The organism is Bifidobacterium thermacidophilum subsp. thermacidophilum DSM 15837, assembly GCF_000426425.1.
GTDB classification, from domain to species: Bacteria; Actinomycetota; Actinomycetes; order Actinomycetales; family Bifidobacteriaceae; genus Bifidobacterium; species Bifidobacterium thermacidophilum.
The window spans coordinates 229,760-345,102 of sequence record NZ_AUFI01000006.1; the positions used below are offsets into that span (position 1 = coordinate 229,760).

Annotated in this window: 89 protein-coding genes, 6 tRNA genes, 1 pseudogene and 1 riboswitch; of the genes and pseudogenes, 59 read left to right on the forward strand and 37 right to left on the reverse strand. The window is 60.3% G+C overall.

Going from position 1 to position 115,343, the window contains the following annotated elements:
• Positions 1–156: 156 nt before the first annotated feature.
• Entirely contained in the window at positions 157–855 is a 699-nt protein-coding gene (rpiA, locus tag K315_RS0101405; RefSeq protein ID WP_029575850.1) for a ribose-5-phosphate isomerase RpiA, read from the reverse strand.
• Positions 856–1,098: 243 nt separating this feature from the next.
• Complete coding sequence (locus K315_RS0101410; protein ID WP_029575851.1) at positions 1,099–2,322, reverse strand: ribonuclease H family protein; 1,224 nt, start codon at positions 2,320–2,322, stop codon at positions 1,099–1,101.
• A 211-nt stretch (positions 2,323–2,533) separates the two neighbouring features.
• On the opposite strand from K315_RS0101410, the gene K315_RS0101415 reads away from it, so the two are divergent.
• The 5 genes from K315_RS0101415 to brnA all read left to right on the forward strand — a co-directional run bounded on the left by K315_RS0101415 (position 2,534) and on the right by brnA (position 6,277).
• Positions 2,534–3,262, forward strand: a complete 729-nt coding sequence (locus tag K315_RS0101415; protein WP_029575852.1) for a carboxymuconolactone decarboxylase family protein — start codon at positions 2,534–2,536, stop codon at positions 3,260–3,262.
• Positions 3,263–3,361: 99 nt separating this feature from the next.
• The gene (locus K315_RS0101420; protein WP_029575853.1) at positions 3,362–4,453 is read left to right on the forward strand and encodes a zinc-dependent alcohol dehydrogenase family protein; all 1,092 of its coding nucleotides are present in this window, start codon (positions 3,362–3,364) and stop codon (positions 4,451–4,453) included.
• Between the two features lie 151 nt (positions 4,454–4,604).
• Positions 4,605–5,051, forward strand: a complete 447-nt coding sequence (locus K315_RS0101425; protein WP_029575854.1) for a MerR family transcriptional regulator — start codon at positions 4,605–4,607, stop codon at positions 5,049–5,051.
• Between the two features lie 637 nt (positions 5,052–5,688).
• Positions 5,689–6,009 carry a BrnT family toxin gene (locus K315_RS0101430; RefSeq protein WP_420796730.1) on the forward strand — a complete coding sequence of 107 codons (321 nt, stop codon included), beginning with the start codon at positions 5,689–5,691 and terminating at the stop codon, positions 6,007–6,009.
• Positions 5,993–6,277 carry a type II toxin-antitoxin system BrnA family antitoxin gene (gene brnA, locus K315_RS0101435; RefSeq protein WP_029575856.1) on the forward strand — a complete coding sequence of 95 codons (285 nt, stop codon included), beginning with the start codon at positions 5,993–5,995 and terminating at the stop codon, positions 6,275–6,277. Before K315_RS0101430 ends, brnA begins: the two co-directional genes overlap by 17 nt.
• A 607-nt stretch (positions 6,278–6,884) precedes the next feature.
• Here brnA and pgm read toward each other — a convergent pair.
• Positions 6,885–8,537: a phosphoglucomutase (alpha-D-glucose-1,6-bisphosphate-dependent) gene (gene pgm, locus K315_RS0101440; protein ID WP_420796735.1), complete on the reverse strand. Its 1,653-nt coding sequence runs from the start codon at positions 8,535–8,537 to the stop codon at positions 6,885–6,887.
• Between the two features lie 580 nt (positions 8,538–9,117).
• Between pgm and K315_RS0101445 the strand changes: the two genes are divergently transcribed.
• Positions 9,118–11,250 (forward strand): glucose PTS transporter subunit IIA, encoded by a 2,133-nt coding sequence (locus K315_RS0101445; RefSeq protein WP_029575858.1) that lies wholly within the window; start codon positions 9,118–9,120, stop codon positions 11,248–11,250.
• Between the two features lie 26 nt (positions 11,251–11,276).
• A complete protein-coding gene (locus tag K315_RS0101450; protein ID WP_029575859.1) occupies positions 11,277–12,158 on the forward strand; it encodes a PRD domain-containing protein in 882 nt (293 codons plus the stop codon).
• Here K315_RS0101450 and K315_RS0101455 read toward each other — a convergent pair.
• Positions 12,146–13,462 carry a diacylglycerol/lipid kinase family protein gene (locus K315_RS0101455; RefSeq protein ID WP_033520283.1) on the reverse strand — a complete coding sequence of 439 codons (1,317 nt, stop codon included), beginning with the start codon at positions 13,460–13,462 and terminating at the stop codon, positions 12,146–12,148. The genes K315_RS0101450 and K315_RS0101455 overlap by 13 nt on opposite strands.
• Before the next feature lie 144 nt (positions 13,463–13,606).
• Here K315_RS0101455 and serS point away from each other — a divergent pair, with 144 nt between their 5' ends.
• The 3 genes from serS (at position 13,607) to K315_RS0101470 (ending at position 17,112) form a co-directional block, all read left to right on the forward strand.
• The gene (gene serS, locus K315_RS0101460) at positions 13,607–14,893 is read left to right on the forward strand and encodes a serine--tRNA ligase (protein WP_015450904.1); all 1,287 of its coding nucleotides are present in this window, start codon (positions 13,607–13,609) and stop codon (positions 14,891–14,893) included.
• A 110-nt stretch (positions 14,894–15,003) separates the two neighbouring features.
• Positions 15,004–15,088: transfer RNA gene (locus K315_RS0101465), tRNA-Ser, on the forward strand.
• 1,328 nt (positions 15,089–16,416) lie between these two features.
• Positions 16,417–17,112 carry an HAD family hydrolase gene (locus K315_RS0101470; protein WP_052316524.1) on the forward strand — a complete coding sequence of 232 codons (696 nt, stop codon included), beginning with the start codon at positions 16,417–16,419 and terminating at the stop codon, positions 17,110–17,112.
• 78 nt (positions 17,113–17,190) lie between these two features.
• On the opposite strand, the gene K315_RS0101475 is transcribed toward K315_RS0101470, so the two are convergent.
• Positions 17,191–17,883, reverse strand: a complete 693-nt coding sequence (locus K315_RS0101475; RefSeq protein ID WP_029575862.1) for a LuxR C-terminal-related transcriptional regulator — start codon at positions 17,881–17,883, stop codon at positions 17,191–17,193.
• The gene (locus K315_RS10635; RefSeq protein ID WP_238556389.1) at positions 17,880–19,547 is read right to left on the reverse strand and encodes an ATP-binding protein; all 1,668 of its coding nucleotides are present in this window, start codon (positions 19,545–19,547) and stop codon (positions 17,880–17,882) included. Before K315_RS10635 ends, K315_RS0101475 begins: the two co-directional genes overlap by 4 nt.
• 113 nt (positions 19,548–19,660) lie before the next feature.
• Here K315_RS10635 and K315_RS0101485 point away from each other — a divergent pair, with 113 nt between their 5' ends.
• Both K315_RS0101485 and K315_RS0101490 read left to right on the forward strand, forming a co-directional pair.
• A complete protein-coding gene (locus K315_RS0101485) occupies positions 19,661–21,532 on the forward strand; it encodes a PspC domain-containing protein (RefSeq protein ID WP_029575864.1) in 1,872 nt (623 codons plus the stop codon).
• On the forward strand, positions 21,529–22,227 hold the full coding sequence (locus K315_RS0101490) for a hypothetical protein (protein WP_029575865.1): 699 nt from the start codon (positions 21,529–21,531) through the stop codon (positions 22,225–22,227). Before K315_RS0101485 ends, K315_RS0101490 begins: the two co-directional genes overlap by 4 nt.
• 277 nt (positions 22,228–22,504) lie before the next feature.
• Here K315_RS0101490 and K315_RS0101495 read toward each other — a convergent pair whose 3' ends face one another.
• From K315_RS0101495 to K315_RS0101515, 5 genes are all read right to left on the reverse strand, one after another.
• Complete coding sequence (locus K315_RS0101495) at positions 22,505–24,196, reverse strand: alpha/beta hydrolase family protein (protein WP_029575866.1); 1,692 nt, start codon at positions 24,194–24,196, stop codon at positions 22,505–22,507.
• Between the two features lie 75 nt (positions 24,197–24,271).
• Positions 24,272–24,985, reverse strand: a complete 714-nt coding sequence (locus K315_RS0101500) for a DUF4125 family protein (protein WP_029575867.1) — start codon at positions 24,983–24,985, stop codon at positions 24,272–24,274.
• 293 nt (positions 24,986–25,278) lie between these two features.
• On the reverse strand, positions 25,279–27,435 hold the full coding sequence (locus K315_RS0101505; RefSeq protein ID WP_044085729.1) for a DUF4037 domain-containing protein: 2,157 nt from the start codon (positions 27,433–27,435) through the stop codon (positions 25,279–25,281).
• Positions 27,436–27,511: 76 nt separating this feature from the next.
• A complete protein-coding gene (locus K315_RS0101510; RefSeq protein WP_029575869.1) occupies positions 27,512–29,635 on the reverse strand; it encodes a DUF2207 family protein in 2,124 nt (707 codons plus the stop codon).
• 448 nt (positions 29,636–30,083) lie between these two features.
• A tRNA-Pro gene (locus K315_RS0101515) sits at positions 30,084–30,160 on the reverse strand.
• Between the two features lie 164 nt (positions 30,161–30,324).
• On the opposite strand from K315_RS0101515, the gene lysS reads away from it, so the two are divergent.
• From lysS to K315_RS0101530, 3 genes are all read left to right on the forward strand, one after another.
• Entirely contained in the window at positions 30,325–31,950 is a 1,626-nt protein-coding gene (gene lysS / locus K315_RS0101520) for a lysine--tRNA ligase (protein WP_152571390.1), read from the forward strand.
• A 666-nt stretch (positions 31,951–32,616) separates the two neighbouring features.
• Positions 32,617–33,555 (forward strand): 1,4-dihydroxy-2-naphthoate octaprenyltransferase, encoded by a 939-nt coding sequence (gene menA / locus K315_RS0101525; protein ID WP_033520286.1) that lies wholly within the window; start codon positions 32,617–32,619, stop codon positions 33,553–33,555.
• 102 nt (positions 33,556–33,657) lie between these two features.
• On the forward strand, positions 33,658–34,395 hold the full coding sequence (locus K315_RS0101530) for a phosphoglyceromutase (protein WP_029575872.1): 738 nt from the start codon (positions 33,658–33,660) through the stop codon (positions 34,393–34,395).
• A gap of 210 nt (positions 34,396–34,605) precedes the next feature.
• Here the strand turns inward: K315_RS0101530 and phoU are convergent, their stop codons facing one another.
• Positions 34,606–35,292, reverse strand: a complete 687-nt coding sequence (gene phoU / locus K315_RS0101535) for a phosphate signaling complex protein PhoU (protein WP_029575873.1) — start codon at positions 35,290–35,292, stop codon at positions 34,606–34,608.
• Between the two features lie 247 nt (positions 35,293–35,539).
• Here phoU and K315_RS0101540 point away from each other — a divergent pair, with 247 nt between their 5' ends.
• Entirely contained in the window at positions 35,540–36,826 is a 1,287-nt protein-coding gene (locus K315_RS0101540; RefSeq protein ID WP_081666350.1) for a sensor histidine kinase, read from the forward strand.
• A 167-nt stretch (positions 36,827–36,993) separates the two neighbouring features.
• Here K315_RS0101540 and K315_RS0101545 read toward each other — a convergent pair whose 3' ends face one another.
• Positions 36,994–37,248, reverse strand: a complete 255-nt coding sequence (locus tag K315_RS0101545) for a DUF2530 domain-containing protein (RefSeq protein ID WP_029575875.1) — start codon at positions 37,246–37,248, stop codon at positions 36,994–36,996.
• A gap of 74 nt (positions 37,249–37,322) precedes the next feature.
• Between K315_RS0101545 and manA the strand changes: the two genes are divergently transcribed.
• On the forward strand, positions 37,323–38,750 hold the full coding sequence (manA, locus tag K315_RS0101550; RefSeq protein ID WP_238556392.1) for a mannose-6-phosphate isomerase, class I: 1,428 nt from the start codon (positions 37,323–37,325) through the stop codon (positions 38,748–38,750).
• A 459-nt stretch (positions 38,751–39,209) separates the two neighbouring features.
• Here the strand turns inward: manA and serC are convergent, their stop codons facing one another.
• The gene (gene serC / locus K315_RS0101555) at positions 39,210–40,352 is read right to left on the reverse strand and encodes a phosphoserine transaminase (RefSeq protein ID WP_029575877.1); all 1,143 of its coding nucleotides are present in this window, start codon (positions 40,350–40,352) and stop codon (positions 39,210–39,212) included.
• 376 nt (positions 40,353–40,728) lie between these two features.
• On the opposite strand from serC, the gene K315_RS0101560 reads away from it, so the two are divergent.
• A complete protein-coding gene (locus tag K315_RS0101560; RefSeq protein ID WP_029575878.1) occupies positions 40,729–41,685 on the forward strand; it encodes a CHAP domain-containing protein in 957 nt (318 codons plus the stop codon).
• On the opposite strand, the gene K315_RS10335 is transcribed toward K315_RS0101560, so the two are convergent.
• Entirely contained in the window at positions 41,672–41,866 is a 195-nt protein-coding gene (locus K315_RS10335; protein ID WP_152571382.1) for a hypothetical protein, read from the reverse strand. The two genes, K315_RS0101560 and K315_RS10335, sit on opposite strands and share 14 nt — an antisense overlap.
• Before the next feature lie 47 nt (positions 41,867–41,913).
• Between K315_RS10335 and K315_RS0101565 the strand changes: the two genes are divergently transcribed.
• Entirely contained in the window at positions 41,914–42,672 is a 759-nt protein-coding gene (locus tag K315_RS0101565) for a C40 family peptidase (RefSeq protein WP_029575879.1), read from the forward strand.
• A gap of 207 nt (positions 42,673–42,879) precedes the next feature.
• A complete protein-coding gene (locus tag K315_RS0101570; protein WP_015450880.1) occupies positions 42,880–43,917 on the forward strand; it encodes a universal stress protein in 1,038 nt (345 codons plus the stop codon).
• A 100-nt stretch (positions 43,918–44,017) separates the two neighbouring features.
• On the opposite strand, the gene K315_RS0101575 is transcribed toward K315_RS0101570, so the two are convergent.
• The gene (locus K315_RS0101575; RefSeq protein ID WP_029575880.1) at positions 44,018–44,431 is read right to left on the reverse strand and encodes an OsmC family protein; all 414 of its coding nucleotides are present in this window, start codon (positions 44,429–44,431) and stop codon (positions 44,018–44,020) included.
• 288 nt (positions 44,432–44,719) lie between these two features.
• Between K315_RS0101575 and K315_RS0101580 the strand changes: the two genes are divergently transcribed.
• The 3 genes from K315_RS0101580 (at position 44,720) to K315_RS0101590 (ending at position 46,876) form a co-directional block, all read left to right on the forward strand.
• A complete protein-coding gene (locus tag K315_RS0101580; protein WP_193345917.1) occupies positions 44,720–45,520 on the forward strand; it encodes a thymidylate synthase in 801 nt (266 codons plus the stop codon).
• Between the two features lie 49 nt (positions 45,521–45,569).
• Positions 45,570–46,256, forward strand: a complete 687-nt coding sequence (locus K315_RS0101585; protein WP_029575882.1) for a dihydrofolate reductase — start codon at positions 45,570–45,572, stop codon at positions 46,254–46,256.
• A 95-nt stretch (positions 46,257–46,351) separates the two neighbouring features.
• A complete protein-coding gene (locus tag K315_RS0101590) occupies positions 46,352–46,876 on the forward strand; it encodes a low molecular weight protein-tyrosine-phosphatase (protein WP_029575883.1) in 525 nt (174 codons plus the stop codon).
• A 624-nt stretch (positions 46,877–47,500) separates the two neighbouring features.
• On the opposite strand, the gene K315_RS0101595 is transcribed toward K315_RS0101590, so the two are convergent.
• The 3 genes from K315_RS0101595 to K315_RS09090 all read right to left on the reverse strand — a co-directional run bounded on the left by K315_RS0101595 (position 47,501) and on the right by K315_RS09090 (position 50,525).
• Positions 47,501–47,572 (reverse strand) — tRNA-Glu (locus tag K315_RS0101595).
• Between the two features lie 142 nt (positions 47,573–47,714).
• Complete coding sequence (gene trmB / locus K315_RS0101600) at positions 47,715–48,590, reverse strand: tRNA (guanosine(46)-N7)-methyltransferase TrmB (RefSeq protein WP_029575884.1); 876 nt, start codon at positions 48,588–48,590, stop codon at positions 47,715–47,717.
• Positions 48,591–48,629: 39 nt separating this feature from the next.
• Complete coding sequence (locus K315_RS09090; RefSeq protein WP_161786012.1) at positions 48,630–50,525, reverse strand: glycoside hydrolase family 13 protein; 1,896 nt, start codon at positions 50,523–50,525, stop codon at positions 48,630–48,632.
• A 178-nt stretch (positions 50,526–50,703) separates the two neighbouring features.
• Between K315_RS09090 and K315_RS09840 the strand changes: the two genes are divergently transcribed.
• From K315_RS09840 to K315_RS0101630, 5 genes are all read left to right on the forward strand, one after another.
• Positions 50,704–51,756 carry a DUF4190 domain-containing protein gene (locus K315_RS09840; RefSeq protein WP_029575886.1) on the forward strand — a complete coding sequence of 351 codons (1,053 nt, stop codon included), beginning with the start codon at positions 50,704–50,706 and terminating at the stop codon, positions 51,754–51,756.
• 137 nt (positions 51,757–51,893) lie between these two features.
• Positions 51,894–51,967, forward strand: a tRNA-Asp gene (locus K315_RS0101615).
• Positions 51,968–52,013: 46 nt separating this feature from the next.
• A tRNA-Phe gene (locus K315_RS0101620) sits at positions 52,014–52,086 on the forward strand.
• A gap of 707 nt (positions 52,087–52,793) precedes the next feature.
• Positions 52,794–53,531 carry a hypothetical protein gene (locus K315_RS0101625; protein WP_029575887.1) on the forward strand — a complete coding sequence of 246 codons (738 nt, stop codon included), beginning with the start codon at positions 52,794–52,796 and terminating at the stop codon, positions 53,529–53,531.
• Between the two features lie 161 nt (positions 53,532–53,692).
• Complete coding sequence (locus tag K315_RS0101630; RefSeq protein ID WP_029575888.1) at positions 53,693–54,070, forward strand: hypothetical protein; 378 nt, start codon at positions 53,693–53,695, stop codon at positions 54,068–54,070.
• A 132-nt stretch (positions 54,071–54,202) separates the two neighbouring features.
• On the opposite strand, the gene K315_RS0101635 is transcribed toward K315_RS0101630, so the two are convergent.
• Entirely contained in the window at positions 54,203–55,420 is a 1,218-nt protein-coding gene (locus tag K315_RS0101635) for a helix-turn-helix transcriptional regulator (RefSeq protein ID WP_029575889.1), read from the reverse strand.
• 355 nt (positions 55,421–55,775) lie between these two features.
• Between K315_RS0101635 and fucO the strand changes: the two genes are divergently transcribed.
• Entirely contained in the window at positions 55,776–56,927 is a 1,152-nt protein-coding gene (fucO, locus tag K315_RS0101640) for a lactaldehyde reductase (protein WP_029575890.1), read from the forward strand.
• Positions 56,928–57,234: 307 nt separating this feature from the next.
• Here the strand turns inward: fucO and K315_RS0101645 are convergent, their stop codons facing one another.
• The gene (locus tag K315_RS0101645) at positions 57,235–58,182 is read right to left on the reverse strand and encodes a glycosyltransferase family 2 protein (protein ID WP_029575891.1); all 948 of its coding nucleotides are present in this window, start codon (positions 58,180–58,182) and stop codon (positions 57,235–57,237) included.
• A 105-nt stretch (positions 58,183–58,287) separates the two neighbouring features.
• Here K315_RS0101645 and K315_RS0101650 point away from each other — a divergent pair, with 105 nt between their 5' ends.
• From K315_RS0101650 to K315_RS0101700, 11 genes are all read left to right on the forward strand, one after another.
• Positions 58,288–59,892: an AI-2E family transporter gene (locus K315_RS0101650; protein ID WP_029575892.1), complete on the forward strand. Its 1,605-nt coding sequence runs from the start codon at positions 58,288–58,290 to the stop codon at positions 59,890–59,892.
• A complete protein-coding gene (locus tag K315_RS0101655) occupies positions 59,892–61,118 on the forward strand; it encodes a glycosyltransferase family 2 protein (protein WP_029575893.1) in 1,227 nt (408 codons plus the stop codon). Before K315_RS0101650 ends, K315_RS0101655 begins: the two co-directional genes overlap by 1 nt.
• 147 nt (positions 61,119–61,265) lie before the next feature.
• Positions 61,266–62,741, forward strand: coding sequence for a D-alanyl-D-alanine carboxypeptidase/D-alanyl-D-alanine-endopeptidase (locus K315_RS0101660; RefSeq protein ID WP_044085696.1), 1,476 nt, complete (start codon positions 61,266–61,268; stop codon positions 62,739–62,741).
• A gap of 63 nt (positions 62,742–62,804) precedes the next feature.
• A complete protein-coding gene (gene tilS / locus K315_RS0101665; protein WP_029575895.1) occupies positions 62,805–63,908 on the forward strand; it encodes a tRNA lysidine(34) synthetase TilS in 1,104 nt (367 codons plus the stop codon).
• Positions 63,895–64,458 carry a hypoxanthine phosphoribosyltransferase gene (gene hpt / locus K315_RS0101670; RefSeq protein WP_029575896.1) on the forward strand — a complete coding sequence of 188 codons (564 nt, stop codon included), beginning with the start codon at positions 63,895–63,897 and terminating at the stop codon, positions 64,456–64,458. Before tilS ends, hpt begins: the two co-directional genes overlap by 14 nt.
• Positions 64,455–66,509 (forward strand): ATP-dependent zinc metalloprotease FtsH, encoded by a 2,055-nt coding sequence (ftsH, locus tag K315_RS0101675; protein ID WP_029575897.1) that lies wholly within the window; start codon positions 64,455–64,457, stop codon positions 66,507–66,509. Before hpt ends, ftsH begins: the two co-directional genes overlap by 4 nt.
• A gap of 4 nt (positions 66,510–66,513) precedes the next feature.
• A complete protein-coding gene (locus K315_RS09845) occupies positions 66,514–67,545 on the forward strand; it encodes a dihydroneopterin aldolase (RefSeq protein WP_029575898.1) in 1,032 nt (343 codons plus the stop codon).
• A complete protein-coding gene (gene folE / locus K315_RS09105) occupies positions 67,542–68,225 on the forward strand; it encodes a GTP cyclohydrolase I FolE (protein WP_029575899.1) in 684 nt (227 codons plus the stop codon). The genes K315_RS09845 and folE overlap by 4 nt, the downstream gene beginning before the upstream one ends.
• A 20-nt stretch (positions 68,226–68,245) precedes the next feature.
• Positions 68,246–69,109 carry a dihydropteroate synthase gene (gene folP, locus K315_RS0101690; RefSeq protein WP_029575900.1) on the forward strand — a complete coding sequence of 288 codons (864 nt, stop codon included), beginning with the start codon at positions 68,246–68,248 and terminating at the stop codon, positions 69,107–69,109.
• Positions 69,110–69,176: 67 nt separating this feature from the next.
• Positions 69,177–70,202: a dihydroneopterin aldolase gene (gene folB / locus K315_RS0101695; protein ID WP_029575901.1), complete on the forward strand. Its 1,026-nt coding sequence runs from the start codon at positions 69,177–69,179 to the stop codon at positions 70,200–70,202.
• Entirely contained in the window at positions 70,199–70,735 is a 537-nt protein-coding gene (locus tag K315_RS0101700; protein ID WP_029575902.1) for a DUF3180 domain-containing protein, read from the forward strand. The genes folB and K315_RS0101700 overlap by 4 nt, the downstream gene beginning before the upstream one ends.
• 189 nt (positions 70,736–70,924) lie before the next feature.
• Here the strand turns inward: K315_RS0101700 and K315_RS0101705 are convergent, their stop codons facing one another.
• Both K315_RS0101705 and ettA read right to left on the reverse strand, forming a co-directional pair.
• Positions 70,925–71,878: an acyl-CoA thioesterase gene (locus tag K315_RS0101705; RefSeq protein ID WP_029575903.1), complete on the reverse strand. Its 954-nt coding sequence runs from the start codon at positions 71,876–71,878 to the stop codon at positions 70,925–70,927.
• A gap of 376 nt (positions 71,879–72,254) precedes the next feature.
• Positions 72,255–73,931 (reverse strand): energy-dependent translational throttle protein EttA, encoded by a 1,677-nt coding sequence (gene ettA / locus K315_RS0101710; RefSeq protein ID WP_029575904.1) that lies wholly within the window; start codon positions 73,929–73,931, stop codon positions 72,255–72,257.
• Between the two features lie 526 nt (positions 73,932–74,457).
• On the opposite strand from ettA, the gene K315_RS0101715 reads away from it, so the two are divergent.
• The 4 genes from K315_RS0101715 (at position 74,458) to K315_RS0101730 (ending at position 83,104) form a co-directional block, all read left to right on the forward strand.
• A complete protein-coding gene (locus K315_RS0101715; protein WP_029575905.1) occupies positions 74,458–75,330 on the forward strand; it encodes a sulfite exporter TauE/SafE family protein in 873 nt (290 codons plus the stop codon).
• Positions 75,331–75,756: 426 nt separating this feature from the next.
• Positions 75,757–77,451: a DEAD/DEAH box helicase gene (locus tag K315_RS09110; protein ID WP_425304039.1), complete on the forward strand. Its 1,695-nt coding sequence runs from the start codon at positions 75,757–75,759 to the stop codon at positions 77,449–77,451.
• Positions 77,452–77,536: 85 nt separating this feature from the next.
• Positions 77,537–81,280, forward strand: a complete 3,744-nt coding sequence (locus K315_RS0101725) for a DEAD/DEAH box helicase (RefSeq protein WP_029575907.1) — start codon at positions 77,537–77,539, stop codon at positions 81,278–81,280.
• A 393-nt stretch (positions 81,281–81,673) separates the two neighbouring features.
• Positions 81,674–83,104 (forward strand): ATP-binding protein, encoded by a 1,431-nt coding sequence (locus K315_RS0101730; protein WP_029575908.1) that lies wholly within the window; start codon positions 81,674–81,676, stop codon positions 83,102–83,104.
• A 267-nt stretch (positions 83,105–83,371) separates the two neighbouring features.
• Here the strand turns inward: K315_RS0101730 and K315_RS0101735 are convergent, their stop codons facing one another.
• Positions 83,372–83,950: a pyridoxamine 5'-phosphate oxidase family protein gene (locus K315_RS0101735; RefSeq protein ID WP_052316528.1), complete on the reverse strand. Its 579-nt coding sequence runs from the start codon at positions 83,948–83,950 to the stop codon at positions 83,372–83,374.
• Positions 83,951–84,381: 431 nt separating this feature from the next.
• Positions 84,382–84,492: riboswitch (TPP riboswitch) on the forward strand.
• On the opposite strand from K315_RS0101735, the gene K315_RS0101740 reads away from it, so the two are divergent.
• Positions 84,486–85,340 (forward strand): TenA family protein, encoded by an 855-nt coding sequence (locus K315_RS0101740; protein WP_029575910.1) that lies wholly within the window; start codon positions 84,486–84,488, stop codon positions 85,338–85,340. (Overlaps the previous riboswitch by 7 nt.)
• 217 nt (positions 85,341–85,557) lie before the next feature.
• On the opposite strand, the gene K315_RS10640 is transcribed toward K315_RS0101740, so the two are convergent.
• Positions 85,558–85,917, reverse strand: a complete 360-nt coding sequence (locus K315_RS10640) for a GmrSD restriction endonuclease domain-containing protein (protein WP_338010515.1) — start codon at positions 85,915–85,917, stop codon at positions 85,558–85,560.
• A complete protein-coding gene (locus K315_RS09115; RefSeq protein ID WP_052316526.1) occupies positions 85,809–87,425 on the reverse strand; it encodes a DUF262 domain-containing protein in 1,617 nt (538 codons plus the stop codon). Before K315_RS09115 ends, K315_RS10640 begins: the two co-directional genes overlap by 109 nt.
• 77 nt (positions 87,426–87,502) lie before the next feature.
• Here K315_RS09115 and K315_RS10575 point away from each other — a divergent pair, with 77 nt between their 5' ends.
• Both K315_RS10575 and K315_RS0101755 read left to right on the forward strand, forming a co-directional pair.
• Entirely contained in the window at positions 87,503–87,643 is a 141-nt protein-coding gene (locus K315_RS10575; RefSeq protein WP_155804611.1) for a hypothetical protein, read from the forward strand.
• Between the two features lie 128 nt (positions 87,644–87,771).
• Positions 87,772–89,280: a Sau3AI family type II restriction endonuclease gene (locus K315_RS0101755; protein WP_044085703.1), complete on the forward strand. Its 1,509-nt coding sequence runs from the start codon at positions 87,772–87,774 to the stop codon at positions 89,278–89,280.
• A gap of 51 nt (positions 89,281–89,331) precedes the next feature.
• Here the strand turns inward: K315_RS0101755 and K315_RS0101760 are convergent, their stop codons facing one another.
• The gene (locus tag K315_RS0101760) at positions 89,332–90,759 is read right to left on the reverse strand and encodes a MutH/Sau3AI family endonuclease (protein ID WP_211219725.1); all 1,428 of its coding nucleotides are present in this window, start codon (positions 90,757–90,759) and stop codon (positions 89,332–89,334) included.
• A gap of 110 nt (positions 90,760–90,869) precedes the next feature.
• Between K315_RS0101760 and K315_RS0101765 the strand changes: the two genes are divergently transcribed.
• On the forward strand, positions 90,870–91,682 hold the full coding sequence (locus tag K315_RS0101765) for an HNH endonuclease (protein WP_244874291.1): 813 nt from the start codon (positions 90,870–90,872) through the stop codon (positions 91,680–91,682).
• Between the two features lie 36 nt (positions 91,683–91,718).
• Here the strand turns inward: K315_RS0101765 and dcm are convergent, their stop codons facing one another.
• Both dcm and K315_RS0101775 read right to left on the reverse strand, forming a co-directional pair.
• A complete protein-coding gene (dcm, locus tag K315_RS0101770; RefSeq protein WP_029575914.1) occupies positions 91,719–93,026 on the reverse strand; it encodes a DNA (cytosine-5-)-methyltransferase in 1,308 nt (435 codons plus the stop codon).
• Positions 93,027–93,146: 120 nt separating this feature from the next.
• A complete protein-coding gene (locus K315_RS0101775) occupies positions 93,147–94,226 on the reverse strand; it encodes a Gfo/Idh/MocA family protein (protein ID WP_420796736.1) in 1,080 nt (359 codons plus the stop codon).
• A gap of 887 nt (positions 94,227–95,113) precedes the next feature.
• Between K315_RS0101775 and K315_RS0101780 the strand changes: the two genes are divergently transcribed.
• The 7 genes from K315_RS0101780 (at position 95,114) to K315_RS0101805 (ending at position 102,395) form a co-directional block, all read left to right on the forward strand.
• Positions 95,114–96,346 carry a pyridoxal phosphate-dependent aminotransferase gene (locus tag K315_RS0101780; protein WP_044085705.1) on the forward strand — a complete coding sequence of 411 codons (1,233 nt, stop codon included), beginning with the start codon at positions 95,114–95,116 and terminating at the stop codon, positions 96,344–96,346.
• Between the two features lie 116 nt (positions 96,347–96,462).
• Complete coding sequence (locus K315_RS0101785) at positions 96,463–97,461, forward strand: ketopantoate reductase family protein (RefSeq protein ID WP_029575917.1); 999 nt, start codon at positions 96,463–96,465, stop codon at positions 97,459–97,461.
• Between the two features lie 45 nt (positions 97,462–97,506).
• Positions 97,507–97,797 (forward strand): hypothetical protein, encoded by a 291-nt coding sequence (locus K315_RS10345; protein WP_152571383.1) that lies wholly within the window; start codon positions 97,507–97,509, stop codon positions 97,795–97,797.
• A gap of 146 nt (positions 97,798–97,943) precedes the next feature.
• Positions 97,944–98,816 carry a MetQ/NlpA family ABC transporter substrate-binding protein gene (locus K315_RS0101790; protein ID WP_029575918.1) on the forward strand — a complete coding sequence of 291 codons (873 nt, stop codon included), beginning with the start codon at positions 97,944–97,946 and terminating at the stop codon, positions 98,814–98,816.
• 6 nt (positions 98,817–98,822) lie between these two features.
• On the forward strand, positions 98,823–99,887 hold the full coding sequence (locus K315_RS0101795; protein WP_029575919.1) for a methionine ABC transporter ATP-binding protein: 1,065 nt from the start codon (positions 98,823–98,825) through the stop codon (positions 99,885–99,887).
• A 2-nt stretch (positions 99,888–99,889) separates the two neighbouring features.
• A complete protein-coding gene (locus K315_RS0101800) occupies positions 99,890–100,549 on the forward strand; it encodes a methionine ABC transporter permease (protein ID WP_015450837.1) in 660 nt (219 codons plus the stop codon).
• A gap of 328 nt (positions 100,550–100,877) precedes the next feature.
• Complete coding sequence (locus K315_RS0101805) at positions 100,878–102,395, forward strand: replication-associated recombination protein A (protein ID WP_029575920.1); 1,518 nt, start codon at positions 100,878–100,880, stop codon at positions 102,393–102,395.
• A 212-nt stretch (positions 102,396–102,607) separates the two neighbouring features.
• On the opposite strand, the gene K315_RS0101810 is transcribed toward K315_RS0101805, so the two are convergent.
• The 5 genes from K315_RS0101810 to K315_RS0101830 form a co-directional block, all read right to left on the reverse strand.
• On the reverse strand, positions 102,608–103,909 hold the full coding sequence (locus K315_RS0101810) for a cysteine desulfurase family protein (protein ID WP_029575921.1): 1,302 nt from the start codon (positions 103,907–103,909) through the stop codon (positions 102,608–102,610).
• Entirely contained in the window at positions 103,906–104,760 is an 855-nt protein-coding gene (gene nadC, locus K315_RS0101815; protein ID WP_029575922.1) for a carboxylating nicotinate-nucleotide diphosphorylase, read from the reverse strand. The genes K315_RS0101810 and nadC overlap by 4 nt, the downstream gene beginning before the upstream one ends.
• A 163-nt stretch (positions 104,761–104,923) precedes the next feature.
• Positions 104,924–106,777, reverse strand: coding sequence for an L-aspartate oxidase (gene nadB, locus K315_RS0101820; protein WP_029575923.1), 1,854 nt, complete (start codon positions 106,775–106,777; stop codon positions 104,924–104,926).
• Positions 106,778–106,979: 202 nt separating this feature from the next.
• A complete protein-coding gene (gene nadA, locus K315_RS0101825) occupies positions 106,980–108,239 on the reverse strand; it encodes a quinolinate synthase NadA (RefSeq protein ID WP_029575924.1) in 1,260 nt (419 codons plus the stop codon).
• Positions 108,240–108,335: 96 nt separating this feature from the next.
• Positions 108,336–109,235 carry an NUDIX hydrolase gene (locus K315_RS0101830; RefSeq protein ID WP_029575925.1) on the reverse strand — a complete coding sequence of 300 codons (900 nt, stop codon included), beginning with the start codon at positions 109,233–109,235 and terminating at the stop codon, positions 108,336–108,338.
• A 530-nt stretch (positions 109,236–109,765) separates the two neighbouring features.
• On the opposite strand from K315_RS0101830, the gene K315_RS0101835 reads away from it, so the two are divergent.
• Positions 109,766–110,218, forward strand: coding sequence for a very short patch repair endonuclease (locus tag K315_RS0101835; protein WP_029575926.1), 453 nt, complete (start codon positions 109,766–109,768; stop codon positions 110,216–110,218).
• Positions 110,219–110,432: 214 nt separating this feature from the next.
• Complete coding sequence (locus K315_RS0101840; RefSeq protein ID WP_029575927.1) at positions 110,433–111,659, forward strand: aminotransferase class I/II-fold pyridoxal phosphate-dependent enzyme; 1,227 nt, start codon at positions 110,433–110,435, stop codon at positions 111,657–111,659.
• A gap of 210 nt (positions 111,660–111,869) precedes the next feature.
• Here K315_RS0101840 and K315_RS09850 read toward each other — a convergent pair whose 3' ends face one another.
• The 3 genes from K315_RS09850 to K315_RS0101855 all read right to left on the reverse strand — a co-directional run bounded on the left by K315_RS09850 (position 111,870) and on the right by K315_RS0101855 (position 113,591).
• Positions 111,870–112,466 carry a GNAT family N-acetyltransferase gene (locus K315_RS09850; RefSeq protein WP_029575928.1) on the reverse strand — a complete coding sequence of 199 codons (597 nt, stop codon included), beginning with the start codon at positions 112,464–112,466 and terminating at the stop codon, positions 111,870–111,872.
• A gap of 19 nt (positions 112,467–112,485) precedes the next feature.
• Positions 112,486–113,022, reverse strand: coding sequence for an NAD(P)H-dependent oxidoreductase (locus tag K315_RS0101850; RefSeq protein ID WP_029575929.1), 537 nt, complete (start codon positions 113,020–113,022; stop codon positions 112,486–112,488).
• Between the two features lie 170 nt (positions 113,023–113,192).
• Positions 113,193–113,591, reverse strand: coding sequence for a VOC family protein (locus tag K315_RS0101855; RefSeq protein ID WP_029575930.1), 399 nt, complete (start codon positions 113,589–113,591; stop codon positions 113,193–113,195).
• Between the two features lie 144 nt (positions 113,592–113,735).
• Between K315_RS0101855 and K315_RS0101860 the strand changes: the two genes are divergently transcribed.
• Together K315_RS0101860 and K315_RS09125 are read left to right on the forward strand one after the other, a co-directional pair.
• A tRNA-Arg gene (locus tag K315_RS0101860) sits at positions 113,736–113,808 on the forward strand.
• Positions 113,809–113,972: 164 nt separating this feature from the next.
• A pseudogene (locus K315_RS09125) lies at positions 113,973–115,018 on the forward strand (bile acid:sodium symporter family protein).
• The last annotated feature ends 325 nt before the right edge of the window (positions 115,019–115,343 follow it).

Sequence of the window (115,343 nt, forward strand, 5' to 3'; positions counted from 1 at the left end):
ACTGACTCTCGTATGCGTGATGTGTAACGGATTCGGGTGGTTCTCGACGGCAATGGCCGTATGCTGGCGGATTTGTGCCGCAGATACCCGCTCAGGGCCGTAAAAGAAACCCCCGTGGGTTGCCCCGCGGGGGTTTGAAAGGGAGGATTTACACGCTCACTTGTTCGGGTTGGTGAGCACGCGCGGGCCCGCCGGATCGCCGACGATGACCTGGTCGACCATGTTGAGGAACAAGCCGTGCTCCACCACGCCCACGGTGTGGATGAGATCCTCGGCCAGCTCCTGCGGGTGGTCGATGCGCCCGAGGTGCAGGTCCACCACGTAGTCGTTCTCGTCGGTGAGGACCGGCTTGCCCTCGGCGTCCAGGCGCAGCGTCGGCTTGTAGCCCTTCGCCTCGAACTTGCGGATCACCTGGCCGTTGCCGAAGGGAATGACCTCGACCGGCAGCGGGAACTTGCCGATCGTGTCGACGACCTTGGACTGGTCGACGATCCACACGACCTTGTTGGAGTTGATCGCCACAATCTTCTCCCACAGAAGGGCGGCGCCGCCGCCCTTGATGCCGTTGAAGTTCTTGTCGACCTCGTCGGCGCCGTCGATGGTGATGTCGATGTGGTCCACATCGTCGATGTTCACGATCTTGATGCCGTAGCCCTCGGCCTGCTCCTGCGTGCGACGGGAGGTGGTGACACCGGTGAACTTGAGGTCTTCCTCCTGCACGCGGCGGCCGAGCTCATCCACCAGGAAGCGCACGGTCGAACCGGTGCCGAGACCGGCGATCATGCCATCCTGGATGAGCTTCGCGGCTTCGATACCGGCCGCCTTCTTCAATGCGTCTTGCTGTGCCTTGTCCATAATGCTCCTTTGAGCTCGCTGAATGACAGACATCATGGCAGCCTGCCGCGGGTCGACCCCGGGCTGACTGTCACGATGTCGCTTCGCCTCGCATAATGCGCCGAAGCCTGCTTCTATAGTATCGATGCGGCGGTATTTCGCGGTGCGGCCCCAATTCTGGCTCGGCTTACAGCGCGACTATGGTGTGATGCCTTTGATGCTTCGAGATTGGGCCCATCGTCCCACTGACTGCCGGCCGCCCGCCTACCCAAGCATGAACCGGGCGCCGTTGAGCTCGATGGAGCCGTCACCTTGCACGTATCCGTCGATTTCCACCAATCCGTGAATACGACGGGGTTCGCCGCTGAATGTCGGGCTGCTGGACGGCGGCGGGGAGAAGCGCAGCGTGCCAGAAAGCGTCAGACCCGGGACCGGGCGTAGACGGTTTACGCCTGATGGTGCGGGCGTGACGGATGCGGCGGCGGTGTTGTGCGTGGGTGCGGCTTGGCCGGCAGCGGGGGATGTCGCTATCTCGCTGTTGCCTGATTCGGCGGCCTCGGCGGTTGCGGTGGTGGCGGAATCAATGGCGGCTGGTGCAACATCGGAGACCGATGGAGTATCGGAAGCCGTATTGTCCTTGTTGGCGGCGATTGCTGTGGTCGCACTATCCGCAGTGTCTATCGCATCCACCGACCCTGCAGTGGCGTGATAATCCGGCAAATCGTCCGGTACACCCTCGGGCTCAGCCAGCCGCTCAGCCAGCGATTCGGCGCGCCCGCTGCCGGAGGAAGTCCGCGAAACCGGCCCGCCGTCTGCGCTCTGTCCTCTGTCTGTGCGTTGTCCGTCGCCCGCGCCGGGCACGCCGCCGGTGTCTTCGGCGCGTCCCAGATGGTATTCGGCGGCGGAAATCCTGCCTTCCATCAGCATGTGCGCATCCTCGGGCACGATGGTGCCTTTGGCGTATTCGGAGGCGAGCAGCGACTGCCAGCCCTCAAGCGGCAGATACCCCGGTTTGACGCCGCTGCGGCAGTCACCCGCGTACCCGTGGGCCAGATGATCGACTTTCTCGTTGCCGGGATTATTGTTGTGCCCCTTGACCCACACGAATTTCACCGGTCCAGGCCGTTGCGAGATCTCACGGTCGATGGCGGCGATGAGCTCGCGGTTCTTCACCGGCTTGCCCTGCGAGTTTTTCCAACCGTGCTTTTTCCAACCGCGCACCCAGGTCGTGGAACAGTTGATGGCATACTGCGAGTCGGATTCGATGACGAGCGGCTCAGCGCCTGGATGAGCGCGCAAGGCTTCAAGCACCGCGCACAGCTCACCGATCTGATTGGTGCCGTTGGAGGCGCCGCCTGCATCGCAATCGCCCTCATGCTCATGCCCGGGCGTCCCGCCCGCGTGCGGCGTATGGTCGGCCCATGCCCACCCCATCGGACCGTTCGGATTGCCTAGTGCTGATCCATCCGTCGAAACCGTGATCGTCATGCCTCCACCTTACGGAGGGGGTGGGATACGGTCGCTTGATTATCCCGGCGTGTCGCCGTTTGACTTCAAGTGAACTTGAACCTTTAGGGTTGAGGTATCACATCGCGGATACGGCGGCGCTCCGGGCACCCCGAACGGCTGGACGCTTGGAAACCCGGAATGATCCGGGAATCCGGAGCAAACCGGTCCGCAGAAAGGCAAGGTGGCAGGCATGGCAATCAAACAGACCGCAGGGCGTGACAATCTTGGCGATCTCGCCCCGGTGTTCGCGCATCTCAACGACGACGTGCTGTTCGGCGAGGTGTGGAGCCGCGAGGATTCGCTGTCGCTGCACGACCGCAGCATGGTCACATGCGCGGCGTTGATGGCGCAGGGGCTGTTCCCGCAACTGGAATCCCATATCGCGCTGGCCAAGAAGAACGGCGTGACCTGCGACGAGATGGTGGAGATCGTCACCCAGCTCGCGTTCTATGCAGGCTGGCCCAAGGCGTGGAGCGCGTTCGGCATCGTGCGCAAGGTCTACGGCGACGATGCCACCGAACCGGCGCCCGTGCATGGCCCCTTCGCCTTGGGCGAGCCGGCGGACGGGCCGAACTTCACCGGCCACGCCTGGCTGCAGATGCTCGGCGGCCTGCCGGCTGCGGGCTCGGGTAATGTGACCTTTGACCGCGGATGCTACAACCGCTGGCATACGCACCCCAAGGGGCAGATTCTGCTGGTCACCGCCGGCCACGGCTGGGAGCAGCAGGAGGGACAGCCGCCCCACGAACTGCACGCCGGCGATGTGGTGGTCTGCCCGCCGAACGTGCGACATTGGCATGGGGCTGCGGCGGATTCCACGCTCACTCATATCGCCATCACACCGGCCGGCGATGACGGGTCGGTTGTGGACTGGCAGGAGTTTCTTGACCAGACCGAGTACGACAAGCTCAACGCGTGATGTATGCCGCGTGACGCGTGAGCCGTCTGCCGGTCTGCCGCTGACCGGCACCGATACATCATTCAATCCAGTGCAATACCCCAATACAAAGGAGCAACCATGAAGTCAACCATCTATTACGGCCCGCGCGATGTGCGTGTCGAAGAACGTCCGATTCCTACTATCAAGAACCCGGACGACCTGATTATCCGCGTCGTGCGCACCTGCGTGTGCGGGTCCGATCTGTGGCCATACCGCAGCCAGGATGCTAACTCCGCCGGAACGCCGATTGGTCATGAATCCATCGGCGTCGTGACTGAAATCGGCGCCGATGTGACCGTCGCCAAACCTGGCGATTTCGTCATCGTGCCGTTCCCCATCAGTTGCGGCGAATGCGCGGCGTGCAAGGCTGGATTCGAGTCCAGCTGCCTGAACGGCGGCTACTTCGGCGGCGCCGAGGGTGAGGGCTGCCAGAGCGAATACCTGCGCGTCCCGCACGCCGACGGCACTGTCGTCAACGTGTCCGAGGCGCTCGCCACCGGCGATATTCCAGGCGCGCCAGCCGGCCCGGAGGACTTCACCGATGAGATGCTTGCCGATCTGCTGACCCTCTCCGACGTGATGGGCACCGGTTACCATGCGGCTGTCAGCGCCGAAGTCAAGCCCGGATACACCGCCGTCGTGTTCGGTGACGGCGCGGTGGGCCTGTGCGGCGTGTTGTCTGCGAAATTGCTGGGCGCCACCCGCATTATTGCCATGAGCCGTCACGAGGATCGCGCCGCCATCGCCCGCGAATTCGGTGCCACCGACATCGTCCCCGAGCGTGATGACGCGGCCGTCGCGCGCGTCATGGAACTCACCGGCTCCGGTGCCGATGCCGTGCTCGAATGCGTCGGTTCCGCCCAGTCGTTCAACACCGCGTTGCGTGTCGGCCGTCCGGGTGCTGTCATCGGCCGCGTGGGTCTGCCGCACGACGTGCAGATCCCGGCGGATACCACTTTCTACCGCAACATCGGCATCAAGGGCGGCCCGGCTCCCGTACGCACCTACGCCCGTCAGCGTCTGTTGCGCGAAGTGCTCGCCGGCAACATTCATCCCGGACGCGTCTTCACCAAGACGTACACCCTGGACGAGGTGCCGCAGGCTTACGCCGACATGGATGCGCGCCGCGTGATCAAGGCGTTGGTGAAGGTGCCCGAAGTCGAAGGCTGACGCCGAACCGTGCCATTGCCGTTCTGCCGCTCCGGGGTTCCGTCCGGGGCGGCAGATGCGTATGCTGTGATGCATGTTCCGACGGCAGGCATTATCCGAATATCGGCGGGCGCGGGCGGTGCACGCGCACGCTACCGGAAAGGAGTCGCTGATGGCGACATACACCATCGGCCAGATGGCGAAGAAACTCGGGGTATCCACCTCCACGCTGCGCTACTACGACAGCGAAGGGCTGCTGCCGTTCGTGGGTCGGACCGGCGGCGGGGCGCGCGTGTTCCGCGACGAGGACATGCCGATGATTAACATCATCGGGTGTCTGAAGGCCGGCGGTATGCCGATCAAGGACATCAAACGCTATGTCGACCTGTGCGGCGAAGGCGATGCGACCATCGAACGCCGACTTGATATGATCCGGGGCCAGCGCGAGGCCGTGATGGATAAGATGCGCGGGCTGCAGGACAACCTCGACGCGCTGGACTACAAGTTGTGGTACTATCTGACGGCCGACCGGCTGGGGTCGTGCGAGCAGGTCGACGCGCTGCCCGATGACGAGCTGAGCCCCAAGATGCGCGCGGTGCGGCATCGGCTGAGTCACTGAGATACTGTTGAAATCATTGGGTTTTGAGGTGTGTTGTGCTGTGTCCGCTTGATGCGGATTCTGGTGTGCGCGGGTCGTAATGAACGTGGGAGTTTGCGTCGTAGAAGCATGTAACCGAATAATCTCCCGTTATCTCCCGCCCCCGTGGGAGATTGGCCGCGAATCGGCGGTTCGGCAGAAAAGTCCCGGATTGCAGCGGGAGTTTATCGCTAATACGCCAATCTGGCGCTGTTCTCCCCAAACCTGACTCGTGACCAATATTCAAGAATCACGGAACTCCAACGTTCACCCTGGGAGATTATCCGCATGAACGCGTGATTCCCGCAAACTCCCGCACCGCGCGCGGGAGATCGGCGCCCGATAGGCCGGTTCACGCTAACCTCCCGTCCTTCGGTGACAGTACTGCTGTGAGGAGCCCGCCAATATTGAAATGCCCTATACCGCAGTTCTTCCGTCGTGTTTCCCGACGAAGCAAGCTGATAGCTAAGTGAGCCCGGCATCCAGCGGGTCGCATCTCGACGGACACCCCGCGCAACGTGCCCATCGGCGTGGGTGTGGGATTGCCTAGTTCGCCGAATCAAAGCCATTGCATGACAGATACATGCTATTGAGGAAATATCAATATGATGGTAGAATAATGTCAAACCAACGTCGAAACGATGACAAGCTGAGTGCGGGGGTGGTAGTGGAATTTGAATATGACCCAGTAAAAAGCGCGAAAAACCTTGCGAAACACGGTATTGATTTTGAGCAAGCCCAGCGGATGTGGAGCGGCGGTAAAACGGTTACCTTGGCGTCGAAGCATGCCGGGAATGACGACGTCCGGTACCTCGTGCTGGGCATGATTGCCGGGAAGCATTGGACGGCGATAACCACGAAGCGTGGGAACCGCATCCGGTTGATTTCGGTCAGACGGTCACAAAAAGACGAGGAGCGATATTATGACCAATGCGAATAACAGCCAGTTGCTTGATGCACAACAGCTGGAACAACGATTCGATGATGGCGGGGAAGTGCTCGGGTACTTCGATCTGGACCATCCCGTCGTCGAACACCATCCGGTCGTTCAGAAGCGCATTACCTTGACCATGCCTGACTGGATTGTCGAGGGGCTGGACGAAGAGGCCGAAGAGCTGGCCATCAGCCGCAACGCAGTAGTAAATACATGGCTTGCTGAGCGGATTCGCGCCTCGCGTGCGCACAGCCAATCCACGGTGCGGGCGTGACATCTGCCAGGCTTTGACTGTACTTCGTTGCGCCACATCGCCAATACTCGCACTGATGATGTAGCTCCGTCGGGTGACGATTTCAGTCGCTGATGTATCTGATGATGTGCGAGCGGATTCTCACATGGAGGGGACTAACAGCGTCGGGTTATGGATTTGGTGCTGCTTGCAGGTCGTTGTGTGAGCCAATCCCACAATGAGGGTCTGGGCGGTCCGGGCGGCGGGTTCCGGTCTGCGAAGAGGTCGTTGTGTGAGCGGATTCTCACACGATGAAGCGCGGACGGCGTTGAATCATCGATCCGGGGTTGTCGACCGGTCGTTGTGTGAGCGAATCCTCACACTGCAGCCGTGTGGACCGCTGAAACGGTTGATTCGGCCATCCACCGGCTCGTCGTGTGACTGGATGGTCGCACGCCGCCCCTCATACACGCAAACAATCCGCCGGTAACGTAATGGCCCGTCACAGGGAAATTCCGCAAATCCAGTAATTCGGCAGTGAGCTTCTCCCATGTACCGCAACGCAAAAGACCCCGCTGCGGAGACATTCCGCAACGGGGTCTTGGACTGCTCAAGCCGCCGCGATCGGGCCGCGGCGATCAGCGCGGTGTCACTCGGCCAGCGCCTTGTCCACGACTTCGGTCGCTTCCTCGAGTACTTTGTCGAGGGTTTCGGGGGAGTCGAAGGATTCGGCGTACACCTTGTAGATGTTTTCGGTGCCGGACGGGCGGGCGGCGAACCAGTTGTTCTTGGTCGTCACCTTGAGACCGCCGATCGGCGCGTCATTGCCTGGAGCCTTGGTGAGCTTCGCAGTGATTTCCTCGCCGCCCAGGGTGGTGGCGGTCACGTCGTCGCCGGTGAGCTTGGCGAACTTCTGCTTCTGCTCGAGAGTGGTCGGCGTGTCGATACGCTTGTACCAGCTCTCGCCAAAGCGCGCGACCTGGTCCTTGTGCAGTTCTGCCGGGTTCTTGCCCATCTTGCCGGTGATTTCCGCGGCGAGCAGGTCGGGGATCAGGCCGTCCTTATCGGTGGTCCACACGCGGCCGTCCTTGCGCAGGAAGCTCATGCCGGAGCTTTCCTCGCCGCCGAAGGCGACTTCGCCGGTGAACAGCGGATCGACGAACCACTTGAAGCCGACCGGCACCTCGACGAGCTTGGCACCGATGGAGGCGGCCACGCGGTCGATCAGCGAGGAAGACACGAGGGTCTTGCCGATGCCGGTGCCTTCGGGCCAATCCGGACGGTTCGGGTTGCCGTTCTTGTCTTTGCCGAACAGGTATTCGACAACGACGGCGATGTAATGGTTCGGGTTCATGACGCCCCAGTCAGGGCACACGATGCCGTGACGATCGGCGTCCGGGTCGGTGCCGCCGACGAGATCGTACTTGTCCCAAGCTCCGTTGTTGAGCGAGTCGACGAGACCCTTCATCGCGTACGGCGAGGACGGATCCATACGGATCTTGCCGTCGTGATCGATGGTCATGAAACGCCAGGTCGGGTCGACCTGCGGGCGCACAACCTCGATGGAGGTGCCGTACACTTCGTTGACCAGCGGCCAGTAGTTGACGGACGCGCCACCCAGCGGGTCGATGCCCAGACGCACGCCGGAGGACTTGATCACGTCGAAGTCGATGACGTTGCCCAGATCCTCGACGTAATGCTTGCGGAAGTCGAAACGCTCGAAGAGATCGGACTTGACGGCCTGCTCAAACGGAACGCGCTTGACGTTCTTGAAATCAGGCAGCAGCTCGTTGGCGCGCTTGGCGATTGCGTTCGTCGTCTCAGCCGGGGCCGGGCCGCCGGTCGGCGGATCGTACTTGAAGCCGCCGTCGGTGGGCGGGTTGTGCGACGGGGTGACGACGATGCCGTCGGCGAGGTCGTCGCCGGAGAAGCGCTGCGTGCCGTCAGCCGCACGGTTGTGCGTCAGGATAGCCTGGGAGACGACCGGCGTCGGGGTGAAATCGTCGCGCGAATCGATGCGCACACGCACACCGTTGGCGACCAGCACCTCGATAGCGGTCTTCCACGCCGGCAAGGACAGGGCGTGGGTATCGCGGCCGAGGTACAGCGGGCCGGTGATGCCGGAGGCCTTGCGGTGCTCGGCGATGGCCTGGGAGATGGCGACGATGTGGGCCTCGTTGAACGAGGTCTTCAGGGAGGAGCCGCGGTGGCCGGACGTGCCGAAGCTCACGCGCTGCTCGGGGACGTTGACGTCGGGGACGATGTCATAGTATTTGCCGATGACCTCGTCGACATCAATCAGATCAGCTGGGGTGGCGGGAAGACCCGCATTTTTTGCTACCATGTCTTCAATTGTGCCACGTCGTTTGGATGTTCGCCCGGAGGTGTCCCGACATATGGCAACGATCGCCGCTCTTCGCTTCTTACGTCAGTAATGAAACGTTTGCATCGGCGGTATCATCGTATTCTCCTTGATTGCTATCGTTTGCATATGATTGGCGACATACGGGCGTCGGGGCCGATTCGGTGATTGCGGCACCCGGCATCGTCTCGCCGGTCCGCCCGCGTCCACGTGTCTGTGACCAGGCACCCGCGCCCCGCGCACCCGCGACCTCGTACCAGTAGCCACGCGCCAACGCGGCATCTTCCTTGAAAATCCGCGGCTTGGGATGATTCAATCCGCAAATGCCCGCGAAGATGCTTGCAAGAAACGAAGTGCGGCGCTATAGTGTAACCGATTCGTTTATTGCAGGGTTGCAAGTCAAACAAGACGCAAGACCTGAGACATGGTGGTACTGTCATATCTGCCGCCGAGCCTCGGGTCTTTTTTGTTGACGCCTTGTGAATACGAAGTGGAAGAACAGCCCAAGGAAGGAAAAACGATGGCTGAATCAACTGCCTCGCAGATCATCGACGCGGTCGGTGGTCCGGGCAATATCAAGAGCCTGACGCATTGCGCCACCCGTCTGCGTTTCGAGCTTGTCGACGCAGGCAAGGTAGACCAGAACCGACTCGAGCACATGAAGGGCGTGCTTGGCGCTGTTCCGCAGAGCGGCAACCGGTATCAGGTCGTCATCGGCGGCGGTGTCGCCTCCATGTACGACAAGATTATGCAGCTGCCGCAAATGGCCAATATCGGCGGCGGCGAAGTCAACAACGACGGCTCCAAGAAGCTGTCCAACGCCGAAGTCAAGGCCCAGGAGCGTTCCAAGGTCAAGGGCAAGCACGCGTGGGTGGACAACTTCTTCGAGTTCCTGTCCGACACGTTCCGTCCGATCATCAACGTGCTGCTCGGCGCGTCGCTGATCATCGCGATTCTCAACGTGCTCATCGCCTGCCATGTCATCTCCAACGACACGGAAAGCCCGACCCTGCTGCTGTGCAAGGCCGCGTATGAGGGCGTGTTCTACTTCCTGCCGATCATGATCGCCTACAACGGCGCGAAGAAGCTCAAGGTCGACGGCTGGGTCGGCGCCACCATCATGGCGGCCCTCATGACCCCGCAGTTCATGGCCTTGTCCGCGCCTGACAAGTGGTCGGGCATCTTCGGTGACAAGAGCGGTCTGGCCGCGGCCAAGGGCGCCCTCAACTGCGTGACCAACGCCACGCTGGGCACCCAGTCGTGCACCACCAAGGTGTTCGGCCTGCCGTTGCAGCTCAACGACTACTCCGGCTCCGTGTTCGTGCCGCTGTTCATGGTCGCCGTGCTCGCGCTCGTGTACAAGGGCCTCGAGCGGATCATCCCCGACAGCGTGCAGATGGTGTTCGTGCCGTTCCTGTCCATGGTCATCATGATCCCGGTCACCGCCTTCCTGCTCGGCCCGTTGGGCGTGTGGGTCGGCAACGGCCTCGGCGTCGGCCTGGCATGGCTGAACAACAACGCGCCGTTCATCTTCGCGATCCTCATTCCTATGCTTTATCCGTTCCTCGTGCCGCTCGGCCTGCACTGGCCGCTCAACGCCCTCATGCTGGTCAACATCAACACGCTGGGCTATGACTTCATTCAGGGCCCGATAGGTGTGTGGAACTTCGCCTGCTTCGGCGCGACCGCCGGCGTGCTGGTCATCGCGATGCGCGAGAAGAACGTCGACATGCGCCAGACCGCGTTCGGCGCGCTTATGGCAGGCCTGCTCGGCGGTGTGTCCGAGCCGAGCCTGTACGGCATCCACCTGCGCTACAAGCTGGTGTACAAGCGCATGCTGATCGGCTGCTTCGTCGGTGGCGTGGTCATCGCGATCCTCGGCTGGATCTTCCCGTCTACGCTCGCCAACGGCCAGGTCGTGCACGGCGTGACCACCACGGCCTTCGCCTTCACCTCGCTGCTGACCATCCCGGTGTTCAGCCAGATGTGGGTCTATGCGATCGCCATCGCCGTGGCGTTCTTCCTGTCCATGTTCCTGATTATCACGCTCGACTACCGCACCCCGGAGCAGAAGGCCGCCGATCATGCGGTGGAAGCCCAGCAGGCGATGGACGAGGTCGAAGCTCCAGCAGCCCCGGCCGCCGTGAGCGACAATACTGCCGCAACTGCAACTGCTACCGCTATCGCGACCAAGACCGCGACCGATACGGTTGTCGCCCCGGTTGCCGGCCACGTCATTTCCTTGGATGAAGCAGGCGACCCGGTGTTCGCCTCCCGCGCGCTCGGCGAGGGCGTCGGCATCCAGCCCACTGACTCCACCGTGTACGCCCTGGTGTCCGGCGAGCTGTCGACGGTGGCCGAAACCGGTCATGCCTTCGGCATCAAGACCGATGACGGGGTCGAAGTGCTCGTGCACGTCGGCATCGATACGGTCAAGATGAACGGCGAGGGCTTCACCCCGGCCGTCACCAAGGGTCAACGCGTCAACGCCGGCGACAAGCTGGTGACCGTGGACTTTGATAAAGTCAAGGCGGCAGGTTTTAACACCGTCACTTTGATAACGGTTCTGAACACCGCGGCGCTTGGCGGCGTGACCCCGAAGACGGGCATCGACGTCAAGCCGGGAGACGCCGTCCTGGAGATCTCCCGCTGAATCGCGGGCTGATCGGAAGGAACGTCGTGGACATTCTCCGCGTTTTCAACAACAATGTCGTGCTTGCGCGCGACGGCGACCAGGAGGTCATTCTCACCGGCCGGGGCCTTGGTTTCAAAGCCAAGCCCGGCCAGAGGGTTGACGACTCCAAAGTCGTGCGGAAATTCGTTCCTTCCGACGGCCGCGATCCCGATCATGTAGCCGAATTGCTCGCGGATATTCCTCCGGAGACGATTCGGCTGGTCACCGACGCCATGACGCGCGTGGGACTCGGCCAACAAGCCGAACAGACGCCTACGCTCGTCATGGCGCTCGCCGACCACGTGGTCGGCGCGTTGCGTCGGGCCAAGTGCGGCACCTCCGTGGAATATCCGCTCGACGCGGAGGTCCGTTCCTTGTATGCCAAGGAGTACGTCCAAGGGGAAGCGCTGGTTTCAGCGCTCAATGACAGTCTGCATCATGTCCTGCCCCGCAGCGAGGCGGTGGCGTTCGCGTTGCATCTGGTCAATGCGGGCTTTTCCAACGGGGATTTGTCGTATACCTATACCATGACGGGCGTCATCCAGCAGATGCTTGTCATCATCGAGAAGACTTACAATATTTCGCTCGGCCAGCACAATGTCAGTGTCGGGCGGTTCATCACGCATCTGCGCTACCTGTTCGTGCGCATCTATCAAGGCCGCCAATTGGACGGCGAGCCCGAGCCGGTAATCGAGGCAATCAAGCAATCCTATCCCGATCAGGTGCGGTGCGCACGGAAAATCGCCGATGTCGTCGCAATCCGATTGGGCGCGGAGCTGACCCCCGCGGAAATCGCTTATCTGGCGTTGCATGTCGCCCGCGTGGTATCCGACGTCGATGAACGGGAACAAGACGACGTGTTGCCGGCGGATGCTCAGCGCGATTGATTCAAATTGCTGTTGCCGGGCGCTGTCGCAGGTGTGGTTGCGGGGGCGGATGCGCGTACTGATGGCGACTTGGGTGCGGATCCAGACTCAGACTGCGGTGCCGATGCTGGCACGGTCACGGTCACGGGCGCGGCCGTGGAGACGGAGGCCGTTCCTGACGCTGTTGCCGCTGCGGATGCCGGCGCCGCTGCGCTCGCTTTGGCCGGGTCGCTTTCCGGGGCGCGCACGGTCAGCGATTGCCGATCAACGGTGATGAGGATATGCCGTGTACGGCCGAGCATGTCGCCGTCCACCTCCGCAAGTGCCGACTCTTCCAGCTTGATTTCGGCGCTGACGCCCTGCATCTGCTCGATGGTCGAATTCGTGGACAGCGGGCTTTGCTGCGGCTTCTTGGTGATGGTCTGATGAACCACGTCATTGAACAGGTTCGCCCAGCCAAGCAGGCCGCCGGTCGTGTCGATAATCTCGAAATCAAGCAGCCCGTCATCATAGGACGCGCTGGGCATCAGCGAAAACACCGGTATTTCGCCGCAATTGCCGGCCATGAACGTGCGGAACACGAGTCCGTCAACCGTGTGCGTGTTGCCGTGTGCGTCGGTCACGGTCACATCCGCCTTGAATTTCGGCGTGAACAGGTTCTTCGCCCCGCTGACGAAGTAGGCCAGCCAGCTGATGTTCTTCTTGAGTTGTGGATCGGTCTCCTCGATCATCTGCGCGTCGAAGCCGACACCGCCGATAATCATGAACGCATGCGGGTGGTCTTCGTTCGGGTCGTCCAGCAGGGATAGGCGTCCGACGTCGACCTTCCTCGAACCGTGCGATGTGGCGATGGTCAGGGCCGCCTCGAAGTCATCCACGGGAATGTTGAGATTGCGGGCGAACAGATTGCCCGTGCCGATCGGCAGGATGCCCATCGCGTGTCCGCTGCCCGACATCGCGCTCGCCACCGTACGCACCGTGCCGTCGCCGCCTACCGCGACCACGACGTCAGCGCCATGTCCGAGTGCTTCGAGTGCGCACGCGCGGCCGTCCTTGTCAAGCTGCGTGTCGATGAACTCGATTTGTTTGAGGCCTTTGCTTTCGCAGAACGACTTGATTTGGCGACGCCGTTCATTGGCCTGCGGTTTGGATGGATTGATGATGAACGCGTAATGGACTTGGTCGTCTTCCCGCTGTTCAAGTACCTTGGCGACATGCTGGCGACGCAGATGGCGGACAAGGAAGAACACGGCGACACCAATCGCTATGACCGCGACGATGATTGCGATAACAACAACCGCTATAGGCATCTTGGACGACTGCATAGGTTCCATTCTTACCTGTTTCGCTGGGATGTCCATGGGCAAATCTCGAGAATTTGACGGTCCCTCCACGAATTGTTTCGCGTTGCCGGCGCCGGCACCTACTGCCAGCAGTCACGTGTCGGCTTGCCGCATTAGTCTTGAACTATGCTTGATATTCAATTCATCCGTGAACATCCGGACATCGTGAAGGAATCCCAGCGCAAGCGCGGGGAATCCGTGGAACTTGTCGACGAGGTGCTCCGCTCCGACGAAACCCGTCGCGAGTCGCTCAAGGCGTTTGAAGCCGCGCGCGCCGAACAGAAGGACATGGGCAAGAAGATCGCCACCGCCGCTCCTGAGGAGAAGGCGAAGATCATCGCCCAGACCAAGGAGCTGTCCAATAAGGTCTCCGAATACAAGGACACTGCAGACCAGGCCGCGGCCGAGTACACGACCGCGATGTGGAAGCTCAGCAACATCGTTGAGCCGGAAGCCCCAGAAGGCGGCGAGGACGACTACGTGGTCGTCAAGAAGGTCGGCACCATCCGCGATTTCGCCGCGGAAGGCTTCGAACCGAAGAACCACCTCGAGCTCGGTGAAGGCGTTGCCGGCATCGATATGAAGCGTGGCGTCAAGGTCTCCGGCTCCCGCTTCTACTTCCTGCGTGGTGCGGTCGCCCGACTGCAGATCGCCATGCTCACCATGGCCGTCGACCAGGCTGAGGAGCACGGCTTCACGCTCGCCATCACCCCGACGCTTGTGCGCCCCGAAGTCATGGCCGGCACCGGCTTCCTCAACTCCCATGCGGACGAAATCTACCGTCTGCGTGAGCCGGATGACCAGTATCTGGTCGGTACGTCTGAAGTCGCGCTCGCCGGCATGCACGAGAACGAGATTCTTGATCTTGACAACGGCCCGCTGCGCTACTGCGGCTGGTCCAGCTGCTACCGTCGCGAGGCGGGTGCCGCCGGCAAGGACACGATGGGCATCATCCGCGTCCACCAGTTCGACAAGGTTGAGATGTTCGTCTACTGCAAGCAGGAGAACTCCCGCGCCGAGCATCAGCATCTGTTGCAGATGGAGCAGGAGATGCTGGGCAAGGTCGAGGTGCCGTACCGCATCATCGACACCGCCGCCGGCGATCTGGGCGCTTCCGCTGCTCGCAAGTTCGACTGCGAGGCCTGGGTGCCGACGCAGAACCGCTACCGCGAGCTCACGTCCACTTCGAACTGCACCGAGTATCAGGCGCGTCGTTTGAACATCCGTGAGCGTACCGAGGACGGCTCCACCCGCGCGGTGTCTACGTTGAACGGCACGCTGGCCACCACCCGCTGGCTGGTCGCGATTCTCGAAAACCATCAGCAGGCTGACGGTTCCATCGAGATCCCGAAGGCCATGCGTCCGTACATGGGCGGCAAGGAAGTCATCGAACCGCGCAAGTGGGAGGCCTGAGCCTTTCTTTTGATTCGCGTTTGCACGCGTATCGTGCAGGTATGTTTTCGCTGGTCCGCAGTCTGATGCAGACCTTGTGGTAACATAACCGTTTGTGCGTGCAAACGCATGGACAGGTGTCCGAGCGGTCTATGGAGACGGTCTTGAAAACCGTTGTGGTGCAAGCCACCGCGAGTTCGAATCTCGCCCTGTCCGCAATACCCCGTGGGTTCAACCCGCGGGGTTTCTTGTTACCAAGCCGAAAACCTCGCGATTGGGTTTCGGTCGACATGTCATGCGATTGAGTTCCGACGGACGTATCGTGAGATCGGATTCCGGGCAACGCATCATGTGTTGTCCGACCTCGGGAACCCCGTGTCGTGTATCCCGTAACCCTCTACAGACGCTGAGAGTGTCTCAGTGTCGGTAGAAGCGGAGAGATGACCGCGCTTGCCGATGCTGACTTGATTGGCGTGAACAGTTTGCGCGGCCGGGTGTGTCCCGATGCCGGCGTGGACTGGCTCCGATGTCGTCGTGCGATTTCCAGTTTGGTCCATGGATTCGGGTGGTTGCGTGGCCGGTCTCCCGGTGGCTGGTCTTTGTGGTGTCGGCGGATCGTTGATGTGCCGCGGTTTGCGGTGTGGCCGTGGTTGCATGGAGGGTTGACGGCGGATGCCTTTGTGGACTGGATTGGTCTTTGGCTTGCGTTTTCCGATTTGGTCCGCGACTCGGATGGTCGGGGTGGTCGGCCAGCCGGCGGCTGATGGTGATGGTGTGAGTGGGTTGTCGGAATTCCGCGGTTCTGTGGTGGTGCCGTGGCTAGTGGCCGAGGGCGTTCCGATCCCTGTGCGGACTGGTTCCGATGTCGTCGCGCGATTCCCGATTCGGTCCGTGGGGATGGGCGATCGCGCGGCCGGTGCGCCGGCGGCTAGTCTTCGTGGTGCTGGCAGATGGTTGATGTGCTGCGGATTCGCGGTGCGGCCATGGTTGCGGGGTGCGTGATGGCGTGCACCTTTGTGGACTGGATCGGTTTTCGACTCGTATTCTCCGATCTAGTCCGCATTTCGGGTACCCCGGGGCGGTCCGGGCGGTGGTTGATTGTTGTGGTGCAAGCAAATCCTTGGGATTCCGCGGGTTCACGACCGCATCCCAGCTGGCGGCCGGGTGCGGCCCGGTGCCGGCGTGAACTGATTCCTATTCCGCCCGGCGTGCTCCGATTCGGTGCAGGGACGTAATGATGTCCGATTGCCCGTCAAATCCCATCCTTCATCCATCAGCCACCATCCTCTAACGGCCCTGCCCCTCAAACCATACAGATTGAACGCCGAAGCAGCCCGGAAACAGTGATGGCACCGTGTAAGCCAGATTGACACGATACAACGGCTGCCTCATCAAGCTCAGACACTCGGCCAAATCACTCGGCCATACCACCCGGGAGCGTCGTTCTGCAGTGTCGCCCAGCAGCATCGCCCGATAGCGCCACTCGATGCCACCAGCTGACACATCAACAATCATTGACACCGCTGTGCGCGACAATAAGAGTCATGAGCGAGCGTAATCACGAGAACATTGTCAACATCAACAATCAAGAGTCGCCATTCCATGCAGGCGAGACCATCATCGCCCCGCACGGCGGCCCGATCACCGACGTCATCTTCGATTATTGCGATGTTCTGCTGGATTGGCGTCCGTGGCGCGCACTTGAGGGCTTGTATCCCCAGGGCGTGATCGACATGTTCTTCGATCCCGCGGACGAATGGGGCTACGATTTCATCGACCGCTTGCTCGATTCCGGCGTCCCGACGCAGGATGTCCTTGCCGAATACTCACGCCACCACGGTCCGGCGGTCACGTGGGTGCTGCGGATGTGGCTCGAGCATGAGGAACGGGCGATTTTCGGCGTGTTGGACGGTATGGAGCAGCTGGTCGATGACTTGCAATCTGCCGGCGTCGGGGTGTGGGGCCTGACGAATTTCACCACGGAGGCGGTTGATATCGCGCATTCGCGATTCGATGTGTTCAGCCGATTGCAAGACACGCTTGTTTCGTCGCAGGAGCGTCTGCTCAAGCCTGACCCGGTGATTTATCTGCGCGCGATTGATCGCTTCGGTGTCGACCCGCAGTCCACGGTGTTTTTCGACGACAATCCCCGCAACGCGCGTGGGGCAAGAATAGCCGGTTTGCGCGGGGTGACGTTCACATCCGCTGACCAGGCGCGCGCAGTGCTCGGCTTGTCCTGATTATCCCGACGATGCGGTTCAATCAGCCGGTTCAAGCGGGCAGTTCAATCGGACAATCGGACCGCCATCGTCCGCCATTCACACAATGCGCCGGTCCGCCGCCCAACGCGTCAGCTCGGTCCTGTTGGACAACTGGAGTTTGCGCAGCACTGCGCTGACGTGGGTTTCCACAGTTTTCACCGAGATGAACAGCTCAGCTGCGACTTCCTTGTACGTGTATCCGCGGGCAATCAGCCGCATGACTTCCTGTTCGCGCGCCGACAGCCTGTCGAGCTCATCGTCGTGGATTTCGCCTTCGGGCGCGATGCCGCCGTTTTGGAAGGCGGATAGCACGAATCCGGCGAGTTTGGGGGAGAACACGGCGTATCCTTCGTGCACTTGTCTGATGGAGCTGGCCAAATCATCGCTGGTTATCGTCTTGGTCACATATCCGCGAGCCCCTGCCCGGATCACCGAGCCGACATCCTGAGGCGAATCCGAGACGCTCAACGCCAGGAACACGGAATCAGGGGAGAGCGGGTGCGAACGGGTGAGGATTTCCGTACCTCCACCACCTGCACCGCCAGGCACATGCACGTCGAGGAGCACGACATCGGGCTTGGTCTGCGCAATCATCTCGATGGCACCCTCGACATCACCCGCCTGCCCGACGATATCGAAATCTGTTTGCAAGGTGGCGATAACGCCAGCCCTGAACATCTCGTGGTCGTCGACGACGGCGATGCGGATGTCGCTGTCGTCTGCGTTGCCGTCTTGTTCACTATGACTCATTGCTCCTCGATTCCTGATGTCCTGTGCTGGTCGTTGCCCGCGCTGTCCATGATATGCGTGCGAGCGCCGGCAGGACTCGCCGTGCCGCCGATGGGCATGTGCATACGCACTTCGGTGCCCCAATGCGGCCGGGACACGATCTGCACTGTGCCTCCGCGGCGTTTGATACGGCCGATGATGGATTCGCGGATGCCGAGCCGGCCTTCGGGTATGGCGTTCACATCGAAGCCTTCGCCGTGGTCGCGCACGTAGACGTCCACGGTGGTTGCTCCCGCCTCGCAATAGACGGAAATCGGCTCCCCGCCGTGCGTGACCGCGTTGACCAGCGCCTGCCGGGTGGCGTTCAGCAGCGCGTCGGTCTGGGTGCATGGCTGCGCGTCGCCGACCGTCACCACCTCAATCGCTTTGCCTGATTCGTCTTCGACTTCGGCGGCGATGTCCTTGATGCCTGCGCTGACGGATTTGTCGGGTGGAGTACGCTCCTGATACAGCCAGTTGCGCAGTTCGCGCTCCTGCTGACGCGCCAGTGCGAGCACGGTCTGCGGTTCACTGCTGTGCAGCTGGATGAGTGCCAGCGTTTGCAATACGCCGTCGTGTAGGTGCGCGGTCATATCCGCGCGTTCTTCCTCGCGTTCTTTGAGTGCGCGCTCGGTGCTCAGGGAACGCGCCAATGACATGATCCACGGGATGATGGCGAGTGCGGTGGCCACCAGCAGGGCGACTGCGGCGAGGATGGTTTCGCCGTGCACCTGAGGAGTGGCGGGTTCCAAAAGTATGGTGATGCAGAACGCGCCGACGAGGAGCGCCAGCCCGAGTATCGCGGTGGGCCACTGACGTTGTCCATCGTTGAATCGCAGCCAAGCGATGAGCACGCCGCTGACGGTCATAATTGCCGGGAGGATCATTGCGGTTTCCCCGGTATAGAGCATGACACCGCTGATAATCAGCATGATGACGCCTGACAGGGCGATGATTGCCGGTTTGGGGGCGCGGCGGATGGCGTCCAGCAGACTTTCGCCCTTCTCCGTCGATTCGGCGGCAGGAATCGCGCGCTCATCGGCCGGTGCGTAGGATGTGCTCGGCGGTGCGGCGGCGGATGGCGTTGCCGCACCGGCCGCGGCTGCATCGGGTATGGCTGTGTCTGGCGTGGCAGTATTCAGTGTGGCAGTATTCTGTGTGGTCGGAAGACTCGTCGCCGGAACCGAAACAGCAGGAGCGGGAGTCGGCGCAGGCGTTCGTGATGGGGCGCCCGCTTGTCCCGGCACATACCCAGGAACAACCGTGACCGGCTGCGGCATAGCAGCGGCCGAGGCGCCGGGTATCGGGTAGGGGGCGTTGCCGCGAGACAGCGGCGATTGGCTGACAGGGCTGATACGCTGCGCCTCACGCACCGGATCGCCGACCGGCACGGTCAGCCACAGGAAGATATAGGCGATGATGCCTGCGCCGAAGACAAACGAGGAACAGATGAACGCGAGCCGGACCAGCCACACGGGGATGCCCAGATGCATGCTGATGCCCCGGCAGACACCGCAGAGCATCCTGCCGTATTTGGGCCTGAGCAGCGGCAGTTTCGCCGGCGCAAGCGGAGCCGGCGCCTGATATGGCCGCGCGTCGGCGGGCGGAGTGATCGTCCGCTGAGGGGCGTTCGTGGTTTGCATCATGATTCCATTGTGCGCCCCTTGGGGCATATCATCGGGGTTCATACCCTGTTTTCAGAGATAAATCGGGTGTTTCCCCGATACGTTCGGCTGCGGGAGGTTGCTGTAATGGAGGCATGAGCAATACACATGATCAATCGCAACAGCCGATGCCGCAGCGGCAGCCCGGCGATGCGACGGCACAGCCGTTGCAATCAACGCAGCCTGGGCAATCTGCGCAATCAGCCCAATCAACTCAATCTACATGGCAGCCGCAACCCGGCGAAGCGCAAGGTCGCAGCGGCCGACAAGGCCGTGACGACAACGCCCAACGCCAATACGCCAATTCCACGGCGGCAGGCCAGTCCGGCTCCAGCAACGGCAATTGGTATCCTTCCAGCCAGCCCGAACCGCACGAAACAACGAAACGCGACTGGCGCGACACGTTCTTCGGGTGGGTCAGGCAAAGCGGCCTGGTCCGTACCGAAGACCGGTATATCGGCGGTGTGTGCGCAGGTATCGCCCATCGGCTGGGCTGGAGTCCCGCCTTGGTGCGCGCCATCGTCATCATCCTTGCCTTCTTCGGCGGTTTCGGCGTGTATGCCTACATTTTCGCGTGGCTGCTGATGCCGGATGTCACCAACGACGGCCATATCATCGCCGAGGATGTTCTGCACGGCGGTGACGGCTGGCAGTGGGTGTTCGCCCCAATCGCTATGTTCATCGTCGTTAGCACGGTCATGTCGTGGTTGATGAGTGACCGTTGGCGTTGGGATATCACCGGGTGGGTCTCGCTTGTCGCGCTCGCGCTGGTCTTGGTGATGTTCAACGCAACGACGTATCGTTCCGGGCGCGTAAGGCCGATTGTGCCGCCAACGCCGATGCCGGGGGCGCCCATGCCGGGCAGTCATGCGATGCCGATGCAAGGGCAGGGACCTGTCCCGCGGGTGCAGCCCCAGACGTACCCGCGGTATGTGGCTCAGCCTGCGCGCCCGGTCGAAGCCGCGCAACCTCGCACGGTACGCACTCGACGCAAGCCCGCAGGACCGCTTGTGGTGCTCGCCTCGTTCGGCCTGGTGCTGTTGTCGGCGGCGCTGATGGTGTTCTGGGTCATGAGCCATAATCATGGCGAACCCCGAATGGTCAGCATGGTCGCATCGGCGACCGGTTGGATCGGATGCGTCTGCGTCGCACTCGGCGTTCTGCTGGTCGTGCTTGGTGCCAAAGGACGCCGTACCGGCGGCTTGCACCCGCTGGTGTGGATGTCGGTGTTCATCACGGTAGTCATGGTGTTCACCGCGGGCGCCACCGGGTATTGTCTGACTGACATCAACCGGCAGGCGGAAGGCTACGAACGGGTGGATGTCAACGGTTCGACGACCCTGACCGCGACCAAGACGACGCTCAAACGCCTCAATGACGGCATCTATTTCGTTGGCGACAGCTATTCCGACGACAAGGTGACCATCGACCTGAGCGATTACGGTGAGCGCTACGGCACCCACAAGATGACCGACGTGGAACATGACTATGAGTCGTACTGCCCGACGGGCACCTACCGGATTATTGCGAGCAACGTCAAGGTGGATGTGAAACTGCCCAAATACTGCACCTACCGGTTCAAACACGCCGGTTACATGGGCACCAACGGAGTGGGTGGCGAATATCTGCTGGTTGACTCCCGATTTGTCCAGGTGGGATTCGACGACGGCGTGTACATCGATATGTCGGCGTCGGATCAAGGTCATGTGGCCAATCCTGAGCCGTCCGCCTCTTCGGGGTCTGACAGCAAATCCTCTCAATCGTCGAAGTCCGATTCGGACAGCGACAGCGATGATGAGGATTACGACGATGATTTCAATGACGATGATTTCGACTTCGTATCCACGCCGGAACTGACCATCGTCGCTTCGACGATTCAGGGATGGGTCGGCGTGAGCTACGGAGGCAACGGCAAGGGGTATGTCCGCATCTCATCTGACAACGCCAAGAAAGAGGGTACGAAATGAGTGAAGTCAAGGAACAGGATACGGTCGAAACCGTAACCATGCAGCACATCAACGTGGACGAACCGGTCGCGGGGACCAAGGTCATGCCACAGGCAGAGCCGGAGGATGCCGCGCGCACGGAGGTCATGCCACAGACCTCCTCGATGGATGCCGCTCAGACGCAGGTTGTACCGCAAGCGGTTTCGCGGGAGGACGCCACCCAGCCGGTGGCCCGGCGGTCTGAACCGATTGAACAGTCTGAACCTTCAGAGCCCTCTGACTCGCATGAACCGTCCGGGTCGTCCGTTCCGCGTGGTGGTATTCCGCTCGATGAGTTGGCGCGCCGCCGGCAGCAGGCGGCGGATGAGGCGCATCGCCAGTCACATCCGCTCGGCGACAACACCGTGCCGATGTACACGGGCGCACCCTTCAGGTCTGCCGAGGCAACTGCCCCCGTCGAGCCGGCGTCTGTCATTCATACCCCGGCCCCGACAGGCGTCAGCGCCGGAACTGTGGTACTCGGCGTGTTACTGGTCTTGCTCGGCGCAGTGGCGATTGTCATGGCTGGCATGGTTCCCAATTGGCCATTCGGTGCGGTGGATCCGTGGGTCGCCGCGGCGGTCAGCATTGGTGCGGTCGGGGTCACGCTCGTGGTTATCGCCATCATTTGGGCGGTGACCAACGCGGTGTCCAGCCGTCGGCGCGAACGCAAGTAGCGTACAACGCGGGAACACGCGACGTGTCCACGTCCGCAATACGGTATCGCCCTCCACACGGTATCGCTAGCCACGCGGTATCGCTCGTGAAGCGCGCGATACGCGCGGCATAGTGGCCCGGATGGGCTGATGCATCCCCAGCCACGCTCAAGGTCGCCCGTGACATAGCGACACACATGGCATGGCGACGCCGCCACAAAACCCGACACCCTGTAGGGCTCCCAGCTTCTGCCGACGCTGACGACTTGCTGAGCGTCGGCAGAAACAGGGGGCCGGGCTATCGCAGGCCCCAGAACATGAATACGATGATGGACAACGTCAACGCGGCGAGCACGAGCGCGGCGACGATAACATGCCCGGTGCCGGTCGCGATAGACGGCTCGTCGGGATATCTGCGGACATTGCGCATCACCATGGTGAACACCAGGAACAGCAACAACAGGCAGACGGCGGCGCCGATTTGCAACACCGTCCAACCAGGCCGCAGTATGTCGGCGCGATTCGTCAGCGACAACGCCGCTTTCCCGAGCGTGACCAGATACCAGCCGAGTGCGCCGGCGACCAATACGGGAACTACGACGCTTGCGGCGAGTAGGGGAGCCGTGCCGCGCCCGAAGTGCGGAGTACCCGCCGGCGTGTCTTCGGACTGATGACTATGCCTCATCAGCGTCTGCGTTCTCGATGCGCGCAGTCGTCCGCTAACCCACAGTGCAACCGCCCCGATGACAGCGGCGATTACGCACAGGATTTGCGCCACCATCAACGCGAGCGCCAGAGAAACCGACCCGATGATGCCATGCGGTGTTCTGGAAGGAGCCGCAAACCGTTGATGTGGCTGACTTCCGGCGATCATCGGCGTGGCCCAGTCCGTAGCCGTGGCGCCGGCGGCGATGGCGTTGGCCCAATCCTCGAGATTATGCGTGTAATGCTGTTCCAACGGCAATCCGGGCAATGACAGCGATGAGCCGGTACGCATCTGGTGATTCGCCGGGTAGTACCGTACCGTCACATTCGCATTGCCGTTACGTTTCGCTGCATCGATTAGCGTGCGCGCGCCCTGCTCGATGGGCATGGACGGGTCGATGGTCCCGTAATTGATGAGCAGCGGCATGGTGAGCGCAGAGTAATAATCTTGTGCCGGGAAATCCGCATACTCCAGCCCGACAAGCGAGGAATCAAGGCTGATCAGTGTCGGCAGCTCATCGACCACGCTTTGAGGCGCACCCGCGATGGTCGCATATGAGGTCGCCGCCATCGCCATCTGGTCACGCCCGGGCACCACCGGCGGGGATGTGAGGATCATGAACGCGATATCCGGCTGTCGTTTCGCCATGACGGTGGCGATCCACGTGCCTTCCGATTCCGCATACACGCCCACCTGCGAGGGGTTGACGTCGTTCAATCCGGCCAGCAGCTTCCATGAGGCAAGATAGTCGCGGGCCATGGCCTGATAGTCGCGGCTCGTCCATGAATAGTTGTCCAGCCGCTTGTCCGGCACCAACGTGACGATGCCCGCGGACGCCATCGCGGGGGCGATATCGCCGTACACTTCAGACGCCTTGCCGGTCCCGGCGCCATGCACGAACACGCACGCGGGGCGTTTGCCGGGGGCGCCGATCGGGTCGCGCAAGATCGCGTTCACGCTGACCGTGTCGGTGAGTTTGATGGTAAGTTTCGTCGTTTTGACTTTGTAGGTGCCTTCTTGCGCGGTTGACAGGCCATTCGCCGCGATTGTGGTGCTGGACGAACCGACCGTGATATGGTCCGTATACGGTTTCACCCGCCAGTTTGCGCCGATTGCAGAACCGATGCCAGCGAGGATGAAGAGAACCACGAGCGCCGCGCCTTCGACGATCATGAGCCGGTGACGTCCGCGCTCCTTCCGGGTTTCCGCGGCCGTTGCGGTTCCGGTGGTTGCGGTTCCGGCCGCTGCCTCGCGTTCTTCATGGTCTTCCGTTGCGGTGTCCAAATGCCGTTCCTGCCTTCGTGGTCTGGATTGTCCTGATTCTTGGATTGTCCTGATTTCGCGGTTTCCCGTCGCCTTTCATGCCTTCGCACCGGATGGAGAATCTTGCGGATTGCGCGGTTCTTGCCTGCCTTGCTGGTAGTTCGCGCCCTGTGCCGCCGCCTGTCGCGCCTGTGCTGCCTGCGCTTCGTCAAGCCCCGGATATCCCTCCAGCCGGACCGTGTTGCGTACGGTCTGCTCGGTCAGGTTGCCGTCTTGTTCGATGATATGCGCCACCAGACGCTCGTATTCGTCGAAAGTGTCATCCGAATACGCGCCCAATTCGCCGCGCAGATAGGTCTCGAACGACGTCTGCTCAGGCGTATCCTCGGCGGTGGTCAGTACGCGCATCGCCTCTCCGAGCGCCGGCCAGCGGCCCGCGAATTCGCGCGCCCATGCGACTTGCCGGGCGATTACCTGCTCCTGGCGCGCCACCCGTTGTGCGGAAAGTCGGGGAATATACGGTTCGATGCGTTCGCGGTAGATGTCAGGCGCCGTGGAGGCCATCATCCGTGCGTATTTTTCGGTGACCAGATTGCGCCCGACGCGGTCCGCCTGCCGTAAATCGTTCTCGTAGCTTGCCAGCAGCGCCGGGGTCCAGGTGAGGAACTGGCTCAGCCGCATCTCGTGAAACATCGGCCAGTTGCCTTGGCATGCCGCCCGGCCGCCCTCATTGTCCGTGCGTTGGAACTGGTCCCATTCCAGCCGAATCACTGTTTCAACTATCGGATCGTCGGCACGGACCGTGACCATCGGCGGCTGTTGGGACATGGCATCCTCTTTCTGTCGGATTCTATCTGATTCGCAGTGCGAACATTCGCCATGATATGCATGCCCATCCCGCTATGCATGGCCTGATTCGCCGCCGGCGCTATTGCGACACGCTGAGCGCGACTGTGCAGACGGGGCTGTACGGATGCAACTGTGCAGACGCAACTGTGCAGACGAAACCGCTGGAAAACAATCGCGCAGCCGCTGAACCGCCTACTGCCCAGTACCGAATGCCGACCATTCGGCACATTGCCGGCGGTTCGTCGAACTCCCGCCTAGATGCTGTGCAAACAGGCGGCATCGCTGACGATATGCGCCTCGACATGCGGTCGCTGCCATTCGAGGAAGCGTTCGTTGCTGTGCGTCAATCCTTCACGTTGGAGTTCGGCGACGATATCCGAGCATATGGCATTGACCACAGTGCTGATTTCATCGGCGGCTTCACGCGATGATGCCCCTTCGCCATAGCAGGCGTCGCTTGAGAGGCGAAGAACCTGTTCCAGCTGTTTGCAAACGCCGGCGAGCCGCGTACCCATGCGGGCGCTGAGGCGGCGCAGGGCGGCGAATCGCCACTTGTAATAGGGTGCGTATCCGGCAGAAACCGGCGTGTTGATGAGGAACACCAGCGAGGAGACCGCGTCCGCGAATTCGCTGATGGACAGCCATGCCGCGCCGCCATCACCGCGGCGCAGCATCCGGGGCAGATTGTATTGTCCGGCTTGGCTGATCATGCCCAATCGGCGTGAAATCAGCGACAACCGCACATCGTCAGGCATGAGTTTGAAACCTTGGCGAGTCTTGGAGAATGCGCCCAGCGGGTCGGCGAACACCTGGCCGTTGGTCGCCGTGGCGAGAGTCGCCTCGTCCAGCATCAGCCATTCATGCGGATGATTGGCACTAGGGGCTTGGCAGTATCCGGTCAGGGATTCGAAGAAGTCACCGATACGGAATACTCCCACCCGCCTGCCAGCACCTTGCGCTCGCGGTGTGGTCTGACGCGGTCCGAACCCGAGGAATCGTTCAGGCAGCGCGTCGTAGTCCGATTGCAGGCGCTCGCCGATCCGCTCGTAATCCTCGTCGGTCAGCCACAGGCAGAAGCCAGGGCCGAAATCATGGTCGCGGGAGAGCAAATCGTCAAAACCGTAGCATTCCGAGCCATGTCCAACCAATCCGGCTGCGATGCGACCTTGATACTCCGGGTAGCGTTTCGCAATCAGCGGCTTGCCGAATTCCGTCCAAGTGCGCCGAGCCAGTTGCAGACCGGTGATGTCCGGTTTGAGATCCGCACTGTCCGAAGGGATATTCCCCTTGCCGGCGTGCCGGTGGTTGGGTCGTGCATCATGTTGCTCTTGCGTTGCCGGATCGGCGGCATGTGCAGCGGATGTCGATTGCTCGGCAAGCGCGTCTTTGGCGGCCTGGAGATTCTCGCTGGTGGTCCGGTAATACTCCGTGTCGGTGCCGTAGCATTCGGCGATGACGTCGAGCGCCTTGCCATACAAGGCAGCGGCATCTGCGAATGCGCCGTGCATGAAACGTACCTGTGCCGCAGCAGCCAGCGCGGAAGCATAATGCGCGCTGTGGGTCAGATCGCCTTCATCGTAGATTGTCAACGCATGCTGAGCGTCGTCGTCGGCTTGGTCAAGTAACACGGCAGGGGATTGCACATTCGCTTCGCTCCTGCCCGCGGCCTCGTTCTTGCACGCCTCATGCCACAATTCCAGTTCGACTAGCGCAAGATTGACGTAGGTGGATGCGATGTCGGGGTCCGTGTGCCGGTCCGCGCCCGAATCCTCGAGGATGCCCATTGCCTGCACGAGCTGGTCGCGCGCCTCGCCCAGACGGTTCGTCTCACTGTAGAGCATGGACAGGTTGTTATGCAGCGCGGCAAGCCGCCTGTCGCGGGGTCCGTAGGTTGTTTTCGCGTTGTCAAGCGCCTGGCGGTACAGGTCTTCCGCTTGGTCGTATTGCCGTGCGGCGCGCATGGCAGTGGCGGCGTTGACGAGCGTCGTTGTCCATGCCTCGCTGCCGGCGATTCCCATGCGGATGCCCAGTTCGAGCGCCCGTTGCACAATCCACTGGTTGTCCTCGTGCCGTCCCTGGGAACGGTAGAATCCCATCGTTTCGTTGAGGACGGTCAACAATCCGGCGTTGTCGCCGGCGTTTTCGGCATCGGTCATTGCCTGTTGCAAGTAGGCTTCGGCGTCTTGACCCGCGCGATGCTTGTCATGGATGGCGTCCAGACCGGCGAGGAACGTGTCTACGTCAAATCGTGGGTGATGGCTGTCTGAGGCGTGATTGCCGGAATCGTTGGAATCGTTGTCATTCCGGTTTTCGGCATCATCCGAGGCTTCGGCATCTTCGTCATCGGCTGCGGTGTACGGCCTTGCGCCGAACAACGCAGCAGGATTATTCGCCGCCTTGAGCGCCGCCATCAACGCGTCCGGCGCCGGCGTGGAATCCGCGCCATCGCCGGGCATATCGTCGTCATCATGGGTGTGCGCCAAATCATTAAGATTCGTCATGGTCCCGCTTCTCCAATTCCTCATTGAGCCAACGCACGTAAGCCCTTACCGACTTCTGCGCCATATTGTCATCGGGCCTGGGCTCTGTCGCATCCGATACTAGAGCAGCATACGCTTCGCGATCGCTGTTGTACGCCGCCGCCTTGATACCGTGTTTTTCCGCGGTCTGCACAACCACGTTGTCTATCTTGTGGTTCAGCTCTTCCGTTGTGATATTGATTGGGATTCCCAACCGTCGCAAGTTATCGAAGGGATCGGGTTCTTTGGAGCTGGCAGATGCGTGACGGCCCACGGGTTCGCTCTGCGCAGTGGAGCCGGAGAGCTTCCACACGACGCGATCGACCGACGCGAGCTCGCCTTTCGCCAGACCGAGCGCCACCGCGTACGCGAGGTTCCAGCCGTAAAGTTGGGCGTCCCTCGTGGTGCCGCGTTCGCTTAAGTCGCTGTAGTCCTTGAGATACTTGCCCAGTCCGAGCACATGATGGTACAGCCGCATCATCGGCAGGTTGATGCGATTGGTGGGGATGTTCGCGTCGATGAGCAGATACCAGGCCAGCACCATGCCGACCGCGCGGACGGGGGATAGCGTCAGAGTGATCAGGCAGTACACCACGAGGAAGATGCGAAGGATGTCAATCTGCCGTTTGCCGTCGGAGGCGGTGGTTCTGATGCTTTGCAGCCTGCGTTGGTTGATGATCAGCACAGCAGCGGCAGCGACCGCATAGACGACGGACAGCAGGTTCGCGATGGGCGCCATGATACCAAGCCAGGTGAATCCTTCATGTCGGATGAGGATCTGTGTCAGGCTCGCGCATCCGCCGGCTTCGGTGAATATCGATGTCCCGGCGAACATGCTGAATACCCCGGAGACGAATGCGCATCCGAGCAGCATGAATATGCGTGGCGTGCCCATGGAATACATGATGGTATTCGCTGCCCGGCTGGTCTCGGATTGGACGTCGGACAACGCCTTCAAGCCGTTGCGGGAAAGATGGTCAGTCAGTTCGGCGACGCTCGGGTTGACCCGGGCGCCGGAACCGTCGGGAGCCCCGGCGAAATCAGGGTGTTCGCGATAGAAATCCTTGAAGGCGACGGCAAGGAAGTCCATAAGCTTGATTTCCGGAGGCGTCAATGGGCACGAAGGTGTGCCGCGCAGGTAGATGTGGCCTTGCGGATCGACGCCGACGGCCCCCTTGTCGATGAGCGAGGCGATACCGGAGCCGAGGTAGGTCCGTTTGCCGAAGCCCCATGCCGCCACCATCGGTTCGATTTCCGGCCGGTCGCGCCAGTAGGTCACTTTCGACGGGTGGCGTCCGCGCATGCCGACCGCTTGACATATCGGTGCGGCGATCAGGATGTTGATGAGGCCGACGATGAAGAACAGGTAATCGAGGCCGTCTGTGGTGACTTCGGGCGTCTGCGAGGAGTAGATTTCCTGGATGCTGCGGCCGCGGAACAGCATCAGCATGCCGCAGTAGTATGCGAGATACAGGACATACATCACTGCTGTTATGACCACGGTGACCAGCAGGATGCGCCCGAAGCACGACCAGTCGAATATCTTGTGATAGTTGGGATTGGTGTAATTGTCGTCCGGCGCTTTCTCCCAGTACCGTGCGGCCTTCCTGCCCTTGTACGGCGCAATCGGGGGCAATGGCTGACTGGCTTGACGGGCATACCCGGCGTACGGATCTGCAGGGGATTGCGGATTGGCGGGCGACATAGGCTGGATACGTTGTTGCGCGCTCGACGCGGAAGATTGAAGAGGCTGCTGGGACGCAGGGGCAAGCGGAGTTTGCTGCACAGGGGGTTGTTGCGCTGCGGATTGCGGGTATGGCGCGATAATCGGGATGATCGGCATCTGCGTCATCGTGGATTGCTGTGCGGAAACCGTCGGGGACACCTGCGGTGTAAGGGGCTGCGACGGGGAAGTCTGCGGTGTCTGCGGTGTGGGGGAGGGCAATACAGGTGGTTGCGTCATGGTCGTCGGTGAAGCCGAGGCATCTCCTTGGTAGGTTCCTGCCGCGTCGAAGCTGATACCGTCAAAGGAATTGTCTGCCGGGAATGCCGGAGTGAACGGTCGAGGACTGTTCTGGTCGTCGTGCTCCATGGCGTGTGTATTCCTTTATCGCAGACCGTCGGCCCGGTGTTGGATAGGTTTGCAGCATGGTCGGCTGGACTGTTGCTGCCTCGGTGCCGGCAGCGTTGGCGACGTTTGCATCCGTTGGTATCATCCTAACTCTCACACGGGGCCGATTGGGGGGTTTGTACTGTCCCACAGGCGGAAGTTGGTACCAATTCCTCATGCGTTCACCTGTGATTCATCTTGCCGGATGTTGCGCGGGGAGGGGCGGGAGAACACCGCGGGATGCGGGTTTTCGTGATGAACTCCCGTAGGAACACGTGGCCCTGTTTCGGCCGTCACTCTACAAACTGGTTACGCTGGCGACTCTCCCGGCGTAGGCAGTTTGCGGAATGGGAAGCCGGACAAGCATGTCGGCCTATCGACCGAAAAAAGAAAGGCCAAATCACTGGAATTCCAATGATTTGGCCTTTGATGGTCGGGCTGGCGGGATTTGAACCCGCGGCCTCTTCGTCCCGAACGAAGCGCGCTACCAAGCTGCGCTACAGCCCGTTTTGGCAACGTCCGCTATCATACAGCAATTGCAGAACAATGCCAAATCGGTGTGTCGCGTTGTGTATTGGCACTTCGATACACTGGGGTGCATGACGAATCCTGAACAATCCGCTGAAGATACTGCGGAACAGCATACCCAGCAACCTGAAGACGCGCCGGTCATGACGACCGTCGAACATGCCGAGCTTCTGCTGGAGCAGGACAAGAAGATCCGCTCCAATATTGATGAAGGCAAGAGCCTTGACGAGGCGATCGACCCGAGCAACAAGGAATTCGGCCCGCTCGCGCACCCCGAGCAGGTGCAGATGCGTGTCGCCAAGCGTGCGCTCATGCTCAAGGAGGGCGTGCAGCCGTACCCGGTCCATGTCGATGTGACCGCCACCATCGGCGAGGTACGCGCCAAGTACGACGGCAAGCTCAACGCCGGTGACGAGACGCAGGATGTCGTCGGCATCGCCGGTCGCGTGCTTTTCCTGCGCAACGGCGGCGGCCTGTGCTTCGTCAAGCTCGCCCAAGGCGACGGCACCGCCATCCAAGGCATGATCTCCAAGAAGGAGATTGGCGCGGATTCCTTGAAGCAGTTCAAGCAGATGGTCGATTTGGGCGACCACCTGTTCCTCAAGGGCCGTGTCATCGCTTCGAAGACCGGCGAACTGTCCGTCTTCGCCAGCGAATGGCGTATCGCGGCGAAGGCCCTGCAGCCGTTGCCTGCCCTGCATAAGGAGCTGAGCGACGACACGCGCACCCGCAAGCCGTACATCGGCATGATCGCCGACGAACGCATTCGCGATATGGTGCGTAAGCGTTCCGCCGTGGTCTCCTCGCTGCGCCACACTTTCGAAGGCCATGACTTCCTCGAGGTAGAAACGCCAATGCTGCAGACCGTGCACGGCGGCGCCGCGGCACGCCCGTTCACCACGCATATGAACGCCTTCGATATCGACCTGTATCTGCGCATCGCCCCGGAACTGTTCCTCAAGCGCTGCCTCGTGGGCGGTATCGACCGCGTGTTCGAAATCAACCGCGATTTCCGTAACGAAGGTGTCGACGCCACGCACGCCCCCGAGTTCACCATGCTTGAGGCCTATCAGGCGTACGGCAACTACGACACGATCGCCGCGCTGGTCAAGGAGCTCATCGTCAAGTCCGCGCTTGACGCCTTCGGCAGTACGAAGGTCACGTTGCTCAACGGTGAGGAATACGATTTCGGCGGTGAATGGAAGACCATCAGCATGTACGATTCGCTCTCCGAGGCGCTGGGCGAGGAAATCGTTCCGAACGGCGGGCCGGACAATCCGGGCACGTCGGTCGAGCACCTGGGCGAGATCGCCGACAAGCTCGGTGTGGAACGCGACGACGTGGAGAACCATGGCAAGCTGGTCGAGCACCTGTGGGAGCACTTCTACGAGGACAAGCTGTACGAGCCGACCTTCGTACGCGACTTCCCGGTGGAGACCAGCCCGCTGGTCAAGTCCCACCGTTCAAAGCCCGGCGTGGTGGAGAAGTGGGATTTGTACGTGCGTGGCTTCGAGCTGGCGACCGGCTATTCCGAGCTCAACGATCCCGTGGTCCAGCGCGAACGCTTCGTCGCCCAGGCCAAAGACGCGCTCGCCGGCGATGTCGAGGCCATGGATATCGACGAGGACTTCCTCGAGGCGCTCGGCGTGGGTATGCCGCCGGCCGGCGGTACCGGTATGGGCATCGACCGTCTGCTCATCGCGCTGACCGGCGCGACCATCCGCGAGACGATTACCTTCCCGCTGACCAAGCCGCTGAACCTTCAGTAAGCCATCCGGGTGTCCGGACTCTGGGGTTTCGCAGGTTCGCGGATGTCCAAGCATTGGTGCCGGTTCAGGATTCTTGAGGATTCTCGAGGATTCTCGAGGATTCTGAACCGGCACCAATGTGTCGATTGCTGGGCATTGCCCAGATTCCCAAATTGGTTATGCCGACGATGGACTTAGCGTCACCAGTTTGGGAACAACAATGTTGTTGTCTTTACGGGAAATTGAATCCACAGCGTTGGAAAATGACTGGTGATTGCAATGCTGCGGATGCGATTTTCGTCTGATTAATACTCATGAGTATCTTATTTTCGTCAGGGAGTCAGGGCGACTGCTGATTTGCAATACAAGGTTGTCGGCCGGTCATCTGACGGCTGATTCCAAGGGTTTATGGTGTGAGCCGATCCTCACAAAACTCGGCATGCGGGTGCTGAGGACGCTTGGTTCGGCAAGACAAGGTGCCGTTGTGTGAGTGAATCCTCGCATGGTGACGGTCTGTCGTGCCGATTGCCTCGGGCGCCGCTCATCGAGGTGCCGTTGTGTGAGCGGATCCTCACACAATGCGTGCTGTTTTCGTGGCTTGCACCATTGCCTCGTGCGGCCGCAACGGATATAGTTGATGGCCTGTTGATCGGCGATTTCGTCAGAGCAGAGGAGTAGGGAGGAGGTATGAGAGAGATGAGATTCGCGGATTGGATTCGTGGAGCCCGGCCGAAAACGCTGCCTTTGGCGGTGGCTCCGGTCATTACCGGCGCCGCTGTTGCGAGCGTGTCGGGTGCGCCGTACGATACGCGGTTCCTTGCGGTGATGCTGTTGTGTATGGGTGTGGCGTTGTTCCTGCAGATCGCGGCGAATTTCGCGAATGATTACTCGGATGGCATCCGCGGTACCGATGAGCACCGGGATGCCGCAGGTGCGGCTGGACATGCGGCCGATGAGCAAGCTGCGGTGCGTGCGCCGGCGCGTCTGGTCGCTTCCGGCGTCAATCCCCGGCGGGTGCTGTTCGCAGCGGGGACGAATGCGGTGGCGGCTTGCGCCTGCGGCCTGGCTGTCTGTGCCCTGACCGGATACTGGTGGTTCATCGTGGTCGGTGTGGCTTCACTGTTGGCTGCATGGTGCTACGTGGGGGGAAGCCACCCGTACGGGTACCACTATTTGGGCGAGGTCTTCGTATTTGTGTTCTTCGGGCTGGTGGCCGCATGCGGCACGATGTTCGCATTGTCTGGCAGGATTACGGCGGGTGGCGTAGGCGCGGGGGCCGCGAACGGACTGGTCGCGGTCGCTGTATTGTGTGTGAATAACCTGCGCGATATCGAATCCGACCGCGAACATGGCAAGCATACGTGGATGACCGCGTTCGGTCAAACATGGGGCACGGTATTCGCGGACGCGCTGCTGGTCGTCGCCTCGATTCTGGCCATCGCCCTGGTCGCCGGGTGGTTTGTGTCGATTCCTGTCATCATTGCGGTCTGTGTGTTCATGTGCGTGGTCCAGATAGCGGCCTGTGACGCAATCAGCCGTGTTGATTATCGCCGTGCCCTGCCGTTGTGTACGTTGGGTTCCCTGTCGGTATCGCTGGTTTTCGCTGCAGCGGCTTTTCTGGTGTAGAGGCGCTACCTGAATGTGGGTGAGAAACGGAGGGATGACGGCTGTGTCCGCACTTCGCGCAAGAGGGCCACATTTGGGAGGCCGGGGCGCTAGACTGGGATCATGACTTACAAACTAGTACTGCTCCGACATGGTCAGAGCGCATGGAACAAGACCAATCAGTTCACCGGCTGGGTGGACGTCCCGCTGACCGAGCAGGGCGTCGAGGAAGCCAAGCGTGGTGGCCAGCTGCTCAAGGAGAAGAACGTCCTGCCGGACATCGTGTTCACCTCCTTGCTGCGCCGCGCCATCAACACCGCGAATTACGCGCTTGACGAAGCCGATCGCCTGTGGATTCCTGTCCAGCGCAGCTGGCGCCTGAACGAGCGTCACTACGGTGCGCTGCAGGGCAAGAACAAGAAGGCCATCCGCGAGGAATACGGCGATGAGAAGTTCATGCTGTGGCGCCGCTCCTATGCCACCCCGCCGCCAGAGATCGATCCGAACGACGAGTACGCGCAGAACCATGATCCGCGCTACACCGGCGATCCGGTTCCGAAAGCCGAGTGCCTGGCCGATGTTGTCAAGCGCGTCGAGCCGTATTTCAAGTCCGCCATCGAGCCTGAACTTAAGGCTGGCAAGACGGTTCTGATTGCCGCTCATGGCAACTCTCTGCGCGCCATTGTCAAGATGCTTGACGGCCTGTCGGAAGAAGAGATCGCCAAGGTCAACATCCCGACCGCCATCCCGCTGCTGTACGAGCTGGACGAGAACTTCAAGCCGATTAAGCCGCGTGGCGAGTACCTCGATCCTGAGGCTGCCGCTGCCGGTGCCGCCGCTGTCGCCAACCAGGGCAAGTAAGTCCGGTTTGCAGGCATAGGCCTGAACTCTTTCGCAAGTGCCCGCGTCACCTATATCAGGCGGCGCGGGCACTTGCATTCTGCGGGGGCGACAGTAGGAGACGGTAGCGGGATAAGGTACCAACAAAGCTATACGTGCGCAGCTGTACGTACGCGCAGGCCCGCCTGTTTCAGAATCTGATTGACGGCACCCGCTGTTCAGTGGTTTCGGTCACAGGTCAACGACGGGCGTGTCTTCGTCGCGGCCGGGGTCCTTGCTCGGATCGAAGCCGGACACGATGTACATCACGCGCCGCGCAGCGGACACCGCGTGATCGCCGAGCCGCTCGAGGAAGCGACCGATCAGCACCACATCGATGAGTTGCTGCTTCGTGCCGTTCCACTGATCCGAGAGCACCAGTTCAAAGGTCTGATGGTGCAGTTGGTCAAGCTTGTCGTCATCGAGGATGATGTTCTCCGCGATCTTCGTGTCCCTGTCCGCGAGCATGTCCGCAATGCGGTCAGCCGTGTTGCGCAGGAACGCAACCATCTGCGTGAAGATCTCACGGGACTCCTCAGGCAACGCATTCTGCGGATAGGCGCGACGGGCAGCCTCCGCGATATGCCGGGCCAGATCGCCCATGCGCTCGAAAGTCGAAGCCAGGCGCAAGGTAGAGACGACGACTCTCAAATCGGTCGCCACCGGGTTTTGCTTGGCCAGCAGCCTCACGCACTGGTCAAGGATGCTGGACTCCAAAGCATCGATTTCGATATCGCCGTCAATAACCGCCTGAGCCTTGTCGATATCCGCGTTCATCAGCGCATCCCCAGCGCCGTTGATCGCCTTGCGGACGTCTTGCGCCATACGATCGAGATCGTCGGCGACGGCTTTCATCTCCTCATTGAAAATAACGCGCATTGCTCTGCCTTTCCGGGATTGTTCCATTCGCTGCGTGAGCGGTCGCGCACGCTTCCTTATTGCTCATCGGATGCTGTTGCCGCAGTCGCCACTCCTCCCAGTCTATTCGCAACACGTGCGGAATGCCACATCAGCTGGACGTAGTTGACGATGGTTCGTGCAGAATTCATGTAACCGTTCATCTGCGGTTCATCTTGGTGCCGTCTCGGTGTGGCATCGCCACAGCAAACTGTGCGACAATGGCCGCATGGGTTCATTCTGGACTGTATGGTATTGCGTGGTCGCGGTGACGATCGCCGCCTGTGCGGCTGCCGTCGTCGCCGTGACGTTGAACGATATTCATCATGGGATCAATCCGTTGCGGCGTCTCACCTCCCACCCACAAGGCGATTTTCTGGGGCTGGGACATCGCGCAGACCAGCGGCAGGGGCGGCAAGACGTGGAAGACCTTGAGGATTCCACGCAAGCGCTTTTGGCGATGATTCCGGTTGCATCTGCCGTGGTAGACGACCACGATGACGTCATTAGGGCGAGCTCCGCCGCGTATACGCTCGGTGTGGTACGGGACGAGTCGTTGTGCAACGAAGATATCCTCGCGGCAGTCCATGAAGTGCGCAGCGCCGGCGGGCGCAAACAGCTGGATATCACCACACAGACCGTCCCACAGCGTATCGTCGGGCCGAAAGGGGAGTCGGCGCAGGATACGGGATTGCAGCAGGTCCGGGTCATCAACGGCGTATCGCGTCCGAATTGGCTGAAAGTCACCGTCGGCAGAATCAATTCGCGTTTCGTCGTCGTGCTGCTGGATGACGTCAGCGAATCAATCCGGTTCAGCCAAGTCCGCGAATCCTTCATCCAGAACGTTTCTGAACAGCTCATCGAGCCTTCGCAAGCGTTGGAGCGTCTTGCGGATTCGCTGGAGCATGATGATCTTGACCGTGAGTCGGTCAAGCGGCAGGCCGTCGAAGTGAGACGCGCGTGCAAACACATGGAGCATATGGTTTCCGATTTGCTGCTGCTCATCCGCTCGCAGGAACCCGTCACCCCTTCGAGCCATAACCGGATCAATGTCATGGACCAGCTGCGCGATGTCGTGCAATCCCATCTCGGGCAGGCGCAGCAAGCCGGAGTGCAGCTCGAGCTGTCCGGAGACGACAGTCTTGATATCAACGGCGAATCCGATCAGATCAAGGCCGCGGTAGGCAAGCTCATCGAAAACGCTATCGGGTATTCCCCTCAAGGCTCGACAGTCGCGGTCTCAGTCAAGCGCTCGCAGGATTGCGGGCACGCATCCGTCAGTGTCATCGATCGCGGATGCGGTATTGCGAAAGCCGAGCAAGAGCGTGTATTCGAGCGTTTCTACCGTGGCAGTGAGCAGAACGAGCGGACCGAGCATGGCATTGGTCTGGGGCTTGCGATTGTCAAACATGTGGCGCTGACCCATCACGGCAACGTGACGGTATGGAGCGTTCCCGGGCAGGGGAGCACGTTTACGATGTCGCTGCCGCTTGCGCAGGACATAGTGACAGCCTGAATCTGCGAACCTGATCTAAGCGGGCAGACCGGGCACCGTAATCTGTGGATGCTCAAGGCACCCGGGGCGCACGGGTACTAGTGATGTTCGTGATACGTGAGTTTTCTGCGCCGTTGGTTACCGATTCGAGTCAGCGCCGCTGCAACAGCGGGAAGGTGGCGCAGCGGCTATTTTCCGAGCCTGCGATAATCCCAACGGTCGAAATGCTCCCAGACAAGCAGGATGATTCCGACGAGCACGCCGGCGACGCATACAACCAGCTCCTTGAGTGCGGGCACATGCAAGGCGAGGAGCATAGCGCACACAATCAATGCCGCCATCCACACCGCCGTACCAATGAGGAACACTTTTCTCAGGTCGACACGCGCGGGCTTGGGCGACGGCCTGCGGGCCGCCGGATCGAAAATCGGAGCCAACTTCATACCATTACCATAACGTGCGGGGTAACCTTATAAGGTGTTGTTCGCCGGAAGAAAGGATTGCCACAGCCGTGTATGTGATACGTCCAGTCCCAAAGCGCTATGCGTGGGGATCATACAGCCGTCTGCAAACCCTGTTCGCCGACGAGCTTCCTGCGCAGATGCTGGACGACGGCCAGCCGCTCGCCGAAATGTGGTTCAGCGGGCACCCGCAGTCGCCCTCGCGGCTTGAAGCCCCGGACGGTTCGTTCACCACGGTGCCGCAGGCGATTCGAGACCATCCTGAAGCAATGGTCGGGCGGCGCGTATCCGAGCAGTTCGGCCCGGAACTGCCCTTCCTGTTCAAAATCATCGCTGCACGTATCCCTCTGTCGCTGCAGGTGCATCCCGTGGATTTTGAAGCGCGCGCAGGGTTCAACGCTCAAAACGCGCAAGGTATAGCGATGGACGCCCCGGAACGCTCGTTCCATGACACCGCAGCGAAAAGCGAGATGGTCGTCGCCCTAGAGCCGTTCCACGCTTCCGTCGGCTTCGGCACCATCCGCTTCATGTTGCGTAATCTCAGCATGGTCGGCCATCCGCTCGCATCGCGCATGGTCGAAGCGTTGACCGAACGGACCATGCGCATCGGACAGACACCGGAGGGATTCGAGCAGGCCGATGCGATGATGCCGGTGTCCTCGATGGTCTGGCCTGATTCACGTCGACGCATTTTCCGTGCCTTCTATACAGCGATTACCGCTCCGCCGACGGACGATCTGCAAGCGCAGTTGCGATATGCCTCGCTGCGTGTCAGCGATCCTGTCTCCCGGCTCGCGTTCCGACATGCGCTCGCCGCCGCCGAGGCGTTTCCCGCAGATCCCAGCGTACTCACATTGCTGATGCTCAATCCGGTCTCGCTTCAGGAGGGTGAATCCGTGTTCATCCCTGCTGGGACCCCGCACGCGTACATCCATGGCACGGCCGCTGAAATCATGAACAATTCAGACAATGTGCTCAGAGCGGGAATGACCGTGAAACATAAGGACATTCCACGGTTGCTGCATACGCTCAACTGTCAGCCCGGAGCCCCGGTGGATCCTGCCGATGCACAGTTCGGGGACATGGCGACGCGTGATGGCAACCTCATTGTGTACCGGCCGCATATCGATCAGTTCATGCTGGCGTACGGCACCACCGGTCCGCACGCCCAGGCGTGGCCGGTGATGGACAGGGTTCATCGGCGCTATGGTGCGTTGTTGCGGCAGCTGACCTTGGGACGTGTGAACCAAGGGCGCAACAAGCCGCGTATCGTGTTGTGTACCCATGGGATGGTGCGATGCTCCAGCGAACAGGAATCCCGCGTGCTTTCCGCAGGACAGGCGGTGTTCGTGCCCGCCTGCGAAGGGTGGGTCACTCTGGAATCCGCCGGGGATGAAGGCGAAAGCGTATCCGGTCGAGATGGCCAAGCCGGTCGGGATGACCTGGTCGGCGGTTCCTTCCTCATGGCGACGACGCAGGTGTGACGCGTCTTATGGTGTTGTCGTCGGCTGCTAGACAGAGAAAATCTGAAAATCTCGACGACAGCGTGGAATCGTCGAGATTTTCAGGGAAAAGTCTCATAATCTCTGTTAACGCCGCGATATCGAGATTTTTTCAGATTCCGTATGTGCCGTTCCGTTGGGCAGCTGCCGTAAAACGTTGAAATTCCAGTCCTTGAAAGCGCTGCGGCATGTGCGGGGTGCGTTGTGAAATCTCAAAATCTCTCGATATTCGCGAAACCGCCGAGTTTTTCAGATGTTTTTCTCAATATCTCGCCGCATCGGCGTATGTTGCGAGATATTGAGATTCCGGTACGACGTTCCGGTTTCGTTTTCTGGTTTCGTGTTTCGGTTCCGACTATATCCCGATCCCACGAAAAACAAAACTGCCTACGCCCGCACCACGGCAGACGTAGGCAGTTGAAATATCGGATGAATTCCCGATTACAGGTGCTCGACGATGTAGTCGACGCACTTGGTGAGCGCCACAATATCGGACGGTTCGACCGACGGGAAGACGCCGATGCGCAGCTGGTTGCGTCCGAGCTTGCGGTATCCGCCGGTATCGACGATTCCGTTGTCGCGAAGCGCTTGGATGACCTGCTTGGCGCTGATTGCGTCATCCAGATCGATGGTCACGGTCGCGGTGGACTGGGCGGATTCGTCCTCGACGAAGGGGTGTGCATATTCGCTGCGTTCCGCCCACTGGTACAGCAGCGAGGCGGATTTCGTGCACCGGGCGTGGGCCCATGCCAGCCCGCCGTTGTCGTTGAGCCAACGGATCTGGTTTTCCAGCATGATTAGGTTGGCCACGGACGGCGTGTTGAGCGTCTGATCCTTGCGGGAGTTGTCGATTGCGGATTTCAGGGACAGGAAGGCGGGAACCCAGCGCCGCGCGCCCTCGAGCTTCGTGCTTTCCTCCAACGCATACGCGCGTTCGATGGCAGCGGGGGAGAGGATGGCGATCCACAGGCCGCCGTCGGAGCCGAACGCCTTCTGCGGGGAGAAGTAATAGGCATCGGTCTGGGAGATGTCGACCGGCAGAACGCCGGCACCGCTGGTTGCGTCCACCAAGGTGATGGCGCCCTGTTCAACGCTGCCGGGGATCCGCTTGACCGGTGTTGCCACGCCTGTTGAGGTTTCGTTATGAGCCCAGCAGTAGGTGTCCACGTACTCGGTGAGCTTGGGGAGTCGATAGGTTCCCGGTTCTGAGCGGAAAATCTCCGGCTTCTCAAGGAACGGGGTCTTGTCGGCCTCGATGGCGAACTTCTCGCTGAAAGAGCCGTATACGCCGAAGGCCGCCTTGCGGGTGATGAGCGAAGCACACGCCATATCCCAGAACGCGGTCGCGCCGCCGTTGCCGAGAACGACTTCATACCCGTCGGGGATGGTGAAGAACTGAGCAAGACCCTCGCGAATGGACCCGACGAGCTGCTTGACCGGCGCCTGGCGGTGGGAGGTGCCGAGCAGCTTGGTGGCGCCGGCGTCGAGAGCCTGCACCTGCTCAGGGCGGATTTTGCTCGGACCGGAGCCGAACCGACCGTCCCGCGGAAGCATGGATTCGGGAATTGTTACTGTATTGCTCATGCTTGCTAGGGTAGCCAATCGGGTGGATTGCCGACATCCCCCGTACATATCGTGGTCATTGCCATGGATGCCCCCGATGGTTGCCGGCTACTGCTTGCCAGTCGGGGCGAGCAACCGGATTCGTGATTGTAGGACACGCCGATGCGGTCGTGCTTGCCGCCTGAAATCCGTTGAGCCTCGGTGGTTGTCGCGGTGTGGATGACTTGAGTGCAACGTTTGACGTGTTGCCATGTGGGCAGGAGGGGTTGTAAGGTGGGGCAATAATTGATCACACCGGTCGCCTCCCGCCGTGTACGCGGCACAGGAAGCGGCGGATTGGTTCCGGCCTGCGGTTTCCCACGGGCTTTCAGGATGACGGCACAAGGAGTACTCGAGTATGAAGCATGCGGCACGAAAGACGACGCGAACGGGTCGTCATTTCCGCGTAGCCGATGTACTTGCGTCATCCCCCCGTGGTTCCCATGCGGCGCATGCCGTGCGTGGTGTGCGTGCCATGCGCGCCGATGGTGCCGAACAGACACTGGGTCTTGATCCGGCGCTCGCGGCGAAACTCGAGGAAGTGGCGCCGCTGACCAGACGTGCCATTCGTGAATCGGCCCGTGCGGCCCGCCGCAAGTCCCGGTTCATGGCTTCAGGCTCCATGGTCGCGTTGGCCGGTGCGGCTGCGGCGGCCTTGAGCTTGAGCAATATGAATGCCACGACGTCGCTCGCTTCATCCGAAACGGGTACCACCACTGTCCAGACCACCAAGTCGGCGACGGGCAGTTCGGTGTCCCGTTCACAAGAACGTACGTCTCTTGGTTTTTCGGCCTCAGACAGCACGACGAGTTCAGGCAACTGGTCCTTGGGCGCTTCGAACTCCGAGCTTGACGTCGCGCAGATGTCACAGACGACTGTGTCGAATCCTGCGGTTGCAGTGCTGTATGAAGCCGATAAGAGCATTCTTCCCTCCGGTTTCGATCCCAATCACGATTCGGGTGATTCCGGTAACCAGTATTCGTTCAGCCAGTGCACATGGTGGGCGTATGTTCGCCGTCATCAGCTTGGGCTACCGGTCGGTTCCCATCTTGGCGATGGGGCCCAGTGGGCAGCATCCGCGAAGAAGCTGGGCTATTGGGTTGATTCCACTCCGCGCCATGTCGGCGATGTTATCGTGTTCCAGCGCGGACAGTTCGGTTCGAGCGCGGTGTACGGCCATGTCGCCATCGTCGAGCAGATCAACGCCGACGGTTCGATTGTGACCTCGGAATGCGGCGCGTCGCTCAACGGCAAAACGGTTTCCCGTACTTTCAGCGCGGACCAGGCTTCGCAATTGCAGTTCATCCATTACTGATTTTCCCTTGATGTTTCGCTGATTGCAGCTGATTGCTGGCGGGGATGCCCGAGCGGATTTCAGTTGTGTCGTCGTGCATGATGATTGCGTTATCGGCGTTGCGATTGGCGACTTTTTCGGCGTGTCCTGCGGTATTGCGCGGGTGCGGCGCATAGGTCTCAGATTTCTGTAAGTTTGGCATGCTATTGTGTTGTAACGATGATGAAACTAGGTAGATCTCTTACAGCGATGGTCGCAGTTGCAGCCGCGTGTATATCGTTGGCGGCGATTGCCCCTTCAGCGTCCGCACAGTCCACGACGACCGACGAAGCGGTTACGTCGTCGCGTTCGTTCCCCAAGACCACAACCGTCAAGAAGAATCTGCTCGCCGAATCGACGTCGACCAGCGTGGATTCCTCCTCGAACTGGGGTGGCATTGAATCGTTGAATCCGCCGCAGACCAAGTCCACGGCAGAAAAGGAAGCTGAGGCCAAGGCCGCAGCGGAACAGGCTGCAGCACAAGCAGCGGCGCAGGCGGCCGCCCAGGCTGCGGCCCAGGCCCAGCAGCAGGCGGCGAGCCGTTCGCAAAGCCGCAGCAGCTTGAGTGCTTCTGCATCAAGCCCGAGCGGCACTGTGACGGTCAACCCGCCTGACAGTGCATCGGCCAGCGCTCTGGTCGCCTACGCGGCGCAGTTCGTGGGTGTGGTTCCGTATGTCTCAGGCGGCAATACTCCTGCCGGCTGGGATTGCTCCGGCTTCGTGCAGTATGTGTTCGCGCAGATGGGCATCAGCCTGCCCCATTATTCCGGTGCTCAGGCCGCGCTCGGTACGGCGGTGCCTTCTTTGGCCGAGGCGCAGCCCGGCGATATCATCGCCAATGGTGCGCATTCGGGCATCTACGTCGGCAACGGCATGGTGGTCAACGCATTGAACAAGAATGCAGGAACCGTGTATACGCCAGTCGCATACGCGTATAGCGGGTCCTACTCCATCCGCCGGCTGCTCTAGCGGCGGTTCTGACTCGCTGCCAGTGACAGTATTCACTGGTAAGGCGCCCCAGTCGGGCGCCTTATCTGTTTTCCGGGGTCTCAATCGCAGCTGTACCAGATTTCCAGGTTTTTCTTGCAACACTTTCCCGAAAGACCCACAATGGTGGAGTAAGGTGAAAGTAGTGGTGGCGTACCGCTGCGCCGCCAATGAATGAAGGAGGTCGTCATGATTAACGACAAGGCAATCCTCGTTGGCGTGGATGGATCCCATGCAAGTTACAAGGCCACATGGTGGGCTGCGAACTATGCGAAGCATGCGGGACTGACCCTGCAGATCGTGTGCGCGTACTCGCTGCCGAGTTATGCCGCCGTATCATTCGATGCCACATACACCGCGATGGGCGACGACAACGCCGCGCACAATGATGCACAGGAAATCCTGTCCAAGGCGAAGGCCATCGCCGATGAGCAGGGTGTCAAAGCGGCGACACTGATCGTTACGGGCGATCCTGCGTCGGTGTTCGTCGAGCTGTCGCGCAATTACAACCTCATCGTCATCGGAAACCGGGGCAAGGGCGGTCTTGCCGAGCGGCTGCTGGGCACCACGAGCTCCTCACTGCCCGCATACGCGTACTGCCCGATCGTCGTCGTACCGTACACCGATGACGAAGGCAACCTCATGCACTTGAACAACAAGATCACGCGTGTCGCCGTCGGCTCCGACGAATCCAAGTGGGGCCTCAAGGCGCTTGAGATCGCTGCTGATTTCGCGTCAAGCTGGAAGGCTCAGCTCGATGTAATCTCCGCTGTGCCAAATGTCAAGGGCGCCGCAGAAGACAAGGGCGTCATGGATTCGTACATGGATGACCTTGCCGTACGCATCAAGCCGATTGAGCAGGCTCATCCCGACCTTGAAATCCACAAGGAGATTGTGCCAGGCAATGCGGTCGAAACGCTCACGAAGGCGAGTTATGACCATGACGTCGTGGTAGTCGGCTCGCGCGGTCGCGGTGGATTCACCGGCCTGCTGCTTGGTTCCACCAGCCAGGGTCTGCTCCAGCATGCGGTCAGCCCGGTGTATGTGGTGCCGCGCAAGTACGTGGAAGCGGCGGAATCCCAGCTCGACACCGTACCCAGCTCTCCGGCGGATGTCCCGACCAAGCCGATTGACGATATTTCCGGTGTCGAGGCCGTTCAGGTGCCCACCGCCGGCGCTGAGCAGGCCAGCGCCATCGAGTCGAAGATCGACCCGGAGCATAAGTAGGGATTTGGTGTCCGGCAGCTTGCCTGACGCCCCTTCAATATGCTGATGCCGCCATCTGCAACACCTGCGGATGGCGGCATCAGCATATATAACCGGCTGATTACTTGCGCACCGTGACGTTCACGCGCACCGGCGTTTCCTGACGGTACGTATGGGCGACCGTGCAGCCCTTTTCGATGTGACGGGCGACACGCTCCTTGAGCTTGGCTGCATCTTCCTCGCTCAGATCGGCGGAAGTCGCGTCCACGTTCACCTGCTCCTCGAAGGACAGGTAGGAATCGCTTTCCGGGTCATAGGTGCCGTCAACGACGATTTTTGCGCCCGAGCCCTCACCCAGCGTGTTCTCGACCGGGAACTGGCTGGACAGCGCCGCGCAGCCCGCCAGCGCGACCTTCATGAGGTCGCCGGGGGTGAACAGGCCCTTGCCCTTGCCGAACTTGAGATGCGCGCCGTCCTCGCTGAACGCGTCCCATGAACCGTCCTTGTTGCGTTCTACCCAGAGCCTTTTGCCCATGTTGTGCCTCCTGGAGTTGCTGGCGCGCTTCTCGCGCCGATGCTTACAGATTAGCCCAAGCACCTGCCCGATATCCGCTCACAGCGGGATTCGTGGACTCGACCGCATCTGCAGCGATGTCACGCCCGGTATCACACGCCGGTGTTTGGGCTGATACAGAGTCGTTTGCAGGATGGCTACCGGCGTAAATCGGCGGGGCACTGCTACCATAGGGTCATGCCTTTGACCGCCGAACAGCTTGCTGATATTCGCACCCGTATTCCGGAACGCCCGCAGACGGACATTCCCATGCCCTACGAGGACTTGGTCCGCAAGATCCTCAAGGAGGGGACGCTGAAATCAGACCGCACTGGTACCGGTACGATTTCGCTGTTCGGTCAGCAGATGCGCTTCGATCTGAGCCAATATTTCCCGCTGCTCACCACCAAGACCGTGTTCTTCCGCGGCATCGCTTACGAACTGCTGTGGTTCCTCAAGGGTTCCACCAACGTGCGTTGGCTTCAGGAGAACAACGTGCATATCTGGGATGAGTGGGCCGACGAGAACGGCGATTTGGGCCCTGTGTACGGCGCACAATGGCGTAGCTGGCCGGCGCCGACGCCCGAGGACCCCAACCGCACCATCGACCAGATTTCCAATGTGCTTGATCTGATCCGCAACCATCCCGATTCCCGCCGTATGGTCGTCAGCGCTTGGAATCCCGCGGAAGTCGAGCATATGGCCCTGCCGCCATGCCATGCGCTGTTCCAGTTCTATGTGGCGGACGGCAAGCTGTCATGCCAGCTGTATCAGCGCAGCTGCGATATGTTCCTCGGCGTACCGTTCAATATCGCGTCCTATTCGCTGCTCACCATGATGATCGCGCAGCAGACCGATTTGAAACCCGGTGAGTTCGTGTGGACCGGCGGAGATTGCCATGTGTACGACAATCATATCGACCAGGTGCTCGAGCAGCTCTCCCGCACCCCGTACCCGTACCCGCAGATGGAGATCCGCAAGACGGATTCGCTGTTCGATTACACGTATGACGACTTCAAAGTGGTCGGCTATCAGCATCATCCGACCATCAAGGCGCCGGTTGCCGTCTGAAGCATCGTCTACACTAATCCCAGTCCATTGAGTTCAAGGAGTTTATGAAATGGGGTATGACAGTAGCCAAAGCGGCTATCACGAACGCAAGCCCGGTATGGCCGGGCTGGACGACACCGAGGATTGGGGTGATGATTATCCCAAGACCTTTACGGTGAATTTGATTTGGGCACAGGCGCGCGACAATGAGGGACGCGAAGGTGCCATCGGTTTCCAAGGCGGCATGCCGTGGCACTTGGCCGAAGATATGAAGCGGTTCAAGGAACTGACCGTCTCGCATCCGGTCATCATGGGACGCAAGACCTGGGAATCGCTCGACCCGAAGTTCCGCCCGTTGCCGAACCGCGACAACATCGTCGTATCGCGCAACAGCGGCTATCAGGCGCCTGGGGCGACGGTGGTCGAGAACCTTGACGACGCCTTCGATCTGGCACGGCAGGAAGCGATTCCCGATGACGGGCTCGACCGCAGCGAAATCTGGGTGATCGGCGGTGCACAGATATTCCGTGAGGCCTTGCCGTTCGCCAAGCAGGTATTCGTCACGCGTATCCGTGCAGCGGTGGACGCAGACACGTATGCGCCGGATATGGAGGAGCTCGTCTCCACCGGGTTGTGGAAACTTGTCGACGTCACGCCGTGGATGCTGCCGAAGCATCCGGAGAACGGCATCCGCGAGTACCGGTTCGAAACGTACCGCAAGACCGGCGGCGAGACGGAGGACGACGAGGCGTTGTGATTCGTAGCCGCGGACTGCCATGAGCGGTCCGCACTCTCCGGCTCGTATCGATTCGCACATCAATCAATCGCGAAAGGGGCTTCCGCATGGCCGCTATGCAATCATCACAGGACCCGCGCTACACGGTGATGACCGTGTGCACCGGCAATATCTGCCGGTCGCCGATGGCGGAAATCATCCTGCGTGAACGGTTCAACGAGCGTAAGCTCTCCGACCGGGTGCGGGTCATGTCCAGCGGCGTCAGCGACGAGGAATACGGTCATCCGATCGATCCCCGCGCGGTCGTGGTGTTGCGGCAGCGCGGCTATGAGATTCCGGCGCACCATTTTGCGCATCGCATCACGCGTCAGGAAATCAACGACAGCGACCTGTTCCTGCCGATGACCGCCTCGCATATGCGTGCGCTGGTCAGGCTGCTGCCGCCGGCCAAGCGCGCCGAAGTGCATATGTATCGCAGTTTCGACCCGAATCTGCCGAAGCCGCCCGCCGGGCGTGAGGACCAGATTGACCTGGTCGACCCGTGGTATGGCGGTCCCGAGGATTTCAACATCGCCATCGATCAGATCGAACAGGTCGCCCCGTACATCGTCGACTGGGTGAGCGAGCAGATCGGTCAGTGAATTCGCGTCGCGCGCTCTGCGGGCGATGCTGTGTCGGAGCGGAGCCGTTGCGGCGCAAGACGCATGAACGGGTCGAATGCGCTGCGCCGCGTATGCCAGGGCATACGTCATACACCAGATGCAAGTTGTTCCGCCCTATCCGGGAGTCGGAATGTCGAGTTTTGTATGCCGGGATATACGGTGCATGCAGGGCGGAAGTTGTTCTGCCCTAACTGGGAACCGTAATGTCAGTTTGCGTATGCCGGGATATACGTCGCATGCCGGAATGGGAGACACTTCGCCCTGTGCGGGAGCTGTTATGCAAGAGGCGTATGTCCGGGCATGCGCAAACCGCAGAACATTGCCCGGCGCTGATTGAAAACCGCCTTGGCCGAACCGGTACTGACCAGCTAAACCCATGCCAACCGGTCGAACTGGCCATTCATCCGGGTTCTGTTGATGCCGTCAAACCGGCTCTCTCTTCCCAAACTGGTTATGCTGGGAGCCCCCGGCGTAACCAGTTTGGGCTACCGCGGGGAAGCAGACGATGGCAGGATGAGGTATCTGTCCATGATTGGCGCGTCACAGCAGCTGCATCATCGCAGAAAACAAAGAACCCGCCTTTTGCGGCGGGTTCAGTATTCGTACCCCCTGAGAGAGTCGAACTCTCGTTGTCAGATTGAAAGTCTGGTGTCCTAACCGTTAGACGAAGGGGGCGTCAAACAACTTAGCTATGTTAAACACAAAGCCGCCAGAATGCAAAATCCGTTGTTTCGGCGTGTCGTTTTTCGCGTCTTGCGGATGATGCATTGGCGGCATGGTTTGTAGAGAAGGCATATCGACGGCCATCCGCGCGGTATCAGCGGCTGCGGTAAGTGAAATCGTGGATGATTCGGCCGGCCTCGAGCCCTTTCTTTTCGAAGTTCGTCAGTACGCGGCCCTCGAAACGGCTTGATTCCGAGAAATCGGCGTGCGGCATATCGAGCGCGAGATCGGCGTTGCCCTTGCCGACATGCCGGGTCGGCAGACTGACGGTGATTTCGCTGATGTTCTCGAAGTCGTCACGTCCATCCATCACCTCATGCACGTGCAGCGCATAATCCTCGATGTCCGTGGAGATACGCCACAGGCCGCCGGCGACCAACGCCCGGTGAATGGCTTCAGCCAGAGCCGGCTGGACGATCCGGCGCTTGTGATGCTTCATCTTGGGCCATGGGTCAGGGAAGAAGGTCCACACTTCGTCTACGGTCGCCGCATCGGCTTTCGCGAACAGTTCCGGCGCGTTGATCTGGGCGATGCGCAGGTTATTCAGATGTTGTTTGCCGGCGCGTAGCATGGTGTGGGCGACGCCCGGATCATAGACTTCAAGCGCCAGATAATTGGTCTGCGGGTGCTGTACGGCGGCCGCGACGATGTTCTCACCCTGCCCGGTGCCGATTTCGATGACCAGCGGGTGGGCGTTGCCCCACGTGTCGTGGATCCACTCGCGTGTGAGCCTCCAGTCATCGCGGATGTCCAGCGACCCTTCCGCCGCATTTAACGGCAGCAGATACGTGCCGGCGTAAGTGTCCCATGCGCGTTGCAGACGCGCGTCCAGTCGGCCTGAACGACGAACGAAGGACAGGACTTTGTGCTCATGCCTGATCGGCCGGGTTTCGTCCGCCGGTTGCGCGTGCTGCGTGTCCTGCGAGCCTGACTGCGCGTTCTGTGTGGGGTGTTCCTCGTGTTCTTGCATGGTTCCTTTATAGCGGCCGGTATCGGACACGCGCCGATGCTACCAGCGGGGTACCTCGAGACCGCCCAGACGCCAGACGCCGTAGCCTGCGTCTGGAAGCGCGAATCTGGCACCATGGTCTGCGGCCGCAACGCTTCCTTCGCCGGCGACCAGCTGCGGATCGGCGTTGCCCAACAATTCACGCGTGACATGCACCTGCTGCCCGCCCTGCCGCGCGGCGACAACGAGCAGACGGTCCGTCACATCCTCGCGTAGATACGCGACCGCGTCCGCTTGCACGCTGACCCAGCGCAGGCCGCCGTGGGTGAGTGCGCTGGACGTGTTGCGCAGCTTCAGCAGTTCACGATAGCGGTCGATTGTCGCGCTATGGGCGCTCTCAGGCGCATCCCAGTCCATCGGGGTACGGCTTTCCTCGCCGGTGATACCGGTGGAGTCCCGTTCATCGCCGGCGAATACCATCGGCACGCCGGGATAGGTCATCATGATGCCGAGCGCCGCATGGGCCACTTGTGGGCTTCGCGTGAGGGTCAGTATGCGTGCGCTGTCATGGCTGTCGATGAGATTCCACTGGGATTCGGCGACTTTCCACGGGATTTGGGCGAGCAGTTCGCGCATGGTGTCTGCCATCGCCATGCCGCTGCGCCGCGGGAAGGTCTCATCGAAACCGAAGCGCTTGACATGGCTGTTCGGGTCGGCCACCCACATCCACAGCGGATGGGCGAACGCGGCGTAATTCATGACGCCTTGCCAGCCGTCGCCCGCAAGATCGCGTGTGGCGTCCGGCATGTATTCGGCGATCAACGCGCCGTTACCGCCGGTCGATTCGTCAATGGTGGCCCGGATGGTCGTGGCGACGGCGTGGTTCTCGTCCATCGCCATCCAACGGCCCGTCTGGTTGGCCACGTCGATACGCCAGCCGTCCAGGCCGTCCTCGCCGCCGAGCCACTGTCCTGCGCTGCTGGATGCCCCGCGGATCATGCGGTCGACCAGCTTACGTGACGTCCAATTGAGTTTCGGCAGCGACTTGATGCCCATCCATGCTACGTAATCGTCTGGGTACCGGTTCCACAGGTAGTAGTCGCGTTCCTCGCTGTCGGGGTCGTGTAGCGCCCGCTGGAACCATTCATGGCTGGAACCGGTGTGATTGAGCGTCAAATCGCCCATGATGCGCATACCGCGGGCGTGGCATGCGCGCGCGAGCCAACGAAGCGCCTCGTCGCCGCCGAGCAGGGGATCGATATGGTCGAAGGTAGAGGAATCGTAGCGGTGAACGGAACGCGCCGGGAAACACGGCGTGAGATACACGGTGGTGAAGCCCAGATCCTGGATGTAATCGAGATGCTCCTCGATGCCCTTGAGGTCGCCGCCGTACCATTGGCGGCCGGTTTCCATGCCATAGGCGAGCGGTTTGGCCGACCATGCGGTCGGATGCGCCCAATCGGGTGCCTGCCGTGTGGCGAATTGCTCGGATCGGGCGAAGCGGTCGGGGAAGATTTGGTATGTGGCGCCTTCTCGGTTCCATGCAGGCGATGGGGAGAAGGTGGTGATGCGAAAATCGAAGACGTCGCTGACTTCGCGGTCGAACACGCCGAGCGCGTTGAGCCAGTCGAACCCGCCGTCGCGCAATAGGGCGAAGCGGTAGCGGGTATCGGGATTGTGGATGGGCAACGGCGCCTCGTACCAGGTTTCGGTATCGGTGCTCAGAATCGGCTGGGCGTTTTCTAGGTGCAGCTCGTCGTCGGCGAGTGAGTGCAGTACAACCGCGGTGTACGGTGCGGTTCGCGGAATGCGCACGCGGACGCGGATGGTGTCGCCCAGATTAGGGCAGGGGTTGGAAACATACAGCGTCGAGCCGTCATGATGGGGAAGCGGTGGCTGGGGGTCGTTGGCTTGTGTACTCGTCGCTTGTGCTGGTCGAGGTGATGCTGTCGTCATGTCGGTCTCCGTTTCTTGCAAACGTTGTCTTTGTGTCGAGCGCGTGATGCGCTTCGTCGCGTCGCGCATTTCATGATGCGCCACGAAGGGAACTAGGGCCGATGATACAACGGTGATGATGACGTTTGCATGGTGTGGCGAATATGGGAAAGCGGCATTCCGTCGGTAGAATACAAGCATGGATGACAATCAGAATCAGGCGATGTCGCCATCGGCGGACTATCAGCAGAATTTCATTCCTCCATCAGACGATGACTTGCCTATCGAAGCGGCGCAGGTGTTGCACGGGGTCCAGGAGACGCGGGAAATGCCCAAGTCCCAGACGTTCCCGTCCGGGCTTTCCGAAGAGCAGACGCCGTCTGAGTCTGCCGCCTTCGGGCAGCCGCAGGATGCGCCTACGGTTCCGCTCCCCGTGGCGGATGCCCAGCCGGCATGGGCGGGCGGGGCACCTGGCTATGGTGCCGAAGCGAATGCGCCAGCCGGACTGTATGCTGCCGGCACGTACGGACAGCAACCTGTGGGGGATGGTCAATCGGCGGCGCAGCAGGCGTCCTCGGGGCAGATTCCTCCGCAACAGCCGTATGCTCCCGGCGCATTTGCCCAATCGCCCTATGGCCAGCCGCAACAGGGGCATCCCGGATTCGGTCAGGGGTATGCGGTGCCTGCGCAGGATTCATATCGGTATGTGCAGCCGAATCAGCCGTGGAATGTGCTCACGATTATCGGCTTCGTCTTTGCGTTCATCAATCCGTTGGTTGGCTTGATTTTCTCGATTATCGCTTTGGTCATGGTGCGCAAGTCGGGCGAGAAGAGCCGGGGATTGGCGATTGCCGGTATCGTCATCGGCGCGATTAATCTCGTTGTGGTGATTATCGCCGTGTGTGTGTTTGCATCGGCGTTATCTCAGATTGCGTCCGACTATGGCTCGGGCGATGGGCAATCGGATGAATCTATGATGTGCATCGATGGCCAGTGCCAGTCCTTGCCGGGAATCGGGTCGAATGGCGGGGGTGCGAGTGGAAGTCTGCCAGGCGGTGATGCCGATGGTGCTGATGGGAATGGCTCCACCGACGATGGCGGGATTCTCGGTGATGGCGGCGAAGACCGGGATGATTACAGTGGTCTGCTCGGTGGCGATGCCGCCGTGGCCGACCCTGTGGCCGTTCATGTGTCGGGTCTTGGTGTCAGCGTCGTCACTGCCAGTGCGGCCGTCGCGACTGAAGATGCTTAAAACCGCTAAATCGCAAGGTTTTGCGATGCTGATTGGCGGGAGTGAAAAAAGCGACACGCCGAAGACAGTGCTCGATTTGCGCTCATCGTCATTCTGAGTAATATAAATACTCGGCTGCTCCACGGAGCAAACGCCACGGCCTCGTAGCTCAGTTGGTTAGAGCGCCGCCCTGTCACGGCGGAGGTCACCGGTTCAAGTCCGGCCGAGGTCGCGAATGGTAAAAAACCCGGTTCATCCGGGTTTTTTTAACCGTCCATGGCTCTGTAGCTCAGTTGGTAGAGCGAGCGACTGAAAATCGCTAGGTCAGCGGATCGATCCCGCTCGGAGCCACAAGAACCCCGATTCCGTATGGAACCGGGGTTTTCTCATTTCTGAGGCCTTGGCAGTCGCTTGGTGTCCGGCCGTCTCTCGCGCCGAACCTGGGTGATGGACAACGTGTGTCCCGTGGTCTGGCAGTGCGAGTGTCGGCCGTTATCCTCTACAAACTGTTTACGCTGGGAGGACTGTTCGCGTCACCAGTTTGTGGAGTGTTTCGAGCGAATTCGTATCTGTTCGTTGCGCAATCGTGCTGTTGCATGACGGGTAGATACCGTCGGGATTCTCGGTTGGATTGGTTATACCGGGCCGTTGTGTCATTGGGTGGTTGCATGGCGGCGGGATAGACGCCAGTATCTTGGACTCAGACGATGTTTCTCTCCGCACTGCGATAGCGCAGTTGCACAGCAGACAGATACCACCGCAATCCGTAACCCCCGAGTGCAGGAGACACCGGCGACCAGTTGGCGGTGCGGTCAGCATACCGTTCTGCAACCCCATCTGTACGGAAACCGGGGATATCTGTCTGTGGCTCGTGGCGCGTCATGGGCACCGAATCCCTGGAATATCGCCATGTTCTCGATGTGTGCCAGCAGGAATCCCAGCCGTCAACGAAGATTTTTCATCTTGTTCGCCTCGGCGTGTCGCGATGATGAAATGGATATTAGACGTGGCGACAAGGAACGGCCGTCTGCAAGAAACAAACGAGAAAGGCACATGACATGAGAAACAACAACGGCAACATCAGTGACAACTTCATCAGCAATACCAGCGGCAATCTGGAACCGAAATGGGACGCCGAGGATTTCATCACTTTGCGCAAGGGCATGAGCATTGATGACATCCACGCGGCCATCGAGGCTGAGCTTGCCGGATTCGGTGATTTCCATTTGCCGGTGCAGATGTGTGATTTCCGTGCGTCCACACGAAAGAACGAACAGCAGATTGTGTTTTCGTTCAAGGGCGACCAGTGGAAACCCATGGACGTGTGGTCTCCCGGGGACGCCCGCATCTTCGAACAGTTTGCTGAAATCCGCCTTGTGGCAAGATTCCGGATCGATGATTCTACAGGTGAGCCCGGCATGGAGCTTGACAAACGTGAGAGTTTCGGCGACGGTGTGCTGTTTGGCGATGATGCTTCGACGCGAAGAATGCTGTGCACCGGCATTGACGATCCCTTGAAAGGAGTATACGGTCTGGCGGTCACCCCGTTGAACGCCATTATTCCGATCACCGATGACGCCGTCATCAGATTCCGTTCGATTGCCAACAGTCGTTGGAACTGCATCGATATCTTTTCTGGGGTGCAATGGCGTCATCGGCATCGCAAGTATGCGATGTTCTATCGCGACGACAAGAAGGACGAACCGTTGATCCGGCGCAGCATCGAGCTCTATGAGCAGCAGCTGCATATGCTCATCGCCACCGGCGCGAACCCGAAAATCGCGCTCGCAGATTAGCGGGTTCGTGCTGCTGCGGTGGCTTGTGACTGTCGTTGTGATGAACCAATCACAAGCTGCGGAATATTGCAATGCGCCATATGCATCACACACTACGCATGAATCACAAATCAGATTCGCCGTTGACTAGGTATCGGCGGCGTTCATGGAAAGGGAATACCATGACAATTCACAACAAACAGGGAATGCAGGAGCGGACACGCCTCGATGCACGGCAGGAAGCTCGCACCGAGCCGATGGCGCGGCCAGTCGAACCGGATTTCCCTGATTTCGGGGATAGCGACGACCGACATGGATGCGACTGGGATGAGTCGATTTGCGATGAGACGGCCACACACTACACGCACTGCATATGTGGCGACCCGGATTGCGAGTCGGACCACATCCAGTATTACTGCGACCGTCATTACGCTTTGACGCTTGCGCTTAGGCTGGATCATTTGCGTGAATGCAAAGGATATGAACATGACGAGCCGTGCGAGGATAATCGCGTGGTCACGCTCATGCATATCTCCGATTTTGGTCCACTGGCGGTCTGACGGGCGGAAGAGTCGCACACCTCGATGACATGCTGACACGAGGTAAAACAAACGATAAAGCCAGTTTCCGGTGCGTCCTGCTGATTGAAGAAGCACCGGAAACCGGCTGGAATGGAGAAAGAGAGAAAGATATTACTCGTCACCGTAACGCCGCGCCAGCTGCAAACCGGCTCGTAGGAGTTCGTCACGCACCGATTGTGGGGATTCGACCCGTACATCGGCGAGTGCGTACTGCAGCGCCCACCAGATAATGCCCAGCTTGGGACTGCGTACGCTGACCCGGTAGTGGAATGCCTGGACCCCTTCGTGGTCGTCATCAGGGTCAAAAGGCCCGTCGACACGTTCAACCTTGGGGTTGTCGAACCATTCATACACATTGGTGAGCACGCTCGGTCCGATGCTCATGACCACGTCGACCAGTGTGCCCATGGTCATGTGCGGGCGCTGTCTGGCGAATGCGACCGCATCGAACCGGGGTGCGCCGGTCAGCTTCCGCGGCAACCCGTTCTCGTCCCAGGTATCGGCGGGTACGGCGATTCGCGTACTGGTGATCCGTAAATCGCGGATGCGATTGACGGCGAAACAGAACAGGTTGGTGTGATTCTCATTCTGGTCGGTGTTCTGGGGGACTGGGCAATTGTGGAAGTGCCCGAGCAGATAATACCCGCCCTTCTTGTACACCATGTTGTATGGATCGAACACGTAGTGTCTCGGTTTGCCGGTCCGGCGGTCCAGCCGCTTGACCAACCTGCCGTGCTCGTCATAGTCGCAGTAGGAGAAATCAACGGCCAGCTGGTTGTTCGTGGCCTCGGTGATTTTCTCGATTGTGGCGAGGAACTCCCCGTTGATGTGCTCGTAGCCATCGATGGAGATGTCCGGTAGGTTCTTGGAAGGGGCGCTGCCTCCGGCAAGCTGATACAGGCCAGAGATGACCCCCTGGAGTTCCTCCGGATCAATCCGGGAGAGCATCAGGCTGTCTTCAAGCAGACGCACCTCGGAAGGAGAGAGCACCGGTGCCATATACCAACGGCTGTCGTCGCCTTCTTCGTCAGCGGATGTCTCGCCGTCGTCCGCGCGGCGGACCTCGCGGCCGAGAATGCGCGTGTATTCAAGGTATTGCAGCTGGTTGACCACGGTTTCCTTGGACGGCGCCTTGTAGAAGGAGTTCTGTCGGTTATCGGCCTCGAGCAGATCGATGATATCGTCAGGTGTCAGTGGGTGGTCGTCGCTGCTGTGCCTCCACAGTGTCGCGAATACGTCCATCAAAGGGTTTGCGGCGCGGGTGTCGCGGATTTCCAGCGCTGACCGCCAGTCGTCAGCGCTTCGGATAGTGTCATCAGGTGTTGTCATGGTATCCCTTCCTGTGATGTAATTGCTCCTCGTTGATCCCTACTCCAGTATGCCATGAAAACGTCTTGGCATATCACGGTCAATCTGATATGCGACTGACGGCGACAGACGATTGGCGGTATGCGAGTGGTGGCAGACGAGTGGCGGTGGAAGGGAAGCGGTGGTTGACTCTGCTGGCGGTGCGTCTTGCAGGGCTGGTGGCAGACAGTCGGCGGACATATGCTGCTGGCGGGGCATAGCAGGTGGCAGAGCATCTCTCAATTCCGCTCTTCGCCGTGTCTTCTCGCTGAGTGACTACAATAAGTTTCGTCAATGGCGTTCCTACACAATGGGAACTGTTCGAAGGAGAACACACATGGTATACAGAATGATCTTTAATCAGACCGCATATTTTGGCCGTGGCGCAATCCGTGAGATACCTGTAGCCGCCAAAGCGCGCGGGTTCAAGAAGGCATTCATCGTCACCGACCCGGTGCTACTGGAAACCGGCACTGTGGCGAAAGTGACCGCAGTACTAGACGAAGCCGGTCTGCCGTATGAGATTTTCGACAATGTCAAGCCGAATCCGCCGGTTGAATGCATCCAGGACGGCGTGAAGAAATTTGCTTCTGCAGGAGCTGACTTCCTCATTGGTCTCGGCGGTGGCTCGCCACAGGACACGTGCAAGGGCATCGGCATCGTCACCGCGAACCCGGAGTTCGCCGACGTGCTGTCTCTGGAAGGCGTGGCAGACACCAAGAACCCGTCCGTCCCGATTTTCGGCGTGCCCACCACAGCAGGCACAGCGTCGGAAACGACCATCAACTATGTGATTACGGATACCGCCAACAAGCGCAAGTTCGTGGCAGTCGACCCGCATGACATCCCGGTTGTCGCCTTCGTCGACCCTGATTTGACCGACTCCATGCCTCGTGGACTGAAAGTCGCCACCGGTCTGGACGCGCTGACCCACGCGATTGAAGGCTTCATCACACCCGGCGCGTGGTCGCTGTCCGATTGCCTGTCCATGCAGACCATCCGCATGGTCGCCCAGAACCTCGCCAAGAGCGCCGACGGCGACAAGGCGGCAGGCGAGCAGATGGCATACGCCAGCTATATCACCGGCATGGCGTACTCCAACGTCGGGCTCGGTCTGGTTCACGGCATGGCACATCCGCTCGGCGGGCGGCTCGGCGTTGCCCATGGCGTGGCCAACGGTATTCTTCTCGCCCCGGTTATGGAATACAACAAAGACTTCACCGGCGAAAAGTACCGTGATATTGCGCAGGCCTTCGGTATCGCGGACGCGATGACCGGCGATTTGGAAACTGTGCGTGAGGAAGCGGTCCAGGCGGTGCACCAGCTGACCGTCGACCTCGGCAATCCGACCAAGATCTCGCAAGTCGGAGCCACTGAAGCCGACCTCAAGCCGCTCGCGCATGACGCGTTCCATGACGTGTGCACGCCGGGCAACCCGCGCAAGGCGACCGAGGAGGACATCCTCGCGATTTACACGTCGCTGATGTAAAGGCCTTTTGACACGCCTGGCCATGGCAACAGCGGTCATCACGACAGCAGCCATGGTAGCGGCTGTGCCATGACGGGACGCGGCGTGCGGGGTAACAGTCTTCGCGGGATTTCTGATTACAGAACCCGCCATGCGACCGGCACCGGCTCATAAATACACAAACTGGTTACGCTGAGACACCTCTCAGCGTAACCAGTTTGTGTAATGGGACGGACACGGATTCCGTTGCGTACCGCCTACTGTTGCGTTCCGGCGACCGCCGTCGTGCTGGACCGCCGTATGCAGCAGCGCACCACCCGCCAGACCGCTATTGGTCCGACCCTGCCAGCGTCAGTGTGCTGCCGTCGGATTCGGGCTGGCCCTCCGCATCCGCGTCGGCTTCGTCCTGCTCGTCGCGCTTGGCCACGTCGAACTGCTCTTTCAACCACAGCCGCTCCGCCGGATTGATGTCCATACGATCGAGATACCGCTGATACATCGGGTACAGGGTGTGCATCCACGGGTACAGCGCGTACAGCGTATGCTCCGGCTTGCGTTTGCGCCAATGGTCCGGATGTGCGGCGAACGTGTTGCGGAAACGGTTCATGTAATTGCGGAACGACGTGAACGACGTGTCCATACGCCTCGCGGAAATGCCGCAGATCATGCGCTGGCAGTACACGGTTTTCATCGAGCGGCCAAGCAGATGCAGGGAAACGTCGATATCCTCATGCATCACGTCCTCACGGTCACGGCACACTTCGTTCGCAATCTGGTGCCATGCGCTCGCGCGCAATGCCATATTCGACCCGAACAGCAGCACCTGGTCGCCATCTGCCCGGTACATATGCCGGCGCACGCTGTCATCGCCGCGCAAACTGACGCGTTTGGCGGGCATATCGTAGTAGACGACCGGCCCGGTCGCGCCCATCGCTTCGGGATCTTCGGTGAAAATGCCCGAGACCACTTCGACCCAGTCGGGTTTGAGCATGCAGTCGGCGTCCACGCGGCCCAACACGTCGCCGGTGGCGTGGTTCAGTCCGTAATTGCGCGTCGGGATGAGCCCTTGTTCATCATCCTGATGCAGCAGACGGACCGGCGCGTCAGGATGTTCTTCCATGAACTGCTTGACAATGTCGACGGTCGCATCAGTGGACCGGTTATCCACCACAATCACTTCATGGGGCATCACGGTCTGCCGGGTCGCGTTCGTCAGACAGTCGGCGATGCGCTCCTCCTCGTTCCACGCGGGAATGACAATCGATACGGCTAGCATGCTTTCTAGGATAAGCAAGGACGTCTACAGTGCCGCGCCTGCGCCCGACGCTACGCTTGCCGACAACTGTCGACGCTTCGTGTCGCCTATGTAGAATGGGGAGCCATGAGCCAACAAGAGGAACCGCAAATCGATCTTGCCTCGGTCTTCCCGCAAAAGGGTGACCCCCGGCGCCCGCCAGAATGGTGGGGGCGCGGCCTCTTCTATGCTGTCATTGCTGTGTTCCTCGCCGTATTTGTGTGGAATTCGTGGGGAAAAATCGACACCATCGTCCTTGATGTTGTGGTGTCGGTGTTTATCGCGCTCGCCATCGAACCGTTGGTGATCAGGCTGATTCGCCACGGTTGGAAGCGCGGCGCGGCCTCCGCGGTCAGTCTGATCGGTGTTGGAGTCATCGTGGTCGCCTTGATGGTGCTGTTCGGCAACATGTTTGTCCAACAGGTCATCTCCATGGTACAGAGCGTGCCCGCATATTATGACCAGATCACCGACTTCGTATCCAAGGAATTCGACTTCCAACTGCCGCAAATGGAGAATCTCGGCAACGAAGTGATGAAGAACCTCAAGACATCATGGCTCACAGACGTTGCCGGCCAGGCCTACAACACCACGGTCGGGCTGTTCGGCTTCCTGTTCAACCTGCTTACGGTGCTCATGGTCACGTACTATGTCTCAGCCGCAGGCCCCCGCGTCCGCCGCAGCCTGTGCCAGTGGCTCGGCCCGTCCACCCAGCGTCGTTTCCTGTTCGCCTGGACCGTCGTGCAGGATCAGATTTCCGGCTTTCTGTTCTCCCGCACGATTCTCGCCGCCATCAACGCCACATGCACCGCGATTTTCCTTGATGTGATTCATGTGCCGTACTGGCTGCCGCTGGCGCTGTTCTGCGGTCTGACTTCGCAGTTCGTGCCCACGATCGGCACGTATCTGGGCGGCGCCCTGCCGGTGATTTTCGCGTGGGCGTCGCACGGGCCGACATACGCGGTGATTGTGGTGGTGTTCATCGTCGTGTACCAGCAGATCGAAAACCTGATTTTGTCTCCGAAGATTTCGCAGCGCACCATGGATTTGAACCCTGCAATCGCCTTCCTGTGTGTGCTGATTTTCGGCTCGCTGTTCGGCGCTCTTGGGGCTTTCCTCGCGTTGCCGATCACCGCCAGTTTGCAAGCCATTTTCCGCGCGTGCACGAAACGCTATGACCTGATTGATTCCCCACTGATGAACGATCCGGAGCCGAAGAAGAAATCCAAGGTCGTCGAAGGTGCGGAGGCATTCAGCGAGCATGTCATCAAACCGATGAGCGAGCGAATGCCCCGCGTTGCGCAAAGTTCCGGCTCGCATGTTCCGGTGGGCGAAGAACTGCGTGAATTGCAGGAACAGATGTACCGGCATACTTCGGAAGCCACACCAGGTGACGATGTCCCGACCGTGGCGATTCCCAAAGGCGTGATCAGCCCCGAAGCCAAACCGCTTAAGGGCACTGACGAAACCGAAGACCATCAGCATGGAGTCCACGGTGAACCGAACCGCGATGTTGATGCGGCTCCAGAAGCTCACGCAGCACCCGAAGTTTCCCAGGCGTCCGAAACTCCCGAGATGCGTGAAGCCACCGGGGTTCCCAAGTCTGCCAAGACCCTCGGCAATCCTGAGTCCCCGCACCGTGCGCAGGAACGCGCCCAAGCCGATGACAATCCCAGAAAGAAGTGGCACTGATGGTCCTGCTGTCCGTCCTTGATATTCTCCTGATGATCCTCGGCGGCGCCGGACTGGTGTACCAGGCGATTTGCGTGGTCGCCTCGCTGTTCGCCAAGCAGATCACCTTCCCCGACGCGCCCATGGACACGCGGTATGCGGTGCTGATTTCCGCCCGCAACGAGGAAGCCGTCATCGGCAATCTCATCAATTCAATCCGTTCGCAGACCTATCCGTCACAGCTGGTGGACATCTGGCTGGTGGCGGACAACTGCACCGACAACACCGCAGGGCTGGTGCGTGACATGGGATGCCATGTCATCGAACGCTTCAACAAGGAGCAGGTGGGCAAAGGCTACGCGTTGAGCTATCTGCTGGACCATATGATCAGCGAAGGTGTGACCGACCGCTATGACGCGTTCTTCGTATTTGACGCGGACAACCGTCTCGACAAGCATTACATCGAGGAAATGAACAAGGCGTTCCATGCCGGATTCAAAATCCTCACCAGCTACCGCAACTCCGTCAACCTTGCCGACAACTGGGTGTCTTCCGGTTCCGCGCTATGGTTCATCCGCGAATCGCGATTCCTCAACAACTCGCGTATGCTGTTCGGCTCGAGCTGTCATGTGGGCGGCACGGGGTTCATGTTCTCCCAGGAAATCATGCGTCGCAACCGTGGATGGAAGTTCCATCTGCTTACCGAAGACCTTGAATTCAGTATGGACTCTGTGCTTCACGGCGACCGGATCGGGTACTGCGGCACCGCAATCCTCTACGATGAGCAGCCGGTCACTTTCGGGCAGAGCTGGCGTCAGCGTCTGCGCTGGAGCAAGGGATTCCTGCAAGTGTTCCGCTATTACGGTCCGGCGCTCATCAAGCGTGCGGTGCGTGAACGTGACTTTTCCTGTATCGATTTCACCCTGGTGCTCTGCCCGTTCATGGTGCTCGGCATCGCACGATTCCTGCTGGGTTGCCTGTTCGCGGCATGCGGGTTCGTCACATGGCAGAGCCAGCTGAACTCGATTGGCGGTTGGACCTACGGTATCGTGCTCGGTGTGCTGGCCATGATGGGACTTGCGGCATTGACCTGCGTTGCCGAACGTGGACAGATCGGTGCCACCAACAAGGAGCTGTTCGCCTATGTGCTCAGTTTCCCGATCTATATGCTCAGCTATGTGCCGATTTCCTTCCAAGCGGTGTTCTCGAAAGCCGAATGGAAGCCGATCGAGCACCGAGGCAAATAACCGACAGGCGGCTTGGGCTGTCACCGCACCGCTGCCACGCAGGTTGCACGACGACATCCGGAAAGCTCCCGCTGACACGTTCAGCGTGGGCGCTAAGCTGGGTCTGCACCGGCCCGCCTGCGAATCACGCGGGATAATCAAGGTGAAATGACCGTCCGACGGAAGGAGCGCGTGGTGGGAGCACGGGTGGAGCTGCGCAGGCAACAGCGGACACAAACGAGCCGGCTGTTGCGTATCGCCATATCATCCGCCGTGACCATACTGCTGGTCATTGGCTATGCCATCGGTGATATGACTGACGTCCTGCCCGGAGTGCTCACCTTGTCCGACGTCGCCAATCCCTCCTATGCAAGCCCACAATCCGCACGCGCGGCATCGGTCCTCACCGGCAAAGCCGACAGAACACGCGCCATCGACGCCACCGCTGCACAACAGCTGATTGACGCATTCGCCGCGGATCCCAGCGTCGGAACCGATTTCTCCATCGTCATCGCGGATGCGAAAAGCACTGTCGTCGCAAGCCATGAGCCACAAGCCCAGCGCGAACCCGCTTCGACGATGAAAACGCTGACGGCGCTCACCGCCTCATCGGTTTTGGACATGGGCTCTACGCTGGAGACAGGAGCCTACCTCGAAGGCAGCGGGCGATCCGCCACTCTGTATCTCAAAGGCAGCGGGGACATGCTGCTGGGGTCGGGGCAGAGCGACCCCAATCATGTCAACGGTCGCGCAGGCCTGGGAACGCTTGCGAGTGACACCGCTGCTGCGCTCAACCAACGTGGAATCACATCGGTCACATTGAAATATGATGACACGGTGTTCGCCGATCCGAGGTATCCTGCGACTATTGCGAAGAACAACCCGGGCAACATGTATTACACGGCGGTGTCCTCGATGGCGGTTGACGGTGGGCGCCAATGGACTGCCGACGACAAGCACGACCCCGACCTGTTCACCAGTTATCCGTTGCTCTCTATGACTCCGGCGGCGGATGCGGCATCGACATTCGCGCAACGCCTTACGCAATACGGCATCACGGTGAATGGCAGTCCATCCGCGCAGCGTGTGCCCCAGGGGCTGTCTCCGATTGCGACCGTCCATTCCGCGACGCTTGCCGAAATCATGGCGTTCACATTGCGACACTCCGACAACACGCTCGCCGAGGAATTCGGGCGTCTGCTCGCCAACGCGACCGGCAACGAGAACAGTCCCACCGGGGCGACCACGGCCGTCAAACAGGAACTCGACAAATTGGGCGTGTCCACCAACGGGCTCGTGATGGCCGACTGCTCCGGTCTGTCCGACGGTTCAAGGCTCACCGCCACCACGCTGGTGGAGGTCCAGGAACGCAATGTCAAGATCGGCGCCGCGGTGGCACAGGCGGAAGGTCTGTCCATCCCCGGGCTCGTCGGCACCGCGAAGACCCGTCTGACCGACCAGTCGGTGGCAGGCCAGTTGCGCGTGAAAACCGGCAGCCTCGCGCAGGTCACCTCCATGGCGGGCAATGTGTCCCGAACCAAAGGCGGGTTGCTGTCCTTCGCCGTAATCGTCAACAATCCAACGAATCTGTATTCGGCGCGAATCGCCATCAACACGTTCATGAGCTCGTTGGCCGGGCTGTAAGGGCTGTAATGGGCTGTAAAGATCGCATTGGGCTGTAAGAATCAGAAGCTGTAAGGAGTCGGCATGACATACACGGCAACCTTGAAATCCGCCATCGGCAAGCTGCGCGGATGCTTGGAGCGGGCCGGCCTCGGACGGCGGGACGAACGATTCGCGCAACACGGCACGCACACTCCTGCGGGCGATGCGCCCCTTGTGTTGGTCGCATGCTCGGGCGGTCGTGATTCCTTGGCGCTCGCCGCGCTCGCCCACATCGTGTGCGGAACCTTGGGATTGCGCTGCGGAGCCATGATTATCGACCACCGCATGCAAGAAGGGTCCGCCGGCGTGGCTGCACAAGCGGCGAGCACGTGTGTAGATTTGGGGCTTGACCCGGTGATCGTACGCATTGTGCACGTCAATCAAGACGGCAACGGCCCGGAGGCGGCGGCTCGGGACGCCAGATACGAGGCGATGTTCGACGAGGCACGTGCATGTGGAGCGCAGGCCATTCTGCTCGCCCACACGAGGGACGACCAGGCGGAGACCATCATCATGGGGCTGATGCGTTCAGGCGGTGTCGACGTGCTGGACGGCATGCGCGAATGCAACAACCGGTATGACGATGTGATGCTGTTGCGCCCGTTCCTCGGCATCACACGGGAACAGACGACTGCGATATGCCGCGATTTAGGAATCAGCTGGTGGGACGACCCGACCAACGGCGACCACATCCCTCAGGGGGAGCGGTTGCCGCGTGACTACCCGCTGCGTTCCCGGATCCGACACGACCTCATGCCGTTGCTTGACGACATCGCGGGCGGCGACATGGCCGGTCATCTCGCCCAATACACCGATATCGCCGCCAGAGACCGGGATTATCTCGAGTCCAAAGCACTGGTTGTCTACGATTCCGTCGTCACACCGGAGGAAACCGGGGGAAGCCTCGGGTGTTCGCTGGACGCGAAGGCGATGTTCTCCCTGCCTGCCGCGATCAGAATACGAGTTATTGCGATGGTGTGCACGAATCTCGGCATCGCCGCGTCAATACAGCACATCGAATCGATTGAGCGTCTCATCGTTGACTGGCATGGCCAGGGTGTGGTGTCGCTTCCCAGCGGTTACCAAGCTTTCCGCAAGAAACACGTCATTCGCGTGTGCCAAGATAGTGTGCATGAAAATCGCTGATGTTCAGGACCAGATCGACCACGAGTTGATCAGCAAGGCAGATATCCACAAGAAAATCAATGAGGTCGCCGCGCAGGCGAGTGAGGACTACCGCGGCAAGGACCCTCTGCTCGTCGCCGTGCTCAAGGGGGCGGTCAACACCATGGTCGCCTTCTCGCAGGCGATGAGCATCCCGGTGCAGATGGATTTCATGAGCCTGTCCAGCTACGGGTCGGGAACGTCAAGCAGCGGCACGATTACGGTACGTCAGGATTTGTCGACGGATGTACGCGGCCGCAACGTGCTCATCGTTGAGGACATCGTGGATTCCGGGCGTACGCTCGCATGGTTGGTCGAGGAACTCAAGCGCCGAGGTGCACAATCCGTGGAGGTCTTCGCGCTGTTGGAGAAGCCGTCCCGTCGTGAAGTCGACGTGCAGGTAAAGTACAAGGGGTACGAGGTCCCTGACGAGTTCGTCGTCGGATTCGGCCTCGATTATGACGAGCGCTTCCGCAATCTCGATTCGATCGCGGTGCTGAAGCCGGAAGTATACCAAGGAGAACAGGCATGAGCTATCCGCAAGGCCCGCAGCAGCGGCCGCCTATGGGCGGAAACAACGGCAATCCATTCCGCCGTGGCGATTCCGATAACTCGCCGAAGGGAGGCAACGGTGATCACCCGTGGTGGCAGTCCCCTTGGTTGTGGGTCGTGGTGCTGGTGCTGCTGACCATCGGCGCGTTCCAACTCTTCGCCTCCAGCGGCACACAGACCATCAACACGCAGGACGGTCTGAAACTGCTTGAGGACGGGCAGGCCACCTACGCCGAAGTGATCGACAATCGGCAGCTGGTCAAGCTTGAGCTCAAGAACGACTATACGAAGACCGACGCACAGGGCAAGACGCATAATTACGGCAAGAACGTCCAGTTCTACTACACCTTCGCCCAAGGCGCGGATATCATCAAGGCCGTGCAGAAGGACGACCCGAGTGACGGCTGGACATCCAACATGCAGCAGACGAGCGCGATGTCCTATCTCATCACGTCCATCCTGCCGTTGATTATTTTCCTGGGGCTCCTGTGGTTCATGATGAGCCGCATGAGCAACGGCATGCTCGGCATGGGCGGGAGCAAGAACAGCGGGAAGCTGCTCGAAGGTCAGACCCCGAGCACCCGGTTCGCCGACGTCAAGGGTGAGGACGCTGCACTGCAGGAGGTCGAGGAAATCAAGGACTTCCTCAAGGATCCTTCCAAGTACAAGGCCCTGGGTGCCCGCATTCCTCGCGGTGTGCTGCTCTACGGTCCTCCAGGAACCGGTAAGACGCTGCTCGCGCGCGCCATCGCAGGCGAGGCGGGCGTGCCGTTCTACGCGACTTCCGGATCGGACTTCGTCGAGATGTTCGTCGGCCTTGGCGCCTCCCGTGTGCGCGAACTGTTCGACGAGGCGAAGAAGAACGCCCCGGCCATCATCTTTATCGACGAAATCGACGCTGTCGGCCGCAAGCGTGGCTCCGGTATGAGCGGCGGACATGACGAACGCGAGCAGACCCTCAATCAGCTGCTCGTCGAGATGGACGGCTTTGACAACGATACGAACCTGATTATTATCGCCGCGACGAACCGCCCAGATGTGCTTGACCCGGCGTTGCTGCGTCCAGGACGTTTCGACCGTCAGGTTGCCGTCGAAGCCCCGGATTTGGAAGGCCGCGAGGCGATTTTGAAGGTCCATGCCAAGGGCAAGCCGTTCGTGCCGGACGTCGACCTGCATATGGTCGCCGTGCGTACGCCTGGCTTCACGGGCGCCGATTTGGCGAACGTGCTCAACGAGGCCGCGCTGCTGTGCGCCCGTGCCGGTGCCCAGCTGATCGACAACCGTGCCATCGACGAGGCCATCGACCGTGTGCAGGCCGGCCCGAAGCGCCAGTCGAAGGGCATGGCGCTCAACGAGTTGCGCAACACCGCCTACCATGAGGGCGGCCACGCCCTGGTCGCCGCATGTATGCACGACACGGACCCGGTCACCAAGGTGACGATCCTGCCGCGAGGCCGTGCCTTGGGCTACACGGCCGTCATGCCGACCTCGGACCGCTATTCCGAAACACGTAACCAGCTGCTCGACCAGATGGCGTACGCGATGGGCGGGCGCACCGCTGAGGAGATTGTGTTCCACGACCCGACCACAGGCGCGTCGAACGATATCGAGAAGGCGACGCAGATTGCCCGCAAGATGGTGCTCGAATATGGCTTCTCTTCGAAGCTCGGTGCAATCAAGTGGGACGATGCGGACGCCCAGGACGATTACGACGGGTTGAAGCCCCGCCCGTACTCGGAGCGCACCGCGGAAATCATCGATGAGGAAGTTGACAAGCTGATCGAGAACGCGCATACCGAAGCGTGGAACGCGATTAACGACAACCGTGACATCCTCGACGAACTGGTCCGCCAGCTGCTGGTCAAGGAGACTCTTAACGAGAAGGAACTCGCCGAAATCTTCGCGAATGTGAAGAAATCTCCGAAGCGTGAGGTATGGCTGTCCGACGAACGTAGGCCGGATTCCGACAAGCCTCCGGTCGAGATTCCGGACTCACTCAAACGCGGTGTTGGCATGAAACCGGGCGAGTGACCATATGGATTCCATACGATTGACGGGGATTCGCGCCGCCGCAGGGCAGGGCGGATCCCCGTCCGCTTGTTCTGGGCATGATGATGCGCCGCGGTGGCGTGATTTGCGTGCCGATGTCACGGTCACGCTTGATTTGCGGGAAGCCATCGCCGCCGATGACATCACACAAACCGTAGATTACGCCCAGCTGACCGATCGGGTGCGGCAGGTCATGGCGGCCGGCGCATACGAGTGTGCGCTGGTGGAAACGATTGCAGGACGCATCGCGCAGGCGGTGCTGCTGTCCCACAGGGTCCACTCGGTCGATGTCGTGCTTCATGCCGGGCACCCGCACGGGGCGGACATCGACGAAATCGTTGTGAATGTTCATCGTATGGCGGACGATGACAGCCGTGTCGGCGCTACACCGGCGGCGCAGGCGAGCGGATTAGTGCCGAGGCAAGACCGCAGTGAGAGCGACGGCGATGCGTACGCCGGCAACCCGTCAGATGGCGGACGACACAGCGCCAGCCAATCCGGCGTCCCAAGCGGGCATGCCAATCCCACGCAAGTGCCGGTGCAGCAACCTTCCCACGCCGTAATCGCCATGCGTGGTGGCAGCGGGGACGGGGAACACCTGATGCGCGCCGCAGTTGTCGCTTTGGACAGTGTGCCCGGCAACCAAGTGACCGGAATCTCGCCGCTGTACCACGTTAGCGCCATCGACGGCCCAGATTCGATGTCAGCGGTGGTGCTTGTCGATACGCGGCTGGACCTTGCCGCACTCAGCCACCTGCTGGCTTCCATCAACGACAAGCATCGCGACACGCTTGCATTGCATGCGGTGACCATGCGCTCTGATGCCGAGGGCGGCCGGCATGAACAGGTCGGCTGGCAGGAAGCGAAAACCAAGGCGTCGATCCTCGCTCCGTGGATGGATATTGAGCCGGATGCCAGCTTTGACGGCGACCCGCTGTCCTACCTGTTGGCGCTCGCTCCGGACGCGACTCAAGTAGGGCTGTTGTCGGACAGCTGGATTCTAGGAGGAATGCAATGAACAGCACGGACGAAACGAACCGTCAAGCCGGTCAAGCCAGTCAGATTGCTACTGCCGCTGCGACCGGCGCGGCCGGTGCCCCATGCGCGGCTCATCAGCAAGGCACACCCGATGATGGCATTGACGATGCCGCAATCCGCACCGCCGTGAGGATGTATCTCAAAGCAATCGGCGAAGACCCGGATCGCGATGGCCTGCTCGACACTCCCGATCGGATTGCCCGCGCTTCGCATGAGCTGTTCGCGGGTCTGCACAGCAATCCGCAGCAGGTCTTGGAGAAGCGATTCCCGGTGGACACCGATGAAATGGTTCTAGTACGCGATATCGAACTGTATTCGGTGTGCGAACATCATCTGCTCCCGTTTCACGGCGTCGCGCACGTCGGCTATATCCCTTCGCACGGGGCAGTTGTCGGGCTGAGCAAACTCGCGCGGCTGGTGGACGTGTACGCGCGCCGCCCGCAAGTCCAGGAACGGCTCACCCAGCAGATTGCGGACGCGCTTATGGAGTATGCGGATGCGCGCGGTGTCATCGTGGTCACGGAGTGCGAGCACTTGTGCATGTCCATGCGGGGCGTGAAAAAATCCCAAGCCCGCACCACGACATCGGCGGTTCGCGGAATCATGAAGAACCCGACGACCAGAGCCGAAGCGATGAGCCTGATCTTCTCGCAGCGGTGAACACGGAAAGAAGACAACACATGGACCAAGCATTGCAGGCGTTGCACGATGCCCCCAACACCATGGTGATGGGCGTGCTCAATATCACCGAAGATTCATTCTCGGACGGAGGCAAGTGGCTTGATCCCCAAGCCGCCGCCGAGCACGGTCATGCATTGGCTAAGGCGGGGGCGCAGATCATCGATATCGGCGCAGAATCCACCCGTCCCGGCGCCAAACGTGTCAGCGAACAGGACGAGCTCAATCGCGTGCTCGGTGCTGTTCATGCGCTTGCAGACACCGGCGTGCCGCTGTCCATCGACACCACCCGCGCCAGTGTGGCAGAAGCGGCTTTGGAAGCGGGCGCGTCGATTATCAACGATGTGTCAGGCGGCCGTTTGGATCCACAGATTCCGCAGGTGGTCGCCGAACACGACTGTCTGTATATCGTCCAGCATTGGCGCGGCTGGCTTTCGGGCTCGCAGGGCGCGACCCCGGATGCCGATACCTCCGTGTACGCGGGCGGTGTCATGCACGATGTCCGTGAGGAGCTGCTCAGACAGGTCGACGATGTGCTGGCCGCCGGAGTCAGGCCAGAACAGATCATCATCGATCCGGGGCTGGGGTTCTCCAAGCCGAGCGCGGCGCATAATTTCCCCCTGCTTGTCGGCTTGGATACCTTGCGCGCGAGCGGGTATCCGGTATTGATCGGCGCGTCTCGCAAGCGTTTTCTCGCTGATGCGGGGATTGACCCCGGCAATATGGCGGCGCGGGATGATGCGACCGCCGCATTGTCCGCCATGTGCGCCGAACATGGCGCGTGGGCTGTGCGTGTCCATGATGTCGCCAAATCGCTGGCCGCCGTCACGATGGGCACCATGTGGCGGACCTACGCCAACGCGTGATGTGGGCTGATTGCGTGCTGAACTTGGGCTGAATGCGGCATTCGTTATTTGGAAAGGAGCTGCGCACATGGACACCATCACGCTCACAGGAATCCGTGCGCAAGGTACGCATGGCGTGCTGGAGCATGAGCATACGCGGCCTCAGCCGTTCATCGTCGATGCGGCAATCGAGCTTGATCTCAACGCTGCCGGCCGGTCTGACGCGCTCGATGACACGGTGGATTATGGCCGGGCGGCGAAGGCGATCGTCGGGATTATCGAAGGGGAGCATGTCGATCTGATCGAACGGCTCGCCCAGCTTGTCGCCGACGCGTTGCTCGCATTTGAGCGGGTTAGGCGGGTCACGGTCACCGTTCATAAGCCGCATGCGCCGATCACCGTGCCCTTCACTGATGTGAGCGTGACCATCACCAGGGATGCCGAGGATTGTCTGACTGCCCCAGCGGACGATGACGTTGCGGTCGGTGATTGTGGAGATTACAGCAATCACAAGGATTGCGGCGATCAGCATGAGGACAGCGCCCGGAGCATCCACCACGTCGTGTTGTCTCTCGGTGCGAACCAGGGCGGAAATGCCGCTGCCATCACCGGGGTGTTGCGCGACGCCGTCCGGCAGCTTGATGCGATCGAGGGCACGCAGATCACCGGCGTGTCGTCGCTGTATCGCACCAAGGCGTGGGGAATGCCGCAGAATACGTCGGATTTCCTCAACGCCATCGTGCTGGCATCCACCACGCGCAGACCGCGGGAGCTGCTGCAGACGATCCACGATATTGAGCAAAGCGCCGGCCGCGACCACGGCCAGCATTGGGCATCACGGCCGCTTGACATTGATATCATCGATGTTGACGGCATGGTGTGCGACGACCCGACGTTGACGTTGCCACATCCACGGGCGTGGCAGCGTGCTTTTGTGCTTGTGCCGTGGGCTCAGGTCGATTGCGACGCGCGGCTCGCCGGCCCGCATGGCGGCAAGGTCGCCGAACTTGCGCGCAATACCCCAGACGCGCACAGTGTGGAGGTCGTCTGTGACGATTGGATGGTTGCACAAGCGGACAACCTAGGGAATCCCGATACGCAAGGAGATCGATGATCATGCGAAGAACCCCGTGGTGGCAGTACGCGATTGCGGCGCTGGCAGGCTGTCTGCTCAGTGTGGGTGTGACGAAAGTCGCGGAAAACATCCAGTTTGACATGCTTGGTGCGCCGATTGTGGTGTCGGTGGTCATGCTGGTCATGGGACTGGTGGTGCTGGGGTTGGCGATTCAGGTGCGTATCTACGCGCGGACTGATCCGAAGAAACGTACGCACAGGCTTGATCCCGAGCGTGCGGTCAACACGCTGATCCTGTCGAAGGCGCTGGGGCTTGCTGCGGCGTTTTTGCTTGGCTGGTACGGGGTGCAGTTGATCATCGCGTTGCCACACAGCGATGCGCCGTATTATGCGGGGGCGATTCGCGAATGCGCTATCGCGGCGGCGGTCAGCTTGATTGACATGATTATCGGCATCATCAGCGAGTGGTTCTGTCAGTTGCCGCCCGATGAGGGGCCGGAGAACCCGAAAATCAAGGAGCGCCAGCGTCAACAGCGTCAACTCGCCCGTGGCGGCGTCGCCAAACGCAGCTAGTGTGCGTGCCGCTTCTGCCGACGGTGAGTGCGTCGTCAGCGTCGGCAGAAGGTTGGTGGTTCTCCCAAACTATGTGTTTCCCAAACTGGTTACGCTGGTGCCCGGTTTTCCGTCAGCAGTTTGTGAGTATCCCCAAACTTGTGACGCTGAGAGTGGGTTTTGCGTAGCTAGTTTGGGAGAACGAACTGGCTACGCCGGGGTGTTGCTGGTTTGGCTGCCGGATTGCAAGGTTTCGAGGGTCTTGTCTGGGACGCGGATTATGGCTTCCTGTGCCATCACCGCGACCAGTTCGCCGTCGCGCGAATACACCTTCGCGAGCGCCAGCCCACGCCCATGAGCGGCGGTCGGCGTATCCTGCACATACAAATGCCACTGGTTGATGTCGATATCCCGATACCACCACATCGAATGGTCGATGGACGCATAGGAAATCCCCGGTGTCGAAATGCTCAGCCCTGCCCGCCGCAGCACCGGCTCCATCATGATCTGGTCGCAGCCGAGCGCCAGCATCGCCCGATGCATCACCTGCGGCACGTCTGCGGTCCCATCCGCCTTCATCCACACCATCTGACGGCCGCTGTCCCGGTTTGCGGACTTGTGGTCGGCGCCCAACATGATGGTCGGCGTCACATGACGGATGTCGAATGGGGATTTGCTGGCGTAGAAATCAGCGAACGGAGACTTTTCCGCATACGGTTCCATCAGTTGTTTGGCGCTGGTCAGTCCTTCTGGACCCGGCACATCGGCCGGCATCGGATCGGCGAATTCGACACCCCGTTGGCCGGTTTCCTGGAAGCTCGCGATGGCGGTGAGAATCGGCCCCTGCGCCTGCGTGACATTGACGCGCCTAGACGAGAAGGAATGCCCGTCACGCAAGGTTTCCACATCGAAGAGCACATCCTGGTGAATATCGCCGGCGGCGATGAAATACCCGTGGATGGAATGGGGCAGACGTCCGCCGGGCACGGTTTTCGCCGCGGCAATGACGGACTGCGCGATCACCTGGCCGCCATAGACGCGCCCCGTGGGGAAATACAGGCTTTCCCCATTGATGTAGGTATGGTCCCGATGCGGGGAAGGGGTGCCAAGCTGCAGCACCTTCACCAGATGCTTCAGCGGCGTCATTGATTCATCGTGCGTCATAGTCGCTCTTTTCTGCATGCCCGCCGGCCAGTGCGGTGAGTGCGTATTCGGTCGGCGTCATGCGCCGCATGGTGTAGTCTAATCCGTTCAACGGAAGACCTTCGGATTTCGCAGAAGAACCAGCGCATAGCCACGAAATCCGCATGCTACGCACGTGCCGTGTGTTGGCACCTAGTACAGCAGTCGTGTATTTCCGGTGCGATTCGATTCGCCCTCATATGTGTAAACGTGGTATGGCGCCGGATGAATGTTCGGTGACAGGGTGATGAACTGATGCCGGAATACGCGGAAGCCTCCCCGCCCATGATAATCGGCAGGGAGGCTTTCCGATGACTGCACGACGCAGTGATACTGCGGATCCGCGGGTTTGCGAGTACTAGCGGGTCAGCTTGCGATGCAGACGATGGGGCCGTGCCGCGTCCTCGCCGAGGCGTGCGACCTTGTTCTCCTCATACGCCTGGAAGTTGCCTTCGAACCAGTACCAGTGCGCCGGATTCTCGTCGGTGCCCTCCCACGCGAGGATATGCGTGGCGATGCGGTCGAGGAACCAGCGGTCGTGGGAGATGACCACAGCGCAGCCGGGGAATTCGAGGAGAGCATTTTCCAGGCTTTCCAGCGTTTCGACATCAAGGTCGTTGGTCGGCTCGTCGAGCAGCAGCAGATTGCCGCCCTGCTTGAGCGTCAGCGCCAGATTCAGGCGGTTGCGCTCGCCGCCCGAGAGCATGCTCACGAGCTTCTGCTGGTCGGAGCCTTTGAACCCGAAGCTTGCCACATAGGCGCGGGTGGGTACTTCCACGCCGCCGACCTCGATGAAGTCAAGCCCACCGGAGACGGCCTCCCACAGGTTCTTGTTCGGATCGAGGCCTGCACGGTTCTGGTCGACGTAGGAGATCTTGACGGTGTCGCCGATGGCGAGCTTGCCTGAAGTGAGCGGCTCCAGACCGACGATTGTCTTGAACAGGGTGGACTTGCCCACGCCGTTCGGGCCGATCACGCCGACGATGCCGTTACGCGGCAGCGTGAAGCTCAGATCGTCGATGAGCACGCGGTCGCCGAACGCCTTGTGAATATGTTCGGCTTCCAGCACCTGCGAGCCCAGACGCGGCCCCGGCGGGATCTGGATTTCGGAGAAGTCAAGCTTCTTGGAGTTGCGTGCCTCCTCTTCCATCTGGTCGTAGCGCTCGAGACGCGCCTTGTTCTTGGCCTGACGGGCCTTCGGCGAGGAGCGCACCCAGTCGAGCTCGTTCTTCAGACGCTTGGCGAGCTTGGCGTCCTTGGCGCCCTGGATTTCCATACGCTTGGCTTTCGTCTCCAGATACGTGGAGTAGTTGCCCTTGTACGGGTACAGGTGGCCGCGGTCGACTTCGCAAATCCATTCGGCCACGTTGTCCATGAAGTAGCGGTCGTGGGTGACAGCGATGACGGCGCCCTTGTACTGGTGCAGGAACTGTTCGAGCCACAAAATCGATTCGGCGTCCAGATGGTTGGTGGGTTCGTCGAGCAGCAGCAGGTCGGGGGCTTCAAGCAGCAGACGGCACAGGGCGACACGACGGCGCTCGCCACCGGAGCACACGCTGACCGGGGTGTCGGGGTCGGGGCACTGCAACGCGTCCATCGCCTGCTCAAGTTGGGAGTCGAGATCCCAGCCGTTGGCGGCGTCGATTTCGGTCTGCAGCTTGCCCATTTCCTCCATGAGGGCGTCGTAATCGGCGTCGGGATTCGCCATTTCCTCGCCGATTTGGTTGAAGCGCTCAACCTTCTCGGCAATCGGACCGAATGCCATCTTGATGTTCTCGCCGACGGTCTTGTCTTCGTCGAGCGGCGGATCCTGCTGGAGGATGCCGACCGTGTAGCCCGGGGTGAGGGTCGCTTCGCCGTTTGAGACGGTGTCGAGACCGGCCATGATGCGCAGCAGCGTGGACTTGCCCATGCCGTTGGGGCCCACCACGCCGATCTTCGCGCCGGGCAGGAAGCTCAAGGTCACGTCGTCGAGGATGACCCGGTCGCCGTAGGCCTTGCGCGCCTTGATCATTTGATAAATAAACTCAGCCAAAGTTGTTCCGTTCTCCTGATGTGCACCACGCGGGTGCATATGGAATGTAATCGGTCACAATAACCCTTCCATTATGGCGTATACGGTCTACAGCGGGCGGGTCGCTGACGGGGCGCGCGGGTGGGCATCGGGTTTCGGCGAGTTGTGCGATTGGTGGTTGCATGGCGGACAGATTTAGGTGGTTCGGAGAGTCTGATGGGCCGGTATCTAACCGATGTGCGACATTGCGGTCATCTCCGGCCCGTCGCTGCCGTTCGTATCTTGGACGGGAAAGTGGACGCCTCCTCGCCTTCCTCGTACTATCAATCGGCGGGACATGCGATTGACGGGATTATCCTTCGTCGGGACTTGCGATAGACGAGACTATCGATTGACAGGACTTGGATGAACAGGACTTGCGATTGGCGGGACGATCAATCGACTGGGCTCGACGATTCCGGATTCGCGTCTGTCAGTTGCAAACACTCGGAAATACGGCAACACCGGCATTCACATTGCCGTTGCGCCCGCGGAGGTGAGGTACATCATGATTGCTGGATACTCGGTACTCACCCTGCTGTTGGTGGCGCTTGCCGGTGTCGGCGCTGGCTTCGTGGGGTACGCCGTGGGCGCATCATCGCTGATTTCCTACCCTGCACTGTTGGCGCTGGGAGTGCCGCCCGTCCTCGCCAACGCGTCGAACACGGTCGGCGTGCTGGGCACGGGATTCGGCGGTGCGCTCGGTGCGCGCAAGGAGTTGCATGGATTGCATCTCAGGGCCGCGATTTACGTGTCGATTGGCGTGGTCGGCGGCATCCTGGGGGCGTTGCTGCTGCTTGAACTCGACCCGAAGGTTTTCGAATTCGTTGTCCCGCCGCTGATCGCCCTGAGCAGCGCCGCAATCGCCCTCAATCCGCGCGGACGCGCCGAAGCCAGGCAGGCCGCCGCGGCAGCACAGGCGCAAGTTGTCCAGCTGAGACTGAATGAGGCATCGCCGGACGGCAATACAGGGAAGCGGCGTTCCCGCCCGCTCGTCCGTACACAAACCGAGCCGCTCTCCGAAGACCCGTGGTGGGTCTGGCTTGGCGTGTCATGCTGCGCAATCTACAGCGGCTATTTCGGAGCCGGCGCGGGCACGTTGGTCCTTGCGGTGCTTGACGCCGCCGGCATCGGACCGTTCCATCAGGTCAACGCGCTGAAAACCCTGATCGGGTGGGGCGCGAATATGAGCGCATCCGTGGTGTTTATCGTGCGAGGCGTCGTCGATTGGCCGTTGGCCATCGTGATGTGCCTCGGCTGCTTCGCCGGCAGCTACATCGCCCCGCCGATCACCCGGAAAATCCCTGCTCGCATCATGCGCATCGCCGCGGTGATCGCCGGCATTGCCCTGACCATCGACCTGGCCATCAAGACTTACTGATTGTGGACTGCGCTCCAGATTTCCCGCCAACGTCCACCTCCCGCGTTCACCGACCTGCGTACACCACCCCGCTTTCACACCGTCTTGCGTTCAACCCCGCCTTCACCCCGTCGCCACCGCTGTCATCGATGTAACCCACTGCCGCCCCGCCGCTTGAACCATCGTGCCCAGCCGCGCGCCGAATTCGACACCTCGCGATAGACTAAATTGTCTGAATAACGCCGCGGGAGTGCGGCTGGGTCGCGTGAGCGACCGACTTACGATCGAAAGAACATAGTGACTGATTCCAAATCCTCTCAGCATGTCCATAAGCACGACAACAAGTGGCATGGCGATTCCTTCAAACATCACGGCAAGGGCGGGCGCAAGGGCGGTAAGCGCTTCGGCCGCCGTGACGGCAAGAACTCCTCCTTCAAGAACCAGAACATCGAAGAAGAACTTCACGAGAGCAAATACGTCGCGGCTGCAGAGGCCGCCGCGGCCGATTCCGCCGCACACCGCGACGAGCCGCCTCGCACCTTCGCCGAACTGGGGGTTCCGCGCGAACTGGTCGATGCGCTCGAACGCGACGGCAAAACCACGGCGTTCCCCATCCAGGCGGACACCCTGCCGGATTCCCTTGCCGGACGCGATATTCTCGGCCGAGGCCAGACCGGTTCCGGCAAGACCCTCGCGTTCTCCATCCCGCTGATCGCCCGTCTCGCGCAGTCCAGCGACGCCGATGACGCGATTCGCGATTTCAACGCCATAAAGAACAGTGGCGACAAGGACGCGCGCAAGAAAGCCATGCTGCCCCACCCGCGCGCACTCGTGCTCGCACCGACCAGAGAGCTGGTCAACCAGATTGACGAAGTCATCAGGCCTCTTGCCGAGGTGTACGGCATGCGTACCGTCACCATCTACGGCGGTGTGCGCCAAGGCCGTCAGGTTGACGGTCTGCGTCGCGGCGCCCAGATTGTGGTTGCCTGCCCTGGGCGTCTCGAGGATCTGCTCAACCAGAAGCTGCTCAGCCTTGAATCCGTGCGTGTCGCGGTGCTTGACGAAGCCGATGAAATGGCCGATATGGGCTTCCTTCCTTCGGTTGAGAAACTGCTCGCCCAGGTCGCCCCTGACGGCCAGCGCATGCTGTTCTCCGCGACCCTCGACCACGGTGTCGACAAGCTTGTGGACGAATTCCTGCATGAGCCGAAGGTCCACGCGGTCGATGCCGCCGACGCCCAGGTCGACACGCTCACCCAGCATGTGTTCAAGGTCACCAAGGACGACAAGCCTGAGGTGATTCGTGCGCTCGCCAGCGGCAAGGACAAACGCATCATCTTCACCCGTACCAAGTACCAGGCCAAGGAACTCGCCGAGAAGCTCGTCAAGCACGGCATTCCTGCGGTCGATTTGCAGGGCAATCTGTCGCAAAAGCAGCGCGACCATCATCTCGCCGCGTTCGAGCGTGGATTCGTGCGTGTCCTGGTCGCCACGGATGTCGCCGCGCGAGGCATCGACGTCAGCGATGTCGCGCTGGTGATCCAGACCGAACCGCCGGCCGACCCAAAGTCCTTCCTCCATCGTTCCGGCCGTACTGCGCGCGCAGGCGAACATGGTGACGTGGTCACGCTCGTGCTGCCGAACCAGCGCCAGTCCTCGCATCGTCTGTTCCGCAACGCGGGTATTGACGCGAAGCCGGTCGCAGTCACCCCTGAGTCTCCTGAACTGCTTGAGCTGGTAAGCGAGGTCGCGCCTGTTGTCGAGGGCTGGGATCTGGGTCAGGTCGATTTCGGCAACAAACACGGCAAGCACGGCAAGAACCGTTTCGATCGCGGTGCCGGGCGTCGCGATGATGATATGCGCGATTTCGGCCGGTCGTTCCGCGACGGCGAGATGCCGCACCGCCATTCCAGCCGTCGTATCTCGTCATATGATGAGGGCCCACGCAATCGCGAGCAGCGTCGCGAACGCGAGTTCGGCCAGCGTTCCGGTGGTTGGCGTCATGGCGGCAATAAGCACCGCGATGATGTGAGGTTCGTCAGCGCGAAGCATGGCAAAAAAACCAAGGCTTCGAAGAAATCAAAGCCGGCGGGGAAGTATCATTCCGGGAATAAACATGCCGGTGGCAAGAAGCATCGCTGAGCGGTGAGACGGGCGGGAATACCGATGTGTGTTCCCGCCCGTCTTGCGTTACGATGGAACGAGTGCTTGATGAAGGATGGTGGTCATGGACTGGCATGCATCGGTATATGGGGGACGAGGCGGCAGCGGGTATGACGCGCCTCGTGATTTCGGCGCAGAACCCGGTTCCTCGTATGGCGCGCGCGATGAGGTCGTTCCTGAATCCAAGCTGAAGCGGCGAGGGGGATCTGCGTATTATCGTGCGTTTGACGTCCTTTCCAGCAACCGGATGCGTGATTTCACATGCACCTACACGGATGACGGAGAAACGCTTCACGCGACGGTCCACAGCACTGAGAACTTCCTGAGCGATTACGATGTGAGCACGCATATTGACGAGGATCGCTCGGATTTCACCGATTCGTCATGCACCTGCCCGGCGTTCAGCAGATTCGGCGGCATTTGCAAGCATGTGCTGGCGTTGATCATCGCATACAACGAGGATTCCTCGTCGTTCACCGTCAAGGGGGACGCCTCTTCCCGTGGTGGACGCCAGCATCGCACTACGTCCCCGCTGCTGGAGCGCTTCATGTTCAGCGAGGAGCGCCGCCAAGCCGATGACGCGAAAAACCGGCAGCTTGAATTGCTTAAGCAGGTCAACGCCGCGGAGAAGAACGGCGGGGTGCCGACATCCGTGCAAAGCAGTCGCCATCTGCCGATCGGCAGTGTGCATCTGGAACTTGCGTTTGCGAAATCCGCGCGGGTATCTGGGGCTTCGATCCGTCTCAAACTCAACGTCCCCTCGCTTAGACTCAGCTATGTCGTCAACAGCATTCCCCAGTTGCTTGATTCGGTGCGCAACCAGGAGTACTTCCAGTACGGGCAGAAGCTCGCGTTCGTCCATACCCGCGACACCTTCGACGCGCAGTCCCGCAAGATGCTTGACATTCTCGATCGTGCCGTGCAGGTCAGGGAAAGCCTGAGCAACGCGATGTTCTATTCGTTCCCGCATAGTGCGTCGGGTGATGGATACGCGGTGGCCGACGACGAATTAGCGGAGCTGCTCGGCTTGTTTGTCGATACCGGGGAAGCCGTGGGCGTGGTGGGGTTCAGCACGACTTTCGCCAACGCGCGAGCCATGCGTGTCGTCGGGGCCGACCCTGATTTCGGGTTGCGCATCACCCCCGAGGCTGATGGCGGATACACGATTTCGCATACCGCCCGCGTGATTGTGATGATTGACGGACACCCTTCCTCGTATGTGATTGTTGGCTCCGCGATTGGGGCGAACCGCGAATGGTACTCGTCGAGCACCGACGGCCTGCCGATGATTTTCCGGTGTTCTCCGCAGTTGGCGCGGCGTGAACAGCTCGCGATGGCGTTGTGCGGGGAGGACCGCGAGACTGAGCAGTACGTGAGCCCCCGTGATTTGAACACGTTCAGCCGCACGGTACTTCCGCAGCTGACGGTCGGCGCGATTGACGGTGTGCCGGTGCAGCAGGAAACGGATGATGACGACGATATCACCGGTCCCGCGGGCCTCGCAGATGCCACCGATACCGACGGTTCCGCCGGCAATCCGCATGCCGAGACAACACATGAGACGCCGGCGTCGGACGAGCTGACCGGGCCTGCCGCATACGGCACGCCGGGCGGCACCAATCCGCGCAGCGACCCGCAGCATAATCGGCCAGAACCCTTGCACGGCCTGATCGCTGATATTCCGGCGAAACTGCTGGCCACCATCCAGCAGCCATGCAATATCGAACTGTATTTCGATCGCGACCGCGATGGCATCACATGCGATGCCCAAGCACGGTACGGCGATCGCCGGTTCCATATCTTCAACGGCAACGGCGCGCATGACGGCGTGATGCGCGACACGACGACCGAACGACTCGTGGTCGAAGCGCTGCTGCATTATTTCCCGCGCCCGGATGGCCCGGTTGCGCGGCTATCCGAAGACGACGACGAGGGAATCTACCGTCTGCTGACCGAAGGACTGCCGGTATTGCGCGGACTGGGGACCGTGTACTCAACACCGGCGTTCGATGGGGTGACGTCCATGCCGTCGCCGGTCATCAAAATCGGTTTGTCCATGCGTTCCGACTTGGTGGAAATCTCGCCGATCGCCGACGAAGTCGACCCTGACGAAGTGCCGCAGCTACTCAACAGCTACCGCCAGCGCAAACGGTTCCATCGTCTGCGCGACGGACGGTTCGTCAACTTGGCCAGTATGGACACCAGCAAGCTTGACACCGTCGCCGACGATCTGGGCATCGACCGAGACGAGTTCGCCGATGGAGCCGTGGACGTGCCGGCATTCCAAGCCTTCTATCTTGACGGACAAACCGATGATGAGGACAAGGACCAGCGGTTCTACCAGTATGTCGAGAACCTCAAGGTCATCGACCCGAACCGCTACGAGGTGCCGGAAAGCCTGAAATCCGTGCTTCGTCCTTATCAGGCGGAGGGCTTCAGGTGGCTCAATGCGGTGTGCGACAAGGGCTTCGGCGGTATTCTCGCGGATGAAATGGGTCTGGGCAAAACCGTGCAGATGCTCGCCATGCTGCTCAGTCGGCTGGACGAATCGCGCAAGAACGGGCCGAACCTGATTGTCTGCCCGGCCTCTCTGGTCTATAACTGGGTCGCTGAGGCGGAGAAATTCACGCCGGAACTGCACGTCGCTGCGCTCGCGGGAAGCAAGGACGAGCGTCGGGCGATTCTTGCCAGTGCACGCGATTATGACCTGCTCGTCACTTCATATGATTTGCTGCGCCGCGATATCGATGATTATCGTGATATCAACTTCACGTGCATGGCGTTGGATGAGGCACAATATGTGAAGAACCACGCGACGAAATCCTCGCAGGCGGTGCGTTCGATCCAGGCCAAGCATCGGTTCGCGCTCACCGGCACGCCGATTGAGAACCGACTGTCCGAATTGTGGAGCATTTTCGATTTCCTCATGCCCGGGATGCTCGGCAGCTATAAGCATTTCCGCGGTCGGTTCGAAATGCCGATTCTCAGCGGTGACGCCATCGCGCAGCGCAGATTGCAGGTGTTTGTCGGCCCGTTCATTCTGCGCCGTCTCAAGAAGGACGTACTCGGCGACCTGCCCGACAAGATTGAAAACGTCATCACCGTCCAGCTGGAGGGCGAGCAGCGCAAACTGTATGCGGCGCTCGAGCAGCGGTTGCGCGCTTCCATCAACAGAGATACGAACTTCGATTCCGGCGCCGAGAAAATCAAGGCGCTCGCCCAGCTGACCAGGTTGCGGCAGATTTGCTGCGATCCGCGGTTGGTATACGAGAACGCCGGGAAGAAATCCGCCAAGCTTGACGCCATCGAGGAGCTGGTGGAATCCTGCCGTGATGCGGGTCGGAAGATGCTGATTTTCTCGCAGTTCACCAGTTATCTGCATCTGATCGGCAAGCGGTTGCACAAGAACGGCATCGACTATGACGTGATCACCGGCGGAACCCCGAAGAAGAAGCGGCTTGAGCTGGTCAACCAGTTCAACAAGGACGACACCCCGGTGTTCCTCATTTCGCTCAAGGCCGGCAATACGGGTCTCAACCTGACCGGTGCCTGCGTGGTTGTGCATGCCGACCCGTGGTGGAATGCCGCAGCGCAGAACCAGGCGACCGACCGTGCGCATCGCATCGGGCAGACGCAGGATGTGAACGTGTACCAGATTGTGGCGAAGGACACAATCGAGGAGCGCATCATCAACCTGCAGCGTACGAAGTCCGATCTTGCGGCGAAGTTCGTGGATGACGCCTCGACGACCGGTGGCAGCGCCATCAGCCGGCTTACCAAGGACGACCTGCTCGCGCTGCTCGGGTGAGTTGCCGGGGATTGTTGCCTTGCTGCCCGGGCGAGCGCTGGTCGAATGGGTGTTGCCACGAGGATTGCCCAGGTGCGCGTTGTACGGGCGGGGGCGTTGCTCAAGGATTGTCTGAACGGGCGCCGGTCAGCCGGGCGACGGCTGGGCGGACACTGGTTGGGCGGGCATCGGCAGTCTGATGTCTCGACTGGTTGGCCGGCAGTTGCCCCCAACTCCGCCTTGCGTCCCAACGAATCAAATTAGTAGCATACGATATACTAGCTTGCGATATACTAGTTTGTGATATACAACATTGGCGAATCAATCCTTTGCGGATAATCCTTCGTGTGTGCATCGTGGTCGCACGCATCGATGGTCGGTTCTCCGCATGGTCGGATTGGAGGGGCGTGGCTTATGGATGACTTCATCGGCAGGCATCGAGAGCTGGATATGCTTCAGCGCAGATACGGTTCTGGACGCTTTGAATGCATTATCGTATATGGCCGTCGCAGAGTCGGAAAGACGACGTTGATTCGGCGATTCGTTCAGGGTAAGCCCTGTGTGTTTTTCTCGGCGATCGAATCAAGTGCGCAGCGTAATCTCGAAGTGCTCAGCGCAAGTATTGCTCTGCTGCAGTCGGGAATGCAGGATTTGTCATCGGATGCGGGCGCAACGGCAGCGGTACCGGCATACCCTGTGTATCGTGATTTTGCATCGGCAATAGAGAGGATATTCCAACTCGCAAGCGATAAGCGGATGGTGTTCGTCATTGACGAATACCCGTATCTTGTCGCCGCTGACCCCTCGGTGTCATCGGTGCTCCAGCATGCCATTGATAGGCATCAGGAAGATTCGAAGCTGGATATTGTGCTCTGCGGGTCGAGCATGTCCTTCATGGAAAAGCAAGTGTTGGGATATAAGAGCCCGTTGTATGGGAGGCGTACCGCGCAGATCAAGGTCGAACCGTTCACCTACCGTGAGGTGCTTGATTATTTCCCGGGCATGCCGGAGGAACAAGCCGCGGTGGTGTACGGCATCACCAACGGCATCCCGCAGTATTGCCGTCAATGGGATTCGAAGAAGAACGTAGCAGATAACATCCGAGACAACGTCATCGATCCGGACTGCTATCTGTTTGAGGAGACGACGAATATCCTCAAGCAGGAGATGCGCAATCCCGCGGAATACAACAACATCATCCAAACGATTGCCTCCGGTGCGTCGAAGCTCAATGAAATCGCGACCGGCACACATATGCCGTCCGGAATGCTGGTGAGATATCTGACCAATCTGATGGAGCTGGGGATAGTCGTCAAAGAGCGTCCGTTTGGAGAAAAGGCCGCGAGAAAGACGTTGTACCATGTGGGGGATTCGTTCTTCCGCTTCTGGTATGGTTTGGTCGCGCCTTGTATGGTGTTGATTCAATCCGGCCGTGAGGATATTGCCGTGCAGCGGATAATGCAGCAGTTGCCGACGTTCATGGGGCCGGTGTATGAAACCATGTGCAAACAGTGGCTGTTGCGGCACAACGGCGAGTCGTTGCCGTTCGTCTTGTCTGAAATCGGGCATTGGTGGGGCGCTGACCCGAGGACCAGACGGCAGGAGGAGATTGACATCGTCGCTTCCGATGGGAAAGACAAGGCGCTGTATGCAGAATGCAAGTGGCGCAATGAGCAGGTCGGTGTTGCGGAGCTGACATTGCTGCGGCAACGTTCGCAACTGTTGCGGCATAGTGACAAGTATTATGCGCTGTTTTCGAAGAGCGGATTCACCGAAGAGCTCGAACGGGCTGCCGGTGATGATCCGCATGTCATGCTGGTGTCGTTCCAACAGATGTGCAAGTGAATGAGCGGGTGCCCGTGTGCGACGGGACTGCTCTGAGTGCGTGTGTATCTGCGGATTCGGGTGTGGTCTGGATTCTGGCTGCTGGCTTCCGGGAGATGCGCGGGTGTCTGCCGGTTCCTGGGTGACGCATCTTCCGGCGTGGCAACGCTATCTTGCGCCCCAACGAATCAAATTAGTAGCACACGATATACTAGCTTACGATATACTAGTTTGTGATATACCAAATTGCAGGTTGGGGACGCGGTGACGGGAAACGTCGCAGGGGGATCACCTGCCGCCGTGCGGGCGCGGAACGGTGTGGATTTTGCCGGTGAAGTTGGTCGAAGTGATTTGCCAGACCGTGACGCTTGCCATCTGCTGTGCGGTGAATGGCACGTGATCCATGCCGGCTTGCTTGCTCATCAGGGCTTGCATGGCAACGATTTTCTCGTCAAGATCTGTGACCACCGACGCCGTGCCCGTGCCGACGATCGAGCGGAAGGACGCCGACCAGTTGCAGGGCGTGCGGCCTTCGTGCACCTGATGATCGCAGTCAAGCTCGAAAGCGACCTGAAGCGCGTTGCCTGCAGCGCGAATCGCATCGATTTTGCGTCCCTCATGCGCCGAATGCAGGAAAATCCGAAGCTCGCCGAAATCCGGCGGTAGCGGTGTCCCGTCCGCCGACAAGCTGACCGGAAGGTCGTTTTCGGGGTGGGGGAATCGTTCCAGAGTGAATTGATATCCGAAATTCATCGGCACGATGGTCAGGCCCTCGGCGTCCTGGTAGGCGATGCGCACGACTTCGCACGAGTCGAGAATATCCTTGATTTGCTGCGGGGAACGTACCTCGCGGTCGGCGCGACGCATCAGTCGGTGTGCTCCGGCAAGGGTGGTGGCGTGCACGTGCGGCGCGCGGCGCAGCGAGCCGGATGGCGGCAGTGAAACCCTTGCGACTGCGGCCGATGTGGGTGTCGGCACTCGGGCTAGCGCTTGTGCCGGCGTTGACAGCGAGGTTGGCGTGTGCTGCGGAAGTTCGGAAGCGATATCGGTCATGGTGTCCTCCATGGTGTGGTGGAGCGTGGGCTGCAACTGGTGTGGAATATCTCAGATGAACGACTTTCTATAGTGTGATATAGAAAGTCGTGAAATCTGGCGTCTTTCTATACCGTACTATAGAAACTTGCAGAGCGCCGCAGCGGATATCAGCTGGGTGTAGTCCGGTGAAGTGATGCCGGTTGTGTGCGGCGGCGGAAAGCGCTGCTTCCGCGCACATGTCCGGGTGGCTGAGGTAGGGTGGCTGGACAACCTAGGGGAGCTGCGGTGGGTCTGCGGCTGAGAGTGCGCGCAAGGCGCTGACCCTGTGAACCTGTCCGGGTAATACTGGCGAAGGAAAGGAACTGCCATGACGGCATCATCGTCTGCTCAATCAAATCATGGTTCTCAAGCGGTGGCCGCGCCTAACATTTCTCCAACCGGCGAGTCCGGCACGTCCGCGCAATCTGTGGGGCAGGACGCATCTCGTGAACCGGCGACCAAGCACGTCCCGCTCGCGCCGGCAAGCAAAAGCGGCGATTACGCGTTTCTTGGAGCGACGCCCGGCAGTGTGGCCGACGCGTTCTACATGGCTGCCGCGGAGGATTGGCAGGCGGCGATCAATTCGCGGTTCGTCAACGAACTACTGGACGACACCCTGCCTGACAGTGTGCTAATCAGCTATCTGGTCCAGGATTTCACGTTCTTCATGCAGCCGACGTTGGAACGTCTGACCGCGCAGGCGCCGACGCAGGAGATTCGTGACATGCTCAACCGGCAGGCCGAGTTCTTCGCCGACCGGGAGAAGCCGTATTTCCTGCGGTTCCTTTATGGGGTGGATGAGCGGCTGCAGGCGAGTGTGCCGCAAACCCCGGCGAACCGCGAATATTGCGCGTATCTCGACCAGATTGCCGCGACCGGCAGTTTCGCTCAACTCTTGTGCCTGATGTGCGCGATGGAATGGCTGTACCTGGCCTGGGCCAAGCGCACGGTGGATGCGGGTGTCGTCCAGCAGGTGCCGGCGCACCGCGGCTGGGTGGAGCTGCACGAAGGCGATCTGTTCCGCCGCTGGGTGGGCAATCTCATCGAGCTGGTGAACCGGTATGCGAGCGTCGACGGCCCGGAAGCCGCCGTATTCCCCGAAGTCGCACGGCTCGAGCGCGCGTTCTTCGAGGATTCGTATGCGTATGCGGTGGGGGAGTCAGAAGAAGAGCGGGAAAGCTGACGTCACGAACGCGTGCTGGCTGCCCTTGACGCGTTGGCGGCGGATGAGAATCCGCTGGCGACTGTTGATAATCCCCTAATCAGGAGTTAACCCGAGCGGTTATATCACGCAGGTGGCCGCTCAACTTATCCGAAAGCATATGGGAGGGCGGCTCCCGCGATGATTGGAATCCCTCTGCCACGGGAGCTCCAATCACCACAGGAGCCGTTGCCACAACTCAATTCAGGCTGTACAGCTTGGTGATCTGATCGGCGAACCAAGCACTCCGGCGCTTGATGTCGTCAGCGGTCCATGTCGTTTTCGACTCGAGCGTCTCGCCGTTTTCGGTATCCGGTATGGACGCGTTGATTTTCAGCGGCATCGCCAGACCCGTGACATCGCTACTGGTTGGATCCTTGTACCGCTTCTTCTCGTCGAAGGTGCGTTGTCCCAGCTCGCTGTTGTACGGGGTGAGTGTGAGATTGCCGATCAGGTGGACGCATTCCGCTTGGATTTCCTTGGCTTGGTCTGGATTGTCCGGGCTGATTGCGTTGTTCCATGTATCAGGTAGGTTGCCTTCCGGCAGGATGTGTTCGATGGACCAGCGACGTTGTTTGGTGCTGTTCTTGACGAAATCGTCGAAGGTATCCGGGCGCGCTTTGCTGACGATACCTTCGCCCGGCAGGCTCGTTCGAGGTCAATCAGGACAAAGCGCGTTGTCGCCTTGTTCTTGTCGTAGATGCCTTGCGTGCACAGGGTTGTACGGAGCACATTGTCGTCGACACTGATGGCGTTCAATCCTTGGATATCGCCTTCACCGTTACGAATGAGAATCAGTGCCGCGATTCCGGTGTACTTGTGTTGCTTGAGTTCGCGGGTCAGACGGATGATGCGTGCTCTGATATTGGAGGATTTCGGCACCAGTGTGATGTTTCGCCGCACGTAGAAGGCGATGAGGTAGTCGAGAATCTGTGGAAGTGCATCTCCGAGCTCGAGGCCGGGATCTCCAAGCAGCTCCATCAACAGCGGGTACGACTGTGTCGATTCGAGTTGAACCAGCGCCTTCAGCCGCTTGGCGATGGTCTGATCGTGATGCTCATGCTTGGGCAGGCACAGAATCTGGGCATAGATGCCTGCACGTTCTTGGAGGACCGACAGATAGTCGGAGCGTTTTTCACTGTAGTACTGGCGGATTCGGCTGCGGTAGAGTTTGAGCGCGCTGCTCTTGGTGATGGATCTGTTGTCTTCGCTTTCGAACGCGTCCCAATTGTTCAGGAGGAACTGGGTGGTGATGGTGGTATCCGGCTCGCCGTCGCGGCTGAGGGTTTCGGACAATGCTATCCACTGGTTGGTGGTTTCTTCTGCCTTGCGGTCGAGGTATTCGCCAGCGTCCGAAATGAATTCCGCCTTCAGCAGGTCGACCAGTGTCAGCGGCAGGCCTTTCGAGTTCATCGAGGAGAACACGTTGAACGCGTCGGTGACATCTGGCACATGGATGCGCAGAATGGTGACCTTGAGCAGCTTCTCATAGAATTTGTCCAGTTCGCCGATGGTCGGGAAAGCGTCGGCTCCGAACAGTTTACGGATGTACCCGTACCGTTTTGCGAACGCCGTGCGCCCGGTGCGTCCGGGTTCGTTTCTGTTGAGAACACGCAGGAGGCTGCGGTAGACGGTGTCATCCTCCTCGAACAAGTGGAGTCGAGGTTCTAGGGCATCGTCTGAATTGTTGAAAATCAGACGGCGCTTGATATCTGACTGGATGGTTCCGGTCTTCATGATGTCGTCTCTTGACGTATTCTCGTCATTGGAAATCTCTTGAGCCCGCTGCCAGATGGCCAGCAAGAACAACGAGACTGTGGTCAGGCGCTGCTGACCGTCAATCACGTCATACACATCCGGGATGTTCTTCCCCTGCTGCTCATGCGGGACCACCAGCAGATTGCCGACGTAGTAGTTCTCGTCCTCGTAGCGGATATCGGCGAACAGCTGGTCGATCTGGTCGGTTTTCCAGCAATATCGATGCTTGAATGGAGGAATATACAGCTGTACTGTTCCTGCAATCGGGAGTGTTTCGTTGATCGGTTCTTGGTGTGTCTGAATGTCCATGGTCGTCCCCTGTATCCAAAGCCGTGGGCTTGTCCGGTTGCTGTCATTAGGTCATCTAATTGATGACCTAATGATCAATGATCCAGAAGATCTGGACAGAAACAGACAATCTGATTGATTTCTTTGAGCTGATCGGCGTGTTGGGGAATTGCCTGAACAACTGCTTGATGATGGAGCCTGTTTGGCGAGTGTTGGCTAACGGCAACCCGCCGACATAGTGAAAGCAACCAGAATGACAGCGTGCTGCCGTGCCATCGACGATGTTGCTGATTTGGCCCGTCGGGCGTGTTCGCCGGTTACACTGTAAACAATCGTCTCGTTATCAGGGGGGTATACAGTGTCGTCGATGTTTGATGTATTGAGTCAACACACGCCGCAGAAGCATTATCCGAATCGGCGCGTCTTCTCGTCCATTGACGAGTTGCGAGAGAGACTGCGTGCGGCCGAGGGAAAGCCGATAAGGGAAATTGACGGCACCGGTCGTACGGTCAAGAAGAAGAACAAGGGAGGTCAAGGGGAGGCTCTTGAGGAATCCGTTGCCCAATATCGAATAAACTCAGATCCGAATCCGGATTTACTGGTCGGGGGAATCCCATATGAGTTGAAGATGACTCCACTGCGCCATTATTCAAAGAAGAGTAAGAAGCCAAGGGATTTCGACCTGTACGCGAAAGAGCGGCTGGTCATCGATATCATCAATTACCTGAAACTTCCGGACGAACATTTCGATACGTCCACGTTTTGGCGAAAAGCCAAGAATATGGTGATTATCTATTACATCGATGACCGCAAAGACCGGCAGCTTGAACCGCGTAACCAATGCAAGATATACAAATCGGTCATACTGGATTATCGCGACCAAGAGCTGGCGACTATCCGTGAGGACTGGCAGTTCATCCATGACAAGGTAGCTGCAGGTTACGCCGATTTGCTCAGCGAGTCAGACACGAATTATCTGGCTGCATCCACGAAAGGCAGCACCGCCGCGACTTCCATACGACGGGCGCCGGCTCCGGAGGGGTCTGCCGAACGGTACATCAAAGCGAAACAGCGTGCCTTCTCGTATAAGGCATCGTATATGTCGATGGTCGCGAAACGGCTGCTGGGCACGAGTGACGGTGAACGTCTCCAGCTGTCTGCTGACGAATCGTTGAGCCAATTTGTCAGATCCCATGCGAACCAGTATGTGGGCCATACCTGTCGGGAAATCGTGAGCAATCTGGCCGAGTATCATCTGCCAAGCGTGAAGGCCAATCAGTACAAGCAGCGCATGGTATTGGCGATGCTCGGTGTCAAGAGCAAGAACGTCGATGCCGTGGAGCAGTTCAAAGCTGCTGGAGTTACCCAAGTCAAGGTGGTTGAACGGTTTAATGATGAGTTGCCGAAAGAGAGCATGTCCTTCCCGTATATCACCGAAGACCAGTGGAATGAGCTCGGCGACCCGACGGCTACATGGCACGACTCGTTCATGTACCGGTTCTTTGAAGACAATCGAATGTTGATATGCTCGCTTCGTAACCGGGGGACTCGGACTCACAAGCGCGATTTCATGGATGATACTTTCGAAGGCGCATTCCTGTGGAATATGCCCGAAGAGGACATTGAACGGTATATCCGGCCGGTTTGGGAGCGCGTGCATCAGTTGATGGTCGATAAGGTGCCGTTGCATTACGGGGAGCGGAGAGGTTCGAACCTACTGCCTGACTCGTCGTTCAATGGCGTATGCCACATTCGCCCGCATGGCGGCGACGGTACCGACCGCATATTGCTGCCTAATGGGGAGAGCATAACCAAGCAGGCATTCTGGCTTGACAGGCGGTACGTGGCGAAGATTATTCACGAGCATCTCGGATAGTGCCCTCGGCGGTATCTCCTGGCATTGCGACCCCAGGAGATACCGTGAGTATCACAGGAACGGCAGCATGTTGAGTTGCTCAGCGAGATATGTTCCCTTGATCCAGATATCTTGGCGATACATATGAAGCCCATTGACGACGACTGTCTTGAACTGTGGGCGCGAATCGTTGCCGGACCCGCGGACGAACACCGTATGTTCGGCGGATTTCGGCCAGTTGGGCGCTTCGCTTGGCACGCCTGTCTTGTTAATGATGGGCGTGCCATCCTTGTGCCGCTTCGGGACAATACGCAATTCATGGTTGAAAACGAGTTCTCTCATGCGCTCCCAGACCGCCCTTACTTCGGTGTTGATGAAGTCATCGGAGAAGGTGAAACGCTTGAATCCAAGGAAGACATTCTCGGCGAATGGTGCTTCAAAACTTGGTTCCTCGAAGACGCTGCATAGGAGTTGGGCCTCGGAGAAATACGTGTAGAACGACGATTCCTCAAACCCGACTGACGGGTCTTGCAACTCGTCGAAGTCCACGGGGAACAGTTTCATATCCTCTGTCCTGCCGCCCTTTTTGGTGAGTACGAGTGATTTCCCGTGTACGCCGAATTTGGCGAAGATTTCCACCTTGCCCATCTTCTTGGCTGTGCCGCCGAACATACGAACGGTCACGGCTTCGCCGTCGCTTTTTGCGGGCCTGTTGTCGATTCCGAATATCCGGAAAAGCTCCTCAACGGTTTTCCCGCCATATAGGTCGGTGATTCGATGGCATTCGTGATCTAGCTCGCCAAGGCTGCGAATATCATCGGGAAGGTCATCGAACGTGATTCCGGCGTATTTGTTGTAGATTGCCGTCACAAACGCCGCTTTCAGGCGGAATCGCGGCTTGTTCGGCCACTTGGGTGAGGTGTCGATGACTGAGAGTCTCTGCCTATTCAGTTCGCTGCTGATACGCGGGTACTGGGTCTCTGGGTCTTCAGGATGTTCTGCGTTGATTTGTCTGATGAAATCTCGCACGATTTCCCAGTCGTGTTTCAGCAGTTCCTTGTCTTCCCCGATAAAATCGACGAACTGGTACCCCAAGAGGGGAAAATCGCCGTAGTCGGCAGGAGAATTGGTTTTGTGAGCGTAAAGGTAATACACGAAGAGGAGATGCCGGGCCTTCTCCCAGAATCCGGAATGCTCGAAATCCTCGTCGCATATGTTGTCGAGTTGTACTGCAGTGACTGATACTGGCTCCTTCGCCTTGTATCCGCTGTCGCCGTTTGCCTTGCTCTTTTTGGACGTGACCAATCCGGTCGTCTTCAATTCGACGGGCGTCCCATCCACAAGCAAATCGGGTCTGCGATCGCTGTCGGCGGGATACCCGAGAACGGATTGTTCAATGATGGCGCCGGCGTATCCCTTGTTGCGTTTGCCGTTAAGGACATGCTGTGTATCTACTTCCTGCAAAGTCTTGCCGATGCATTTCGAAAGTATCTGCTCCAACTGGGATCGTGTGAAAACGTGCCGCTCATCAAAGGCCATACAGGTATTGTATGCCGGCCATGCCATCTCAGCGGTTACTGATCATTGCGTCTCGGGTATATCCTGGGCTTGTGAGTGAGCGTAGCGCAGTATCGACGAGGCGGAACTGGTCGCTGGACGAGACCATGATGGCCTTCGCGCTGTACTACGTTCTGCCGGCTCGCGAATGCGATGATAAAGGTGCTGACGTGCGTAGGCTCGCCAATCGTCTCCATCGCACGCCATCGTCTGTGGCGCTGAAGATATGGAACATCGCAGCGCATGACCCAAACCGTGTGGGCTTGGGCAAAGTCGGTATGCGTCATGGCAGCAAGCTCGACGAGCGGGTGTGGGAAATGTATACCGAATCGCGGGATACGTTTTTGGAACAATGTTTGCAGTTGCTGTTCCATACGTATGAATCAGCTGGCCTTGAGAACGACGATATTGTCGGCACACCTTCCGTGCTGGAAACGACGCATATGCTCATGACGGGCGGCGAGCGTGAGGCTACTGTTATGCAGCGGATTCACCAACAGTATTTCAGGAACCTGTTGGTTAAGAATTATCATGGCCGGTGCTGTATGACGGGCATTGGGATTGACCAGTTGCTGGTGGCGAGCCATATCAAACCGTGGAATGTGTCGGATGCGGTCGAAAAAACCGCTGCGGGCAACGGGCTGTTGCTGAATGCGTTCCATGACAAGGCGTTTGACCGCGGGTTCATCACGATTGACGATGACTATCGTGTCCATGTTGCGCATTCCGCGGTGCCTCATGACGAGGCAAATGACCGATGGCTGTATCGCTTCGAGGGAATGCGAATCGAGTTGCCCGAGACGGGCAGACCATCCCATCGGTTCATCGAATATCACAACAAGGAAATATTCCTCGACGCTGCATAACGGCACCGGTCTGCGAACGCGTTGGCGGAACCGCGCCTACTCCCTCTTGTTGTTCCGTTCCGCTTCGTCCTGCGCGATGACTTTGCCGATTCGGTGGGGGATTTCGGTAACGAGGGCGTTGCCCATGCAAAACGCACGATGTCCGTCGGTCATACCGTCCGCGGTCCATCCCTTCGGGAAGCACTGGAGTTGGTCAAGCTCGTCGGGTACGAGACGGCGAAGCCTGCCATCCTGCAACACGACATGCTTTGTTCGGCTCGCCCCGGCACCGCCTTCCCCGGTAAGGATGGTCCTGCTCGGTCGATCGAGGGGATCGGGGAACGCGACCGGTCCTTCGGAGTACGTGTATTGGTAGCCGGTCTTCGTAGTTCGCTGCTCGCGTTTACCGCCCTTGAGATACTGCCATGTCGGCAGGTGTGCCTCGTCAATCCAGTATTCTGCAGGCACTTGGTCGGCGGGCACAAGGTACTCGCCGAGTGTGTGGAACGGTCCGTCGTACACGGCGTCGGTCTTGACGGTGAGCACATGCCCATTGACCATGACACCTGCATTCTGGAACGGGCTGGTCTTCTCGCCCTTGCCGAAGGTTTGGGTCGCCTTGTACGGGTCAATGCCGATTGTAAATGTCCGAGATACGGCGTTCTTCTCCGCCGGCGTGACAGGGAACGAGCGCGCGAGCACGCCCGACTCGAACAGCCGGGTATGCAGCGCTTCCGCAGTCGTTTCCCGTTCAGCCCCATCCGCGTATTCGGCATAGATATACACGCGGCGGCGGCGCTGGGGCATGCCGTATTCGGCGGCGTTAATCACATGCCATTCGACGTCGTAACCGAGACGGTTCAGGCAGGTCAGGATGATGGCGAAGTCACGGCCGCGCTGGCTGGCGGGGGATTTCAGCAGCCGGTCGACGTTTTCGAGCAGCACGAGACGAGGATGACGCATCTCCAGCAGCCGGTTGATACTCCACCACAGGACGCCCTTCTTCCCGTCGATGCCTGCGGCCATGGAAAGCGGCTTGGCGACGGAATAGTCCTGGCAGGGGAACCCGCCCACGAGCATGTCGAACTCGGGAATCTGCCGTGTCCCAGCCTCAACCTCGTCGAGGGTCTTGGCAATATCCTCGTTAACGATTGAGTCCTCGCCGAACCGGTGCGCGTAGCACCGCGCGGCGAACTGCTTGCTCTCCTGCCCGTTGGGCTCCCAGTTGTTCGCCCACACCGTCTGGAACGGGCCGGCGGAATCCTTGTGGAACTCGGGATGCTCCGGGTTGTCGTATCCGTCCAGGCCGAGGCGGAAGCCGCCCACGCCCGCGAACAGCTCGGCAATACGAATAGTCTTGTCCATCAGTTCCACGCTCCTGTTCCAGTCAGAGCAGCAATATTATGCTAATCCCCAGATTCGATCAACCTGGGAAAGTAAAGGGCGTGTTCTTATATAAGAGATTTCTCGGCGCTTCACCCCACCTCACTCACACGGGTACCGCAGCCCCCAGCGCTCGCGGATCTGATCGAGCAGCCGCATCATCCGCAGGGTGTCGGCGTGCGGCATGTCCGGGCATTCGGGCGATCCGGCGGCGATGGCACTGGCGCAGGCGGCGACCTCGTACTCGTAGCCGGTCAGCTGCGCGGGTACGGGGATGCTGCGAATCAGCGCGTGATCCTTGTCATACACGTCGATGCACTCCACATTGTTCACATTGCGGCACATGAGGTACCCGTTCGTGCCCCAAATCGCCCCATCGCGGTCGGATACGGCAAGCAGCGAGCAGGTGCTCACCGCCATCACGCCGTCATCGTAGAACAGTGTCGTCGTGCTTTGCGCGTCCACGCCGGTTTCGTACGGGATCATCGCGGTCTCCATGCGGGCGATGCTGCGTCCGCCGCCGTTACCGCCGATCGCCATATCGATAAAATTCAGCGGATACACGCCGACATCAAGCAACGCGCCGCCTGCAAGCTTCGGGTCGACGATTCGCTGCTTGTGCGTGGTCGGATAGCTCAGGTTCGCGCTAATCGCGCACACATTGCCGATGGTGCCGTCCTCGACCAGCCGGCGAATCATTGCGCGCGACGGCATGTACCGCGTCCAAATCGCCTCGGCGCACAACCGTCCGGTCTGCCGGGACACGTCAATCACATGTTGCGCCTGCTCGGCGTTGACCGTGAATGCTTTCTCCACCAGCACATGCTTGCCGGCTTCCATACACGCGATCGCCTGCTCGGCGTGCAGCGAATGCGGGGTCGCGATGTACACGAGGTCGACTTCCGGGTCATCCAGCATCTGCGCGTATGACCCGTACGCCACCGGAATGCCGTACTGCGCCGCGAATTCGTCTGCGCGCGCCTGGTTGCGGGAAGCGACCGCGTATGGTTTGGCATACGCGCGGTACGTCGGGTCTTGCGCCATCAGGGTGAGGGTGGTCGCCATCTTCTGGGCGATACGTCCTGCGCCAAGAATCGCCACATTAATCGGGCGTTCAGGTGCCGCGTACGGTGCCGGTGCCGGTACGGTTGCCGCCGTCGCTGCCGTCGCGATGCCGGACATGCTTGATGCGATATCTGCTGGTGTGGTGGTGTGCTCTGCCATCGATGCTCCTTTGGTCCAGTCGTTGAATCACACCTTACGAGTACCGCCTGAACGAACGATGATGCCTCCCGACTGGAGGGGCTGCTCGTGGTGGTGTGGATGATTGACGGAGTACGTATGCCGGGGCATACGCAGGCTGGTTGTCGCTGCCGGGAATCAGCAGCGGGGAGAGGGGTTCGGCATGTTCCGCATGTCCTGACATACTTGCGCAGACAAATGACGGGGCATGCCGGCCGAGAGATGGGGCTGGCGTAGCTTGATTTGTCATGTCGCGTATGCGGCGGCATGCAGGACTCGTCGTTGCGACGGAAGTTTGCGCGGTGAAGCGGACAAGTGTCAAGTTGTGTGTCCCAAGACATGCGTGGCGTGCTGTTTCTTGCGGTGATTTGGGACAGGGGATTGGGGCGTGTCGGGTTGCGTATGTCTGGGCATGCGCGTGTGGCTGGGTGCCGGTCCGGGAGGCGGCGTCCTGTTTGGTTGCGCCGACTTGCGTATGTGTCCGCATACGTTGGAGGCAACCAATCGGTCCGTTGCTCAGAACAATGCCGCAAGACACCGCTGTTTCGTAACACTGCCGCCCAGAACAAAGTCGCAGGACAATATCACAGGTGTCATCGTGCGACACTGCCGCTCGCAACGCCGCTACCAACAACACTGTCGCCCAGAACAAAGTCGTACAACACGGCGTTTGATAGTGCGGCATAGATAACGGCAATAGCCGACAAGGCGTTTCCGCCGCGCAATCGTGATTGCATACCATACAGGGCAAGACGGCACATGGCAGGAATCGGGCTTTCCACCCGGTAACGTCCGTGTGGGCGGAACTCGCGAGAGGAGTGGGCGCAATGACACAGGCAACAACAACAGCAGCGACGGCAACAACAGCGACGGCAACAGTTGCAACAACGGCACAGGACATCACCACGAACATCGCCGATCGGGTGCGTGGCATCCCGGCGAATCCGTTTGCCGCGGCCAACGCGCGGGTCGCCAAATATCGGACCGCCGGCCATGACATCATCGACCTGAGTCAAGGCAATCCGGACGGTCAGCCGCCGCAGTTCATGATTGATGCGGTCGCCCAGGCCGCCCGGGATCCCGCCGATTTCAAATACCCGTCATTCAACGGCAAACCGGCCTTCCTCAAGGCGGCGGCCGGCTGGTACCAGCGTGAGTTCGGCGTGACCCTCGACCCGGCCACTCAGCTGCTGGCGACTGCGGGCGCGTCCGTCGGCATCAGCGCCGTCATCCAAACCCTCGTCAACGCTGGCGATCTTGTGGCGCTGGTCGGCCCGTATTACCCGCAGTACGAGGGGTCAACCGCAGTGGCGCAAGGGCGGGTGTGCACGATTGCAACCAGCCCGGAGCATGGATTCCTACCGGATCTCGATGCGGTGCCGGACGAGATCTGGGACGAGGCGAAACTGCTCATTCTCAACTATCCGAACAATCCGACCGGTGCCGTGGCGACCCGGGAACTGTTCGAAACGGCGGTGCGCATAGGCAAGGAGCATCATGTCGTTATCGTCAACGATTTCGCCTACGCCGGCATCGGTTATGACGAGCAGCCGCCGATCAGCCTGTTGAGCACTCCGGGAGCCCTTGACGTGTCGCTGGAATTGTGCTCGCTGTCAAAGATGTACATGATTGCCGGCTGGCGTGGCGGTTTCGTGGCCGGCAACGCTCAACTCATGGCCGCGGTGAAATCCGTGCACGCGCAGACCAGTCTGCTGGTGTCCTCGATTGTGCAGGACGCGGGTGCGGCGGGGTTGAACAGCGACCAGTCGACGGTCCGCGTACTCGCCGACCGGTATCTCGCCCTGCGTGACGGGCTTGCCGAGGCGGGACTGCATCTGACTGACTCGCATGGCGGCCTGTTCGCCTGGATGCCGGTCCCCGGCGGTGATGATCAGGCTTTTGCCCAGTGGCTTATCAATCAGGCCGGCGTGGCGGTGATCGCCGGTTCCGATTTCGGCCCGACCGGGGCCGGATACGTGCGGTTCAGCCTGCTTATGCCGCAGGAGGCGTTGACCCTGGCGGCACACCGTATCCGTGACGCGCGCGGCGACGCTTGGTGACGTGCTTGATGACTTTGGCCGCCACGGTCCGCCGCCCGCATCCGCGCATTCGGCTCGAACCCCTGTAATCATCCGACAAACCAATCAATACAATCGACAACCCAGAGAGGAAACCAATGAAATACGCAATCATCGGCGCCGGCGGCATGGGCACGCAGTATGGCGTTCTGCTCCAGGAATTCGCCGGCAAAGACGTCGACTTCATCGATACGTGGCGTCCGAATGTCGAGAAAATCCGTGAACAAGGCGGCGCCTACTGTTCGCAGGACGAGAAGGACCGTCACCTCGTGCCGATCAGCGTCTATTACCCGGAGGAGTATCACGGTGACCCGGACGTGTGGATTGTATTCGTCAAGCAGATGCAGCTCGACGGCGTACTCAAGCGTTGCGCCCACCTGTTCAATGACCGGCAGTATGTGTTCTCCGCGATGAACGGGTACGGGCATTTCGAAAAACTCGCCGAATACTTCCCCAAGAACCATATCATCGGCGGAACCGCGTTGATCGGAGCGGTCGTCTACGGTCCGGGCGATGTGAACTTCACGGGCGGCGCCCACGCGAAAGCGATGAACATGTGCTGCTACGACGAAAACCAGACGACCGTCAGTCCTGAGGAACAGCAGATATTCGACGATTTCAAGGCCGCGACCCTCAACCCGACGATTGTGGACAACTTCCTTGGCATGTGCATGGCGAAAATCGTGTTCAACTCGGTGCTCAACACCCTGTGCACCATGTTCCTCATCCGTTTCGGCGAATTCGAAGGTTCGGACGTGGCCAAACGCATGACCGAAGAGCTCGTGGACGAGGCTTACAGCGCGGCCAAACACGCGGGCATTAAACTGCTGGGGACCCGTGAATCGGAAGTCAAGACGATTCTGCACACCGCCGGCGTGGCCCATCCTCTGCACTTCCCGTCCATGTACCAGGACCTGACCAAGGGCCGGCCGACCGAGGTCGACTACATCAACGGCTATATCGCGCGTATCGGACGCGAGCATGGGTATGTGTGCAAGCTGCACGAGTTCGTCACCGACGAGCTGCATCTGGCGGAACGCGCGTTCGCCATCCATCATCCCGATGTCATCGCCGCCGAGGAGGCGAGCCTCAAGTAATAGGCGTCGTGTCCCGGTATCGCCGCGCGTCCCGGTGTCACCGGCATGTTCGTCATAAAACAATCCGACGAACCTGGCAAACCTGGCAAACCCGACGAAACCGACAGAAAACCGACAAACCCAACCAACCACGGTGCGACCGGACAACCCGGCCGCATCGTGGTATTTCCGGCCGATTTTCGCGCAATATCAGTGCAAGGCACCATGGGGATCGCCGATGTCGATAACGGCGTCAAAAGAGAATCAATATCCGGGAGGCAATCTTGGAAAACCGCGAAATATCAAGGATTTCGACCTCTCGAACGCGCTTGGGGCGTGCGCCATAATCACAGCTGATAGCCACGCCGGCACATCCCGCCCAATGCGGTCGTACATTACAACCAACGCCGCTCAACCAGCCGGAACACCGTTGGCAGGGGAGCGCGGCGAAACCGACAGCAAACCGTCCGAACGCAGCTCGGGTGACTCAAGGAGAGAGAGCAATGTCAGTACGCACCGTGTGGAACACCAGTAGGAAACTCATCGCAGCAACGGCCGCCGGCATCATGCTGGCCGCCGGTCTCGGCGCATGCGGCTCGAGCAACGCCTCGACCGCCAGCCTCGACTCCACCAAGGGCAAGACCACGAAGATTGTTGTCGGCGTCTGCCCCGGTCCATACGGCGACATGGTCAAGAACGTGTTCGCGCCACTGCTTAAGGACGACGGGTATGAGCTGACCACCAAGGAATTCACCGACTACGTGCAGCCCAACAAGGCGCTCGCCTCCGGCAGTATCCAGGCCAACCTGTTCCAGCACGGCAACTATTTGAAGAAGTTCACCGCCGACAACCACCTCGACCTCACTTCGCTCGGTCAGACCCCGACCCTCGGCCTGGGCATCTACTCGAACAAGTACAAGAAGCTCAGTGAAATCCCGGATGGCGCCACGGTTGCCATCGCGAACGACGCCAGCAATCTCGCGCGTTCCCTCGGTGTGCTCGAGCAGAATAAGCTCGTCACGTTAGACGGTGAAGTCGACGCGACCAAGGCGACCATCGACGACGTGAAGAGCAACCCGAAGAACTTGAAGTTCAAGACCCTCGACGCCGCCCAGCTCGTGCGCTCCCTCGACAACGTCGATTTCGCGCTCGTTCCCGGCAACTACTCGTGGGCTGCGAATCTCAAGCCGTCCAGTGCACTCGCCCTTGAGAAGCAGACCAGCGGCGTGATGGAGGTCTTCGTCGTGCGCACCAAGGACAAGAACAGCGACTTCGCCAAGAAAGTCAGGGCGCTGCTCACCAGCCAGGAGTACAAGGACGCCATCGCCAAGAGCGAGTTCAAGGACTTCGGCAAGCCGGCAAGCTGGAAGGCGTGAGGCCCCGTGAGCATCATCGAACTGCAGGACGTCCACGTCACCTTCCATGAGCGGCACAATACCGTAGAAGCGGTGCGCGGAGTCAGTCTCACAATCGAACAAGGCGAGATCTTCGGCATCGTAGGATTCTCGGGAGCAGGCAAAAGCACCCTCGTGCGCACCATCAACCTGCTTGAACGCCCCACGCAGGGCCGCGTGCTCATCGACGGCTCGGACATCACCGGCGCAACTGGCGAAGAGCTCCGAAAATTGCGGAGGAATATCGGTTTTGTCTTCCAAAGCTTCAACCTGATTGACAACATCACCGTTGGAGCGAACATCGTGTTCGCACTCAAAGCCGGGGGCGTCGACAAAGCCGCATGGCACGAACGGACCGTCGAACTGCTCAAACTCGTCGGCCTTGACAGCAAAATCGACAGTTACCCGTCAAGTCTGTCCGGCGGGCAGAAGCAGCGTGTCGCCATCGCGCGGGCGCTCGCCAACAACCCGGAAATCCTGCTGTGCGATGAGGCGACCAGCGCACTCGACCTCGAAACCACCGAGGAGATCCTCGCGCTGCTCAAACGCATCAACGTTGAGCTCGGCATCACCATCGTGTTCATCACCCACCAGCTTGATGTTGCCAAGCAGATTTTCGACCATGTGGCCGTTATGGAAAACGGCGTGATTGTTGAGCAGGGTGAGACCTTCGACGTGTTCAGCGCGCCGAAGCATCCGACCACCAAATCCCTGGTTGACCGCTATCTCGGCATTGCGATTCCGCCGCAGCTGGCGCCTTCGCTGCCAGCGGGCACGATCGTGGAACTGCGCTACCGGGGTGACGGGGCGTTGGAACCACTGATTTCGGACGTCACTCGAAAGTATGGGGTCAGTATCAACGTGCTGCATGGGGATGTCGAATACTTCGGTCCCAAGCCGATCGGCACGCTTATCGTGCTGGTCGACGGGCCGGCCGAAGCGCTCGCCGCCGCGTTGGATACCTTGAAAGCGCACGTGTACAGCTATCGCGAACTCAATCGTGAACGGCTCGCCCGACCGGCGTACGGCGATGGCCAGCAAGGGGAGGAGTGATTATGGATTCCACATGGCAGATTCTGCAGGAGCACCTGCCACAGGCGCTTATCGACACTGCGTACATGGTGGTGATCTCCGGTGTGGTCGGCGTGGTGCTCGGCTCACTGGTTGGCCTGCTGCTGTACCTGACGGAAAACCGGCTGTTCCACCCCAATCATGTGCTTAACAGCGTGGTCGGCTTCATTGTGAACGCGATTCGCTCCCTGCCGTTCCTGATTCTGCTGGTCGTGCTGATTCCGGTGGTTCAGGCCCTGATCGGCGACCCATACACGCCGACCGGCGGTGCAATCGCACTGTCTGTGTCTGCGGTCCCGTATTTCGCGCGAATAAGCGAAAGCGCGTTCTCGGAGGTCGATGACGGCATCATCGAGGCGTGCCTGTCCACCGGGGCTACCACAAGGCAAGTGCTTACGGGTGCGGTGCTGCCGCAGGCGCGTCCGAGTTTTGTGCGCGGCGTGGTGCTCATGATTATCTCGCTGATTGGCGCCTCTGCGATGGTCGGCACCATAGGAGCGGGCGGTATCGGCGACATGGCCATCCAGTACGGCTACAACCGCTATGAAACCGGTGTGTTGCTGGTCATTGTGGTCATTCTGATTGTGTTGGTCCAGATTATCCAGTGGATCGGTGACCGACGTGCCCGCCATCTGACGCACTGAATGCGCGGTCGCGATTGCACGTCACTCGCCAATGCCCATCGTGTGAGCAATGCTTGCATGGTGGGCATTGTGCTCTGCCGCCGAGTGTTTTTCGATCCGATTGATGCCGATTGGCTCTGTGGACGCCGTGGGTGCCGTGACGCGGATGTTCCCATGGCGCCTGCGGATGGCCCGCGGTCGTTGCGCAATAGCCCGCGTTATCCCGAGCGAAGAAACGGCGCTGCGTTTTTCGTGCGTTGTCGTTACAATAACATCCGGCTCGTTGTCGCATATACGGGATTGAGAGAGCCCTGGCACGAGCGCACGCGCGAATGATTATGGAGAGACCGTGGATCTTGGTTTGCAATTCTCAGGCATGCATCCTGCCGGCATGAATCCCGCCGGCACCAACCCCGCCGGTATGGATACCACCGGCATGAACGCGCCGATTGCCGGCATGCCGACGGCCGGTCGTGTGACGGCTGCCGTACCCGGCACCCCTGCAAGTGACAATGTGATGCTGCGCCCGTTGGCCGACCGTATGCGCCCCAAGCGGCTTGACGATGTCATCGGCCAGGACCAGGTGCTCGCCCCGGGCGCACCGTTGCGTCTGATGGCTTCCCCGACAACCTCGCAATCCGTGGTCGTCCCCGGCGCCGCCCTGCTGTACGGTCCTCCGGGAACGGGCAAGACCACGATTGCGCATCTAATCGCAGAGGAGTCGCATCGGCGTTTCATTGAGCTGTCCGCCGTCAATGCGCGTGTCGAAGAGCTGCGAAACTCGCTGTCTGCCGCCGAACGGTTGAAGCGCCGCGGTGAGGAAACCGTGCTGTTCATCGACGAAATCCACCGGTATTCGCGCGAAGAACAGGACATTCTGCTACCTGCGGTGGAAAAGCGTCTCGTCACCTTCGTCGCCGCCACCACGGAAGCGCCGTCCAGCACGCTTGCCCCGGCGTTGCTCAGCCGTTGCATCATCGTGCATCTGCATCAACTTGGTGTTGACGGCCTCAACAGGATCGTGGACAGGGCGGTCGCCTCGCCGGACGGTCTTGGCGGCTCGGTCACCTTGGATCCGGAAGCGCGCAAGCTGATTGTTCTCAGCAGCGGCGGCGACGCGCGTCATGCGCTCACCACGCTTGAGGCGGCTGCTTCCCGTGCCGCAAGTCAGGCGACGCCCGGTCAGGTCGCGATTGTCACGTCTGACGATGTGCGCAGCGTCATCGACAACATTCCTTCCTACAGCGTCGATGACCATTACGATATGGCCAGCGCGCTCGTCAAATCAATGCGCGGTTCGAATCCGGATGCCGCCGTGTATTGGGCGACACGCATGCTCGGCGCGGGTGAGGATCCGATGTTCATCGCTCGGCGCGTCGTGGTTTCCGCCGCGCAAGATGTCGGACTTGCCCAGCCACAGGTGTTGCAGACCGCGGTCGCCGCAGCCCAGGCGGTCGAGATGGTCGGCATGCCGGACGCGCGCGTGCCCCTGATGGAAGCAATCATCCAAATCGCCGTGTCCCCGAAGTCAGATGCTGTTTTGAACGCTGCGAACGCCGCCCAGAAGGACATCAAGGACGGCAGGCTCGGCATTGTGCCGCTGCACCTGCGCAACCCTACGGATGCCGACCATCGTGCCGCGGGCAATGGCATGGGCTATATCAACCCATTGGAACACGGTGGATTTGTAGCTCAGCAGTACATGCCGATGGGTATCGAGGACACCGAATATTATCAGCCGAGAAATTCCGGTGTGGAAGCGAAAATTGGCCCGTGGCTCGCGCAATATCGCGCCGCGATGCGTAACGCGAGTGGTCCCGCTGACGAAGGGGAGACAGGCACATCAGAGGCGGATGCGGTCAACTGATCCGCCACGGTTGCTGCCATGGTCGCGAAATCTGCGGGTGGTACCAGAGACAAGAGGCGCTGGTACCACCCGCAACTGTATGTCTGTATGTCTGTGGCTATGTGGTCTGCAACCGTTTACATCGGCGGGAGTAACCGCCGCCGGTCGTGTGCCAGCGAATGTAGCTACGTACGGAAGGTAGCCACTTACGGACGAACTGCCTGCAACCGTTGTCACATCGCGTGCAGAGCGGTCATGGATGCACGTAGCGCCTGCGCGATGCGACGGATATCCGTGTGGTGCAGCGGCTCCCGGAATGAGAATCGCAACGCGGATTTCGCTTCCGTTTCGCTCAACCCCATGGCCAGCAGCGTGCCGGGGGCCTCATGCCGGCCGATGGCGCACGCCGAACCCGAAGACACTTCGATGCCGCGCGCATCCAGATCGACGAGCAGCGCCTCGCCGTTGACGTTCGGGAAGGTGAATGACGCATGGCCGGGCAAGCGATTGACCGGGTCCCCGGTGAGCGAGGCACCCGGTACCGCGTCTCGGATAGCCTCAACCAGTGCATCGCGCGATGCGACCAGACGGGTGTTGCGCTCCTCCATGCCCGTGCAGGCCTCATGGAGCGCGACCGCCAGTGCGATTGCTCCCGCAACATTCGGTGTGCCCGAGCGCAGACCACGTTCCTGCCCGCCGCCGCTGACAATCGGCTCGATGGCCACGCGGCTACGGGTGAGCAGTGCGCCCAAGCCTTTCGGCGCGCCGAATTTGTGTCCGGAAACCGCGAGCGTGTCGGCGTCAAGACCGCGGAAATCCACGGGAATTGTGCCTGCTGCCTGCACAGCGTCCACATGGACGGGCACTGCGGCATCATGGCAGATGCGTACCGCGCGGCTCACCGGCTCAATCGTGCCCACCTCATTGTTCGCCATCATGATGCATGCCAGGGTCGCACCCTTCTGGGCCTCGCGGGAAAGTACGTTAAGGTCGATATGGGCCTGAGTGTCGACCGGAATGCGCACCACCTCGAAATCGAAGAAATCATGCAGCCATTGCGCTGATTGCGCGACGGCCGGGTGCTCCACCGCCGAGATGAGGATGCGATGGGCGGGGGAGTGCGGGGATGCGGATGCGGGTGTGAACGCCTGTGCCGGCGTTGATGCCGATGCCGCTGCTGCTCTCGTCTCCCGTTCGCGCCTGATCTGGGCGAGCGCGATGCCCTTGACGGCGAGATTATCCGCCTCGGTACCGCCCGAAGTGAAAATCACGTCGCCGGCGTGCGCGCCCAGATCGGTGGCAAAGGACGCGCGTGCCGCATCAAGGGCGCGCGCCGCCGTTTTGCCGCTCGCATGGACGCTGGACGGATTGCCGTATCCTTCGGTCAGGAAGGGGGCCATCGCCTCGATTACGCTGGCGGGCACGGCGTCGGATGCGGCGGCGTCAAGGTACAGTTCACGTTCCGGGCTGTCCGATTGAACGGCTTGCGACTCCTGGGTTTGCGTGTCTTGGCTGGTTGCGTTCTGCCCGGTCATGCCCAATCCAATCCGAGGTCGATTGCGCGCACGGAATGGGTGAGCGCACCGACGGAAATCACATCCACGCCGGTCGAGGCGACTTGCGGGACGCGTTCCAAAGTCATGGTGCCGGAGGCCTCAACAATCGCCCGGCCCGCGATCATGGCGACGCCTTTGCGCGTGTCCTCGAGCGAGAAATTGTCCAGCATGATGGTGTCCGCGCCGCCTTCGAGCACTGCCGGAATTTGGTCAAGCTGGTCGACTTCCACCTCAATATGCGTAGTGTGGCCTACTTGGTCACGAATATGCTTGATGCCGGCCGTGAGGTCGAGTCCTGCGGCCTGCATGGCGGCGATGTGATTGTCCTTGACCATCACCGCGTCGGACAGGCCATAGCGGTGGTTGCGTCCGCCGCCGCAGACAACCGCGTACTTGTCGAAGGGCCTCAACCCTGGCACGGTTTTGCGCGTGTCCGCGATACGGGCGTGCGAGCCGGGTGCCGCATCCACGGCGTCAACGAATGCTCGGGTCATCGTGGCGATGCCGCTCATGCGCTGGGTGAAGTTCAGGGCGACGCGTTCGGCGGTCAGCATGCCGCGTGCGTTGCCGTGGATGGTGGCGAGCATGTCGCCGGCGGTGAAGCGTTCGCCGTCCTTGATGCGCATGGTGACTTGGATGCCGGGGTCTACCTCGTGGAAGGCGGCGGTGAATACCTCCGCACCGCTGAATACGCCGTTTTCACGGGCGCTCAGCGTGGCGGTCGCCGTTTCATCGGTGGGGATGGTTGTCGCGGCGGTGATGTCCCCGGTCGGCGCGTCCTCCATCAGCGCGCGGCGGACCGCGTCTTCAATGACCAGACGGGTGAGCATAGCTGGTTCTCCAATCTTGCATACGAGTGCAACTGTGTGGCGAGGGTGGTTGCCTGTCGGGACACCATGAGTGAAAGCGGTTGCAATGAGGCAATCACTTTCACTCATGGTGTCCGAGCGTGGCTGTGCAGGAATCAGGCCGATATCGGGGTTGTGCCGGATATCAGCCGCGGATGAACGGCCGCGAGCAGGCCTGGACGCTGTCGGTGTCCGGGAAATCGGTGCGGGCGTGGGCGCCGCGCGATTCAGTGCGGGCCAGAGCCGCGGTGGCGGCAATCAGGCCGATAGCGGCGAGATTGCGGTTTTCCAATGCGGTCACGGTGTCCGCAATATCGCCGGGTGCGGGCGCCGATGCGGTTGCGGTTGCGGGCGTGGTCGTGGCTGCGGTGGTGTCGTCAGTTGCGGTGGCGGTCGCATCGGTCTTCGGCTTCTTGGCTGTCTTGGCCACCTTGGACAGCGCAGCTTGCGCCTGTGCCTGCGTCCGCTCGACAAGACCGGTCAGGCGGCTGTGGGCGTGGCGCAGGCCGTCGGCATCGCGAAGCACGCCGACGCCGTGCCACATGGTCTGCTCGATGGTGTCGCGTACATCGGTGGGTTTGGCGCTGGGTTCGGCTTGGGTGTCGGGGCTTGGCATGGCAAGCGTCTGTGGTTCGGTGATTTCGCGGGTCTGCGCGTTCGCCGCGCTGCCCAGCAGCGGCTGGGGGTTCCAGACGGTGTCCTCGCTGTCGCGCAACGCGGCTAGACCTGCGCGGCGGCCGTACGCCAACCCTTCGAGCAGCGAGTTCGAGGCAAGGCGGTTCGCGCCTTGCACACCCGTTCTCGCGCATTCGCCGGCCGCATACAGGCCGCGGATGCTGGTGCGCGCCCACAAATCGGTGCGGATGCCGCCCATCCAGTAGTGTGCCGCCGGGGTGACAGGAATCGGTTCGCGGCTCCAATCAAAGCCCATCGAACGGGTGTAGGCGTCGATGGTGGGGAAGCGGTGGGCGAGAAATGCGGCGAGTCCGGCCTGGTCCAAGCCCATCTTGCGCCCGATGGCCGTCGCGTCCAGCAGTACCGGACGCCCGCCTTGGGCCATCATCTGGCGGAAGTTCTCGCGGGCGACCACGTCACGCGGGGCGAGTTCTGCACGCGGGTCGATCGCGGTCATATAGCGTTCGCCGCGTTCGTTGAGCAGGATCGAGCCCTCGCCGCGGACCGCTTCGGAAATCAGGAAGTGCTCGCCCACGCCGAGTGCGGTGGGGTGGAATTGGTAGAACTCGAGGTCGGCGACATGGGCCCCAGCGCGCCAGGCAGCGGCCAGACCGTCGCCGGTAGCGACCTGTGGATTCGTGGTGTACGGGTAGAGCCGGCCGGCCCCGCCGGTTGCGAGAATCACGCGGTGTGCCGCCCGGGTGCGTAGTTCTCCGGTGGTGGTATCGAACAGGCGGATACCGCGAATCACGCGGGTAACGCCTGCTGTCTGTGCCTCAGACGCAGCCGGGGAGTGCGCATCAACCGATTCGGTGACTAAATCCACGACGAAGGCATGCTCGATGATATGGATATGCGGCGTGTTGCGTACGATCGCGCTCACATCAAGCTCGACGATCTTGCCGGTCGCATCCCCGCCCGCGTGTACGACGCGGCTGCGGCTGTGCGCGGCCTCCAATCCGCGCAGCAACGTGCCGTCCGGGTGCTTGTCGAAGCGCACGCCGGCGGCGATGAGCCGGCGCACCTGTTCGGCGCCTTCACGGGTGAGAATATCCACGGCCTTCGGTTCGCATAGGCCTGCGCCTGCGGCGAGTGTGTCCTGCGCGTGCAGTTTCGGGTCGTCATCGGGGAAGATGGCCGCCGCGATACCGCCCTGCGCATGGTATGTGTTCGATTCAACCAAATCGGTTTTCGTGATGAGTGTCACGTCCTGACCGGGCAGACCGGAATCCGGGTCGCCGTTCGCGACGGCGAGCGCGGCGCTCAATCCGGCGATACCCGCGCCGATGACGGCGATGGTCGGGGTGCCCGGTGTGTTGGACATGTCTGACGTCTCCCCGAAAGGCGTGGTTTTGGCGTTGTCTTGGGTCAATGAGGTCATGATTGCCTACGATTCGTGTATTCCCGTTGAATTTCGGGCGTCATCGGCCCAGCCGGCAAGGGTATGGGGCCGCAACGTGCAATACGTGCGATCCCGCCGCTCGTCGGCCGAGGCCGGAAATGAAATCAGCTGTGCCGCCGCAGGATCACGGGTGGACGCGCAGCATGCGGTCGAGCGCGATCTTCGCTTCGCTTGCGGTCTGCGGGTCCACGACGATCTTGTTGACGACCTTGCCGTCCACCAGGTTTTCCAACGCCCACGCGAGGTACGCGGGGTGGATGCGGTACATCGTGGAGCACGGGCAGACGACCGGATCCAAGCAGAACACGGTTTTATCCGGGTGCTGGGCGGCGAGCCGGTTGACAAGGTTGATTTCGGTGCCCACGGCGATGGCGCTACCGGCTGGCGCGTTCTCGATCTCCTTGACGATGTAGGCGGTCGAACCGGTGCCGTCGGCGGCGTTGACCACGTCCATCGAGCATTCGGGGTGCACAATGACCTTGACGCCGGGGTAGGCCTTGCGGGCGCGTTCGATTTGCTCGACGGTGAAGCGCTGATGCACGGAGCAGAAGCCCTTCCACAGGATCATCTTCGCATTCGCGTACTGCTCGGGTGTGGCTCCGCCGTTCGCCTTGAACGGATCCCACAGCGGCATCTGGTCGAGGCTCATGCCCATGGCCAGCGCGGTGTTGCGGCCCAGGTGCTGGTCGGGGAAGAACAGCACGCGCTTGCCGCGTTCGAACGCCCATTCAAGCACGGCGCGCGCGTTGGAGCTCGTGCACACGATACCGCCGTTGCGTCCGCAGAACGCCTTGAGCGCGGCCGAAGAGTTCATATAGGTGACCGGGATGATCTGCTGCTTGCCATCAGCGTCCGGAGTGCTCCCGCAGATATCGGTCAGCTGCTCCCAGCAGTCGGTCACCTGGTCGATATTGGCCATGTCGGCCATTGAGCAGCCTGCGGACATATTCGGCAGAATCACGTTCTGGCGTTGGGTTGAGAGGATATCCGCGGTCTCGGCCATGAAATGCACGCCGCAGAAGACGATGTTGTCGGCTTCCGGGCGGGTGGCGGCGTTCTTGGACAGCTGGAACGAGTCTCCCACATAATCGGCGTGCACAATGATTTCGTCACGCTGGTAGAAGTGGCCGAGAATCAGCAGTTTGCTACCCAGCTTGTGTTTCGCGTCGATGATGCGCTCCTGGAGTTCCTCGTCGCTTGCCTCCGTGTACTCCTTGCCGAGGGGCTGCTGGCGCGGGGCATTGCGCGGGATCATGTCGAGCGCGCTGGCACCCGGGCCGTACGACGGTTTGGTGGTGTCGAAGGCCCACGGGTCCTTCGTCAGGCCGGCATCACAGGTGCGGGTCACGCCGAGCCGTTCGATAATTGCGTCTACGGATGTCATGATGTTCCTTTCAGTGGTGCCGCGGGCGGTGTTGTTCTGCCGTTCGCAGCGAAACAGGTTAGTTGGAGTGCTGTGAAGTATGGCGTGGTGGGCGGGTTACCGTGGGGTCGCTGTTGTACCGTGCGCTGTGCCGGTATCGCCGGTATGTCCCGGCTGCCCGGATTTCACAGGTTTCGCAGGTTTTGCAGGTTTTGTGGATTTTCCGGTTCCCGCGTGGGCGACGTACCGGTACAGGCAGGCCGGTCGGTGCGCGCCTCGGGCGAGTTTTTCACCGGTTGGCTCGACCATGCCGGTCGAGAGCATCCGCCGGCGGAAATTCGGCGCGTCAAGCTTCCTGCCGTAAATCGCCTCATATACGTTGCGCAGCTGGCTGAGCGTGAATTCGCTGCCGACTAGGCGAGTCGCGATATCCGAATATTCGATTTTGTTGCGCACACGGGTCAGCGCGTATTCGATGATGTCCTTGTGATCGAAGGCCAATGGCGGCAACTGGTTCACGGGGAACCAGCGCACGTTCTGGGCTTCGCGGAAATCCTTCGCCTCGGTTTCGCCAATCAGCGCCCAGTACACGATGGATACCATCGGCAGTCCGCCGTGCGAGCGGCTTGGATCGCCGAAAGTGTACAGCTGCTCGAGATACTGCGGGTGCAGGCTGGTGGTGGATCGCAAGGCTTTTTCGGCTGCGTATTCAAGGGATCGCCCGCCTTGCAGGTCGCCGCCGGGCAGCGCCCAATCGCCGAGGAAAGGCTGGCGGATGCGGCGGACCAACGGGATGCGCAGCGTCGGAACGGCATCGCCGTTGGATGTCCGGCTTGCGGTGTCGGTGCGTGAGGCGGTGGCGTGGATGTCTGGGGCGGTGCCGGATACGGTATTGGCTGTCGGCAGGTTGTCGGCGCGGCCATCCAGATCGGAGGGACCGAGCGCGAGAATGACGACGGATACGCCGATATTCGGCGGTTCCTTGGCGCGCTCGCTGACATTCGCTGAGATGTGCATCGCTTCTCCTTTCCCCTGATTTCTTGGCGTTTTCCTTGGTTGCCATCACCATACGACTTATGGTCAACATGACTATAAGGGGGTGTGGCGTTTGCATGGTGCCGCCGTTCCGGGGTATGTGTGATGACAATAAGACATCATGACCATAAGTCGTTGTCGGCTGTTTTGGGCCGATCGAACATGGGCCAGGGCATAATGGGCGATGCAACGCGAATCATGCAGACTGGCAGGCGGGTGAGGATATGCGGGAATCAACGGACGAGGCTGGTCGCCACCAGTGTGCCGACGTGGTGGCTGTGCGGGCGGTGCCGGCGACGCAACCGACGAGTGCTGTGTCTGTGGCGTCCGAAAACACCGCGGCATCCGCGAAATCGCCGAAGTCAGCGCAATCGTCGGCATCCGCAGTGCGCTCGGCGTCGACGACGCGAGGCAAACGCAACCCCAGCCGCCGGGCGAGGCGCCGACGTCGATCTGCGTCAAAAGGCCAATCTTGCCCAGAACGTTACGAACGCGGCACCAGAAGCTATACGATGTCGCACATTCGCGGCAAGGAAACAAGCATCGAAGTGCTCGTCCGCAGTTATCTGTTCAGGCACGGGCTGCGCTTCCGCAAGAACGACCGGCGCTATCCGGGACACCCGGATGTGGTGCTACCCAAGTGGCGCACGATCGTGTTCGTCAACGGTTGCTTCTGGCATGTTCACGCCAATTGCAAAGCCTTTTCCCGTCCCAAATCCAATGTCGAATTCTGGTCAGTAAAACTCATGCGCAACGGCGAACGTGACCGACTGCAACATACCCAGCTCGTCGCCGACGGGTGGCGTGTGATTGTGGTATGGGAATGCGAACTGGCGAAACCGGTGCGAGAGGCGCGTCTCGCCAGGTTGTACGACCAGATCACCGCGACGCCGGACGGGCAGCCCGGCATCATCGACGATACGATTCCCGCCGGCAGCAAGGGTGAGCCTGGCGCCATCGAGTGAGGATTCGCTCGCACATTGACGGTTGGGGTGGTTGGTTTCGGGTGTTTGGCGGGCTGGGGCGGTCATTGTGTGAGGATTCGCTCACATGATGACGCTTCGGCCCGGGGCTGTGTCGCTCCATCGTCACTAGGTCGTCGCCGCACCGCCGCGCAATTATCGCCAATAACCCCCGGCGCACCCCGCATTTGTCGCATTGCGCCGATAGAACCGAATCATGCAGGAAAACTCAGCACAGCCCACCGCCACGACCCATCAGACGCACGCCCTACCGTCCTTGTCCAAGCGCGCCCGGGAATCGAACCCGTTCAGGGCGATGGCCATCGGTGAAGAAGCCGACCGGATGATCGCCCAAGGTGTCGATGTCGTCAAGCTCAGCCTCGGCGAACCGGATTTTGGCGCCCCTCAGGCCGTCCGCGATGCCATGCGCGAGCAGTGCGACGGCCGCCCGCTGCCGTACACCGCCGCGCTCGGTATCCCCGAACTGCGCGAGGCAATCGCACGATTCTATGAGCAACGCCATCACGTCCAGCTCGACCCCAAGCGCGTGGTCATCACCGAAGGCGGTTCCGCGGCCCTCCTGCTCGCTCTGGCCCTGACCGTCAATGAAGGCGACGACGTGATTTGCGCCGACCCGTCCTACCCGTGCAACCGCGAGCTGGTGCGCACGTTCGGCGGCACCATCATCGACGTGCCGACCAGCGCCGCCACCCGATTCCACCTCAACGCCGACCTGCTCAACGCGCATTGGACACCACGCACCCGTGCGGTCATGGTCACCTCGCCGTCGAATCCCGCTGGCACGAGCATCGCCTTCGACGCGCTCAAAGGAGTATGCGACACCGCCCGCGCACACAACGCCTGGCGAATCGTAGACGAAACCTACCTTGACCTGGCCGATGCGGAACCTGACGGCAGTGACGTGCGCAGCGTCCTGTCCGCCGACCCGGACGCCATCGTGGTCAGCAGTTTCTCGAAATACTGGGGCATGACCGGCTGGCGTCTCGGCTGGGCCGTGTTGCCGGAAGCGATTCTGCACGAGGCAGACAATCTTGCCACGAATTATTTCCTGTGCGCGCACACCCCGACCCAGCATGCAGCGCTCGCCTGTTTCACGTCGCAGACGCTCGAGGAATGCGAACGCCGCCGTCAAGAATTGCTGGTGCGCCGAGGTTTGGCGCTTGATGGGCTTGCCAGCATCGGTCTGCCTGTCGAGGTCGAGCCGAATGGTGCGTTCTACGCGTATTTCAACGTGTCGTCCACAGGTTTGGATGCGTGGACCTTCTGCGAGCGCGCGTTGCGTGAGGCGCATGTCGCGTTGACTCCGGGCGCTGATTTTGGTCCGGCGACGGCGCACACCCATGTGCGCTTGTCGTATGCTGCCTCGCGCCAGGCGATCGGCGAAGGCATCGCACGTGTCGGCCAGTTCCTCAAGACGTTGTGAAACACGACGGCCGGACGCGGTCGGATGAGCAATAACACGCTATGACGCGTCATGACGTACCGTAATACGGTGGGAAGTGTCATAGCGCGGATTGAATCAGCTGATATCAGTTGAAATATGTTGATGTGGGCGTTCCGGGGCATCTTCCGGGGTGCCGTCGCGCTAGTTGACTGGCCACCGGCTTGAAACGCCCACGATGCTGAGTGCAGGTCACAGGTCTTTGACGAACCAGTGTTCGGTCCCCGTCTTCGGATACCCCTCGATGTGGAATATCTCGCGGTATCCGAAGCGCGGATAGTAATCCTTGCCTTGGAAACCGAATGTACAGAGCAGACAGTGACGGCACCCATGGGCTCGGGCGGTGTCCTCGGCTTGTCTCAGGAGGCGCTCGCCTAGATGCTGACGGCGATGTGCCGGATCGATGGCGAGCACGTCGATTTCCAGCCATTGCCCGAACATCGTTCCGTAGATGCCGCCAATGATCTGCCCGGATTCAGCGCCCGGATTCGGTGCTTCGTCATCGTCGCCGGGCGATGTCGTAGATTTGGCCGAGATGATGTCTGCGGGTGCGGTAGAGCCTTCGGACAAAGTTGCATCTTCGGCTGAGGCGGCAGACGCGTCAGCCACGGTTTCCGGCTCGAGCGGTAGCGGGCCGCACGCCGTCAATTCGTCATCGCGCGCGACAATCGTGAACTCCCGCTCATCGGTCGTCTCAAAATGGGCGAGATTATAGCGTTGCAGAATGCGTCGAACGCATTGCCGCTCGGCTTCACTTGGTCCGGAAAGGCTCTCGATGCGGATACTCATCGGCGGACGCGAATGTGACTTACTTGGCCGGCTCGTTGATGACCTGCGCGTAGCGTCGTGCGGTGGCGGCAAGCGTGTCGTCGTCGATGCCCGCGCCGACTCCGTACACCACGAACGGCGGCAGATAGCGGGCACCCACGTAGTCAGCCATGGTGGCGAACGGTTTGAGCAGCTCCTCCATGGTCGCATGGTGCGAGCCATCATGCTGATAGTCCGCTTCGCCACTGCCGGCGGAAACGGCGAGCATGATTTCTTTGCCTTCGAACGCGTGCCCGGTCGAGCCGTACGCCCAGCCGTATTCGAGCACCTTGTCCTCCCACAGCTTGAGCAGTGAGGGGGAGCTGTACCAGTAGAAGGGGAACTGCAGGACGATCCGGTCCGAGTCCTCGACGAGACGCTGTTCGGCGGCGACGTCGATGCGACCGTCGGGGTACGCGGCGTACTCGTCGCGGACGGTCGCGTCATGATTGGGGTCGTTGAGCACGGCTTGCGCGAGTTCCTTGTTGACGCGCGAAGTCTCAAGATTCGGGTGGAACACCAATACTGTGGTTTTCATACCAACTTCCTTACCACATGGGACAGGTTGGCCGGCTTCGCGGTTGTGTCAGCGCGATACGCGCGTATGGCCGCGAGCCGGTCGTGTAGTTGCGTATCTTACGCCGTGCTCTGCCAAGACGCCGCAGTGTAGCGGACGCGATTTGAACGCTGCGATGCGCTGACGGTCCGTTACGCCTGCCTGTCGGCTTGTGGATGCGACCAGTCGACCACCGCTTCGATGTTGTTGCCGTCCGGGTCGAGCACAAACGCCGCGTAATACCCCGGATGGTACGCGCGCGGTCCCGGGGCTCCGTTGTCGTGTCCACCGGCTGCCAGCGCCGCATCATAAAACGCCTTGACGGTCTGCTCGCTATCCGCGCGGAACGCGATATGGGTCGGTGCTGGAGTCGTCCCGGGCTGCGTGGGGGAGACGTAGAAATCGCTGCGCGGCGTGCCATCATCCACCCCGAAACCGATAGTCGGCTCGTGATGGGCTTTGGGAAGGTACCCGAGTGGTGCCAACGCTTTCGTGTAAAACTCAATGGAACGGTTGGCATCGCTGACATGCAAGGTCATATGGTCGATCATGACTCCCACTATAGGAGGGCTCCGGTGTGCTTTGTACGGGCGCTCTGTGCAAGCGTTCGCAGGTGCATTGATCCGGGTCACACAAACACGGTGACAATGGGTGTGCACAGCTGGTGGGCGGTTGTGTGTACAATATCATCTGTTGCCCGGGTAGCTCAGTGGATAGAGCACCGCTCTCCTAAAGCGGGTGTCGCGCGTTCGAATCGCGTTCCGGGCACGATTTTTCCCCACATGGTCCGGTGCACGTGATGCCTGGCTCTGTCCGGTCCGTCGTGTGTGTCAGAAGAAATTCCACATCCTGACCATCGTTGTTAGGATATCCTCATTCCGCCTAATATGCTTAGTACGCCTGCAGTTGAGGCGAAAAGAGGGTTATCCATTATGGAGAAGAAAGTAAAACAAGCCGCGTCATGGCTTACAAAATGGTTCACGCTGATTGTCATCGTGTGGGCCGCAATCAACTATTTTGTGCCTGCGATCAGCGTGTGGGCGAAGGGATATACCGGTTATCTGCTGGGTATCGTCCTGTTTGGTATGGGCCTGACGCTGTCGGTCGATGATTTCGCGCGTATAGTCAAACAACCGTTGATGGTTATTGTCGGAACTGTCGCCCACTACGTGATCATGCCGCTGGTCGCCGTCTTGCTGTGCTGGATCTTCCACCTTGATGGTGCAATCGCCGTTGGTGTGATTTTGGTTGGATGCTGCCCGTCCGGTACGTCGTCGAATGTGATGAGCTTCCTGTCGCGTGGCGATGTCGCGCTCGACGTGTCGATCGGCCTGCTGTCCACGTTGCTCGCCCCGTTCATGATTCCGTTGCTCATGCAGCTGCTCGCCTCCCGCTACGTGGCGATTCCGTGGCAGTCGCTGTTCCTCAGTGCGTTGACTATCGTGCTAGTGCCGGTTGCGCTCGGTGTCACCTGCCACATGATTTTCAAGGAGAAGATTGAGAAGGTGACGCCTGTCCTGCCGATCATCTCGCAGGTCGCGATCCTGCTGATCATCGGTGTCGTCGTGTCCGCGAACGCAGCCAAGCTGTTCAGCCCCGAAACGCTGCTCGCAATCCCCGTGGTGATCCTGCACAACCTGTGCGGCTATGCGCTTGGTTTTGGCTTCTCGAAACTCATGTACAAGGTGTATCCGAAGGGCTCCGTTATGCGCAGCAGAAGGCTATCACCTTCGAGGTCGGCATGCAGGATTCCGGACTTGGCGCCACTCTTGCGTTGACTTCGTTCGCTGCAACGCCGGTCACCGCAATCCCGTCCACGTTCTTCAGCGTGTGGCACAACATCTCCGGTTCGGTGTTGTCTGCCTGGTGGCGTCGTCACGATGACAAGTACGGTATTCCGCGCGATTCCCTCGACGGCAAGCCGACCAAGCAGCCTGCTGCCGCAACCGCCGCTCCCGTTGCTGCAGCGACTGATTGAGCCGCTGCCTTTCGTTTTGGCCACGCCTGTGCACAAAGCAGGCGGGGCTTCATTGTTGATGTGACGGGTTGCGTATGTTTGGGCATGCTCGACATGACGGAAGTCCATCGGACGTCTCGATTTCATACAGGATCTGACACGTTACGTATGTCTGAGGATGCGTGACCTTGGACAAACCCGTCGGCGGTATTATCGATGGTGGGTTTGATTTGGCGGCCACCAAGGTCATCGCGGATAACGCGATGAAGATGTTCATCAACGATTAGCAGTAACCGGGCTTCCCGGGAGAAATCGAGAACATGCCGGGGCATGCCGGGGACATCTC

What these genes read in the sequence shown, in the direction of transcription:
- K315_RS0101630 (WP_029575888.1), top strand. Translation starts at nt 53,693, where the DNA reads ATGACAATTCACAACAAACAGGGAATGCAGGAGCGGACACGCCTCGAT.
- K315_RS0101580 (WP_193345917.1), top strand. Translation starts at nt 44,720, where the DNA reads ATGCCCTACGAGGACTTGGTCCGCAAGATCCTCAAGGAGGGGACGCTG.
- K315_RS09850 (WP_029575928.1), bottom strand. Translation starts at nt 112,466, where the DNA reads ATGAGTATCCGCATCGAGAGCCTTTCCGGACCAAGTGAAGCCGAGCGG.
- nadA (WP_029575924.1), bottom strand. Translation starts at nt 108,239, where the DNA reads ATGACATCCGTAGACGCAATTATCGAACGGCTCGGCGTGACCCGCACC.
- K315_RS0101560 (WP_029575878.1), top strand. Translation starts at nt 40,729, where the DNA reads ATGAAGCATGCGGCACGAAAGACGACGCGAACGGGTCGTCATTTCCGC.
- K315_RS0101430 (WP_420796730.1), top strand. Translation starts at nt 5,689, where the DNA reads ATGTCAAACCAACGTCGAAACGATGACAAGCTGAGTGCGGGGGTGGTA.
- K315_RS0101840 (WP_029575927.1), top strand. Translation starts at nt 110,433, where the DNA reads ATGCAGGAAAACTCAGCACAGCCCACCGCCACGACCCATCAGACGCAC.
- K315_RS0101470 (WP_052316524.1), top strand. Translation starts at nt 16,417, where the DNA reads ATGAGCGAGCGTAATCACGAGAACATTGTCAACATCAACAATCAAGAG.
- K315_RS10345 (WP_152571383.1), top strand. Translation starts at nt 97,507, where the DNA reads ATGTTCGTCATAAAACAATCCGACGAACCTGGCAAACCTGGCAAACCC.
- K315_RS0101700 (WP_029575902.1), top strand. Translation starts at nt 70,199, where the DNA reads ATGATCATGCGAAGAACCCCGTGGTGGCAGTACGCGATTGCGGCGCTG.
- K315_RS10635 (WP_238556389.1), bottom strand. Translation starts at nt 19,547, where the DNA reads ATGATGCAAACCACGAACGCCCCTCAGCGGACGATCACTCCGCCCGCC.
- K315_RS0101775 (WP_420796736.1), bottom strand. Translation starts at nt 94,226, where the DNA reads ATGTCCGGCATCGCGACGGCAGCGACGGCGGCAACCGTACCGGCACCG.
- trmB (WP_029575884.1), bottom strand. Translation starts at nt 48,590, where the DNA reads ATGCAAGAACACGAGGAACACCCCACACAGAACGCGCAGTCAGGCTCG.
- K315_RS0101590 (WP_029575883.1), top strand. Translation starts at nt 46,352, where the DNA reads ATGCAATCATCACAGGACCCGCGCTACACGGTGATGACCGTGTGCACC.
- K315_RS0101850 (WP_029575929.1), bottom strand. Translation starts at nt 113,022, where the DNA reads ATGAAAACCACAGTATTGGTGTTCCACCCGAATCTTGAGACTTCGCGC.
- K315_RS09845 (WP_029575898.1), top strand. Translation starts at nt 66,514, where the DNA reads ATGGATTCCATACGATTGACGGGGATTCGCGCCGCCGCAGGGCAGGGC.
- K315_RS0101425 (WP_029575854.1), top strand. Translation starts at nt 4,605, where the DNA reads ATGGCGACATACACCATCGGCCAGATGGCGAAGAAACTCGGGGTATCC.
- phoU (WP_029575873.1), bottom strand. Translation starts at nt 35,292, where the DNA reads ATGCGCGTTATTTTCAATGAGGAGATGAAAGCCGTCGCCGACGATCTC.
- K315_RS0101410 (WP_029575851.1), bottom strand. Translation starts at nt 2,322, where the DNA reads ATGACGATCACGGTTTCGACGGATGGATCAGCACTAGGCAATCCGAAC.
- K315_RS0101585 (WP_029575882.1), top strand. Translation starts at nt 45,570, where the DNA reads ATGGGGTATGACAGTAGCCAAAGCGGCTATCACGAACGCAAGCCCGGT.
- K315_RS0101705 (WP_029575903.1), bottom strand. Translation starts at nt 71,878, where the DNA reads ATGACGCACGATGAATCAATGACGCCGCTGAAGCATCTGGTGAAGGTG.
- K315_RS0101785 (WP_029575917.1), top strand. Translation starts at nt 96,463, where the DNA reads ATGAAATACGCAATCATCGGCGCCGGCGGCATGGGCACGCAGTATGGC.
- K315_RS0101735 (WP_052316528.1), bottom strand. Translation starts at nt 83,950, where the DNA reads ATGCGTCGCGCCGACCGCGAGGTACGTTCCCCGCAGCAAATCAAGGAT.
- serC (WP_029575877.1), bottom strand. Translation starts at nt 40,352, where the DNA reads ATGAGCAATACAGTAACAATTCCCGAATCCATGCTTCCGCGGGACGGT.
- K315_RS0101415 (WP_029575852.1), top strand. Translation starts at nt 2,534, where the DNA reads ATGGCAATCAAACAGACCGCAGGGCGTGACAATCTTGGCGATCTCGCC.
- K315_RS10335 (WP_152571382.1), bottom strand. Translation starts at nt 41,866, where the DNA reads ATGCCAAACTTACAGAAATCTGAGACCTATGCGCCGCACCCGCGCAAT.
- K315_RS0101730 (WP_029575908.1), top strand. Translation starts at nt 81,674, where the DNA reads ATGGATGACTTCATCGGCAGGCATCGAGAGCTGGATATGCTTCAGCGC.
- K315_RS0101635 (WP_029575889.1), bottom strand. Translation starts at nt 55,420, where the DNA reads ATGACAACACCTGATGACACTATCCGAAGCGCTGACGACTGGCGGTCA.
- lysS (WP_152571390.1), top strand. Translation starts at nt 30,325, where the DNA reads ATGACGACCGTCGAACATGCCGAGCTTCTGCTGGAGCAGGACAAGAAG.
- K315_RS0101715 (WP_029575905.1), top strand. Translation starts at nt 74,458, where the DNA reads ATGATTGCTGGATACTCGGTACTCACCCTGCTGTTGGTGGCGCTTGCC.
- folB (WP_029575901.1), top strand. Translation starts at nt 69,177, where the DNA reads ATGGACACCATCACGCTCACAGGAATCCGTGCGCAAGGTACGCATGGC.
- menA (WP_033520286.1), top strand. Translation starts at nt 32,617, where the DNA reads ATGAGAGAGATGAGATTCGCGGATTGGATTCGTGGAGCCCGGCCGAAA.
- K315_RS0101830 (WP_029575925.1), bottom strand. Translation starts at nt 109,235, where the DNA reads ATGCACATCTCAGCGAATGTCAGCGAGCGCGCCAAGGAACCGCCGAAT.
- K315_RS0101645 (WP_029575891.1), bottom strand. Translation starts at nt 58,182, where the DNA reads ATGCTAGCCGTATCGATTGTCATTCCCGCGTGGAACGAGGAGGAGCGC.
- K315_RS0101500 (WP_029575867.1), bottom strand. Translation starts at nt 24,985, where the DNA reads ATGGTCACGGTCCGTGCCGACGATCCGATAGTTGAAACAGTGATTCGG.
- K315_RS0101780 (WP_044085705.1), top strand. Translation starts at nt 95,114, where the DNA reads ATGACACAGGCAACAACAACAGCAGCGACGGCAACAACAGCGACGGCA.
- K315_RS0101505 (WP_044085729.1), bottom strand. Translation starts at nt 27,435, where the DNA reads ATGGCGGCGCTCAAGGCGGCGAATAATCCTGCTGCGTTGTTCGGCGCA.
- K315_RS0101490 (WP_029575865.1), top strand. Translation starts at nt 21,529, where the DNA reads ATGAGTGAAGTCAAGGAACAGGATACGGTCGAAACCGTAACCATGCAG.
- nadC (WP_029575922.1), bottom strand. Translation starts at nt 104,760, where the DNA reads ATGCTCACCCGTCTGGTCATTGAAGACGCGGTCCGCCGCGCGCTGATG.
- K315_RS0101855 (WP_029575930.1), bottom strand. Translation starts at nt 113,591, where the DNA reads ATGATCGACCATATGACCTTGCATGTCAGCGATGCCAACCGTTCCATT.
- serS (WP_015450904.1), top strand. Translation starts at nt 13,607, where the DNA reads ATGCTTGATATTCAATTCATCCGTGAACATCCGGACATCGTGAAGGAA.
- K315_RS0101475 (WP_029575862.1), bottom strand. Translation starts at nt 17,883, where the DNA reads ATGAGTCATAGTGAACAAGACGGCAACGCAGACGACAGCGACATCCGC.
- K315_RS0101565 (WP_029575879.1), top strand. Translation starts at nt 41,914, where the DNA reads ATGGTCGCAGTTGCAGCCGCGTGTATATCGTTGGCGGCGATTGCCCCT.
- K315_RS0101755 (WP_044085703.1), top strand. Translation starts at nt 87,772, where the DNA reads ATGTTTGATGTATTGAGTCAACACACGCCGCAGAAGCATTATCCGAAT.
- K315_RS0101575 (WP_029575880.1), bottom strand. Translation starts at nt 44,431, where the DNA reads ATGGGCAAAAGGCTCTGGGTAGAACGCAACAAGGACGGTTCATGGGAC.
- K315_RS0101420 (WP_029575853.1), top strand. Translation starts at nt 3,362, where the DNA reads ATGAAGTCAACCATCTATTACGGCCCGCGCGATGTGCGTGTCGAAGAA.
- K315_RS0101510 (WP_029575869.1), bottom strand. Translation starts at nt 29,635, where the DNA reads ATGGAGCACGACGACCAGAACAGTCCTCGACCGTTCACTCCGGCATTC.
- K315_RS0101540 (WP_081666350.1), top strand. Translation starts at nt 35,540, where the DNA reads ATGGGTTCATTCTGGACTGTATGGTATTGCGTGGTCGCGGTGACGATC.
- rpiA (WP_029575850.1), bottom strand. Translation starts at nt 855, where the DNA reads ATGGACAAGGCACAGCAAGACGCATTGAAGAAGGCGGCCGGTATCGAA.
- K315_RS0101655 (WP_029575893.1), top strand. Translation starts at nt 59,892, where the DNA reads ATGGTCCTGCTGTCCGTCCTTGATATTCTCCTGATGATCCTCGGCGGC.
- hpt (WP_029575896.1), top strand. Translation starts at nt 63,895, where the DNA reads ATGAAAATCGCTGATGTTCAGGACCAGATCGACCACGAGTTGATCAGC.
- K315_RS09090 (WP_161786012.1), bottom strand. Translation starts at nt 50,525, where the DNA reads ATGACGACAGCATCACCTCGACCAGCACAAGCGACGAGTACACAAGCC.
- K315_RS0101445 (WP_029575858.1), top strand. Translation starts at nt 9,118, where the DNA reads ATGGCTGAATCAACTGCCTCGCAGATCATCGACGCGGTCGGTGGTCCG.
- K315_RS0101790 (WP_029575918.1), top strand. Translation starts at nt 97,944, where the DNA reads ATGTCAGTACGCACCGTGTGGAACACCAGTAGGAAACTCATCGCAGCA.
- K315_RS0101725 (WP_029575907.1), top strand. Translation starts at nt 77,537, where the DNA reads ATGGACTGGCATGCATCGGTATATGGGGGACGAGGCGGCAGCGGGTAT.
- K315_RS09115 (WP_052316526.1), bottom strand. Translation starts at nt 87,425, where the DNA reads ATGGACATTCAGACACACCAAGAACCGATCAACGAAACACTCCCGATT.
- K315_RS0101485 (WP_029575864.1), top strand. Translation starts at nt 19,661, where the DNA reads ATGAGCAATACACATGATCAATCGCAACAGCCGATGCCGCAGCGGCAG.
- K315_RS10575 (WP_155804611.1), top strand. Translation starts at nt 87,503, where the DNA reads ATGATCCAGAAGATCTGGACAGAAACAGACAATCTGATTGATTTCTTT.
- K315_RS0101835 (WP_029575926.1), top strand. Translation starts at nt 109,766, where the DNA reads ATGTCGCACATTCGCGGCAAGGAAACAAGCATCGAAGTGCTCGTCCGC.
- K315_RS0101650 (WP_029575892.1), top strand. Translation starts at nt 58,288, where the DNA reads ATGAGCCAACAAGAGGAACCGCAAATCGATCTTGCCTCGGTCTTCCCG.
- K315_RS0101800 (WP_015450837.1), top strand. Translation starts at nt 99,890, where the DNA reads ATGGATTCCACATGGCAGATTCTGCAGGAGCACCTGCCACAGGCGCTT.
- nadB (WP_029575923.1), bottom strand. Translation starts at nt 106,777, where the DNA reads ATGTCCAACACACCGGGCACCCCGACCATCGCCGTCATCGGCGCGGGT.
- fucO (WP_029575890.1), top strand. Translation starts at nt 55,776, where the DNA reads ATGGTATACAGAATGATCTTTAATCAGACCGCATATTTTGGCCGTGGC.
- ftsH (WP_029575897.1), top strand. Translation starts at nt 64,455, where the DNA reads ATGAGCTATCCGCAAGGCCCGCAGCAGCGGCCGCCTATGGGCGGAAAC.
- brnA (WP_029575856.1), top strand. Translation starts at nt 5,993, where the DNA reads ATGACCAATGCGAATAACAGCCAGTTGCTTGATGCACAACAGCTGGAA.
- tilS (WP_029575895.1), top strand. Translation starts at nt 62,805, where the DNA reads ATGACATACACGGCAACCTTGAAATCCGCCATCGGCAAGCTGCGCGGA.
- K315_RS0101625 (WP_029575887.1), top strand. Translation starts at nt 52,794, where the DNA reads ATGAGAAACAACAACGGCAACATCAGTGACAACTTCATCAGCAATACC.
- dcm (WP_029575914.1), bottom strand. Translation starts at nt 93,026, where the DNA reads ATGGACAAGACTATTCGTATTGCCGAGCTGTTCGCGGGCGTGGGCGGC.
- K315_RS0101545 (WP_029575875.1), bottom strand. Translation starts at nt 37,248, where the DNA reads ATGAAGTTGGCTCCGATTTTCGATCCGGCGGCCCGCAGGCCGTCGCCC.
- folP (WP_029575900.1), top strand. Translation starts at nt 68,246, where the DNA reads ATGGACCAAGCATTGCAGGCGTTGCACGATGCCCCCAACACCATGGTG.
- K315_RS0101810 (WP_029575921.1), bottom strand. Translation starts at nt 103,909, where the DNA reads ATGACCGGGCAGAACGCAACCAGCCAAGACACGCAAACCCAGGAGTCG.
- K315_RS09840 (WP_029575886.1), top strand. Translation starts at nt 50,704, where the DNA reads ATGGATGACAATCAGAATCAGGCGATGTCGCCATCGGCGGACTATCAG.
- K315_RS0101570 (WP_015450880.1), top strand. Translation starts at nt 42,880, where the DNA reads ATGATTAACGACAAGGCAATCCTCGTTGGCGTGGATGGATCCCATGCA.
- K315_RS0101530 (WP_029575872.1), top strand. Translation starts at nt 33,658, where the DNA reads ATGACTTACAAACTAGTACTGCTCCGACATGGTCAGAGCGCATGGAAC.
- folE (WP_029575899.1), top strand. Translation starts at nt 67,542, where the DNA reads ATGAACAGCACGGACGAAACGAACCGTCAAGCCGGTCAAGCCAGTCAG.
- K315_RS0101740 (WP_029575910.1), top strand. Translation starts at nt 84,486, where the DNA reads ATGACGGCATCATCGTCTGCTCAATCAAATCATGGTTCTCAAGCGGTG.
- K315_RS0101455 (WP_033520283.1), bottom strand. Translation starts at nt 13,462, where the DNA reads ATGCAGTCGTCCAAGATGCCTATAGCGGTTGTTGTTATCGCAATCATC.
- K315_RS0101660 (WP_044085696.1), top strand. Translation starts at nt 61,266, where the DNA reads ATGACCGTCCGACGGAAGGAGCGCGTGGTGGGAGCACGGGTGGAGCTG.